118 protein-coding genes, 1 tRNA gene and 1 other RNA gene (2 of these 120 running past the window's edge) are annotated in these 111,886 nt (G+C 56.5%); 46 read left to right on the top strand and 74 right to left on the bottom strand.

The genetic code is table 11. The features are described from left to right. Nucleotides 1-377: the 3' portion of a DUF3489 domain-containing protein gene (locus tag OYT1_RS06145; protein ID WP_062627080.1), read on the top strand. 88 nt of this gene lie to the left of the window's left edge; 377 of the gene's 465 nt are visible here — the last part of the coding sequence; the start codon falls outside the window, past its left edge; the stop codon is at nt 375-377. On the opposite strand, the gene OYT1_RS06140 is transcribed toward OYT1_RS06145, so the two are convergent. The 12 genes from OYT1_RS06140 to OYT1_RS06085 all read right to left on the bottom strand — a co-directional run bounded on the left by OYT1_RS06140 (nt 362) and on the right by OYT1_RS06085 (nt 8,976). Next, entirely contained in the window at nt 362-1,609 is a 1,248-nt protein-coding gene (locus OYT1_RS06140; RefSeq protein ID WP_062627079.1) for a site-specific DNA-methyltransferase, read from the bottom strand. The two genes, OYT1_RS06145 and OYT1_RS06140, sit on opposite strands and share 16 nt — an antisense overlap. Nucleotides 1,610-1,778: 169 nt before the next feature. Further along, entirely contained in the window at nt 1,779-2,171 is a 393-nt protein-coding gene (locus OYT1_RS06135) for a DUF6362 family protein (RefSeq protein WP_062627078.1), read from the bottom strand. Next, complete coding sequence (locus OYT1_RS06130) at nt 2,164-2,361, bottom strand: hypothetical protein (RefSeq protein ID WP_062627077.1); 198 nt, start codon at nt 2,359-2,361, stop codon at nt 2,164-2,166. Before OYT1_RS06130 ends, OYT1_RS06135 begins: the two co-directional genes overlap by 8 nt. A 1-nt stretch (nt 2,362) precedes the next feature. Continuing rightward, complete coding sequence (locus OYT1_RS06125) at nt 2,363-2,827, bottom strand: crossover junction endodeoxyribonuclease RuvC (protein WP_062627076.1); 465 nt, start codon at nt 2,825-2,827, stop codon at nt 2,363-2,365. Between the two features lie 142 nt (nt 2,828-2,969). Beyond that, nucleotides 2,970-5,264 (bottom strand): phage/plasmid primase, P4 family, encoded by a 2,295-nt coding sequence (locus OYT1_RS06120; protein WP_119283488.1) that lies wholly within the window; start codon nt 5,262-5,264, stop codon nt 2,970-2,972. Further along, nucleotides 5,261-5,605 carry a hypothetical protein gene (locus tag OYT1_RS06115; RefSeq protein ID WP_062627074.1) on the bottom strand — a complete coding sequence of 115 codons (345 nt, stop codon included), beginning with the start codon at nt 5,603-5,605 and terminating at the stop codon, nt 5,261-5,263. The genes OYT1_RS06120 and OYT1_RS06115 overlap by 4 nt, the downstream gene beginning before the upstream one ends. Then, complete coding sequence (locus tag OYT1_RS06110) at nt 5,602-6,357, bottom strand: hypothetical protein (RefSeq protein WP_062627073.1); 756 nt, start codon at nt 6,355-6,357, stop codon at nt 5,602-5,604. Before OYT1_RS06110 ends, OYT1_RS06115 begins: the two co-directional genes overlap by 4 nt. Next, nucleotides 6,357-6,839, bottom strand: coding sequence for a DUF6511 domain-containing protein (locus tag OYT1_RS06105; protein WP_062627072.1), 483 nt, complete (start codon nt 6,837-6,839; stop codon nt 6,357-6,359). The genes OYT1_RS06110 and OYT1_RS06105 overlap by 1 nt, the downstream gene beginning before the upstream one ends. Before the next feature lie 9 nt (nt 6,840-6,848). Further along, a complete protein-coding gene (locus OYT1_RS06100) occupies nt 6,849-7,454 on the bottom strand; it encodes a hypothetical protein (RefSeq protein ID WP_062627071.1) in 606 nt (201 codons plus the stop codon). Nucleotides 7,455-7,457: 3 nt separating this feature from the next. Then, a complete protein-coding gene (locus OYT1_RS06095; RefSeq protein WP_035384378.1) occupies nt 7,458-8,279 on the bottom strand; it encodes an ATP-binding protein in 822 nt (273 codons plus the stop codon). Continuing rightward, nucleotides 8,276-8,761 (bottom strand): hypothetical protein, encoded by a 486-nt coding sequence (locus OYT1_RS06090; RefSeq protein ID WP_062627070.1) that lies wholly within the window; start codon nt 8,759-8,761, stop codon nt 8,276-8,278. Before OYT1_RS06090 ends, OYT1_RS06095 begins: the two co-directional genes overlap by 4 nt. Beyond that, complete coding sequence (locus OYT1_RS06085; RefSeq protein ID WP_062627069.1) at nt 8,758-8,976, bottom strand: helix-turn-helix transcriptional regulator; 219 nt, start codon at nt 8,974-8,976, stop codon at nt 8,758-8,760. Before OYT1_RS06085 ends, OYT1_RS06090 begins: the two co-directional genes overlap by 4 nt. 339 nt (nt 8,977-9,315) lie before the next feature. Here OYT1_RS06085 and OYT1_RS06080 point away from each other — a divergent pair, with 339 nt between their 5' ends. After that, complete coding sequence (locus tag OYT1_RS06080) at nt 9,316-10,224, top strand: hypothetical protein (RefSeq protein WP_062627068.1); 909 nt, start codon at nt 9,316-9,318, stop codon at nt 10,222-10,224. Between the two features lie 22 nt (nt 10,225-10,246). On the opposite strand, the gene OYT1_RS06075 is transcribed toward OYT1_RS06080, so the two are convergent. From OYT1_RS06075 to OYT1_RS06065, 3 genes are read right to left on the bottom strand one after another with little or no spacing between them, the layout of a single operon-like run. Then, complete coding sequence (locus OYT1_RS06075; RefSeq protein WP_062627067.1) at nt 10,247-11,212, bottom strand: hypothetical protein; 966 nt, start codon at nt 11,210-11,212, stop codon at nt 10,247-10,249. Continuing rightward, on the bottom strand, nt 11,209-12,450 hold the full coding sequence (locus tag OYT1_RS06070) for a hypothetical protein (RefSeq protein WP_062627066.1): 1,242 nt from the start codon (nt 12,448-12,450) through the stop codon (nt 11,209-11,211). The genes OYT1_RS06075 and OYT1_RS06070 overlap by 4 nt, the downstream gene beginning before the upstream one ends. A 15-nt stretch (nt 12,451-12,465) precedes the next feature. Further along, nucleotides 12,466-13,065, bottom strand: coding sequence for a LexA family protein (locus OYT1_RS06065; protein ID WP_062627065.1), 600 nt, complete (start codon nt 13,063-13,065; stop codon nt 12,466-12,468). 185 nt (nt 13,066-13,250) lie between these two features. On the opposite strand from OYT1_RS06065, the gene OYT1_RS06060 reads away from it, so the two are divergent. Genes OYT1_RS06060 through OYT1_RS06045 form a run of 4 tightly spaced genes read left to right on the top strand, consistent with a single transcriptional unit; the run spans nt 13,251 to nt 15,710 of the window. Then, nucleotides 13,251-13,463, top strand: a complete 213-nt coding sequence (locus tag OYT1_RS06060; RefSeq protein WP_062627064.1) for a hypothetical protein — start codon at nt 13,251-13,253, stop codon at nt 13,461-13,463. Nucleotides 13,464-13,465: 2 nt separating this feature from the next. After that, the gene (locus OYT1_RS06055; protein WP_062627063.1) at nt 13,466-13,963 is read left to right on the top strand and encodes a DUF2924 domain-containing protein; all 498 of its coding nucleotides are present in this window, start codon (nt 13,466-13,468) and stop codon (nt 13,961-13,963) included. Continuing rightward, on the top strand, nt 13,960-15,315 hold the full coding sequence (locus OYT1_RS06050) for a recombinase family protein (protein WP_062627062.1): 1,356 nt from the start codon (nt 13,960-13,962) through the stop codon (nt 15,313-15,315). The genes OYT1_RS06055 and OYT1_RS06050 overlap by 4 nt, the downstream gene beginning before the upstream one ends. After that, nucleotides 15,312-15,710: a hypothetical protein gene (locus tag OYT1_RS06045; RefSeq protein ID WP_062627061.1), complete on the top strand. Its 399-nt coding sequence runs from the start codon at nt 15,312-15,314 to the stop codon at nt 15,708-15,710. Before OYT1_RS06050 ends, OYT1_RS06045 begins: the two co-directional genes overlap by 4 nt. 268 nt (nt 15,711-15,978) lie before the next feature. On the opposite strand, the gene ssrA is transcribed toward OYT1_RS06045, so the two are convergent. The 4 genes from ssrA to OYT1_RS06025 all read right to left on the bottom strand — a co-directional run bounded on the left by ssrA (nt 15,979) and on the right by OYT1_RS06025 (nt 18,456). Further along, nucleotides 15,979-16,345, bottom strand: a transfer-messenger RNA (tmRNA) gene (gene ssrA, locus OYT1_RS06040). A 32-nt stretch (nt 16,346-16,377) separates the two neighbouring features. Further along, nucleotides 16,378-17,025: an HAD-IA family hydrolase gene (locus OYT1_RS06035; protein ID WP_062627060.1), complete on the bottom strand. Its 648-nt coding sequence runs from the start codon at nt 17,023-17,025 to the stop codon at nt 16,378-16,380. Further along, a complete protein-coding gene (ubiG, locus tag OYT1_RS06030; RefSeq protein ID WP_062627059.1) occupies nt 17,018-17,713 on the bottom strand; it encodes a bifunctional 2-polyprenyl-6-hydroxyphenol methylase/3-demethylubiquinol 3-O-methyltransferase UbiG in 696 nt (231 codons plus the stop codon). Before ubiG ends, OYT1_RS06035 begins: the two co-directional genes overlap by 8 nt. A 95-nt stretch (nt 17,714-17,808) precedes the next feature. Next, nucleotides 17,809-18,456, bottom strand: a complete 648-nt coding sequence (locus OYT1_RS06025) for an OmpA family protein (RefSeq protein ID WP_084612021.1) — start codon at nt 18,454-18,456, stop codon at nt 17,809-17,811. Nucleotides 18,457-18,656: 200 nt separating this feature from the next. Here OYT1_RS06025 and gyrA point away from each other — a divergent pair, with 200 nt between their 5' ends. Genes gyrA through aroF form a run of 6 tightly spaced genes read left to right on the top strand, consistent with a single transcriptional unit; the run spans nt 18,657 to nt 26,767 of the window. After that, on the top strand, nt 18,657-21,242 hold the full coding sequence (gyrA, locus tag OYT1_RS06020) for a DNA gyrase subunit A (RefSeq protein ID WP_062627057.1): 2,586 nt from the start codon (nt 18,657-18,659) through the stop codon (nt 21,240-21,242). A 21-nt stretch (nt 21,243-21,263) separates the two neighbouring features. After that, nucleotides 21,264-22,346, top strand: coding sequence for a 3-phosphoserine/phosphohydroxythreonine transaminase (gene serC, locus OYT1_RS06015; RefSeq protein ID WP_062627056.1), 1,083 nt, complete (start codon nt 21,264-21,266; stop codon nt 22,344-22,346). Beyond that, complete coding sequence (locus tag OYT1_RS06010) at nt 22,339-23,526, top strand: phosphoglycerate dehydrogenase (protein WP_062627055.1); 1,188 nt, start codon at nt 22,339-22,341, stop codon at nt 23,524-23,526. Before serC ends, OYT1_RS06010 begins: the two co-directional genes overlap by 8 nt. A 15-nt stretch (nt 23,527-23,541) precedes the next feature. Continuing rightward, nucleotides 23,542-24,606: a prephenate dehydratase gene (gene pheA / locus OYT1_RS06005; protein ID WP_062627054.1), complete on the top strand. Its 1,065-nt coding sequence runs from the start codon at nt 23,542-23,544 to the stop codon at nt 24,604-24,606. A gap of 38 nt (nt 24,607-24,644) precedes the next feature. Beyond that, the gene (hisC, locus tag OYT1_RS06000) at nt 24,645-25,754 is read left to right on the top strand and encodes a histidinol-phosphate transaminase (protein WP_062627053.1); all 1,110 of its coding nucleotides are present in this window, start codon (nt 24,645-24,647) and stop codon (nt 25,752-25,754) included. Then, nucleotides 25,751-26,767 (top strand): 3-deoxy-7-phosphoheptulonate synthase, encoded by a 1,017-nt coding sequence (gene aroF, locus OYT1_RS05995; RefSeq protein WP_062627052.1) that lies wholly within the window; start codon nt 25,751-25,753, stop codon nt 26,765-26,767. Before hisC ends, aroF begins: the two co-directional genes overlap by 4 nt. A 63-nt stretch (nt 26,768-26,830) precedes the next feature. Here aroF and OYT1_RS05990 read toward each other — a convergent pair. Beyond that, a tRNA-Leu gene (locus tag OYT1_RS05990) sits at nt 26,831-26,915 on the bottom strand. An 86-nt stretch (nt 26,916-27,001) separates the two neighbouring features. Between OYT1_RS05990 and OYT1_RS05985 the strand changes: the two genes are divergently transcribed. Beyond that, nucleotides 27,002-27,874, top strand: a complete 873-nt coding sequence (locus tag OYT1_RS05985; protein WP_062627051.1) for a prephenate dehydrogenase — start codon at nt 27,002-27,004, stop codon at nt 27,872-27,874. Nucleotides 27,875-27,969: 95 nt separating this feature from the next. Here the strand turns inward: OYT1_RS05985 and OYT1_RS05980 are convergent, their stop codons facing one another. From OYT1_RS05980 to OYT1_RS05905, 16 genes are all read right to left on the bottom strand, one after another. Then, on the bottom strand, nt 27,970-28,749 hold the full coding sequence (locus tag OYT1_RS05980) for a peptidylprolyl isomerase (RefSeq protein ID WP_062627050.1): 780 nt from the start codon (nt 28,747-28,749) through the stop codon (nt 27,970-27,972). A gap of 12 nt (nt 28,750-28,761) precedes the next feature. Then, nucleotides 28,762-29,034, bottom strand: coding sequence for a BolA family protein (locus OYT1_RS05975; RefSeq protein ID WP_062627049.1), 273 nt, complete (start codon nt 29,032-29,034; stop codon nt 28,762-28,764). Next, a complete protein-coding gene (locus OYT1_RS05970) occupies nt 29,031-29,333 on the bottom strand; it encodes a YciI family protein (protein ID WP_062627048.1) in 303 nt (100 codons plus the stop codon). Before OYT1_RS05970 ends, OYT1_RS05975 begins: the two co-directional genes overlap by 4 nt. Next, nucleotides 29,333-29,875, bottom strand: coding sequence for a septation protein A (locus OYT1_RS05965; RefSeq protein WP_062627047.1), 543 nt, complete (start codon nt 29,873-29,875; stop codon nt 29,333-29,335). Before OYT1_RS05965 ends, OYT1_RS05970 begins: the two co-directional genes overlap by 1 nt. 23 nt (nt 29,876-29,898) lie before the next feature. Continuing rightward, a complete protein-coding gene (gene msrB, locus OYT1_RS05960) occupies nt 29,899-30,270 on the bottom strand; it encodes a peptide-methionine (R)-S-oxide reductase MsrB (protein WP_062627046.1) in 372 nt (123 codons plus the stop codon). Continuing rightward, nucleotides 30,267-30,881, bottom strand: a complete 615-nt coding sequence (locus OYT1_RS05955; protein WP_062627045.1) for a glutathione S-transferase C-terminal domain-containing protein — start codon at nt 30,879-30,881, stop codon at nt 30,267-30,269. The genes msrB and OYT1_RS05955 overlap by 4 nt, the downstream gene beginning before the upstream one ends. 3 nt (nt 30,882-30,884) lie before the next feature. Then, nucleotides 30,885-32,294 (bottom strand): PhoH family protein, encoded by a 1,410-nt coding sequence (locus OYT1_RS05950; RefSeq protein ID WP_062627044.1) that lies wholly within the window; start codon nt 32,292-32,294, stop codon nt 30,885-30,887. 4 nt (nt 32,295-32,298) lie between these two features. After that, nucleotides 32,299-32,751: a peroxiredoxin gene (locus OYT1_RS05945; protein WP_062627043.1), complete on the bottom strand. Its 453-nt coding sequence runs from the start codon at nt 32,749-32,751 to the stop codon at nt 32,299-32,301. After that, complete coding sequence (locus OYT1_RS05940) at nt 32,751-32,951, bottom strand: DUF3330 domain-containing protein (RefSeq protein WP_084612020.1); 201 nt, start codon at nt 32,949-32,951, stop codon at nt 32,751-32,753. Before OYT1_RS05940 ends, OYT1_RS05945 begins: the two co-directional genes overlap by 1 nt. Nucleotides 32,952-33,035: 84 nt before the next feature. Next, nucleotides 33,036-34,127 (bottom strand): ferrochelatase, encoded by a 1,092-nt coding sequence (gene hemH, locus OYT1_RS05935; RefSeq protein ID WP_062627042.1) that lies wholly within the window; start codon nt 34,125-34,127, stop codon nt 33,036-33,038. Nucleotides 34,128-34,202: 75 nt separating this feature from the next. After that, complete coding sequence (locus OYT1_RS05930; protein ID WP_062627041.1) at nt 34,203-35,141, bottom strand: CobD/CbiB family protein; 939 nt, start codon at nt 35,139-35,141, stop codon at nt 34,203-34,205. A 242-nt stretch (nt 35,142-35,383) separates the two neighbouring features. Then, entirely contained in the window at nt 35,384-36,637 is a 1,254-nt protein-coding gene (gene cysN / locus OYT1_RS05925; protein ID WP_062627040.1) for a sulfate adenylyltransferase subunit CysN, read from the bottom strand. A gap of 141 nt (nt 36,638-36,778) precedes the next feature. Then, nucleotides 36,779-37,684: a sulfate adenylyltransferase subunit CysD gene (gene cysD / locus OYT1_RS05920; protein ID WP_062627039.1), complete on the bottom strand. Its 906-nt coding sequence runs from the start codon at nt 37,682-37,684 to the stop codon at nt 36,779-36,781. 11 nt (nt 37,685-37,695) lie between these two features. Then, nucleotides 37,696-38,409, bottom strand: coding sequence for a phosphoadenylyl-sulfate reductase (locus OYT1_RS05915; RefSeq protein WP_062627038.1), 714 nt, complete (start codon nt 38,407-38,409; stop codon nt 37,696-37,698). A gap of 10 nt (nt 38,410-38,419) precedes the next feature. Beyond that, the gene (locus OYT1_RS05910; RefSeq protein ID WP_062627037.1) at nt 38,420-40,453 is read right to left on the bottom strand and encodes a nitrite/sulfite reductase; all 2,034 of its coding nucleotides are present in this window, start codon (nt 40,451-40,453) and stop codon (nt 38,420-38,422) included. A gap of 19 nt (nt 40,454-40,472) precedes the next feature. Next, nucleotides 40,473-41,258: a sulfite exporter TauE/SafE family protein gene (locus OYT1_RS05905; RefSeq protein ID WP_062627036.1), complete on the bottom strand. Its 786-nt coding sequence runs from the start codon at nt 41,256-41,258 to the stop codon at nt 40,473-40,475. Between the two features lie 106 nt (nt 41,259-41,364). Between OYT1_RS05905 and cysB the strand changes: the two genes are divergently transcribed. Next, the gene (cysB, locus tag OYT1_RS05900; RefSeq protein WP_062627035.1) at nt 41,365-42,306 is read left to right on the top strand and encodes an HTH-type transcriptional regulator CysB; all 942 of its coding nucleotides are present in this window, start codon (nt 41,365-41,367) and stop codon (nt 42,304-42,306) included. 50 nt (nt 42,307-42,356) lie between these two features. On the opposite strand, the gene draG is transcribed toward cysB, so the two are convergent. The 4 genes from draG to istA all read right to left on the bottom strand — a co-directional run bounded on the left by draG (nt 42,357) and on the right by istA (nt 45,999). Next, on the bottom strand, nt 42,357-43,250 hold the full coding sequence (gene draG / locus OYT1_RS05895) for an ADP-ribosyl-[dinitrogen reductase] hydrolase (RefSeq protein ID WP_062627034.1): 894 nt from the start codon (nt 43,248-43,250) through the stop codon (nt 42,357-42,359). 7 nt (nt 43,251-43,257) lie between these two features. Next, nucleotides 43,258-43,620 (bottom strand): nitrogen fixation protein NifQ, encoded by a 363-nt coding sequence (locus tag OYT1_RS05890; RefSeq protein ID WP_232013234.1) that lies wholly within the window; start codon nt 43,618-43,620, stop codon nt 43,258-43,260. An 89-nt stretch (nt 43,621-43,709) separates the two neighbouring features. Continuing rightward, nucleotides 43,710-44,486 (bottom strand): IS21-like element helper ATPase IstB, encoded by a 777-nt coding sequence (istB, locus tag OYT1_RS05885; RefSeq protein ID WP_062627778.1) that lies wholly within the window; start codon nt 44,484-44,486, stop codon nt 43,710-43,712. Continuing rightward, the gene (gene istA / locus OYT1_RS05880; RefSeq protein WP_062627779.1) at nt 44,476-45,999 is read right to left on the bottom strand and encodes an IS21 family transposase; all 1,524 of its coding nucleotides are present in this window, start codon (nt 45,997-45,999) and stop codon (nt 44,476-44,478) included. The genes istB and istA overlap by 11 nt, the downstream gene beginning before the upstream one ends. A 152-nt stretch (nt 46,000-46,151) precedes the next feature. Between istA and OYT1_RS14070 the strand changes: the two genes are divergently transcribed. The 3 genes from OYT1_RS14070 (at nt 46,152) to OYT1_RS05865 (ending at nt 47,037) form a co-directional block, all read left to right on the top strand. Then, a complete protein-coding gene (locus tag OYT1_RS14070; protein WP_408608783.1) occupies nt 46,152-46,292 on the top strand; it encodes a response regulator transcription factor in 141 nt (46 codons plus the stop codon). Between the two features lie 91 nt (nt 46,293-46,383). Next, nucleotides 46,384-46,614 carry a ribbon-helix-helix domain-containing protein gene (locus OYT1_RS05870; RefSeq protein WP_062627492.1) on the top strand — a complete coding sequence of 77 codons (231 nt, stop codon included), beginning with the start codon at nt 46,384-46,386 and terminating at the stop codon, nt 46,612-46,614. Between the two features lie 9 nt (nt 46,615-46,623). Continuing rightward, nucleotides 46,624-47,037 (top strand): type II toxin-antitoxin system VapC family toxin, encoded by a 414-nt coding sequence (locus OYT1_RS05865; RefSeq protein ID WP_062627493.1) that lies wholly within the window; start codon nt 46,624-46,626, stop codon nt 47,035-47,037. A gap of 110 nt (nt 47,038-47,147) precedes the next feature. Here OYT1_RS05865 and OYT1_RS05860 read toward each other — a convergent pair whose 3' ends face one another. The 4 genes from OYT1_RS05860 to nifL form a co-directional block, all read right to left on the bottom strand. Further along, complete coding sequence (locus tag OYT1_RS05860) at nt 47,148-47,456, bottom strand: DUF6156 family protein (protein WP_062627494.1); 309 nt, start codon at nt 47,454-47,456, stop codon at nt 47,148-47,150. A gap of 3 nt (nt 47,457-47,459) precedes the next feature. Then, nucleotides 47,460-47,678 carry a Nif11-like leader peptide family natural product precursor gene (locus OYT1_RS05855; RefSeq protein ID WP_062627495.1) on the bottom strand — a complete coding sequence of 73 codons (219 nt, stop codon included), beginning with the start codon at nt 47,676-47,678 and terminating at the stop codon, nt 47,460-47,462. Between the two features lie 120 nt (nt 47,679-47,798). Continuing rightward, complete coding sequence (gene nifA, locus OYT1_RS05850) at nt 47,799-49,352, bottom strand: nif-specific transcriptional activator NifA (protein WP_062627496.1); 1,554 nt, start codon at nt 49,350-49,352, stop codon at nt 47,799-47,801. Further along, a complete protein-coding gene (nifL, locus tag OYT1_RS05845) occupies nt 49,345-50,919 on the bottom strand; it encodes a nitrogen fixation negative regulator NifL (protein ID WP_062627528.1) in 1,575 nt (524 codons plus the stop codon). Before nifL ends, nifA begins: the two co-directional genes overlap by 8 nt. Nucleotides 50,920-51,175: 256 nt before the next feature. Between nifL and rsxA the strand changes: the two genes are divergently transcribed. Genes rsxA through OYT1_RS05795 form a run of 10 tightly spaced genes read left to right on the top strand, consistent with a single transcriptional unit; the run spans nt 51,176 to nt 58,612 of the window. Continuing rightward, nucleotides 51,176-51,757, top strand: a complete 582-nt coding sequence (gene rsxA / locus OYT1_RS05840; protein WP_062627497.1) for an electron transport complex subunit RsxA — start codon at nt 51,176-51,178, stop codon at nt 51,755-51,757. Nucleotides 51,758-51,766: 9 nt separating this feature from the next. Continuing rightward, a complete protein-coding gene (locus tag OYT1_RS05835; protein ID WP_062627498.1) occupies nt 51,767-52,306 on the top strand; it encodes an RnfABCDGE type electron transport complex subunit B in 540 nt (179 codons plus the stop codon). After that, a complete protein-coding gene (gene rsxC / locus OYT1_RS05830) occupies nt 52,303-53,787 on the top strand; it encodes an electron transport complex subunit RsxC (protein WP_062627499.1) in 1,485 nt (494 codons plus the stop codon). The genes OYT1_RS05835 and rsxC overlap by 4 nt, the downstream gene beginning before the upstream one ends. Continuing rightward, nucleotides 53,784-54,833, top strand: a complete 1,050-nt coding sequence (locus OYT1_RS05825; RefSeq protein WP_062627500.1) for an RnfABCDGE type electron transport complex subunit D — start codon at nt 53,784-53,786, stop codon at nt 54,831-54,833. Before rsxC ends, OYT1_RS05825 begins: the two co-directional genes overlap by 4 nt. Nucleotides 54,834-54,837: 4 nt before the next feature. Beyond that, a complete protein-coding gene (gene rsxG / locus OYT1_RS05820) occupies nt 54,838-55,458 on the top strand; it encodes an electron transport complex subunit RsxG (RefSeq protein WP_062627501.1) in 621 nt (206 codons plus the stop codon). Next, on the top strand, nt 55,455-56,132 hold the full coding sequence (locus OYT1_RS05815) for an electron transport complex subunit E (RefSeq protein ID WP_062627502.1): 678 nt from the start codon (nt 55,455-55,457) through the stop codon (nt 56,130-56,132). The genes rsxG and OYT1_RS05815 overlap by 4 nt, the downstream gene beginning before the upstream one ends. Nucleotides 56,133-56,140: 8 nt before the next feature. After that, nucleotides 56,141-56,419, top strand: a complete 279-nt coding sequence (locus OYT1_RS05810; protein ID WP_062627503.1) for an RnfH family protein — start codon at nt 56,141-56,143, stop codon at nt 56,417-56,419. A 15-nt stretch (nt 56,420-56,434) separates the two neighbouring features. Then, nucleotides 56,435-56,896 carry a CBS domain-containing protein gene (locus tag OYT1_RS05805; RefSeq protein ID WP_062627504.1) on the top strand — a complete coding sequence of 154 codons (462 nt, stop codon included), beginning with the start codon at nt 56,435-56,437 and terminating at the stop codon, nt 56,894-56,896. After that, nucleotides 56,893-58,236 carry an ArsB/NhaD family transporter gene (locus OYT1_RS05800; RefSeq protein ID WP_062627505.1) on the top strand — a complete coding sequence of 448 codons (1,344 nt, stop codon included), beginning with the start codon at nt 56,893-56,895 and terminating at the stop codon, nt 58,234-58,236. Before OYT1_RS05805 ends, OYT1_RS05800 begins: the two co-directional genes overlap by 4 nt. Before the next feature lie 46 nt (nt 58,237-58,282). After that, nucleotides 58,283-58,612 carry a hypothetical protein gene (locus tag OYT1_RS05795; RefSeq protein WP_062627506.1) on the top strand — a complete coding sequence of 110 codons (330 nt, stop codon included), beginning with the start codon at nt 58,283-58,285 and terminating at the stop codon, nt 58,610-58,612. A gap of 11 nt (nt 58,613-58,623) precedes the next feature. Here the strand turns inward: OYT1_RS05795 and OYT1_RS05790 are convergent, their stop codons facing one another. Both OYT1_RS05790 and OYT1_RS05785 read right to left on the bottom strand, forming a co-directional pair. After that, nucleotides 58,624-59,043, bottom strand: coding sequence for a bacteriohemerythrin (locus OYT1_RS05790; protein WP_062627507.1), 420 nt, complete (start codon nt 59,041-59,043; stop codon nt 58,624-58,626). After that, nucleotides 59,040-59,900, bottom strand: a complete 861-nt coding sequence (locus OYT1_RS05785) for a hypothetical protein (protein ID WP_062627508.1) — start codon at nt 59,898-59,900, stop codon at nt 59,040-59,042. Before OYT1_RS05785 ends, OYT1_RS05790 begins: the two co-directional genes overlap by 4 nt. Nucleotides 59,901-60,153: 253 nt before the next feature. Between OYT1_RS05785 and OYT1_RS05780 the strand changes: the two genes are divergently transcribed. Beyond that, complete coding sequence (locus OYT1_RS05780; protein ID WP_062627529.1) at nt 60,154-60,618, top strand: WbuC family cupin fold metalloprotein; 465 nt, start codon at nt 60,154-60,156, stop codon at nt 60,616-60,618. A gap of 77 nt (nt 60,619-60,695) precedes the next feature. Here the strand turns inward: OYT1_RS05780 and OYT1_RS13550 are convergent, their stop codons facing one another. From OYT1_RS13550 to OYT1_RS05770, 3 genes are all read right to left on the bottom strand, one after another. Beyond that, nucleotides 60,696-61,172 (bottom strand): hypothetical protein, encoded by a 477-nt coding sequence (locus OYT1_RS13550; protein WP_145983677.1) that lies wholly within the window; start codon nt 61,170-61,172, stop codon nt 60,696-60,698. A gap of 132 nt (nt 61,173-61,304) precedes the next feature. After that, the gene (locus tag OYT1_RS05775) at nt 61,305-61,928 is read right to left on the bottom strand and encodes a hypothetical protein (protein ID WP_062627509.1); all 624 of its coding nucleotides are present in this window, start codon (nt 61,926-61,928) and stop codon (nt 61,305-61,307) included. Between the two features lie 75 nt (nt 61,929-62,003). After that, complete coding sequence (locus OYT1_RS05770; RefSeq protein ID WP_062627510.1) at nt 62,004-62,519, bottom strand: hypothetical protein; 516 nt, start codon at nt 62,517-62,519, stop codon at nt 62,004-62,006. A 330-nt stretch (nt 62,520-62,849) separates the two neighbouring features. On the opposite strand from OYT1_RS05770, the gene OYT1_RS05765 reads away from it, so the two are divergent. The 12 genes from OYT1_RS05765 to OYT1_RS05710 all read left to right on the top strand — a co-directional run bounded on the left by OYT1_RS05765 (nt 62,850) and on the right by OYT1_RS05710 (nt 77,682). Beyond that, the gene (locus OYT1_RS05765; protein ID WP_197714112.1) at nt 62,850-64,796 is read left to right on the top strand and encodes a glycoside hydrolase family 3 protein; all 1,947 of its coding nucleotides are present in this window, start codon (nt 62,850-62,852) and stop codon (nt 64,794-64,796) included. An 11-nt stretch (nt 64,797-64,807) separates the two neighbouring features. Continuing rightward, nucleotides 64,808-66,088 (top strand): sugar MFS transporter, encoded by a 1,281-nt coding sequence (locus OYT1_RS05760; RefSeq protein WP_062627511.1) that lies wholly within the window; start codon nt 64,808-64,810, stop codon nt 66,086-66,088. 9 nt (nt 66,089-66,097) lie between these two features. Continuing rightward, the gene (locus tag OYT1_RS05755; protein ID WP_062627512.1) at nt 66,098-68,188 is read left to right on the top strand and encodes an AsmA family protein; all 2,091 of its coding nucleotides are present in this window, start codon (nt 66,098-66,100) and stop codon (nt 68,186-68,188) included. Nucleotides 68,189-68,311: 123 nt separating this feature from the next. After that, the gene (aroA, locus tag OYT1_RS05750; protein ID WP_062627513.1) at nt 68,312-69,610 is read left to right on the top strand and encodes a 3-phosphoshikimate 1-carboxyvinyltransferase; all 1,299 of its coding nucleotides are present in this window, start codon (nt 68,312-68,314) and stop codon (nt 69,608-69,610) included. 102 nt (nt 69,611-69,712) lie between these two features. Continuing rightward, nucleotides 69,713-71,506, top strand: a complete 1,794-nt coding sequence (lepA, locus tag OYT1_RS05745) for a translation elongation factor 4 (RefSeq protein ID WP_062627514.1) — start codon at nt 69,713-69,715, stop codon at nt 71,504-71,506. Continuing rightward, the gene (gene lepB / locus OYT1_RS05740; protein ID WP_062627515.1) at nt 71,506-72,306 is read left to right on the top strand and encodes a signal peptidase I; all 801 of its coding nucleotides are present in this window, start codon (nt 71,506-71,508) and stop codon (nt 72,304-72,306) included. The genes lepA and lepB overlap by 1 nt, the downstream gene beginning before the upstream one ends. A 25-nt stretch (nt 72,307-72,331) precedes the next feature. Then, nucleotides 72,332-72,694, top strand: coding sequence for a DUF4845 domain-containing protein (locus tag OYT1_RS05735; RefSeq protein WP_084612066.1), 363 nt, complete (start codon nt 72,332-72,334; stop codon nt 72,692-72,694). Next, a complete protein-coding gene (rnc, locus tag OYT1_RS05730; RefSeq protein WP_062627517.1) occupies nt 72,691-73,368 on the top strand; it encodes a ribonuclease III in 678 nt (225 codons plus the stop codon). The genes OYT1_RS05735 and rnc overlap by 4 nt, the downstream gene beginning before the upstream one ends. 81 nt (nt 73,369-73,449) lie before the next feature. Next, nucleotides 73,450-74,466: a recombinase RecA gene (gene recA, locus OYT1_RS05725; protein WP_062627518.1), complete on the top strand. Its 1,017-nt coding sequence runs from the start codon at nt 73,450-73,452 to the stop codon at nt 74,464-74,466. Then, complete coding sequence (recX, locus tag OYT1_RS05720; RefSeq protein WP_062627519.1) at nt 74,447-74,911, top strand: recombination regulator RecX; 465 nt, start codon at nt 74,447-74,449, stop codon at nt 74,909-74,911. The genes recA and recX overlap by 20 nt, the downstream gene beginning before the upstream one ends. A gap of 66 nt (nt 74,912-74,977) precedes the next feature. Continuing rightward, complete coding sequence (locus OYT1_RS05715) at nt 74,978-75,436, top strand: CopD family protein (protein WP_062627520.1); 459 nt, start codon at nt 74,978-74,980, stop codon at nt 75,434-75,436. A gap of 350 nt (nt 75,437-75,786) precedes the next feature. Then, the gene (locus OYT1_RS05710; protein WP_062627521.1) at nt 75,787-77,682 is read left to right on the top strand and encodes a putative bifunctional diguanylate cyclase/phosphodiesterase; all 1,896 of its coding nucleotides are present in this window, start codon (nt 75,787-75,789) and stop codon (nt 77,680-77,682) included. 1 nt (nt 77,683) lies between these two features. Here OYT1_RS05710 and OYT1_RS05705 read toward each other — a convergent pair whose 3' ends face one another. From OYT1_RS05705 to OYT1_RS05630, 16 genes are all read right to left on the bottom strand, one after another. Beyond that, nucleotides 77,684-86,188, bottom strand: a complete 8,505-nt coding sequence (locus tag OYT1_RS05705) for a GH36-type glycosyl hydrolase domain-containing protein (protein ID WP_232013233.1) — start codon at nt 86,186-86,188, stop codon at nt 77,684-77,686. Between the two features lie 285 nt (nt 86,189-86,473). After that, the gene (locus OYT1_RS05700) at nt 86,474-87,208 is read right to left on the bottom strand and encodes a Crp/Fnr family transcriptional regulator (RefSeq protein WP_062627523.1); all 735 of its coding nucleotides are present in this window, start codon (nt 87,206-87,208) and stop codon (nt 86,474-86,476) included. Nucleotides 87,209-87,364: 156 nt separating this feature from the next. Beyond that, nucleotides 87,365-87,844, bottom strand: a complete 480-nt coding sequence (locus tag OYT1_RS05695) for an outer membrane beta-barrel protein (protein ID WP_062627524.1) — start codon at nt 87,842-87,844, stop codon at nt 87,365-87,367. Between the two features lie 96 nt (nt 87,845-87,940). Continuing rightward, complete coding sequence (locus OYT1_RS05690) at nt 87,941-89,005, bottom strand: HD domain-containing phosphohydrolase (RefSeq protein ID WP_062627525.1); 1,065 nt, start codon at nt 89,003-89,005, stop codon at nt 87,941-87,943. A 23-nt stretch (nt 89,006-89,028) separates the two neighbouring features. Beyond that, nucleotides 89,029-90,162, bottom strand: a complete 1,134-nt coding sequence (locus OYT1_RS14010) for a magnesium transporter (protein WP_062627526.1) — start codon at nt 90,160-90,162, stop codon at nt 89,029-89,031. Nucleotides 90,163-90,170: 8 nt separating this feature from the next. Continuing rightward, nucleotides 90,171-94,955, bottom strand: a complete 4,785-nt coding sequence (locus OYT1_RS05680) for a PAS domain S-box protein (protein WP_172588516.1) — start codon at nt 94,953-94,955, stop codon at nt 90,171-90,173. A gap of 11 nt (nt 94,956-94,966) precedes the next feature. Next, complete coding sequence (locus OYT1_RS05675) at nt 94,967-95,296, bottom strand: YqjK family protein (RefSeq protein ID WP_062627725.1); 330 nt, start codon at nt 95,294-95,296, stop codon at nt 94,967-94,969. An 8-nt stretch (nt 95,297-95,304) separates the two neighbouring features. Further along, nucleotides 95,305-95,682 (bottom strand): phage holin family protein, encoded by a 378-nt coding sequence (locus tag OYT1_RS05670; protein WP_062627726.1) that lies wholly within the window; start codon nt 95,680-95,682, stop codon nt 95,305-95,307. Between the two features lie 2 nt (nt 95,683-95,684). Continuing rightward, the gene (locus tag OYT1_RS05665; RefSeq protein WP_062627727.1) at nt 95,685-96,017 is read right to left on the bottom strand and encodes a DUF883 family protein; all 333 of its coding nucleotides are present in this window, start codon (nt 96,015-96,017) and stop codon (nt 95,685-95,687) included. A 114-nt stretch (nt 96,018-96,131) separates the two neighbouring features. Further along, on the bottom strand, nt 96,132-96,443 hold the full coding sequence (locus OYT1_RS05660; protein WP_062627728.1) for a BON domain-containing protein: 312 nt from the start codon (nt 96,441-96,443) through the stop codon (nt 96,132-96,134). Nucleotides 96,444-96,512: 69 nt separating this feature from the next. Further along, nucleotides 96,513-96,671: a DUF3309 domain-containing protein gene (locus OYT1_RS05655; RefSeq protein WP_084612091.1), complete on the bottom strand. Its 159-nt coding sequence runs from the start codon at nt 96,669-96,671 to the stop codon at nt 96,513-96,515. Nucleotides 96,672-96,694: 23 nt separating this feature from the next. Further along, nucleotides 96,695-97,585, bottom strand: a complete 891-nt coding sequence (locus OYT1_RS05650; protein WP_062627729.1) for an OmpA family protein — start codon at nt 97,583-97,585, stop codon at nt 96,695-96,697. Nucleotides 97,586-97,602: 17 nt separating this feature from the next. Next, nucleotides 97,603-97,998 carry a DUF4398 domain-containing protein gene (locus tag OYT1_RS05645; protein ID WP_084612093.1) on the bottom strand — a complete coding sequence of 132 codons (396 nt, stop codon included), beginning with the start codon at nt 97,996-97,998 and terminating at the stop codon, nt 97,603-97,605. A gap of 102 nt (nt 97,999-98,100) precedes the next feature. Further along, on the bottom strand, nt 98,101-98,520 hold the full coding sequence (locus tag OYT1_RS05640) for a hypothetical protein (RefSeq protein ID WP_062627731.1): 420 nt from the start codon (nt 98,518-98,520) through the stop codon (nt 98,101-98,103). Nucleotides 98,521-98,570: 50 nt separating this feature from the next. Next, nucleotides 98,571-98,786: a glycine zipper 2TM domain-containing protein gene (locus OYT1_RS05635; protein WP_062627732.1), complete on the bottom strand. Its 216-nt coding sequence runs from the start codon at nt 98,784-98,786 to the stop codon at nt 98,571-98,573. A 46-nt stretch (nt 98,787-98,832) separates the two neighbouring features. Further along, on the bottom strand, nt 98,833-99,057 hold the full coding sequence (locus tag OYT1_RS05630; protein WP_062627733.1) for a CsbD family protein: 225 nt from the start codon (nt 99,055-99,057) through the stop codon (nt 98,833-98,835). A gap of 248 nt (nt 99,058-99,305) precedes the next feature. Between OYT1_RS05630 and OYT1_RS05625 the strand changes: the two genes are divergently transcribed. Beyond that, nucleotides 99,306-99,728, top strand: a complete 423-nt coding sequence (locus tag OYT1_RS05625) for a BON domain-containing protein (RefSeq protein ID WP_062627734.1) — start codon at nt 99,306-99,308, stop codon at nt 99,726-99,728. Between the two features lie 14 nt (nt 99,729-99,742). On the opposite strand, the gene gspN is transcribed toward OYT1_RS05625, so the two are convergent. Genes gspN through gspG form a run of 8 tightly spaced genes read right to left on the bottom strand, consistent with a single transcriptional unit; the run spans nt 99,743 to nt 104,982 of the window. Beyond that, nucleotides 99,743-100,483 carry a type II secretion system protein N gene (gene gspN / locus OYT1_RS05620; protein WP_062627735.1) on the bottom strand — a complete coding sequence of 247 codons (741 nt, stop codon included), beginning with the start codon at nt 100,481-100,483 and terminating at the stop codon, nt 99,743-99,745. Continuing rightward, a complete protein-coding gene (gene gspM, locus OYT1_RS05615; RefSeq protein ID WP_062627736.1) occupies nt 100,480-100,971 on the bottom strand; it encodes a type II secretion system protein GspM in 492 nt (163 codons plus the stop codon). Before gspM ends, gspN begins: the two co-directional genes overlap by 4 nt. Further along, nucleotides 100,968-102,182, bottom strand: coding sequence for a type II secretion system protein GspL (gene gspL, locus OYT1_RS05610; RefSeq protein ID WP_232013232.1), 1,215 nt, complete (start codon nt 102,180-102,182; stop codon nt 100,968-100,970). Before gspL ends, gspM begins: the two co-directional genes overlap by 4 nt. Further along, on the bottom strand, nt 102,164-103,078 hold the full coding sequence (gene gspK, locus OYT1_RS05605) for a type II secretion system minor pseudopilin GspK (protein WP_062627738.1): 915 nt from the start codon (nt 103,076-103,078) through the stop codon (nt 102,164-102,166). The genes gspL and gspK overlap by 19 nt, the downstream gene beginning before the upstream one ends. Next, complete coding sequence (locus OYT1_RS05600; RefSeq protein WP_062627739.1) at nt 103,075-103,662, bottom strand: type II secretion system protein GspJ; 588 nt, start codon at nt 103,660-103,662, stop codon at nt 103,075-103,077. Before OYT1_RS05600 ends, gspK begins: the two co-directional genes overlap by 4 nt. Beyond that, complete coding sequence (gene gspI, locus OYT1_RS05595) at nt 103,659-104,051, bottom strand: type II secretion system minor pseudopilin GspI (RefSeq protein WP_062627740.1); 393 nt, start codon at nt 104,049-104,051, stop codon at nt 103,659-103,661. Before gspI ends, OYT1_RS05600 begins: the two co-directional genes overlap by 4 nt. Next, entirely contained in the window at nt 104,029-104,553 is a 525-nt protein-coding gene (locus OYT1_RS05590) for a GspH/FimT family pseudopilin (RefSeq protein WP_062627741.1), read from the bottom strand. Before OYT1_RS05590 ends, gspI begins: the two co-directional genes overlap by 23 nt. A gap of 3 nt (nt 104,554-104,556) precedes the next feature. Continuing rightward, a complete protein-coding gene (gene gspG, locus OYT1_RS05585; protein WP_456298214.1) occupies nt 104,557-104,982 on the bottom strand; it encodes a type II secretion system major pseudopilin GspG in 426 nt (141 codons plus the stop codon). A 110-nt stretch (nt 104,983-105,092) separates the two neighbouring features. Between gspG and OYT1_RS05580 the strand changes: the two genes are divergently transcribed. Genes OYT1_RS05580 through gspF form a run of 4 tightly spaced genes read left to right on the top strand, consistent with a single transcriptional unit; the run spans nt 105,093 to nt 110,429 of the window. Further along, on the top strand, nt 105,093-105,587 hold the full coding sequence (locus OYT1_RS05580) for a type II secretion system protein N (RefSeq protein WP_062627743.1): 495 nt from the start codon (nt 105,093-105,095) through the stop codon (nt 105,585-105,587). A 35-nt stretch (nt 105,588-105,622) separates the two neighbouring features. Then, the gene (gene gspD, locus OYT1_RS05575) at nt 105,623-107,740 is read left to right on the top strand and encodes a type II secretion system secretin GspD (RefSeq protein WP_232013231.1); all 2,118 of its coding nucleotides are present in this window, start codon (nt 105,623-105,625) and stop codon (nt 107,738-107,740) included. Continuing rightward, nucleotides 107,740-109,215 (top strand): type II secretion system ATPase GspE, encoded by a 1,476-nt coding sequence (gspE, locus tag OYT1_RS05570; RefSeq protein WP_062627745.1) that lies wholly within the window; start codon nt 107,740-107,742, stop codon nt 109,213-109,215. The genes gspD and gspE overlap by 1 nt, the downstream gene beginning before the upstream one ends. Before the next feature lie 8 nt (nt 109,216-109,223). Then, nucleotides 109,224-110,429 carry a type II secretion system inner membrane protein GspF gene (gene gspF / locus OYT1_RS05565; RefSeq protein WP_062627746.1) on the top strand — a complete coding sequence of 402 codons (1,206 nt, stop codon included), beginning with the start codon at nt 109,224-109,226 and terminating at the stop codon, nt 110,427-110,429. Between the two features lie 7 nt (nt 110,430-110,436). Here the strand turns inward: gspF and OYT1_RS05560 are convergent, their stop codons facing one another. Further along, the gene (locus OYT1_RS05560) at nt 110,437-111,138 is read right to left on the bottom strand and encodes a Crp/Fnr family transcriptional regulator (protein WP_062627747.1); all 702 of its coding nucleotides are present in this window, start codon (nt 111,136-111,138) and stop codon (nt 110,437-110,439) included. A 417-nt stretch (nt 111,139-111,555) separates the two neighbouring features. Between OYT1_RS05560 and OYT1_RS05555 the strand changes: the two genes are divergently transcribed. After that, nucleotides 111,556-111,886: the start of an Ig-like domain-containing protein gene (locus tag OYT1_RS05555; RefSeq protein WP_119283484.1), read on the top strand. Its footprint extends 2,726 nt past the window's final position; the window shows 331 of its 3,057 coding nt (coding positions 1-331); the start codon lies at nt 111,556-111,558; its stop codon lies beyond the right edge, outside the window.

The raw sequence follows: 111,886 nt of genomic DNA, 5'->3' as shown, positions 1-111,886 counted from the left end.
ACAACATCAAGGGCGGCGCGCGCAACAAGGTGATCGATTCCCTGTTCAACCGCGCGCTGATCACCCGCGACGGGGATGGCTGGTGCGTGGCAGCCGAGGGTTACGATGCGCTGGGTGTGGCACGTCCGGGCTGTGAGGCTACTCAGCCAACAGAACCCGAACAGCGGCGCACACGCGCCAACAGCAAGCAGGCGGAAGTCATTGCCATGCTCAAACGACCGGAGGGGGCCACCATCAACCAGATTTGCGCAGCCACGGGATGGCAATCGCACACCGTGCGCGGCACCTTCGCCGGAGCCTTCAAGAAGAAACTGGGACTCGACATCACCTCAAGCAAAGAGGTTGGCGGCGAGCGGGTGTATTACATCGCTGGCTGAACAACCTCAACCAGCTCGTCAAACGCCATGCCATCCGATTGACGGGTGGCACGGCCTCCCGAGTAGTCCTGCCAGCGCTTCACGATGACATCCACGTACTTGGGATCGAGTTCGATCAGGCGCGCTTGCCGACCTGACTTTTCGGCGGCGATCAGTGTGGTGCCGGAACCGCCGAACGGATCGAGCACGATGTCGCGGCTCTTGCTGCTGTTGAGGATGGCGCGCTCCACCAGTTCCACCGGCTTCATGGTTGGGTGCAGATCGTTCTTGGCAGGTTTCTTGATCTGCCAGACATCGCCCTGATCGCGTGCGCCGCACCAGAAGTGATCGGCTCCGTCGCGCCAGCCGTACAGAATCGGCTCGTACTGGCGCTGATAGTCAGCGCGTCCGAGCGTGAAAGTGTTCTTGGCCCAGATGATGAACGTTGACCACTTGCCACCGGCAGCACGGAACGCGGATTGCAGCGTGTCGAGTTCGGATGAACTCATCGCGACATACACGGCACCCTTGGTGACCGACAGGATATTGGTGCAGGCTGCAGTGAGAAACTCACCGAAGTTATCGCCCAAGTTGTCGTTCAGGATGGGGCGGTTTTTACCGCGCAGTTTGTCTTTTGCCGTGTTGGCGTAGTTCACGTTGTAGGGCGGGTCGGTGAACGTCATGTCGACCAGTTCGGCACCCAGCAATCGTTGGTAATCCTCCTGCTTGGTGGCATCGCCACAGAGCAGGCGGTGATTGCCCAGCAGCCAAACGTCACCGGTGCGTGAAACGGAATTCTCTGTTACTTCAGGTACGGCATCGTCGTCGGTCAAGCCTTCCTTGTTTGCAGCATTCAGCAACTCGTCGAGTTCATCGCCACTGAAGCCCAGCAGATTGAGATCGAACTCGGAGAGCTTGAGATCGGCCAGTTCCAGCGCCAGCAGTTCCTTGTCCCATCCGGCGTTTTCAGCGAGGCGGTTGTCGGCCAGAATGTAGGCACGCTTTTGCGTGGGAGACAGATGCGCCAGTTCGATGACCGGCACGGTGTCCAGTCCCAACTTGCGTGCGGCGAGCAGCCTGCCGTGGCCTGCGATCAAGCCACGTTCGCCATCCACCAAGATTGGGTTGTTAAAACCAAACTCACGGATTGAGGCCGCGATTTGTGCGACCTGCTCATCGCTGTGGGTACGGGCGTTGTTCACGAACGGAACCAGCAATTCGACCGGGCGATATTCGATGTTTAGCTTTTCCATGGGCGTAAAAAAACCGCCTCGCGGGCGGTTTGGGGGATGTGTTGAATGGGGTCGTTCAAACTTCGAACATGGCACAAATATTAGCAGAAAATCTTCCAAACGCGACACCCTAAAAAACGCTTGAAACCCGCACCAATACTCATCTTTACGCATGTGTTCGTACCCGCTATCAACTTGCCGCAACTTCACTCACTCCATTCAGATGCTCTGTCACGATGGACAGCGCAATCTTGCGTCTGCGCTGAACCGTCCTGACTGCACAACCGAACCGTCTGGCGATCTGCGACCACTCGCAGCGATCTGCGCGCATCCACACGATATGCCGTGATTCGGTATCAAGCCACTGCACCCAGCGTGTGACTTCCAGCATCCGGTCGATGGCCGCAGGGGATGGCGGAAAGTGATGCACCTCGTCATCCGCCGGGGCGCGTTCCGGAGCCATGCGCAGCAGAATCGGCCATACGTTGAGATAGCCCATCACGCGGGCAGGCGGCAAGCGCCGCGCTGTTTCTGCCGCCTCCGAAAATCGGGCTTCCACCTCGTCGATACTCCAGTCATCCATTGCGCTTCCTTCCGTACAGGCGCTCACCGATGCGGCGCACGATCTCTCGCTCAACGAAATCCAGACGCTCATCGGCTTCATTCACCACGAGGATGTGTTGCTCGCGCCATCCGGATTCCTTGACGGCATCAAGGTCGGTGGTCTGCGGTTGCAGCTTGCCCAGCGGGCAGCGATAGGGTTGTGGCTTCATCTCACACCTCCTGCTGCGTCAGAGCATAGTGAAGCAGCGCCAGCGCATCCGCTTCGTTATCATCGGCGGGTGAATGACCGCGTGACTTCATCGCCGCAATCATCTCGTCCTTGCTGGCGTTGCCTTTACCCGTAGCGTGTTTTTTGATCGTGCCGACCGGAACACCCTGATACGGGATCTGGTGGTGTTCGCACCAAGCGGTCAGATGCGCCATGAAGCCGCCGTAGGCGTGGGCCGCATCCACGCCCAGATGACGCCGCACTTCCTCGAAATACACGGCATCGATGCCGTCAGAGGTTTGCTTGATCTCGGTCAGCCAGCGCTTGAAACGCAGGAATCGCATGCCGCCGCCTTCAAAGCGGTGCGGTTTGAATGATTCGGTGCCACTGGTGATGCTGCCGTCGCGGGGCATCAATGCCCAGCCGGTTGTCGTGCCTAGATCGAGGGCGAGTATTGTGTTTTGCATGTCAGTATTCCTTGTGTGTTTGGGGCGACTGACGCAGACTGACGCTTATGCCGGTTAACCTCTTACGTGCGCACGTGTAGGGGTAAATCAGTAGCTATGTCAGTCTGCGTCAGTTATCAATAAAATCAGTCGGTTGTATGTTTCAGTTTTCCGCATAAGGCATGCGTCTATCAGTCGGTAATTCCCGAAGTCCGATACCCTGAAAGCCGCGTATGCCGGAGTTGTTGCGCCACTTCTCCAAGCCACGAGTGAGCAGCAGATCGGAGAAGCGCCGCTGTGAGCCTGCGAATTCACCGGAATCGTCAGCCCAACGTTTCCAGTCGCTGAATAGTTCTGCGGTGAGAGATTTGGCAGTGTCTTTGCGCACACAGCGTTCCTCGAGCCAGCGGCCAATCGAGTCTTCCGCTTCGAAGTACTCGTCGGTGGCGGCGATCACTTTCTCGGGGCGAATGAGTTTTTCCTTTTGCCATGCAAGGCAACCTTCGAGCATCCATGCCAGAATGCCGTCGCGTTCCCTGAGCAACTTCACGGTCAGATTCCCGTCACGCCGTTCTGCCGGAATCGTGACGGTGAAGGGCACCAGATGCATGCGGCGTTTCATCGCCTCGTCGATATTGCGAATCGACGGTTTATGATTTCCCGCGATGAAGAGCTTGAATTGTGGAATGAACGTAAAAAAGTCCTGCCGCATGAAGCGTGCGGATACCCGGTCGCCACCGGTGATTTCCTTCATCTTGGATTCATTCCAGCGACGTCCCTGTTCGGTTTCGGTCGCCGACACGAAACGCGCTCCACGCAATCCGGCCAGATCGGTGGGGTGCCGGTCGGAGCGTGTTTCCATGAAGGTGTCCATCGGTGCATTTGCCGCGTAGTCACCCAGAATCGTGGAGAGGACATTCAGGAAAACGCTCTTGCCGTTGGCTCCCGTGCCGTACAGGAAGAACAGCGCATGTTCGCTGCTGACGCCAGTCATGCCGTAACCCGCCATGCGTTGCAGGTAGCTCATCAGCTCCGGATCGTTGCCAGTCACATCAGCTAAAAACGCCTTCCATGTCGGGCAGTCGCCCTTTGGCGTGGCAGTGGTGATCTTGGTCATCCGGTCTTCCCGGCAATGCGCCCGCATTCGTCCCGTGCGCAGATCGACGACACCTCCGGGCGTGTTCAGCAACCAGATGTCGGCATCCCACTCTTCCGTGTTGCCCGCATGGCGACGGTCGGCACGGGCAAGACGTTCCACACCACTGATCGTGCTTGAACCGGCCAGTTTGGCGGCTACTCTGGGATTGTCAGAACGCACTGCGGCATGGCGGCAGACATGGCGAATCAGATCGGTTGCCGCCAAGGTATCCTCGGTACGCCAGCGCTGACCGTCCCACATCAGCCACTTGCCCCATGCCGCGACATAACGCCAATCTCGCTGATAGCGACGGGTGAAGGAGAGCGCCAGTGCATCCTCGGTACCCCATACCGTCTGCTCGGCTTGTTCTTGCTCGTCTGTATCGTCGGAGTCATGTTCGTCATCCGGCAGGTGTATTTCAATGCGCGGGCCGCTGGCGATGAATGCCGCGACATCAAAGCCTTCTGCAATCGCGTCTGCTGCATCCCAGCCTTCCGGACGATCTTCGGGTGGTAGCAGAATGGCGCACGATATTGCACCAGCCGCCAACACAGCCTGCGAGGCTGACTGTGCATACTCCCAGCCCGGTTTGTCCTTGTCCGGCCAGATGGCGACCGACTTGCCAGTGAGTGGCGACCAGTCGGTTTTATCGACGGGAGCCTTGGCTCCGTGCATCGCGGTGGTGGCGCACAGGCCGATCGCAATTAGTGCATGCGCGCATTTTTCGCCTTCGACCAGTACCACGGTGCTGGACGCAGCGATGCCAGGTTGGTTGTAGAGCGGGCGCGGATCGGGTGGCGACATCTTGCGGCGCTTGGCATCCCATGGACGGAACTCCTTGCGGCGACCGGGCGGGTCGTAGCGATAGACTACTGCAATCAGATTGCCAGCTGCATTCTGATAGTCCCACTTGGCGGTGGCAGGGCCGAGATCGTCGACCGGCGCTTCGCGTTTGGTTTTACGGGCAGGCAGGGCAGGCGCGCGTCCTACCAGATCACGCGCATGCTGCAGGACACTGGTGAAATCGTTGTGTGCATCGCAGCCATGGTGTCGAGCAAGCAGATCGAAGATGTCGCCGCCACTGCCTTCGGCCCGGTCGGTCCACAGACCGGCTTTCTCACCGCTGAGCACGATCTCCAGACTGTCGCCGGGGCTGCCCAACACATCACCGATGTGAAACTTGCCGTGACGCTTCTTGCCAGCAGGAAACAGTGTGAACAGCACTGACTCCAGTTGGGCGAGTAACGCCTGCCGAATCTCCTCGCGTTCTATTTCGCGGCTTGGGCTTGCTTGAGCCGTCGTATCGTTGAAATCCATCATCTTGCACCTGACTTTCTGGTTCGTTTTTTAGGTTTCGGCGTTTTCTGTGTGGTGAGATAGCGCGCCCGGCGCGCCACCTCCCTGACAAATTCCGGGTTGAGTTCGACGAGGTCTGCGAGATGGTCGAGATCGCTGCCCAGCAGAAACTGATACGCTCTGCGCCGGGTGTAGTCCTCGAGCACAGCCGCATCGGCGATGCCCTGACAAATCACCGCCACGATCAGCTTCGCTTCCGGCACGGGTGCAAACACATGGCGCAACAGCATCCGCTCGATGGCGCGCATGCCGATCAGTGGCACCGGTGGCTTGCTCGACGCTTTTGGAATCAGGGCCGCGTTCATGCCGACCTCCCACACCGTTCCTGCCATGAACAGAACTTGCATTCGAAATGCGTGGCATCGTTGAACGATCTCGGTAGCAACTCGCCATGCTCGGTGGCCGCGATGATCTTCACGGCACGATCGGATGCGCGCTGCGCCAGTGCCGCATCGAAATCAACCTGCTCAAACCAGATCTCCTGCGTGTCCTTGTTGATCGCGGTGAACAGCGCGGGATTGCGGCTGATGCCATCAACCGTGCCTTCCATGTAGGCTTGGTAGATCGCCATCTGTGCGGCATACACCGGTTTGGAGACAGCCACGCCGCGCTTCACGCAATCCCGCCAGTTCTGCGCGTTCATGGTTTTGCACTCCCACAGCATCGGGAATGTGCAGCCCAGATCATCCGGTGCGCCCATGATGATGCCGTCTACATGACCTTGGATCAGACCGTCACAAACCGAGAAGCCAAACTGGCCGCCGGAACGCGTGCGGGTATGCAGGTCGAATCCGGCCAGACGCAGCCAGCGAATCGTCATATCTTCCAGCACATGCCCAACCTCGAAGATGCGCAGCACGCGCCCGTCGAAATCACGACCTGGATCGGCAGGGGCTCCGGCAAACTCGAACTGCAACGCGCGGTCACATGCCACGCCTAAGCGGGAGGCCCCGAGGTAGGTACGACGGGTTTGCTCTGCGCGTTCTGCCACCAGTGCCACATCGATGTGGGCGGTGATCAGGTCGTGCAACTTGGGGCGGTGATTGAAATCCAGCATTACGCACCGCCTTTCTGTGCAGTACCTTCTTCCCACGGCAGGTCGTTCTTGAGATCGCTGAACGGGTCCTGCACTACTTCAGCCAACCCGCGAACGGGTGGGAAGTTGAAGCCGGTTGAGCCGTAGCGATCGGCCATCGCATTGACGAAGCAGGTGACGATGGCATCAATCACCCGCAAGGCGTCCGCTTCGGTGTAGTCGCCCAGCGGTTTGGCGTAACCGATCTCGCCCGCTGCACTGCCGAACGCCTTGAGGCAGCCGCGCATCGCGGCCTGCTCGAATTCAGTCGCATCAATCATGGGCAGCTCCTCGTCCTTGCGTTCTGCCTCGACGCGCACGCTGTAGAATCGATGAAATGCGTCCTGACAGCGCTTTGAGCAGAACACCCAGCGCACCGGATAGCGTCTTGCATCGCCGATGGCATAACGCGTGTCTGTGATTCCAAAGCCACGTGCCTCTCGTGAACAAATCCAGCATTTCACGATCCCTCCTTATTGCGCCCACGCCGGTTTGCCGGTTGCGGCAGGGCGTTGCGGAGCGGGTTGTGCGGCTGAGCCGGAATGGCCACCTTGGGATGGGTTGCCGATCTTCGGTGTCATTCCCATCAGACGGGCGTAATCCTTGTGATCGGGTTCGATGGCCTGTTTGACGATGTTGCGGTTCTCGCCCTTGGCATCCTTTTCGACATCGATGCGTGCGACGAACTCGATACCGTCGATGGCGGCGAAGCTGGCGATGCGGCGGGCTTTTTGCGCTTCCGGCGATTGGTCGGCAGGCTGCACACCATGAGCCGAATTGAGCAGCGCACGAATTAAGGTGCGTCCCATGTTGGCCCATGCATCGCCCTTGGCAGAATGCAGACCGATGTTGCTCCACAGCTTGCGTTTGGCATATTCGCCTTCGAGCACGACGAATTCGGCGGCCAGATAAATCGAGCCGGTATCGAAGCTCTCGGTGGCATAGCCATCCGTCCACCCCTTGGATGCATCGTCGTGACCGCCGGGCTTGAGCGTCATGCGCACCTTGGCCAGCGTCCCTTTCGGGATCAGGTCGAATGAGGTTTGTTGTTCGGCATCGTTAAAATCATTCCAGTTCATGGCTTACTCCTTGTCAGATTGAGGTGTGGTGGCGGCTGCGCACTTGGCGATCAGTCGTCCGAGATGCGGTTCTTCCTGCATGGACAGACGGCCAGACCGGTCCTTGGCAGGGAAGCCCCATGGATTGAGCGTGTGGCAGACGAAGGCGCGATAACTGCTGCCGTCATCCGCTTTGAGTTCGGCGAGCGTCACGACCTCATCAACGATGCCGGGCAGTTCGAGTGAGGTCTTGGAACCCTCGATCTGCGGCATGAACACCTTGCGATTGAAGTCGTCGATCTTCTCGTCGAGGATGGCGACGAACACCACGTTCTTGCCGCGTGCGTGCTGCAGGTGGGTGAGTGCGGTGATCATTTCCTGTCCGAGCAATCCGTAAGCACCCCGGCTGTCCGGCTTGCCGGAGCGCTCCGAAATTGCCGCAGGCTGGCTCTTGGCCCAGGTAAAGCACAGGCGTGACAGGGCGGTGATCGAGTCGCAGAAATAGGTTTGATACTTGGCCAGACTGGCCGGGTCGCCGTACTGCTGACACACGTGATCGAAGTGCGCTTGTGAGAAGGGCAGTTCGGCGGGCAGTGCCGGATTGGGGCCAGCCAGAAACACCGCCAGATCGCGAAACTCGGGCCAAGTGCGCGGACGGATGGTGTCGCCCGACCAGTCGGCCACCGCCAGATCGCCTGCTTCCAGATCGATGAACAGTGTGTTGTCGATGCCCAGCGTTTTGAGCTGGGAGGTTTTGCCAAGCCCACTCTTGCCGAGCAAGGCCATCTTCACGCCACGCTTTTCTGCGCGGCGTTGTTCGGCAGAGATGATGGGAAGTCCGCTCATGCTGATTCTCCTTCGACGCGTGCCAGACGGAAGGTTGGTTTACCCGGTTTCACGGTGCGTGCGGCGGAAAACTGTTCTTTGAGTGCGGGCGGCCAGTTGTTGAAGCGCGACTCCGACACCGACAGGTCGACATCCATGTAATCCTGAATGCGATCTCCGGCAGCAACGATACGTTCGGCGATTTTGGAGAGTTGCGCCTGATCCCATGACACGCGCTTGGGCAACTCGTAGGTCACACGCAGCTGACCATCGGACAGATGCGTCACGCCGAAATCGCGTCCCGATTCCAGTAGTGCAGTGCGCGCCTGTTCGCCATAGCGTTGTTCGAGTGCAGTGTTGAGGCGATCACGGGACAACTTCACCCAGGTCGCGAGCATTGCCAGCGAGATGTCGAACTCCTGCAATTCCTGTTGCGACAGTGCCGCCAGTTGGCTGACCGACAGGTCCGGCAGCGTGGAAGGCGTGAGGGTGAGGTGGCTCATGCTGCACCTCCCGTGACCAGCGGTTTCGAGGTGCCGCTGCGCAGGCATTGCTGCTCGTAGCTTTCGATATCCTCGATGCGATAGAGCACGCGACCGTGCAGTTTCATGAACACGGGGCCGATGCCCTCCGAGCGCCAACGCTCGAGTGATGCTTCGCTGCAATCCCAGCGCGTGGCGAGTTCACCTTGATTGAGGTGTCTGATTTGTTGCTGCATTTGAGTCTCCTTGATGGTTTCGATGTCACCGGTTTCGGGTACTCGACGAGTGCCGCCAACCGGTAAAGCGAATTTCTCAAGCGAGATTCCTCAAACCATTCCGCAGATTCCTCGGAATCGTTCCTCAAACTCGATTCGTGCGAACAGATAACAAAAAACCCGGATTGGTTGAGGCCAATGCCGAGTTCTGCACATATTGAAGTATTTCCGTCGATTTTATTTGGTTATGGTCTGGCAAGCGTGCTATAGGCCATAATGATCAATTAATTCAATTCCTTTATAAAATTTATGAGCAGCCACGAGACATCTTGGACAGAACTTAACTTTATTGAGAGGCAAATGACCTCGATTATGTCATCGGATATTTTGGAAGATTTACCCATAAAATGGATTGATTTTCCATGCTCGGCTGAAAATCAATGGATTTGCGAAGCAAACAAAATTGTTATGGATTTCGGTGGGGTGTTTCACAGCATTTTTCTGCGTTGGGCAGTTACTATCAATGGTCTTCACGTTGCAACTGAAAGATACAACGGTGAAGAATGGCTCAAAGGAGATAAGGCGTTTTCTGTTTTCGGAATAAGAAATGCAGTTGATGGAACAGGACCAAAGCTTGGGGCTGTCAGAATATGGCAGGCGGACATGGCAGCAAAGATTCATGAGAGCTCAATTCCGATGTTATCTGCATGGGCTTTTTGTAATATGTATTCCTGTTTGGAGGAATTTATCTTTAAAATATTTCGGTCATATCTTGATGCAAATCCTCTCGAGATTTGTAAAGGGCCTGAATTTAGTGGGCATAGAAAAGCACATCGAGAGAGGCTGGAAAGCGAGGAAAAGAAAAATTGCTGGACTAGCTTATGGTCTGAAAGACTTGAGGCTTGGCACCGAAAAAAACTTTACGATGGTCTTGAGAAGGTTTTTAACAATTTTATAAATAAAACCGGCCTTAAAATTCCAAGCGGATACAAAGGTGAGTACGATTACACAGATATAGGCAAAACTCTTGGCGGTATTGCGCTCATAAGGAACTGTTTTATTCATGGTGCATCAACTGTCCCACAAGAGTTGGAAGATTTTTGTCGAGATTACAAGGGATTATTCTTTTCATTCAAAGCTGGAGACAAGTTTCAGATAACTATTAATGATTTGGCTACGCTGGAGTATTTTACTGACACGTTTACGCAAACGTTAAATACAAGTTTGCTCGAGCTGGCTTGTCCCGAGATAGCTGAGCTTAAACCTTAGTTTTCTGGCTCGGAAAGTAAAATCAGTGCAGCCAGTGCTGATCCTCTTCCGGAATGATCAATGCATAGCGCTCGTCACCACGCAGATATCGGATGAAAGTCCGATACACAGCTGGGATGCGGTCGAACTCCTTGCTCGGAGAAAAGCGCTGTGATTCCGAACCGCACGCTGATTTGAGTGCATCCTTGTCCATCTCGTGGTCGAGGTCGTTCATCAGCGCCAGCAGAATGGACCGGTGCCGTGGTTCCAAGTCATAGGCCTGCCCGTCGATATAGACCTTGGCCTGCGCATCCACATATTTCAGGGATGTTCCCGGTGTGGCTTCTTCGGGGACTTGCGGTCCGGGTGCCGTCAGCCGATCTGCAAAAAACTCAAATTTGCTCTGACTGATACGCGCGAGTGTGGCCAAGTTGGCGACATTCAGTCCCATCAAGGGTGAGCCATCCGGCAACGGTAATTCGCTGCAGGTGATGATTCGGCAGGACTGGACGACCTTGTCGAGCTTGATCTGTTCCCGCAGGTGATGCGCGACCTTGGGCTGATGCAGGTGGCGCGCGAAATACCATGTGACCAGTTTGCCGCGTGTGGGCTCGGTGGTGCCTAGCCTCCAGCAGATCTCCGGTTCGATGGTTTTTGCACCGGTGGGTGACAGGCCGAGCCCGAGCTGCAGGGCGGTTATCAGTTTGGGCAGGCTGGGCTTGAATGTCTCGCGCAGGCGACGCGGCGCACTGACCTCACCGCATGACGGACATAACAGCAGGATGTGGTCATGCGCCAGTTCGCGCACGACGCGCGCAGTTTCGATGCCGCACTCGGAGCAAGTCACCCAGTCAAGCGGGGTGCCGATCACCAGCACGCGTTCGCGCAGCAATTGCTGTCCGGCATTGGCATGCTCGCCGCTGCACAGCGTCAGCCCATTGATTTCAGGCTTGCTGCTATCCAGTAGGCGGCAGAGGAGTGCGGTGGCATCACACTGCGACTGACTCATGCAGGCACCTCGTCGGCCTCGATGACATTCAGCGCCTGCAAGACGATGTTGGCAATCTGCTGATTGTGCGCGGATAGGTTTTTGATGGTGGACGATCCGGTCGAACTCACGTCGAAGCTGAAATGCGTGGTTTTTTGATCTGCCGAGGTCAGCGGGTAAACCATGAGGCAGGCACGGATCAGGTTGTATTCGGCTTCGAAGGTGTGCTGGATTTTGAGATTCTCGAGTGCGAGCTTGATGGCATCGTCCTGATCCTTTGCAGGTGGCGCTTCGACCTCGAAGGAAATCCCGGTGCTGCCATTGGGACTGAAACGTGCGCGGCGCAGCCGAACCTTTTCGACTCCGTGAACCGACCAGTCATCGAACGGTTCCAGCATGCCGTCACGCAGCGCATTGAGTTTGAATCGTGCCTTCTCGATCGCCTCGGGCGCGATTTCTTTCTCGACCACATGCTTGCCGAACAACTGGAGGACGGCAGTGTGGTTGGCAGCACCGCCTTTGACGATCGTTTCCACAAACCCGGAGTCGGGGTGGTAGACCAGCGCAGTTTCCAGTGCGATGCGGGTGGTGATGCGTTTGAAATGGTTCTCGCTAAAATGGGCAATGGCTGTCACCGGACCTTCCACATAAATGGCCAACTGGATACTGCCATCGGCGGCGCGCTCGCTGATCTCGATGTGGGTGCCATCACCCGCGCCGACCTTCTTGTAGAGCTTGGCGACCTCGTGACAGAAGGCTTCCAGTTTCGCGCGATCGCGGGTCGGATCGAGGCCGGGTTGGATGCGGTGTTTCTTCCAATACTTGCCGTTGGTTTTGGCCTGAAACGCGATGTGCAGTTCGGCATCGCGAAACGCCTTGTCACGGAATGCCATCATCCAGAGGGCTTTTTCACGTTCGTCACGCGAGGCGAAGGCGGCTTCCACCTCGGCATCGCCATTGCAGGCCACCTGAAATTCTTTGATCGCCAGACCGTTCGACATCATGTGCGCACGGCGCAGATCGTCGTACCAGATATGGATGTCGTGGCCGATTGCCTCACGTTCGGCGGCAGGTAGGTCTGAATTGGGCAGCGACGCATCCAGTGCCTCGACCGCATCAGCCAGTTGTGTGGGCAGGGTTTCGGGTGGCTGTTCCCAGTCGATGTTCAGTCGGGAATTAAGAACATGCGCTTCGGTGAATTCGTGCAGCGTCGGCATCGAGATGTGCCGGAGGAAATGGCGTGGGTTGAAGATTTTCATGTATGGGGTTTTCCTTTACGAATATTTGCGCACCAGGCCGACAACGACCCCAAAAATTTCCAGTTTGCCCTGTGGCCGGATGATCGAGAAATCCGGATTGGCTGGAATCAGATGAAAACCTTCCTTGTCACGCCCCAGTGTCTTGAGCGTGAACTCGTCATCGACGATGCCGACCACCAGTTCGCCGGGCTGCGCGTGAGTCCGGCGTTCGACGATGGCTAGATCGCCGCTGTGGATGCCAGCATCGATCATCGACTCCCCCTTGACCCGAATGATCACGGTTTGCGCCGGTTTCTCGATCAGGAAGCGATCCAGCATGACCTGCTCGCAGGTCTCGTCTGATACGGCGACCGGCGCACCTGCCGGAACCGGCTGGCTGGCAATCGTGCGCTCGAAGAAACTGTCACTCGGTGCCCAGTCACCATCCGGCGTGCGTTCCAGCATTCCTGCCGCTTCGAGCCGTTCCAATACCTTCTTGATGGCGGACTTGGAGGCAAACCCTAGTATCGCCATCAGACGGGCATAGGACGGAAAGGTCCGATACTCGGCGTAGTACGCCTGCAGACGGGCCAAATGCTCCCGGTCGTTGGCCGATTTTTGCTGGGAAGTTTTCATGGGTGATATTGTAGAGAACGGGCGTTCTCTCGTCAAAAATAATCATCCCAGTAAAAAATCTTCATATCTTTTTCGCAATAGCCCGCATCCGTTCGTAGCTGTTTGAAACTCCCTCGCTGGATTTCAGCCCCTGTCGTTGCACAATTTCTGTATCGAAACAGTTGGACAGAACAGGAGTGATACCAATGATGGATGTGAACCAAACACCACCCGACCGGATGACCTCGGAACAGCGCAGGCAGGAGGTCGCCACGTTGCTGGCACGCGGCATTGCACGCATGCATGAGCCAAGATCGCGTCAACCAGAAACCATGGAATTAGAGAGCGAGTTTGAACTTGCTATTCAGCCCGGACGAAGCGTTCATGGGGTCTCCAACAACCAGAGAAATAAGGAATGAAAATGAACGCAAGAACTACCCAATTCACCACGCCGCCATCGGTCGTTGCGCAAATATCACAGTTGCCGCAGATGAATATGGCCGAGATCAAGGCTATGTGGAAACGCCTGTTCGGTGGCGACACGCCAACCCACAACCGGCAGTTTCTGGAACGGCGCATCGCCTACAAATTGCAGATCGTCGAATTCCGCAAGGTGGATCGCAACCTGCTGGAGAGTAACAAGCGCCGTATCGAAACACTGATGGAGCGGGGCAAGGTGACTGCGCGCAGCAAGGATTATCTGCCGTCGGTCGGAACCGTGCTGACCCGGCTATATCAGGATGTCGAACATCGCGTGGTCGTCGAAGCCGATGGTCAGTATGAGTACGAGGGCAGGCGCTACGGCAGCCTGTCCATCATCGCCCGCGAGATCACCGGAACGCGTTGGTCTGGGCCGTTGTTTTTCGGTCTCCGTCAAAATCAACCCGCGAAGAAGTCGAAGAGGGGAGCGCGTAAATGAGCGAGACAATCAAACGTCGCCTGCGCTGCGCGGTCTACACCCGCAAGTCCAGCGAGGAAGGACTGGATCAGGAATACAACTCCATCGATGCACAACGTGATGCCGGTCATGCCTATATCGCCAGTCAGCGCGCCGAGGGGTGGATTGCGGTCGCTGACGATTATGACGATCCGGCATTCTCCGGCGGCAATATGGAGCGTCCGGGACTGAAACGTCTGATCGCCGACATCGAGGCGGGCAAGATCGATGTGGTCGTGATCTACAAAATTGACCGCCTGACTCGCAGCCTTTCCGATTTCTCCAGAATGGTCGAGGTGTTCGAGCGCCAAGGTGTGTCATTTGTTTCCGTCACCCAGCAGTTCAACACCACGACCAGCATGGGACGGCTGATGCTCAATGTGCTGCTGTCCTTCGCCCAGTTCGAGCGTGAGGTCACCGGCGAGCGCATCCGCGACAAGATCACCGCCAGCAAGAAGAAGGGGATGTGGATGGGCGGCATCCCGCCGCTGGGCTACGATGTCGAAAACCGTCGCCTTGTCCAAAATGCCAAGGAAGCGAAGTTGATCCGGCATATCTTCCAGCGCTTCGTGGAAATCGGTTCGACCACGCTGCTGGTCAAAGAGCTGCGACTGGATGGCGTGACCTCCAAGGCGTGGGTGACACAGGACGGCAAGGTGCGCGAGGGCAAACCGATCGACAAAAGCCTGATTTACAAGCTACTCAATAATAGGACATACCTTGGCGAGCTGCGCCACAAAGAGCAGTGGTATCAGGCGGAGCACATTGCCATCATCGACGAAAAACTGTGGGGCGACGTACAGGCAATACTGGCCAGCAATGGCCGCGTGCGCGGCAATGCCACCCGAGCCAAGGTTCCGTATTTGCTCAAAGGCATTGTGTTCGGCAATGACGGACGCGCGCTGTCGCCATGGCACACCACCAAGAAAAATGGGCGGCGCTACCGATATTACATACCGCAACGTGATGCCAAGGAGTTCGCCGGTGCATCGGGTCTGCCGCGTTTGCCTGCCGATCAACTGGAAACAGCGGTACTCGACCAGTTGCGCGCCATCATGCGCCAGCCCACGATGATCGGTGAGATCGTGCCGCAGGCCATCGCACTCAACGACAAACTCGACGAGGCGCAGATTACGGTAGCGATGACACGGCTGGACATCATCTGGGAGCAACTGTTTCCGGCAGAGCAGACGCGCATCGTCAAATTGCTGGTAGAAAAGGTCATCGTGTCTCCGACCAATATCGAGCTGCGGCTGCGAGCCAACGGCATCGAGCAGATGGTGATGGAGTTGCAACCTGCCAAGGTGGATGTGGATGAAAAGGTGATGGCATGACCGCGATCAACGTCAACGGCGCTGCCGACGTCATCCCGTCCAGCGACGGCAAGCTGACGCTGAACATCCCGATCCAGATTCGTCGGCGTGGTGGGTGTAAGCGGATCACGCTGCCGAACGGTGAAACGGGGACGCCGCACAAACCGCAGAATCCCACGTCCATTCAATTGGCACTGGCACGAGGCCATCGGTGGCTCGCCATGCTGGAATCGGGCGAGGTAACGACCATACGCGAACTAGCCACCCGCGAAGGCGTGGACAATAGCTACGTCAGCCGGATGATCAATCTGACCATGCTGTCGCCATACGTTGTTGCTGCAATCCTGAACGACACACTGCCGGACAATATCACGCTACTGGAGTTGGCAGCTGATCCACCGCTGGTTTGGGAGTAATCTCCTTGCCAATTTTCCAATCAAACCGTGTTGACGAGTCCGCGCGTAATTTATTGAAATCATGCGATATAAAATTTTCATCTCGCGGACTTCGCAGCTTGGTGGTTAGGTGGGGCAGGAGAGAATAACGGCGCAGAGAGAGAAATTTTTGACCAAACCGTGACCGAATGGCGGGACAGGAAGTCCGCAAGAGTTAGCAGGAAACCCCACGGATACGCGGCAATACGTAATAAAAAAGGCCAACGGATAACCGTTGACCTTTATATATTGGTGGAGGCGGGGGGAATTGAACCCCCGTCCGCGAGTCCTCTACAGATAGTTCTACATACTTAGCCTGATTATTTGTTTTAGGCCCGGACACGCCAATCGGCAGGCTGGTACGGGACGAGTTACCTTGCGTTTAGTGCTGCGTAAAGTAACCCTACGCCGCACGATTCCATGTAATGACCTCACTCATCTCAACCTTGCGGTATCGAGCCCCTCCATGGACAACGGGGTGTGAGGGCAGGCCTTAAGCGGCCAGTGCGTAAGTTTCGTCGTTTGCGACTATTTGTTTTCCAGCTGATTTACGAGGTTGCGGGTCCTCGGTATGCCCTACGCTGCTTTGCAACCCACGTCGAAGCCAAGTCGCCCCCGTTTTGTTACTAGCAGGGCGATTGTAGCAGCTTCACTTGTTGAGATGGAGGATTAGTTCCTGCGGGGTTTGTATGGAGGCGGTGGCTGGCCAGCTTGGCCAGTCGGCATTGACATAGCCATAAGTAGCGACGACGCCATGCATATTGGCAGCTTGTGCGGCTTCCATGTCGCGTCGGTCATCGCCCAGATAGAGGCAGTGTTGCGGATCGACGCTAAGTAGTTTGGCCGCATATAGCATTGGTTCGGGATGTGGTTTTGCGTGGTCACAGCTATCTCCGCTAACTAGGCAGTGGGTGCGGTCTGAGTAGCTAAGTGCGTGCATGAGCGGAAGAGTGAATCGGTGGGGCTTGTTGGTGACGATTCCCCACGGCAAATTGCGCTGTTCTAGCTCATCAATCAATTCGGCCATGCCAGTGAATAGGCAGGTATGGTCGCAGATATGAGCGGTGTAATGTGCTAAGAACTGTTCACGAAGTGCTGGAAAGTCAGGGTGTTCCGGTGAGATGTTCATGCCGACGCTGAGCAGACCTGCAGAGCCGTGGGAGGCTTGTGGACGCAGTACGTCTAGGGGCAGAGGGGCAAGACCATGCTGAGCGCGCACATGATTAGTAGCTGCGGCTAGATCGGGTGCAGTGTCAGCAAAGGTGCCATCAAGGTCAAACAGGACGGCTTTAATCACGCTGACAAGCCACTATGTAGTTGACGTCGGTATCTTTGCCTAGCAAATAGACTTTGCTGATTGGGTTGTAACTCATGCCGGTCAGATCGAGCGTATTGAGTCCAGCGTTGCGGCTGAACTGGGCCAGCTCCGAGGGTTTGATGAACTTAGCGTAATCGTGCGTGCCTCGCGGCAGTAGGTTAAGCAAGTACTCTGCTCCGATGACCGCAAATAAGTAGGATTTTGGATTACGATTTAGCGTGGAAAAGAAGACATGACCGCCGGGTTTGACCAGTTGCGAACAGGCACGGATGACACTTTGTGGGTCGGGAACATGCTCCAGCATCTCCATGCAGGTGACGACATCAAAGCTAGCAGGCTGTTCTGCGGCGAGCTCCTCGACCGCAATCTTGCGGTAAGTGACTTGCTTGCCACTTTCGAGTAGGTGCAATTTGGCCACTTGCAGCGCTTTGTCACCTAGGTCGATACCGGTGACATGCGCGCCGATACCGGCCATGCTCTCAGACAATATCCCGCCGCCGCAGCCGACATCCAATACGGATTTTCCGGGCAATTGGGCGAGGCGGTTGATGTAGTCTAAGCGTAAGGGGTTGATCTCGTGTAGCGGCTTGAACTCACTGTTTTGATCCCACCAGCGATGGGCGAGTTGGCTGAATTTCTCAAGTTCTATGGGGTCGGCGTTGCTCATCACATATTTCCAGTTTGGGTGTCAGTGAAATGTAACAAATTGGCAGGCAATAAAAAAGCCCCGCATTGCGGGGCTTTTAAAACTGCTTAACTGAATTACTTCAGTTTTGTGCCAGATACGCGGATAGATACGCGACGATCAGGAGACAGGCATGTTGCCAGCTTGGCACCCTTCAGCTTCTTGCAATCGCCAGCTGCAGTTACAGGCTCGCTGCTACCCATGCCGGAAGCACTCATCTTTCCGCCATCAACACCCTTGCTTGCCAGATAAGCCTTGACCGAGTTAGCGCGATCTTCAGACAGCTTCTGGTTGCTAGCTTTGGAGCCGCGACGGTCAGCATGACCAACGATGGTGAGCTTGTCGAAAGTTACGCCATTCAAATCGGCTGCCAGCTTGTCAAGTACGGCTTGACCTTCAGGCTTCAGTGTCGATTTGCCGGTGTCGAAGGAGTTATCGGCGCTCAGTTCAATCTTAACTGGCATAGGTGCCGGTGCTGGAGCGGGTGCAACGACTACAGGTGCTGGCTTAACAGCAACGGGAGCTGGGAACAGTGCGGGATCACACTCTTTAACTGCATTTTCCTTTGCCCACTCAGCGGTGCGAACGCAATTTCCGTAGCCATCACGAGCAATAACTCCGCGCTCGTCGTATGCGTATCCAATGCTGTTTGGGTGGGCTAATGCGGTCAAGCTGGAGGAAGAAAGGGCTGCCAACAGCAGAGTTTGTCCGAGGCTCAGTTTCATGGTGGAATCCTTATATTAGTTGATGTTCTTTCGGTGCTCACTGCACACTGGGCGGGATAGTAAGCGTAGCGCGGCGGCTTGTAAATAGTGATGCGCTATTGCAACAAAACTGTGGCATTTTTGCTTTGTTTTGCCTTGGTCTGGCGTGATAAACTCGCGGGCTGTTTTTACCAGTCAATAAATCAGGTATCGCTGCCACTATGGAACAATTCGCTAAGGAAACCCTGTCGGTCAGTCTTGAAGAGGAAATGCGCAAGTCCTACTTGGATTACGCCATGAGCGTAATCGTAGGTCGTGCCTTGCCAGATGCGCGCGATGGGCTGAAGCCGGTCCATCGCCGTGTCCTGTTTGCGATGCACGAATTATCTAACGACTGGAATCGCGCTTATAAGAAGTCGGCGCGTATCGTCGGTGATGTGATCGGTAAGTATCACCCGCACGGAGATACTGCGGTGTACGACACCATCGTGCGTATGGCGCAGAGCTTTTCTCTGCGCTACATGTTGGTGGACGGTCAGGGTAACTTCGGTTCGGTCGATGGCGACAATGCCGCCGCGATGCGTTACACCGAGATCCGTATGTCGAAGATCGCCCATCAGTTGCTGGAAGATCTAGACAAAGAAACGGTGGATTTCGGACCGAACTACGATGGTTCGGAGCATGAACCGCTGGTATTTCCCGCGCGCTTCCCCAATTTGCTGGTGAATGGTTCCTCGGGTATTGCTGTCGGCATGGCGACCAACATTCCGCCGCACAATATGAATGAGGTGATCGATGGCTGTCTGGCGTTGCTGGCCAACCCAGATATGGATATCGAAGAGCTGATCGAATTGATTCCTGCGCCAGACTTTCCGACCGCTGCCCTGATCTATGGCACAGCCGGCATCAAGGAGGGCTATCGCACTGGTCGTGGTCGCGTCATCATGCGTGGTCGCTGCCATTTCGAGCCGATTAGTAAGAGCAATGATCGTCAGGCCATCATTATCGATGAGTTGCCTTACCAAGTGAATAAGGCCAACTTGCTGATCAAGATTGGCGAGCTTGTACGTGAAAAGAAGATTGAGGGGATTTCCGAGATTCGTGATGAATCAGATAAATCCGGGATGCGCGCAGTGATCGAGCTAAAGCGCGGTGAAGTACCGGAAGTGATCCTCAACCAGCTGTACAAGCAAACCCAGTTGCAAGATAGTTTTGGCATGAACATGGTCGCCTTGCTCGACGGCCAGCCCAAGCTGCTCAATCTTAAGCAATTCCTCGACGCCTTCCTGCGCCACCGCCGCGAAGTGGTGACACGTCGCACCATCTTTGAACTGCGCAAGGCGCGTGAACGCGGCCATGTGTTGGAAGGCCTAGCGGTTGCGTTGTCTAATGTGGACGAGATCATTGCCCTTATCAAAGCGGCTGCTGCGCCTGCTGATGCCAAGCGTGGGCTGATGTCGCGTACTTGGCGCTCGTCTTTGGTTGAAGATATGTTGAGTCGCGTTAGCAACGCCTCGCGCCCTGATAATCTGTCTCTAGAGTTCGGACTGGTTGGTGAGGGCGCAGAACGAGGCTATCGCCTATCCGAAGTTCAGGCGCAAGCCATTTTGGAGTTGCGTTTGCAACGACTGACAGGGCTGGAGCAAGACAAGATCGTCGGTGAATACCGCGAAGTGATGGACAAGATCGCTGACCTGCTCGATATCCTAGCCAAGCCCGAGCGTGTCTCGTTCATCATCGGTGAAGAGCTCAATCTCATCAAGAACCAGTTCGGCGACAAGCGTCGCAGCGAGATCATTACCTACGTGCAAGACATGACCATGGAAGACATGATCGCCTCGGAAGATGTGGTGGTGACCTTGTCTCATGCGGGCTATATGAAGGCGCAGTCGCTGGATGAGTACCGTGCGCAAAAGCGCGGTGGACGCGGCAAGCAGGCGGCATCGACCAAAGAAGATGACTTTGTTGATAATCTGTTCATCGCCAATACCCACGACTACATCCTGTGCTTCACTAACCGTGGCCGCGCTTATTGGCTCAAGGTGTATGAAGTTCCGCTGGGTAGCCGAACATCGCGCGGCAAGCCTATCGTCAATATGTTGGCATTGGAGCCGGGCGAAAAGATCAATGCTATCTTGCCGGTACGCGAGTTCGTCGAAGACAAGTTCATCTTCTTTGCTACGGCAGGCGGTACGGTCAAGAAAACGGCGCTGTCCCAGTTCGGTAATCCCCGCAAGGCAGGTATCATTGCCATTGCGCTGGATGAGGGGGATTTCCTCATTGGCGTGGCGGTCACAGATGGCAAGCATGACGTGATGCTGTTCTCGGATGAAGGTAAAGCCGTGCGCTTCGATGAAGATGATGTCCGTCCGATGGGGCGTGACACGCGCGGCGTACGCGGCATGAATCTGGCTAAAGGCGGTAAGGTAATCGCCTTGCTGGTGGCAGAAGATGAGCAGCAGGGCGTGTTGACGGCCACCGAGAACGGCTATGGCAAACGCACTCCGATCGCCGAATACACCCGTCATGGTCGTGGTACGCAAGGCATGATCGCTATCCAGACCTCGGAACGTAATGGCAAGGTTGTCGCGGCAGCACTGGTAAATACCGAAGACGAGATCATGCTGATCGGAACCAATGGCGTACTGATCCGCACTCGCGTCAGGGAGATCCGGGAAATGAGCCGCGCGACTCAGGGCGTGACACTCATCAATTTGGAAGCGGGCGACAAACTGGCGGGGTTGAGCCGGATCGCCGAGACGGAAGAGCCTGATGACACCGAAGTATCTGAAGAAGTATCCGAATAATCTGAACGGAGCACGAGCAAGATGACCATCTACAATTTCAGCGCAGGCCCAGCCGTATTACCTAAGGCTGTATTGCAACAGGCACAAGCCGAACTGGCCGATTGGCAGGGCAGCGGCATGTCGGTGATGGAAATGTCGCATCGCGGCAAGGAATACATGGGCATCCATGCTCAAGCCGAAGCCGATCTGCGCGAATTGATGGGCATCCCAGCGAACTACAAGGTGCTGTTCCTGCAAGGTGGTGCGCATCTGCAATTCTCGATGATCCCATTGAACTTGTTGCGGGGTAAGGCTTCCGCCGATTACCTCAACACTGGTGAGTGGTCGAAGAAGGCCATCGGTGAGGCGAAGAAGTTTGGCGGCGTGAACGTGGTGGCTGACAACAAGGACAAAAACTGCTCTTACGTCCCAGCTTTCGATACTTGGAAATGCGACCCGAACGCGGCTTTTCTGCATTACACGCCGAACGAGACCATCGGCGGTGTCGAGTTCAACTGGGTTCCTGAGACTGGCGACGTGCCACTGGTGGCGGACATGTCCTCCAACATTCTGTCGCGCGTCATTGATGTGAGCAAATTCGGCCTGATCTACGCCGGTGCGCAAAAGAACATCGGCCCGGCTGGCCTGACATTGGTCATTGTTCGCGACGACCTGATCGGCCAAGTGCCCGCTGGCACGCCGACGATGCTGGATTACAAGACCCACGCCGATAACGACTCCATGTACAACACGCCGCCCACCTTCGCTATCTACATGGCTGGGCTGGTGTTCCAGTGGCTGAAGAAGAGCGGTGGTATCGCCGCGATGGAGCAGACCAATATCCTCAAGGCGAATTTGCTGTATGCCGCCATTGATTCCAGCAACGGCTTCTACAACTGCCCAGTAAACCATGCCGACCGTTCGCGCATGAATGTGCCGTTCACGCTCAAGGATGCTGCCCTAGATAGCGATTTTCTGAAGCAAGCCGATGCGCGTGGCTTGTTGCAACTGAAGGGCCACCGCTCGGTAGGCGGTATGCGCGCCTCGATTTACAACGCTATGACGGTCGAAGGAGTACAAGCTTTGGTCGAATTCATGGGCGAGTTCGCCAAGAGCCATGGCTAAGACCTACGGCATCCTCACGCTGAACAAGATCTCGTCGGTCGGACTGAAGCGTCTGCCGACGGCCAGCTATCGCATTGGCAATGACATCGCTGAGCCGGATGCGATATTGGTTCGATCGCAGAATATGCACGAAATGGACATCCCAGCCTCGGTGCTGGCGATTGCGCGTGCCGGTGCGGGAACCAACAACGTTCCGGTAGCGCAGATGAGCGCGCGCGGCGTGCCGGTGTTCAATGCTGCCGGAGCTAATGCCAATGCCGTGAAGGAGTTGGTCATCACCGGTATGTTGCTGGCCTCGCGCAACATCGTTCCTGCACTGGGTTTCGTCGCCAGCTTACAGGGCGATGACGCATCACTGCACAAACAGGTCGAAGACGGCAAGAAGCATTACGCCGGCATCGAGCTGCGTGGTCGCACGCTGGGTGTGATCGGCTTGGGCGCAATTGGTCGTCTAGTCGCTGATGCCGCCATCCGTTTAGGCATGAACGTCATCGGCTTCGATCCTGAGATCACGGTAGATGCAGCTTGGAGTTTGCCTTCGCAAGTAAAGAAGGCAAACACGGTGGAAGAGCTACTCAAGCACAGCGACTTCGTGACTCTTCATGTGCCCTTGCTGCCCGCAACGAAAGGGCTCATCAATGAAAAACGCGTACAGACGATGAAGTCAGGCAGCGTGCTGCTCAATTTCGCTCGTGATGCCATCGTTGATGAGGCGGCCGTCTTGGCTGGCTTGGCTTCCAAGCATCTGCGCGGCTATGTGTGCGATTTTCCTACTGCCCAAGCTCAGGGACAGGCAGGCATCATCGCGCTGCCGCATCTGGGAGCTTCCACCGAAGAGGCGGAAGATAACTGTGCCATGATGGTCGCCGATCAAGTGCGCGACTATTTGGAGCACGGCAACTTGGTCAATACGGTGAATTTCCCGACGCTGGTGATGGCGCGCGAATCCAATTACCGTCTAGCCATCGCTAATGCCAACGTACCCAATATGCTGGGACAGATTTCCAGCACGCTGGCGGGGGCGGGCATCAACATTCATACGATGATGAATAAGTCGCGTGGTGAAATGGCTTACACCTTGGTGGACGTAGATAGCCTTGTTCCCGCTGAGGTGATCGCGCAGCTTGCCGCCATTCCCGGCGTGTTGAAAGTTCGTGATCTGCCGCTGGATACCAAGTAAGGAAGAGTTCTGAGCATGAGTGACGACGCCCTCAAGCAGTTCCGCGTACAGATTGATCGCATCGACGATGAGTTGCTGCGTCTGTTCAACCAGCGTGCAGCTCTGGCGCAGCAGATCGGTCACGCCAAGCAGGGCGGGGCAGTGTTGCGTCCCGAGCGCGAGGCACAAGTGCTGCGTCGCTTGAATGAGGCCAATCAAGGCCCGCTGCCGAACGGCAGTATCTCCCAGCTATTTACAGAAGTTATGTCGCATTGCCGGGCATTGGAAGCGCCGCTATCCATCGCCTATCTCGGCCCAGCAGGATCGTTTACCGAAGCGGCTGCGCTCAAGCGTTTTGGTCACGCCAGCGTGTGCGTCCCGTGTGCCTCGATCGACGAGGTATTTCGTAAAGTTGAGAGCAATGAAGTGCGCTACGGCGTAGTGCCGGTTGAGAATTCGACCGAAGGAGCCGTTGGACGCACGCTGGATTTGATGCTGCAAAGTCCGTTGAAACTCTGTGGTGAGGTGCCATTGCAGGTGCATCAATGCCTGATGTCAAACTCAACTTTGGCAGAGGTGCGGCGCGTGTATTCCCATCCACAATCGCTGGGGCAATGTCAGGGCTGGCTCAATGCCAATCTGCCGCACGCTGAACGTATCGCCGTATCGAGTAATTCTGAAGCGGCGCGCCTAGCATCCCAACAGGCCGACAGTGCGGCGGTGGCCGGTAAGCAAGCCTCAGAGCGGTTCGATGTTCCTTTGCTCGTGGAAAACATCGAAGATGATCCGCGCAATACCACTCGTTTTTTGGTGATCGGCGATCAGCAAGTTTCCCCCTCCGGTTGCGATAAGACTTCGCTGGTGATTTCAGCGGCGAACCGTCCCGGTGCTGTGCATGATCTGTTGACTCCGCTGGCTCACCACGGTGTATCGATGACCAAGCTGGAATCGCGTCCGGCACGTTCCGGCCTGTGGGAATACGTATTCTTCGTGGACATCGAAGGGCATCAGCAGGATACCAAAGTGGCGGCGGCACTGGCTGAGCTTGGGCAAGTCGCTTCATTCGTCAAGGTTTTGGGATCGTATCCAGTCGCTGTTTAGAGCGAACTTAAATTTCACCGGCTATTTAGCTGAAACATATGAACTACACAGAACTCGCTCCCCAGTATGTGCGCGACATCGCCCCCTACCAACCGGGCAAGCCCATCCCTGAGTTGGCGCGTGAACTCGGCCTTGATCCGGCAGACATCGTTAAACTGGCATCCAACGAGAATCCGCTCGGAGCCAGTCCCAAAGCCATTGCTGCGATGCATGAAGCTATAGCTTCCATCGCGCTCTACCCAGATGGCAATGGTTACGAGCTGAAATCGGCACTCAGCCAGCGTTACGAAGTCAATCTGGCCAACGTGGTGCTGGGCAATGGCTCGAATGACGTCCTTGAATTGGTTGCCCACGCCTTTTTGTCTCCCGGCGACAAGGCCGTGTTTTCTGACCACGCGTTCGCGGTCTATCCGCTGGCTACTCAGGCGGTCGGAGCTACTGGGGTTTCGGTTGCAGCTAAGAACTACGGACATGATTTGAACGCGATGTTGGCGGCAGCCATTGAGCATCAGCCTAAGGTGGTGTTCATCGCTAATCCGAACAACCCGACGGGAACTTATTTCGGTGAGATCGAGTTGATGGGCTTCCTGCGCGCCTTGCCGCAGAACATTCTGGTGGTGCTGGACGAGGCCTACAACGAATACTTGTCGGATGAGTTCCGCTTTGATTCAGTGAGATACTTGAAGGACTTTCCGAACCTGATCATCTCGCGCACCTTCTCCAAGGCTTATGGGTTGGCTGGTTTGCGCGTGGGATATGCCATCGCTCACGAGCAGGTAGTGGATATGCTCAATCGCGTGCGCCAGCCATTCAACGTCAACAGCGTTGCGCAAGCGGCGGCCGTGGCCGCATTGCAGGACAAAGAATTCGTGCGCCAGACCTATTTGCTTAACCAGCAAGGCATGGAGCAGATCACTGCCGGCTTGCGCGCAATGGGACTGTCATTCATCCCGTCGTTCGGCAATTTCGTCAGCTTCAAAGTGGCAGGCGCGGCTCATATCTTCCGCCGTCTGCTGGAACTGGGTGTGATCGTGCGCCCAGTCGCAAATTACGCCATGCCTGATTTTTTGCGTGTCAGCATCGGTACTGAACAAGAAAACGCTAAATTTTTGTCTGCATTGGAGCAGGCAATCGGAGAGAGTAAATGATCATCATTATGGGTAGTGAAGTCACCGATGCCGAGATCGGCACGGTGGTAAAGAAACTTGAAAACGCGGGTCTGCAAGCCAACATCTCGCGCGGCATCGAGCGCACTGTGATCGGTGCCATTGGCGATGAGCGCAAGCTGACACCGGAGATGTTCACGCCGCTGCCCGGCGTGGAGTCGGCGATGCACGTCACCAAGCAATACAAGATCGTATCGCGCGAGTCGCACAAGCAGGACACCATCATCGACATCGGCGGCATTCCGTTGGGCGGCAATCAGATCCAGATCATCGCTGGGCCGTGCTCGGTGGAGACGCAGGAGCAGATGGACCTATCCGCACAATTTGTGCACGAAGCCGGCTGCCGCTTGATGCGCGGTGGCGCGTTCAAGCCGCGCACCAGTCCGTACGCTTTCCAAGGTCACGGTGCCGAAGGTTTGGACATGTTCCGTAAGGCCGCTGAAAAGTATAAATTGCCTATCGTCACCGAACTGATGGACGCACGCCAACTCGACACCTTCCTCGAATACGACGTGGACGTGATCCAGATCGGCACCCGAAATATGCAGAACTTCGATCTGCTCAAGGAAGTGGGGCGCTGCAACAAACCGGTGATCCTTAAGCGCGGCATGTCGGCCACGATCTCCGAATGGCTGATGGCGGCGGAGTACATCGCGGCGGGCGGCAACCACAACATCATTTTCTGCGAGCGCGGCATTCGCACCTTCGAGACTTACTACCGCAATGTGCTGGACGTGACTGCGATCCCGGTGCTGAAGAAAGAGACTCACTTGCCGGTGATCGTTGATCCCTCGCATGCTGGCGGTAAGGCATGGATGGTGGCGGCATTGTCACAGGCAGCGGTTGCTGCGGGCGCGGATGGCTTGCTAGTCGAGATGCACCCTAGCCCGTGTGATGCTTGGTGCGACGCGGATCAGGCCTTGACTCCGCAAGAACTGAAAAAGCTGATGGGCACGCTGAGTGCTATCGCAGGAGCAGTGGGTCGTACGATTTAATTTACAGAAAGGACTTGGCGAGATATTCTCGCCAAGTCACTTGAGGAATACAAGATAAGCCGTTGGTGCGAAAGACAGGAATCGAACCTGCACGCCTTGCGGCGCTGGAACCTAAATCCAGTGCGTCTACCAATTCCGCCACTTTCGCAAAACGGCGCGCATTGTATCACGGTACGTAGTATTTTCCAGAGGCCAGCGTAAGTTTCCGATGATTGATTGCACAAAACTTAAAAGATGGGCGTGGCTGAATTGAACAAGATCGTCATTTACGGAGTCGGGCTGATCGGTGGATCGTTTGCGTTGGCTTTGCGTCAAGCGGGAGCGGTGCGTGAAATTGTCGGCTTTGGGCGTAGCAAAACTACGTTGGATGAGGCTATGCGCTTGGGCATCGTTGATCGTATCGGGGAGAGTGAAGCGGCCGAAGTGGCTGATGCGGATCTGATTCTGTTGGCTACGCCCGTCGCGCAGATGGCTACGATCTTTGCCCGTATCGCGCCTTACTTAGGCGCTAATACCTTGCTTACCGATGGCGGTAGCACTAAGAGTGACGTAGTCGCGGCGGCGTATGCGAATCTAGGTGACAAGGTCGGACAGTTCGTCCCTGCGCACCCCATCGCCGGAGCCGAGAAGAGCGGCGCATCGGCAGCGCTAGCCGAGCTATATCAAGGTAAGAAAGTGGTGGTCACTCCCTTGCCAGAAAACAGCGATGCCGCCATTGCCAGTGTGCGACTGTTCTGGGAGTTGTGCGGCGCTGCCGTGTGCGAACTGACACCCGCACAACACGATGAGGTATTCGCCGCCGTCAGCCATCTTCCGCACTTGCTATCGTTCGCTCTGGTGCACGACATCGCTCAGCGCGACAACCGCGATCTATTGCTATCCTTTGCCGCCAGCGGCTTTCGTGACTTCACCCGCATCGCTGCCAGTTCCCCGGAGATGTGGCGCGACATCTGCCTCGCCAATCGCGGGGCGTTGCTCAGTGAATTGGGGCTATATCAGCGGGAGTTAGAGCATTTGCATCAAGCACTAACTGAAGCCGATGCGGCCAAGCTGGAAGAGGTGTTTCGTGTCTCCAGCCAAGTGAGAGGTAGTTGGAAGCAGCAATGAGTACTCCCCGACCTTGAGGGGCAGAGAATAGGCAGAAAAAAGTCCTCCTAGCTTACGCTAGCGAGGACTTTTTAATTCAGACCTGAGCTTGAGTCTTATTCGATCTTCGCAGCAGCGCGCAGGTCGGTGACTGCTTGCTGGATCTGCTGTTGTTGCAAATGTTGGGCGATCTGAGGCTTCACTTGCTCGAAGTCAGGAGTCTTGTGCTCACGGGTGTCATCTAGACGAATCACGTGCCAGCCGAACTGAGTCTGCACAGGCTCGCTGACTTGCCCCTTGTTCAGGCTGACCAGCGCATCGGCAAACTCTTTCACGAAGCCCTTAGGATCAGCCCAACCCAAGTCGCCACCTTGCTTGGCAGAGCCTGGATCCATGGATTTAGCCGCCAGCTTCTCGAACTTAGCACCCTTTTTCAATTGGGCTACAAGTTCCTTGGCTTCAGCTTCGGTCTTCACCAGAATGTGGCGAGCCTTGTATTCATTCTTGCTGGCCTGCCCCTTGAGGCGATTGAACTCAGCCTTCATCGCATCTTCGCTGACTGGGTGAGTTTTGATGTAATCCTGCACATAAGCATCGGCCAGCACATTCTGGCGGATCAATTCGATTTGAGCCAGCACTTCTGGACTCTTGTCCAGCCCTTGCTTGGCCGCTGCTTGCGACAGCACTTCCAAATTGATGAGGCTATCCTTGATACCTTTGCGAACTTCTGGTGTGTCTGGCTGACCTTGAGCTGCCATTGCCTTGACGCGAGCGTCCACGCGAGATTGTGGAATGGACACACCATTCACCATGGCGGCGGATTTGTCTTCGGCGGAGGCCGGGAAGGCGGCCAGCAAGGCCAGAGCGATCAGGGCAGGTTTTGCTACGTTCAACATGAACTATCCTCTCTAAAGTGAGTTCGATTCCTCGGGGGTGAGGGCAGTGATGGTCAGGGCGTGAATGTCGCCCGTCATCAAATTTTGCAGCGCGGAATATACCATGCGATGCCGCGCCACGGTGTGCTTGCCAGCGAACGCCGCAGCGACGATGCGCAAGCGAAAATGCCCGCCGCCGCTACGCGCACCAGCATGTCCGGCATGCGCTGCGCTGTCATCTAGCAGTTGTAACTGGATGGGGTCTAACGCAGCGAGTCGTTTGCGAATCTCGTCCATCCGACTCATGCTGGGAACACTTTCTTGAAGGGTTGGACGCTGACACTGCTATACACGCCAGCGGCGACATAGGGATCAGCTTCTGCCCATGCTTGTGCCGCTTCCAGCGAGGTGAATTCCGCCACGATCAGGCTACCGGTGAACCCCGCTGCGCCGGGATCGACCGCATCCACGGCAGGGAAGGGGCCCGCCAGCAGCAAGCGGCCTTCGCCCTGCAAGGCCTGCAAACGAGCAAGATGCGCGGGACGTGCGTCAAGTCGGCGCGACAGGCTGTCGGCGATGTCGGCTCCAGTGATGGCGTACAGCATCAGTTCTGCTCCTTGTCCTGCTCGGCGTATTTGGCGAGGAAGAACGACTGCGCCAGAATGAAGGCGAACATCAGCCCAGTCGCGCCGAACAGTTTGAAATTGACCCACTGGTCGGTGGTGTAGTTGAACGCGACGTAGAGATTGATGCAGCCCAATACCGTGAAGAACATGCTCCAGGCTAGATTGAGATTACGCCAGACCTGGTTGGGCAGGGCGATCTTCTCTTGCAACAGAGCCTTGATCAGGTTTTTTCGGAACAGTAAGTTGGAGAACAACAGCGCAGCAGCGAAGGCCCAATACAAGATGGTCGGTTTCCACTTGATGAAGCTTTCGTCATGCAGCAGCAGCGTTGCGCCGCCCATCACCGTGATGATGCCGAAGCTCACCCACAGCATTTTCTCCACTTTTCCATGCCGCCATTTGGTCCAGATGATCTGGGCGACTGTAGCAGCGATGGCGGCACTTGTCGCGGCATAGATACCTGCGAACTTGAAGGTGACGAAGAACAGGATGACGGGGAAGAGATCGAAGAGCAGTTTCATGGCGGCGGATTATCCCGAGAATGTCAGGCTCTGTCGAGCTTCAGCGCGGCGGAGTTGATGCAATAGCGCAGCCCAGTGGGAGCGGGGCCATCCTCGAACAGATGGCCGAGGTGCGCGTCGCAGTGGGCGCAACGCACTTCTACGCGGCGCATCCCGTGCGAGTGATCGGCCAATTCTTTGATCGCCTCGGCGCTGGTCGGTTGCCAGTAGCTCGGCCAACCCGTACCTGAATTGAATTTGGTCGCGGCATCGAACAGCGCCTCACTGCAGCACACGCAGCGATATATTCCCGCCTCATGGCAATCCCAATACTCGCCGCTGAACGGCGGCTCGGTGCCGCACTGGCGGCAGATGCGATGTTGCTCGGGGGTGAGATCGGTATCCGGTGTGCTCATGGCTGCTCGGCCAAGCTGATCTTCACGCTTTCCCGCTCAGCCATCCGTGCGAACCACGCGGCCAGATTAGCATGGGCGCTGCGCCAATCGCGCTCCGGCTGGCGCAGATCAAGATAGACCAGTGCGCTGACCAACGCCAAGTCCGCTAGCGTTAGCGCCTTGCCGGTGCAGAACTCATGCTCACCCAGTAACTCGGCGGCGTACGCCAGCGCGCGGGTCACGGCGTTGTTGTGCAGTGTGATGTTGTTCGGCTCTTGTTTTTCCTCTGGACGCACACGCTCGTTGCGCACCGCCACCGCCGAATCCATGATGCCGTCTGCCAGCGCCTCCCAGCGTTTGACTTGCATCCGTGCCAGCGCATCGTCGCGCGGGATCAGAATCGGCGTGTCATTCAGCGTGTCGGCGTACTCGGCGATCACCGGCGAATCGAACACGCAAATCTCGTCGTCCAGAATCAATGCCGGGATGCGTCCCAAAGGATTCACGCGCGCCACCTGACTACCCGCATCACGCGGCGCGTCGATCAGGTAATCATGGGTGATGTGTTTTTCCAGCAGCACCAGACGCACTTTACGCACGTAGGGGCTGGTTTGGGTGCCGAGTAACTTCATGACTTACAGCACCTCCGCCGCGTGGTCCGCCAACCTCGACCGTTCGCCGCGCATCAGGGTGACGTGGCCGCTGTGGTCCCAGCCTTTGAATCTATCCACCACGTAGGTAAGACCGGAGCTGCCTTCAGTCAGATACGGCGTATCGATCTGGGCGATGTTGCCCATACAGACCACCTTGGTGCCGGGGCCGGCGCGGGTGACCAAGGTCTTCATCTGCTTCGGTGTTAGGTTTTGTGCTTCGTCAATAATCAGAAACTTATTGAGGAAAGTTCGACCGCGCATGAAGTTAAGCGACTTGATTTTGACACGCGACTTGATCAGGTCGCGGGTGGCAGCCCGTCCCCAGTCGCCCGCGTCTGTGTTCTCGGACTGATTGAGTACGTCGAGGTTGTCCTCTAGTGCGCCCATCCACGGTGTCATCTTTTCCTCTTCGGTACCGGGCAGGAAGCCGATGTCTTCACCCACCGGCACGGTGACGCGGGTGATGATGATCTCGGCGTAGAGTTTCTTTTCTAGCGTCTGCCACAGACCTGCAGCCAGTGTGAGCAAGGTCTTGCCGGTGCCCGCTTGTCCCAGCAATGTGACGAAGTCGATATCCGGGTCCATCAGCAGATTAAACACGAAGTTCTGTTCGCGGTTACGCGCGGTGATGCCCCAGACGGCATTCTTTTGGTGGGTGTAGTCGGTCAGCGTGCGCAGAGTGGCGGTGTCGCCCTCTTGCGAAACCACCTTGGCGTAGAGCGGCGTACCGCTTTCCAGATAGACGAACTGGTTGGTGAAAAAAGCGGGACAGAGTGGGCCTTTGATCTTGTACCAAGTGTGGCCGTCCTGCTGCCAAGATTGCATGTCCTTGCCGTGGCTCTCCCAAAAGTCCTCGGGCAAACCCAGCACTCCGGTATAGAGCAGGTCGCTGTCTTCCAGCACCTTGTCGTTGAAGTAATCCTGTGCCTCCAGCCCCAGCGCACGAGCCTTGATGCGCATGTTGATGTCTTTGGAGACGAGGATCACCGAACGCTTGGGTTGCTCGATCTGTAGCGCCATCAACACGCCGAGAATGGCGTTGTCGGCCTTGCCGGATTCCAGCGTGGGCGGCAGTTCGTACTTGATGAACTGGGTTTGCAGGAACAATCGCCCAGTGGCGTTCTTGTTACCCAACTTATCCAAGAGGATGCCGTCTTCGATCTTGAGCGGCGCATCGCTGACCAGATCATCCAGATAACGGCTGGCTTGACGGGCGTTGCGCGCCACTTCGGTCATGCCTTTTTTCTTGTTGTCCAACTCCTCCAGCACGAACATCGGCAAGCAGATGTCATGCTCCTCAAAGCGGAACAAGCTGGTGGGATCGTGCATCAGCACGTTGGTATCAAGAACGAACAGCTTGGTATCGGAGCGGGTAGCTTTGCGTGTAGGCATGTTTTTATCCCAGTGTTTTGACGAATTGGAGAACTTCAGCAGCGTGGCCGTCCGCTTTGAGACCGCGCCATTCTCGACGCAGCGCGCCGTCTTGATCGAGCACGAAGGTGCTCCGTTCGATACCGCGCACTTGCTTACCGTACATCATCTTTTGCTTGATGACACCGAACAGATTACATGCGGTTTCTTCGGTATCGGATAGCAGGGCGAAGGGTAGGGTGAATTTGGCTTTGAAATTTTCGTGCGATTTAAGGCTGTCGCGCGAGATGCCGACCACTTCACAACCGGCTTGTTGAAACTCAGGATAAAGGTCTCGGAACTGCGAACTTTCCAGCGTACAGCCCGGCGTATTGTCCTTTGGATAGAAGTAGATCACGAGATTCTTGCCGCGCGCAGCGGCAAGCTGAAATATGGTTCCGCTGGTCGCGGGGAGCGTGAAATCAGGGAGTTGGGTCATCAGGCCTTTCCTTGTGGAGTGCGGGTGGGGCGGACTTTTTCGGGGTGCTCAGCGAAGTATTGGTCGTAGCAATCGCTACCGCAGAAATGCTCGACATACCCTGAACTTTCGGGCATCACGGCTGCACTTCTTGGCACTTCCTTGCGGCAGACGCAGCATTGAACCAGAGACTCGGTATTGGACGATACTGGCTTATTCATGGCGACCTCCTGATGGTTGGGACACGCCTCGATGGTACGACTTAGGCAAAGTCGGCGCAACCAAGTTATGGCTAGCCGCGCCTTTTATCGCTGAGCTCCGAGCTCGATCGCGCGTAGCCGCCCCTGTTCCAGAGCCACCGCATCTGGGCTTGCCAGCCAGCCCTGTAGATTGTCCAGTGTCAGCTTAGTCAGTGCACTTATCCAATCGGGTCGTTCATTCAAACAGGGGATGTAGTGAAACTCTCCACCGCCTGCATGCTGGAAATCCTCTTTGCCCTCTTGAGCGATCTCTTCCAAGGTCTCTAGGCAATCCGCAAGGAATCCGGGGCAGATCACATCGACGCGGCGGGTGTTAGCTTTGCCCAATTCTTTCAAGGTTGCGGTGGTGTAGGGTTGCAACCATTCAGCCTTGCCGAAGCGCGATTGAAAGGTGATGCGATACTCGTCACGACTCAGCCCCAACGCTTCGGCGATCAGCCGCCCAGTTTTATGACATTCACAGTGATAGGGATCGCCTTTTTCTAGGGTGTAGCGCGGCAGACCGTGGAAGCTCATCAACAGCATGTCCGGTCGGCCATGCAGCGTCCAATGGTCGCGCACGTTCTGCGCAGTCGCGGCGATGTAAGCGGCATCGTCGTGATAATGGCGTATGGTGCGCAGGGCAGGTGCATTACGCATCTTCTGCAACTGCGCGAACACTTCGTCGCAGGCCGTGGCGACCGTGCTGGCGGCGTATTGTGGGTACATCGGTACCAGCAGGATACGCTGACAGTTTTGCGCTTTTAGCTTCGCCAGTACATCGGGGATGGAAGGATTGCCGTAGCGCATGGCGTAATCCACCACCAATGGAGCATCAGGCACGATCTCGGACAGCTGTTTGCTCAGCAGCGCAGTTTGACGCTCGGTATGCACTTTCAACGGCGAACCTTCCGGCATCCACACGCTGGCGTATTTAAGCGCAGATTTCTTCGGACGGACGTTGAGGATGATGCCGTTGAGTATCATCCACCAGATCGGTTTGGGGATCTCGACTACGCGCGGATCGCTGAGGAACTGTTTGAGGTAGGGACGCAGTGCGGCGGCGGTAGGCGCATCCGGTGTGCCGAGGTTGACGAGCAGAACCGCCGTCTTTTCGGGCGTGCCGTGGGTGTAAGTGGGTTCAACGAGGTAAGCCATAGCAGTATCGAAAGATTTGTGATGCGGGATAATAACCTAGTGCGTCAGCCAGCCCCAACCTTGCTTGTAACAGGGCTAACCGCCTACCAGCGTTGAGAGCGTGATCAGCAGTAATACGATCAGCCAGAACACCAGTGTCCGCCAGACTAGACCGGTGGTGCTCTGCATAAAATCAGGATCAGCCTCATCGCCCGCACCCAACTCTGGCCGCTCAACGATCTGACCCGCTACGGTGATAGGCTGCCCCAGTCGCACACCGAGTGCGCCAGCGCCACTAGCCAGCAGGATACCAAGTTCCGGTTGCAGCCAATTTTTGGCCTGCGTGCGCCAGCAAAACACGGACTCTTCAAAATCGCCGACGATAGCGAACGTACCTGCGACCAGTCGCACAGGCAGCCACTCCAGCCAAGCATAGGCTCGTCGTGAAAACTGACCGAAGTCACCGTGATCGGAATCGTGCAGGCTCCCCCAGCGCTTATCCAGATATTGAGACAGCCGGTACACCACCGCACCTGCCGGCCCTAGGCCCAATAACATGCCGATGAGAAACCAAAGCATGACACCGAAGATATGCCGGTGTGCCGCCAGTAGCGCTTCTTCGATAGCGACTCGGGCGAGTTCGGGAGCACTGAGTTCGTAGCTGGGAATACCGCGCCAGATGGAGAGCAAAGTGGCGGCACGGGTATCGTCGCCGTCACGCAAAGCTTGGTGTATCTCGTTGAATTGCTGTGTGGACTGATGAAAACCCAGCGTCAGGTAAACGATGAGTATGCAGAACAGCAGGGCAAGTAGAGGGTGTAGGGCATCGAGTAGATTGAAGGCTAAGCTGATGCCCAGCAGAGGAAGTCCAGTCGCAGCCAACCAAGCCATTCTGCCATGCTGATGCTGGCCTGCATTGAAACGATGCTGAAAGAAATCAACATAGCCTTGTACCCAGTCTAACCGCAACCTGCGTGTGGCGAGAGGCTGCCATTGTTCCAAAAGTAAGGCGACGATGAGGGAGAACAGGCTCATGACAATCTGGGCTTGTGCGGAATGCGCGCAAGATAACACAAAGCTGTAACGGGTGGGGCAGCAGCCATCCTCTGAAGGGAGCCTCGAAAAATCGTAGCGAGCGGCTTGAGTGCAAGGCGCACGGAACGGAGCATCCGAGACATATCAATTAGATAGGCGAGGGGTGAGTACCGCGCAACGCCGCAATCGAGTCGCGCAGTAGATTTTTCGAGGCTCCCTGAAAGATGCTGCCCAGTGAGAGGCTAGACGATCATGCCTGCTGCGACCGTGTTGTTGGTCGCTTCATCGATGACGATGAAGCTGCCGGTGGCGCGGTCAGTAGCGTAGCTGTCGAACACCAGCGGCTGCTGCACCTTGATCGAAACTTGGGCAATATCGTTCATCGCCAGCTTTTCGACGGCGTGCAACTCCAGTGTGTTCACATCGATGCGGTGATCGAGGCTACTGAACAAACACTTGGCCGTGCGCGTGGTGTGCTTGACGATGTACTTGCGCTGTTTGTCCAACGGCGACTCCGACAGCCAGCACAGCATGGCGCGGAACTCCTTGGCGACATGCGGCGGCGTATCCGAGCTACGCACGAACAGGTCGCCCCGCGAGATGTCGATCTCATCTTCCAGTGTCAGCGTGACGGACTGCGGCGCGAACGCGGTTTGCAGCTTGCCGTCATAAGTAACGATCTCTTTCACTTTGGTTGTACGGCCCGATGGCAGCACGGTGATCTCATCGCCGACCGACACTTCGCCCGCCTCGATGCGCCCCATGAAGCCTCGGAAGTCGTGATGTTCGTCGGTTTGTGGGCGGCACACCCACTGCACGGGGAAACGGAAATCGGTGGTGTTCACGTCGTGGTCGATCTCGACGGTGTCGAGGAATTCGAGCAGGGCTGGGCCTTGATACCAGTCCAGATTGTCGCCCCTGTCCACCACCATGTCGCCGTTCAACGCGGACAGCGGGATGCAGACGGGATCGGCTATGCCCAACGGAGCGGCGAATCGACGGTATTCGGCCACGATCTCGTCGAAGCGCGCCTGCGAATAATCGACCATGTCCATCTTGTTCACCGCCAGCACCACATGCGGCACGCCGAGCAGGCTGGCCAGATAGGTGTGGCGGCGCGTCTGCGTCAGCACGCCTTTGCGCGCATCGATCAAGATGACGACGAGGTTGGCCGTCGAAGCCGCCGTGACCATATTGCGGGTGTACTGCTCGTGGCCGGGCGTGTCGCCGATGATGTATTTGCGGCGTGGCGTGGCAAAGTAGCGGTAGGCCACGTCGATGGTGATGCCCTGTTCACGCTCGGCTTGCAAACCGTCAGTAAGCAGCGATAAGTCAACCGCGCCCATGCCGCGCTTCTCGCTGGTCTTGGAAATCGCCGAGAACTGGTCTTCGAAGATGGACTTCGAGTCGTGCAGCAAGCGACCGATGAGGGTGCTCTTGCCGTCGTCCACCGAACCGGCGGTGATGAATCTTAGTAACTGTGTTGTGTCGCTCATGATTTAACCCTCAAATTTTTCCGCATCGTCATTCCGGCGCAGGCCGGAATCCAGCGGTCTTCTTCAATATGCCTTTGGGTGTTGTCCCGCTGCGCGGGATTTATTTTTAGACTGGATTCCGGCCTACGCCGGAATGACGATCTAGAAATAGCCTTCTTTTTTTCTCAGCTCCATTGACGCGTCTGAAGTCTGATCGTCCATGCGGGTTGCGCCGCGTTCGGTGATACGGGAGGTGGCGGTCTCTTCGATGATCTCGTCCACGTTACGGGCGGTCGATTCCACCGGTGCGGTGCAGGTCATGTCACCCACGGTGCGGAAGCGCACGGTCGCCACTTCGACCTTTTCGCCTGGCTTGGGCTGCACCAAGTGCGACACCGGGATCACGTTGCCGCCGCGACGGATGACTTCGCGTTCGTGCGCGTAGTAGATCGGCGGGATGTGCAGCTTTTCGCGACCGATGTACTGCCAGATATCCAGCTCCGTCCAGTTCGAGATCGGGAACACGCGGATGTTCTCGCCGGCGTGGACGCGGGTGTTATAGGTATCCCACAACTCGGGGCGCTGGTTCTTCGGGTCCCACTGACCGAACTCGTCGCGGAAAGAAAAGATGCGCTCCTTGGCACGCGCTTTTTCTTCATCACGCCGCGCTCCGCCCATGCAAGCGTCGAAGCCGAACTCCTCGATGGTCTCCAGCAGCGTCACCGATTGGAACGGGTTGCGCGGCTTGCTCTCGTCCTTGATAACGATGGTGCCACGTTTGATGGAATCTTCCAGCGAACGCACGATGAGGCGCTCACCCAGATCCTTCGCCAGCTTGTCGCGGCATTCGATCACTTCGGGGAAGTTGTGCTCGGTGTCGATATGCACCAGCGGGAACGGGAACTTGGCCGGACTGAACGCCTTCTCCGCCAGACGCAGCATCACGATGGAATCCTTCCCGCCGGAGAACAGCAGCGCCGGATTCTTACATTCCGCAGCGACCTCGCGCATGATGTGGATGGACTCGCTTTCGAGTGCGTCCAGATGGGTGAAAGTGTGTTTGCTCATATTCTTTTCTTTCAGTTGATTGCTGCAAATTTCAGTGCCGACGATTTGCCCACATGCAGGCCGCATTCCTTGCTATCGGCATCCTCCCACCACCAGCGACCAGCGCGAATATCTTCACCGGGCGTGACGGCGCGGGTACAGGGCGCGCAGCCGATGCTGGGGTAGAACTGGTCGTGCAGCGCGTTGTACGGCACATCGTTGGCCTTGATGTATTCCCACACCTCGGCGCTCGTCCAATCCAGCAGCGGGTTGAACTTTTGCAGGCCGTTGTCCACGTCGAAGGCAGAGACTTCCAGCGTGCCGCGTGTCACCGCCTGTTCTCGGCGCATCCCGGTGATCCAAGCGTGCTTGGTGGCTAGGGCACGGCGCAGCGGCTCCACCTTGCGCACGTAGCAGCAGGCCTTGCGATTCTCCACGCTATCGTAAAAACCGTTCACGCCGTGCTCGGTGACGAAATTTTCGACGTGAGCGGCTTCCGGGTAATAGACATGCAGCGGCAGCGTGTAATGTTTGCGCACCTCTTGCATCAGCTCGTAGGTCTGCTGCGGCAGCCGTCCGGTATCGAGGCTGAACATGGTGATGTTCAAGCCGCTCTCGGCGATCAGGTCGGTCAATACCATGTCCTCCGCGCCCAGGCTGTTGGCGAAGGTGACGGGTGCGTAGTCGCGCACGGCCGCTTCCAGAATGGCGAGGGTGCTTGCTATCTTGTTTTCCAATTGACTCATGTCATTCCTTTCAGATCGCAGGCAGCGCTTCGCTCAGGTCGAGCTGCTCGTCATGTTCGGTGGCATACGCGCCGACTAGGCGCGTCCACGCATCCACTTCCTGATTCAGGATGGCGAGATCGGCATCGCTGATCTCGTCGGGCTGGGCGAAGTTGCTAGTCAGACGGGCGAACTCGTCCGACACGGCACCCGGCACCAGATCGCGCAACTGTTCGGCCAGCAACTCCAGTTTGTCCAGACGCACACCGCCCAGCAGCTGAGCGATGCCACCGCCCAACAGACGCAGGATGGCGACGTTGCAATGCGCCGCTTCGGCGTATTTGCGCTGGAACACCAGTGCGTTGCGGTACTCGCGTTCGTGAGCTGCTTCGAAGAAGTTCGCACCGATCATTACTTGCGAAGCGCCCGCGCATTCACCGCCGCCCAGATTCAGTACGCGGAAATCGCCTTCGTCACCGTGGTCGCGCATCACCGATGCGGCTTCTTCCTCTTTGACCTCGATCACGTCGGCCAGCAGCGTCTTGAAATACGCCTCGTCCTGAGCGCGCACCCAGTCAAAGAAATTGGCTTCGCCACTGGCGACATGAGCCTCGGCGACCTTGGCGATGGCTGTTTCCACACGCGCAGCGGGAACTGCAGGGCCTTTCAGCGCCAGCGCACCGTGGCTCATGCCGCAGCCGCCGAAGTACATCTGGTAGTGCGGTACCAAACGGCCATGCAGACGCTTACCTTCGCCGTAGATACCGATGTCACCGGTCTCGGGCTGGGCGCAACCGTTGTGGCAGCCAGACACGCGGATGCGCAGATCCTTGATGCCGCCAGACAGCTTGGGCGCAACGATGGTGCTGGAGGTGATGCCCAGACGGCAGGTGGCCGCGCCGGGGCAAGCGACCACGCTGTCGCCGGTCTGCGGCAGGTTCAGCCCCGCCGCTGCCAGCGCTGCACGCAGCGACTCGACCTGTGCTTCCGCCACGTTGATGATGGCGATGTTCTGATCCTGCGTGGTGTGCACCTCATTCAGCCCGTGAACACGTAAGGCAGCCGCCAGCGCGTGCAATTGCACATCGGTGATCTCGCCCAGCGCTACCGAGATCGGTAGCACGACCAATCCTGCCTGACGTTGTGCGAACACTTTACGCGGTGCGCCGGGGCCGGGATGCTCGTTGCCGGTGGGCACACGCCATTCGCCTTGCGGGTAGGGCTGTTGTGCCAATGCGATGCGGGTGCGCTCGAATTCCTCGCGGTATTTGGTGATAAATCCTTCCTCACCAAAGCGTTCCACCAGAAACTTGATACGCGACTTCGCCCGTTTGGTACGGTCGGAATACTTGTTGTGCAGCGTCACCAAGGCTTCGATAGCGAACAGCAACTCACGTTCGGGCACGAATTCCGCCACCACGATGGCTTCGCGTGGCTTGTGGCCGAGGCCGCCGCCGGACTTGATCTTGAAGCCGTTCTTGCCGTCCTGCTTGACCGCGATCACGCCGATGTCGTGCAGCAGCGACTGGGCGCAATCTGCCTCGCAACCGGAAAAGCTCATCTTCATCTTGCGCGGCATCTGCTGGTTGAGCGGATTGCGCAGGAAGTGCTCGGTCGCGCCGTCCACATAGGTGCCGATGTCCACATGCTCACGTGGGCACACGCCCGCCAAACTGCATGCGCTCATATTGCGCACGGTGTTACCGCAGGCTTCGCGTGTGGTCAGGCCCGTGGGCGCGAGGCGACGCATCGCGGCGGGCATCTCGGCCAGCGGGATGAAGTGGATCTGGATCGACTGGCGCGTGGTGATGTGCGCGATGTTCTTCTGCGAATGACTGGTCACCACATCGGCCAGCGCGTCCAGTTGGTCGGCATTCAAACGCCCGCCGGGTACCTTGATGCGCAGCATGTTCACGCCTTGTTGGCGCTGGCCGTACACACCCTGATGCAGGCGGATAGCCGTGAAACGGTCGGCATCGATGTGGCCGTTAAAGAAGGTCTGCACTGCTTGCTCGAAGCGGGCGATCTCTTCCAGATCCGATAAGTTGTTTTGATTGATGCTCATGGTCTTATCCTTCTTCAGATTACTTGTAGAACAACAGTTTCGCGCCGATGATCAGCAGCATGGTGGCCAGCAGCAAGCGCAATACCTTTTCCGGGATGCGGGCGCTGAGGTGGCTGCCGATCCAGATGCCGGGCAGGGAGCCAAGCAGCAAGCTGCCCAGCAACGAGAAATTGACGGTGCCGAGTGCAGCGTGCCCCAAACCCGCGACCAGCGTCAGCGGCACCGCGTGGGCGATGTCGGTGCCAACGATCTTGACGGTAGCCATGCGTGGATAGAGGAAAAGCAACACTGCGCCGCCCAGCGCGCCCGCACCGACCGAAGAGATTGCCACCAGCGTGCCCAATACCACCCCGGTTGCCACCGTCGCGCCCGTCAGATGATGGGCATGGAGCTCAAATACAGCGCCATCCTTGCTGCGGCCCAGTTTTTGCAGCCAAGGTTTGAAATATAAGGCGAAGGCTGTGAGGATCAGCGCTACGCTCAACACACTGGTAATGAGTGATTTCAGACTTTTCTCATCCAGCGAGAGATTCTTCAGCAGCCACAGGCTGAACAGCGCGGCAGGCAAGCTGCCCAGTGCGAGCAGCTTGACCACACGCCAATCCACAGAACCTTTCTTGCCGTGGACATAGCTGCCGCCCATCTTGGTTAGCGCTGCATAGAGCAGGTCGGTGCCGACGGCTGTGGCGGGTGAGACACCGAACAGCAGCACCAGCAAGGGTGTCATCAACGAGCCACCGCCCACGCCGGTAACGCCGACGATAAGGCCAACGGTGAAGCCTGATAAGGTGTAGAGCCAGTCCATGATTGCCTTGGGGGTTGTGAATGGCGCGCATGGTAAGGCTGACTTAATAATCCACAAAGACTGATGTATTATTACCTAATGCGATTTAGTTATTAGGAATACGAAAATGAACCTTCAGCAATTACGCTATCTGCAAGAGATCGCCCGGCGCGACCTGAACATCTCGCAGGCGGCAGACGCGCTCTACACTTCGCAGCCGGGCATCAGCAAGCAGATCAAGTTGCTGGAAGAGGAACTCGGCATCGAGATCTTTGTACGCAACGGCAAGCGCATCGCCAGCATCACCGAGCCGGGCAGGTTGGTGTTGGACATCGCCCAGCGCCTGTTGCTGGAAGCGGACAATCTCAAACTGGTGGGGCAGGAGTTCCGCTCTCAGGACACCGGTTCGCTGACGATCGCCACCACGCACACGCAGGCACGCTATGCCTTGCCGCCGGTGGTGAAGCAGTTCATCGAGCGCTATCCGGGGGTGAAACTCAATCTGCATCAGGGCAATCCGACCCAGATCGCCGAGCAAGCTTTGAACGGCGAGGCCGACATCGCCATCGCGACCGAGGCGCTGGATCAATATGACGAACTGGTGACGCTGCCATGTTACGAATGGCATCACTGCCTGATCGTGCCGCAGGATCACCCGCTATTGAACGAAGACGAGTTGACGCTGGCCAAACTGGCCGAGTACCCGATCATCACCTATGACTTCGCCTTCAGCGGACGCAGCAAGATCAATCAGGCCTTTGAGGCCGAAGGGTTGACGCCGAACATCGTCTTGTCTGCCATCGACGCTGACGTTATCAAAACTTACGTCGATCTCGGACTGGGCATTGGTATCGTCGCAGAGATGGCCTTCGTGCCCGAACGCGATGTGCGCCTGCGTCGCTTGCCGCTCGATCATCTGCTTAAATCCAACGTGACTCGTTTGGCGTTGCGCCGCAACGAGTTCCTGCGTGGCTATACCTATCACTTCATCGAACTTTTCGCATCACACTTAACGCGAGATGTCGTCGTCAACACATTGAGGAAGAAGAAGGAAACTCTGCGAGAGTGAGAAATCCTAGCCCGCCTGATGAGCAGTTTCCCGCTGTTTTGAGGACAGCCTCAGCTTAAGAATGTGTTGGAAGCTTCCAGTAGCGCGTGCGTTTGGGCTTCGCAAGCGCGCAGGATATTGTCATCCAGTGCACCGAGCCAGACCTTCGGTATCGCCTCCAGTCCGTACAACGCGCCTGCCAGCATCCCAGCGATGGCACCGGTGGTGTCTGCATCGCCACCTCGATTGACCACGTCGATCAGGCATCCTCTGAAATCATCCGTGTCGAAGAAACTCTGGAATACGGCTTGCATCGTGTCGGCGACGTAGCCGCTGGGGTTGCTTTGCTGGCGCACGGCGCGGAATTTGAATTCGGGATGGCGAGCGGCGAGCGGGTGGGCGTGCCGGTGCAGTAATTCATTTTTGCTCGCACCGCGCAGTGCATCCTGCACCATCATCACCAGACACTCGCAGGCTGCATCAGACAGCGCGCAGTGGTGAGTGACGTGGGCTTGGGCGCGGCTGGCAGCGCGCACGGACTCCTCTGGCTGGCCGAGAGTGGCCAGTGCCACGGGCAGCAGGCGCATCGCAGCACCGTTGCCTGCGTCATGGTCGGAGTAGGGCGCTGCTGGGTTTCCCGTCTTGCGAAATTGCAGCAGGTTGCGCCGCACAGTGTTGCCGATGTCCACGGGCTTGGCGCGCATCCATCCGTCGAACGCCTGCGCCGCCGCTAGCGCATCGACCTTGCCCTGTTTGAGGATAGACTCGCCCAAAGCCAGCGCCATCGTGGTGTCGTCGGTGACTTGTCCCGGTTTAAGATGTAACCAGCCGCCGCCGATCAGCTGGTCATGCACTTGATATTTCGCCACGATCTCGCGCGGGGTCATGAACTCCACGGTCGAACCCAGCGCATCACCGATGGCGAGGCCGAGATAGGCGGCGACGGCATGGTCGGTGGCAATCATAGGCGGGCTACTCTTCCGGCCCGAAGCATTTCAGATAGTCAGTGCAATACTCACAACTCGGTGCGCGACAAGCGTTGATGCCTTCGCGTTCGCACAGTTGCTTGTAGAGGAATTTCTTCCACTTCATGTCGTGGACGTTCTTCGCCGCCAGCGCAGGGAAGTTGTCGTTCATCAGGCGACTGAGGTGCTCGCGTGACCACAGGCCGAGATCTTGCCAGAGGTGGTCACTGGCAAGACAGGCGGTGGCGACGATGTGAGCCATCCATAGCTCGGAAGAATCGCGTCCAGCGCGCTCGTCGAGTAGCAGTTGCAGCAGGTCGTCATGCTCGTTGGCACGCAGATCGGTGGTGTTCTCGGTGATGCGAATCACTAGCTCGATGCGGGGTGTTGAATTGCGTGTAAAACTGACCCACCAATTGCATTGAACTTTGACCCACCCTTGAATTATCTCTGAACGTTTCAAGTTGTGGATAGTTTTCTGTTTTTGCCCTCCTTTCCCGATTGAGTTGAACTGTTTCTGAAGCGGTAACTGTCGTTGCCGGACTCCACGATGTGGCAGTGGTGCGTCAACCTGTCGAGCAACGCCGTTGTCATCTTTGCATCCCCGAACACACAGCCCCATTCAGCGAAGCTTAAGTTGGTCGTGATCACAAGACTCGTGCGCTCATAGAGTTTGCCAATGAAGTGGAACAGTAATGCACCTCCCGCTTGGCTGAACGGCAGATAGCCCAACTCATCCAGAATCACCAGATCGGCATACATCATCCGGTTAGCAATCTGCCCCTGTTTGCCCGCAGCCTTCTCCAACTCCAACGCATTCACCAACTCAATGGTCGAGAAGAACCTGACTCGACGATGCTGATGTTGCACCGCCTGCACACCGAGTGCCGTCGCCAGATGCGTCTTGCCCGTGCCAGGGCCTCCGACCAGCACCACATTGTGTGCCTGATCCAAGAACTCGCATCGATGCAACTGCCGGATGAGTGCCTCGTTCACCACGCTCTGGCTGAAGTCGAAACTCGCCAAGTCACGGTAGACTGGGAAACGGGATGCCTTCATCTGGTAGGCGATAGAGCGTACCTCGCGTTCCGCCATCTCGGCCTTGAGCAAGGTACTCAACATCACTTGTGCACTCTGATAGGCAGGTGAACCTTGGCTAGCCAGTTCATCCACCGCCTGCGCCATGCCGTATAACTTGATGCTCTTGAGCGTGGTGATCATGGCTTCATGCTGCATGGCGCACCTCCCTCAATTGGTCATAGCGGCTAACGTTAGACTGCGGCTCGACCACGAGCGTCAGATGGGCCGGCGTATCAACAGGGGCTGGTGGTGCAGGCTCAATCAGTCGCGTCAGCAGATTGAGCACATGCTGCTTGGATGGCACACCGCTCTCTAGGGCCAACTCGACTGCTGTGAGCACGGCAGCTTCATCGTGCTGTAAGACGAGGGCTAAGATTTCTACCATCTCCCGATCTCCACCCAGTCGCTTGAGCAAGATGTTCTGCAAATGCTTGAAGCCTTCGGGTAGTTCAGCGAACGGTGCACCGTTGCGCAATGCACCTGGCTTGCGTTGAAGCACGCTCAGGTAATGACGCCAGTCGTAGATCGTCTGACCATGAGCATGCTTATTCGAAATCATCCGCACATGCTCGGCAATGATTTGAGATTCAGCTACGAACAACAGCTTGTCGGCATACACCCTCAGGCTGATGGGGCGGTTGGCATAGGAGGCCGGAACACTGTAGCGGTTACGCTCGAACATGACCAAGCAAGTCGGCGACACGCGTTTGACGTGTTCAACAAATCCATCAAATGGGCAGGACAGCGCCATCAGGCAAGGATGTTCGTCCGCATAGACATCTGCGATACGACGTTCCGATTGTAGGGGATGAGGGAGTTCTTTCCAGAGCGACAGGCAGCGTTGATGTAGCCAGTCATTGAGTTCATGCAGACTCCCAAACGCGGGGAGTTTGTTCCAGATGCGATGCCTTGCATCTTGTACGTTTTTCTCAATCTGTCCTTTCTCCCAACCGGAAGCTGGATTGCAGAATTCAGCATCGAACAGGTAGTGGCTCACCATGGCAGAGAAGCGGATATTGACGTCGCGTTGTTTGCCGCGTCGGACCTTGTCTACTGCGGTGCGCATGTTGTCGTAGATGCCACGCGCAGGCACGCCGTCGAAGACAGCGAAGGCATGGTTGTGTGCGTCGAACAGCATCTCGTGTGTCTGCAACGGATAGGCACGCAGATAGAAGGCTCGACTGTGACTGAGTTTGAAGTGAGCAATCTGAAGTTTGGTGCGTTCTCCCGCGATGACGGCCCAGTCTTCGCTCCAATCGAACTGGAAGGCTTCACCAGGTGCAAAGATGAGCGGAATGAAGGTGCCGCGTCCCGCCGTCTGCGCCTGTTCTTGTTGTTGCTGTCGCCATCGTTTAGCGAAGGCAACCACTCGGTCGTAGGAGCCTGTGAAGCCTAGCTGCACCAAGTCGCTGTGCAGTTGCTTGAGACTACGCTTCTGTTTGCGTCCTTTGCCAGCTTCGGTCTTTAGCCATGCAGTTAGCTTGACGGCATAGTCGTCGAGCTTGCTGGGGGTCTTACGCTTGGGGTACTTGGGCTCAACGACTTTGTTGGTCAAATACTTCCTGATGGTGTTGCGGGAGAGTCCGGTCCTTCGAACGATCTCTCTGATGGGCATGTTGTCGCGCAAATGCCAGCGCCTGATGCTGCTTAATATCGCCACGTTGATCACTCCTGTTTGTTCCCGCTCAAATATTGAGCAGGACAGTATCTATACGTGGGTCAAATTTGGATGCAATTTACTGCGCTAGGTGGGTCAGTTTTGGGTGCAATTCAACAGACAGGGAATATCAAGTTCTGCGCTTGATCGGAGCTGGCAAAAAAGTGTCTGAAATTGCCGAATCATTGTCGCTGAGTGTCAAAACGGTCAGCACTTACCGTGCGCATATCTTAGAAAAAATGAACTTGAAGAATAACGCCGAGCTGACTTACTACGTGATAGAAAACCGGTTAAGGGATAAGTGATACCGATGCGGCGGTCTTAATTTTGACGAATTGGCTCCAGTAAGTATAATTGCAAATATACTTGCCAGTTCACATTGTAAGGAGTTTCGCCATGTCACAAATCACGCTATATCTGGATGATGCCACGCAAGCGCTGGTGGATCAGGCCGCGCAGGCCAATGGAGTATCGAAAAGCCGTTGGGTAGCGGAAATGATCCGCAAATACGCAGGACATGAGTGGCCGCAAGATTGTCTAGCTTTGGCGGGCCACTTTGCCGATTTCCCCTTGCGTGAAGAAAGCCCTGTCTCGAAGGCAGATGATTTGCCCCGCATTGGCTTTTGATTTCTTGCCATGTTGATTCTCGATAGCAACACCATCAGTTACTACTTTCGCGGCGATCCACAAGTAGTGCCGCGCCTGCAAGCCCTTTCTCCTGCCGATATTGGCGTGCCCGCTATTGTGGAGTACGAGCTGCGTTACGGTCTTTTACGTTTGCCGTCGGAAGCGGCTAATCCACGTCTAACGGCATTAACCGCGCTGCTGCGACCAATGCAGGTTTTGTCGTTTGATAGCGAATGCGCAGCTTACGCCGCCCGTATTCGCGCCGAGCTTGAGGCCGCCGGCACGCCCATCGGTCCGCACGATACGTTGATTGCTGCCACGGCATTACGTTATCAGGCCACTCTGGTGACGCGCAATGTGCGCGAATTTTCCCGTGTGCAAGGCTTACAGTGGCTTAACTGGCACGAAGCACTTGAGCACTAAGAAGAGAAGCAGTGAGAAAGTAGGGTGAGCCTACCCAAAATTCTGCGGGTTTGTAATGACGGCTTCGCAAGCAAATGAGGTCAGCCAGCAGACCTTGGCCGAGGCTGGATTCACCCAGCGATGTTCTCGGCATCGAATGTCATTTCAGTGATCTCACCATCGATATCGGTGATCTGAGCCCGCTCAAGTTTGCCATTGGCATGGTAGGTGTAGCGGTGTTTTAGCTCGATCTCGCCGTAGGCAAGTTTGTCGAAGCCGGAGAGTCTGTCTTGCGCATCGAAGTAGCCGCGAAAGTAGGTATTGCGATTCTCAACTTCGCTGGGCTGCAATTCGTTGACCAGTTTGAAGGGCAGCTTGACGCCGGTGTAGGTGACAAAAAACCGGGAAATCTCCCGGTTCTCCACGTGAGTGGAACTCATCGCTTAGGCTCGCAGCAGGGCTTTGGCCATGCGCTCTGAAAGCTGGTCGGCGGTGAATTGCGGCTCATTGGGCGGATACAGTTCATCTTCGATAAAATTGAATCCATTTTCACGCGCAAGAGTGAGTAGCTCGCGCACCTTTTGACAGGCGAGCAGTTGCTCTTTAAGTGCGGGGTCTGTCTTGGCTTTGTCGGAAAAGCCTTTGATGTCTTTGATGGCCATATCGGGTCTCTAAATTTCAGGTTAAGGATGCGAGGGAAGCCTGAGCTTCCCACTCATGTCGGCTGAATTGTCGGTTTTGTCAGCCTTATCACTCAGTCAGCAAGTTACATGCCTGTATCGCTAGAGTTGCCTTACCTTGATATTTAGCGTCTGAATGCGATAGGCAATCTGGCGTGGAGTCATGTCGAGCAGGCGCGCGGCCTTGGCTTGTACCCAACCGGCTTGCTCCAAGGCAGCGATGACTTTCTCACGCTCGTCCAGATTCGGGTCGTCCAAGTCCAGACTCTGAATCGCGCCACGACTGGCGGAAATCTTTTCTTCGATGCCGGTGACCAGAATGGTGTCGCGGTCGATGGTGTTGCCCTCAGTCATCACCGCTGCACGCTCCAGACAGTTCTCCAGTTCCCGCACGTTGCCCGGCCAATCGTGATGCAGCAGTACGCGCATCGCAGTATCGGTCAGACTGAGCGGGCGACCTTGTTGCGTCCCCAGTTTTTCCACCAGAAAGCGGGCGATGTCGGGGATGTCTTCCATGCGTTCGCGCAGCGGCGGCAGGTAGAGCGGCATCACATTGAGGCGGTAGTACAAGTCTTCGCGGAAGCGCCCTTTTTCGACTTCGGCTTCGAGGTCGCGGTGGGTCGCTGCGACTACGCGCACATCGACTTTGATGGTCTTGGTGCCGCCCACGCGCTCAAGCTCGCCTTCTTGCAACACGCGCAACAGCTTGGCTTGGAACGAAGCGGAGATCTCGCCGATCTCGTCGAGGAACACCGTGCCGCCTTCGGCCTGCTCGAAACGTCCTTTGCGTTGCGCCACAGCGCCGGTGAATGCGCCTTTTTCGTGGCCGAACAATTCGCTTTCCAACAAGGTCTCGGGCAGCGCCGCACAGTTGAGTTTGACGAAACTGCCGCGTGCGCGCGGTGAGTTGTAATGGATGGCGTTGGCGATCAACTCTTTACCCGTGCCGGTCTCGCCGCGTATCAACACGGTGGTGTTCCACTTCGCCACTAGCCGCACTTGCTCGAAGATGCGCCGCATCGGCTGGGTGTGGCCGATGATGTTGTCGAAGCCGAACTGGCCACGCACGGTGCGGCGGAGCACATCGCGCTCTTCCACGATCTCTTGCTTCTCTTGTGCGACTTCGTGCGACAGGCGCACGCTCTGACCGATCAGGTTAGCGACCATCTCCAGAAAGCGCTGGTATTCGCTCAGTACCTTCGACACATTGGGCGACGGTTGAGCGGCGAGTACCCCAGCGACTTTCTTGCCGATACGAATCGGCACACCGACGAAGGAACCCATCGGGTTATAGATGCCAAGGCGCGACAGGAAACGCGGTTCGTCCATGATGCACTTGACCGCAATACTGTTGCCGGTTTTGAGGATGGTGCCGACGATGCCTTCGCCAGGCAGGTAACTGATCTCTTCGGTGACGGTGTCGGACACGCCATAAACCAGCGACACTTGTAGCTCGCCACTGGCGGCATCCATCAAGCTGACCATGCCGCGCTCAAAGGCCATGCCTTCGTGCAGCGCATGCAGCACGCCGTCCAGAGTCTCTTTGAAGTTGAGCGAGCGCGACAGAACCCGACTGACTTGATACAGCGTCTCAAGTTCAGAGCGGAGCAGATCCAGCTCCAGTTCTGACCATCCTTCTGTGCGGGCGTTAGACATGGCTCACCCCCTTGGCCAGAGGAAGTTGCACTCTCACCCGGCAACCTATGTGGACCGTGGGATCGATGTCGATCGTGCCACCGTGACGAGTCACCACTTCTTGCGCCATCGCCAAGCCTAATCCAAGATGCTGTTTAGAGGCACCTTTTGTGGTGAAGAAGGGTTGAAAGACGGTGTAGCGCAAAGACTCGGCAATGCCCGAGCCGCTGTCTTCCACCAATATCTCTACATAGTCAGATAATGGTGTGCAGGTGATACGCAATTCGCGTTGACTGCCGCGCCGTTCGTTCACTGCCTCGATGGCATTGAACACCAATTGTTTGAATAAGTTAGCCAACTGCGCAGAATGTCCCAGCACCACGGCAGGCTGCGCGCACGGTATCCAATCGACCACGATGCCTGCAACCAGCAAGTTGCTCGTGGCCAGTTTGAGTACATCAGACAGGATCTCATTGAGGCTGACCAACTGCTGCTGCGCAACGGCATGGTCGGGGATGCAGGCACGTAGCGTTTCTAAGGCCTCGCGGCTCTTCTTGATAGCCTCGTCCAGCGTACTGGTGGTTATATCGCCCGCTCCTGCAGGTGAGGATGTGGGCGAAAAGCGGCGCTCCAATAAATGAATGGCCGTACTCAACATATTCAGCGGCGTTTCCAGTTGATAGACCGCTCCCGCTAAGGTCTCACGTAAACCTTGAATGCGCTCTTGCTCAGCAAGCAGCGCGCGTACGCTGTTGATACGCAGAGCCTCTTGTTGCTGCTTCAGTTCGGTGATGTCCTGAACGGTAAGCAACATATAGTGGCGCCGCATCGGTTCGTAAAACGCATCTGCGCCTACATCTTGCTCCTCGAACCACGAAATCGCACAGGAGAACCAACGATCAGGTCGTCCCGAAATAGGAATACATACCTCGCGTGCGGCGATGTTGAGATGCTTGGCATACGCTTGATCGAACGCACTCCCCATTTGGGTGCGTAAGGCAGGCAACAAGCGCAAGACGGGTTCTTGCCCAAGGTCGCCGATCAGTTTCTTGTATTCCTGATTGTCCAGAACGACATGCTCGCGATCATCCAACAGCACGATGGCGACTTGTGCCGAATCCACCACCGATTCGATCAGCGTCTTTTGATTCTGTACCTGTCGCTCAAGGCGGTGTACTTCAGTCACATCGCGCTGCATCCCGAGGTAATGCGAAGTCAGCCCATCTTCGTTCACCACCGGCGTGATGGTGACATCGGCCAGATAGCGGCTGCCGTCTTTGCGCTTGTTCACCAGTAGGCCATTCCACGGCCGTTGCCGCTGAATTTGCGCCCAAAGTGTCTCGTACACCAACTGAGGGGTAACGCGGTAGGAGAGAATGGATTCGTTGTGGCCGACGATCTCATCCTGCCCATAGCCCGTGGTGCGAGCAAATGCGGCATTGGCATACAAGATGTTGGCGCGTGCATCGGTGATCGAGATCGCCAGCGCTGCTTGCTCCACGGCTTGGCGGAATAGGTGCGACGGCACTTCGCCTCCTGCGTCATGCGTCGCGGCGGGTGAGGGGTGGTCTGTCGGTGCTTGGGACATGGCGGTCACGTTTAATGCAGTCAACGTCTAGTCGAGCAATATCCGTGCCTATATTTTTTCGTTTTGCCTCAATGTCACGTACATCGCTAAGTTGTCGTATTTGCTACATCGTTGTGTGTCGCCAACCGACAACGACAATACTTTTCTGCGCCGCTCTGGTGCGTTGATGCACCAACTAGCTGATTTAGTGAGTTTCAGCTTGAGATGATTTCAGCTGGCATGGTGATTGCGATGAAGGGGACAGGAGATGATCGAAATGAGCGAATACCTGTTGTTACTACTTTCAACCGCACTGGTGAACAACGTAGTGCTGGTCAAATTCTTGGGGCTGTGCTCATTCATGGGCGTATCCAAGAAGATGGACGGTGCGCTGGGGATGGGCATGGCCACTACCTTTGTGTTGACCCTGACCACGGCGGTGACCTGGATGCTGGAACATTGGCTGCTGATGCCGCTGGGTATCCAATACCTGCGCATCCTTGCCTTTATTCTCACGATCGCGGCAGTCGTGCAGTTCACCGAAATGGTGATTCGTAAGTTCAGCCCCGGTTTGTATCAGGTGTTAGGTATTTATTTGCCACTCATCACGACTAATTGCGCGGTGTTGGGTATCGCGCTACTCAATGTGCAGGAAAAGAATGGGTTCATGCACAGTCTGCTGTACGGATTTGGCTCGGCGGTCGGTTTCACGTTGGTGATGTTGTTGTTCACGGGCTTGCGTATGCGGCTGGCCTTGGCACAAGTCCCGCCCACATTCAGCGGCGCACCGATAGGTTTTGTGGTGGCTGGGTTGCTGTCACTCGCGTTCATGGGGTTCGCCGGTTTGGCGGGCCATTAAGGGGAAGAGATGCTGCTTTCTGCCATTATCAGCCTGACGTCATTGGGGGTTGCGCTCGGCTTGTTGCTGGGGCTCGCGGCTCGTTATCTGAAAGTCGAAGGCAATCCGCTGATCGCCGAGATCGAACAGTTACTGCCCGGTGCGCAATGCGGCCAATGTGGATTTCCCGGTTGTTCCGGCGCAGCTCAGGCCTTGGCTGATGGTAGCGCGCCCGTTACCTTATGCCCGCCCGGTGGTCGCGCAGTGGTACAGGCGCTGGCGGCAAAGTTAGGCGTGGATGCTGATCTGTCGAGCGTTCAAGATAGCGTGCCGATGATGGCTGAGGTCAAGGAAGAGATTTGCATCGGTTGTACGCGTTGTTTCAAGGTGTGTCCGACGGATGCGATCATGGGCGCGGCTCAGCAGATCCATGTGGTCTTCCGTGAGGCGTGCACCGCCTGCGGCAAGTGTGAGGAAGTCTGTCCTACTGAGTCGATCAAACTACAACCGATACCGGTGACCTTGCAGTCTTGGTATTGGCACAAGCCGTTGACAGGGGGGGCAGCATGAAGATTTTCGGCCTGCGCGGTGGCGTTCATCCTGAAGGGCGCAAAGATATGTCGGTGCAGGGCAGCATCCGTACTCTGCCCTTGCCTAAGAAGCTGTATATCCCGCTGCAACAGCACATAGGTGCACCTGCGATTCCGCTGGTAAGCGTGGGTGATACGGTGTTGAAAGGTCAACTCATCGCATCGGCGCAGGGCACGGTCTCATGCTCCGTCCATGCGCCGACTTCGGGTACGATCTTGGCACTGGGTAATCATGCCGCCCCACATCCCTCGGGGCTACCAGTTCCAACCATCACGCTGGAGAGCGATGGCGCAGACCAGTGGATCGCTATCGAAACCGTGGAAGACCCGTTTGCACTTGCGCCCGAAGACATCGCTGAGCGTGTTGCTGCTGCAGGCATCGTTGGCTTGGGTGGAGCGACGTTCCCTGCGGCACTTAAACTCAATCTCAGCCGAAATAGCGGCGTTAAAACGCTCATCATCAACGGTGGCGAGTGCGAGCCATATCTGACGTGTGACGACCGCATCATGCGCGAACGTGCAGTGGAGATCGTTGAAGGTATCCGTCTCATCGCCAGCGCAGTCGCTGCCCAAGAGGTATTGGTTGGCATCGAAGACAACAAACCTGAAGCTATCGCCGCGATGCAAGCAGCCGCACAGGGTAGTGCAGTGAAGATCGCAGTGATGCCGAGCATGTATCCCATGGGGTCGGAAAAACAGATCATCCAAGTGCTCACGGGGCATGAGGTTCCAGCGGGCGGACGCCCAGCTGATATCGGCGTGCTGGTACACAACGTAGCCACGGCCTATGCCGTACAACAGGCGATCCGCTTGGGTAAGCCTTTGGTTTCGCGGATCGTGACGATCAGCGGCGGCGCGATCAAAGCAGCATGTAATGTCGAAGTGCTGATCGGCACCCCTGTGCAGGAGTTGATCGAATTCGCCGAGGGCTACACACAACCTGCCGCGCGCCTAGTATTAGGCGGCCCGATGATGGGGCAGCAGTTCACCCAGACCAGTGTGCCTGTCGTAAAAGGTACGAGCGGCGTGTTGGCACTGTTGGCCAGTGAGATCGGTCAGGCGGAAGCTTCGCCGTGCATACGTTGCTCGACCTGTGTGCGGGCGTGTCCGGTAGGGCTGTTACCGCTGGAGATGGCGGCGCATATCCGTGCGGCTGACTTGTCGGGTGCAGTGACGCTGGGTCTCAAAGACTGCATCTCTTGCGGCTCCTGTTCATACGTCTGTCCCGCACATATTCCGCTAGTGCATTACTTCAATTACGCCAAGGGCGACCTCGCTGCACAGGAGCGTGCCAAGCTGAAACAAGAAGCCACCAAGAAATTGGCTGAGGGTCGCAGCGAACGTATGGCTCGCATCGAGCGCGAACGTGCCGCAGCGGCGGCGAAGCGCAAAGCGGCTCGTGAGGCGAAAGAGCGAGCGGCCAAAGAAGCTGCGGCAAAAGCCGCCGAGGAGACTGTATGAACCCCATCGCTCACTCCCCGCATGCACATGCACCGGTATCCATCTCCAAAGTGATGGCGACGGTTTTACTGGCACTTTTGCCTGCCACGCTGTTCGGCTTCTGGCTGTACGGTTGGCCAGCCGTCGAGTTATGGGCGTTATCGCTGCTCGCGGCCATGCTAGGCGAAGCACTCATCGTACGTATGCAGGGACGTAAAGTTCGCCCAGTATTGATGGACGGCTCCGGCATCCTGACTGCGTGGCTGCTCGCCTTATCCTTGCCGCCTTATGCACCTTGGTGGATTGCTGTACTGGGCAGCCTGTTCGCGGTCATCATCGGCAAGCAGCTGTTTGGCGGGCTAGGGCAGAACGTGTTCAATCCGGCGATGGCAGCGCGCGTGATGTTGCTCATCTCGTTCCCGCTGGAGATGACCACGTGGACAGTGCCAAAGCTATCACCGGGATGGTTGGATAGTCTGCGCATCACGTTCCTGAGTCAGCCGCTGGATGGCATGGCCAGCGCTTCGGTACTCGGTCACGTGAAGACTGAGTTCTCCCGAGGTGTCGGATTGGATCAGGCGCTGGTCGGTTACTACGCTCCGCTGGATGCCCTGTGGGGAAGTCGCGTCGGCAGTCTGGGGGAGACGGCAGCGCTACTGCTGCTGGTGGGGGGCTTATTCCTCATCGCACGTCGCATCATCACCTGGCATGCCCCGGTCGCCATGTTGTTGGGCGTAGCCGTACCCGCGTTGTTGTTCAACCTGATCGATGGCAACCACTACGCTGGCCCTATGGTGCATCTGCTTTCTGGTGGCCTGATGTTGGGGGCATTCTTCATCATCACCGACCCCGTGACTTCGCCCAACACGGTGCTCGGACAAGCCCTCTTTGGCTTCGGTTGTGGACTGTTGACTTGGATCATTCGCACTTGGGGGGGCTACCCCGAGGGAGTCGCTTTTGCCGTGTTACTGATGAACGCGGCCACTCCGCTGATCGATCAGTACATCAAACCACGTATTTATGGTCGCGACAGCAAGGGCGTAGCGCTGCCGGTGAACAAGGGGTAACGAAATGGATAGGGATGCGTTACGTAGTACGTTGAGTTACCAGGGATTGTCGCTGGGCGGTGTGGCCTTGCTGACCACGCTGGCATTGGCATTCGCGTCAGGTGCGACCGAGGGTGACATTCGAGCCGCCGAAGCGCTCGATCTAAAGCAGTCGTTGGCCATCGTGTTGCCCGGACAATACGACAACGACATCGTCCAAGATACGCTGGTGTTGCCGACGGCGGAAGGTGAGGTGACTGCCTATCGCGCCCGACATGCTGGCAAGGTCGATGCCGTGGTCTATCGCGTGATCGGACATGGTTATGCGGGAGCGATCGTGTGTGTGATGGGCGTATCGCGCGAAGGCAAGATATTGGGGGTGCGAGTGCTCAAGCACAGCGAAACGCCGGGGCTGGGGGATAAGATCGAGCCAGCCAAAACGCGATGGATATTCGCTTTCGACGGTAAGTCGATGACCGATCCCGCAGCCGAGAAGTGGGCGGTGAAGAAAGACGGCGGCGTGTTCGACCAGTTCGCAGGTGCGACCATCACGCCGCGCGCAGTAGTCAAGGCCGTCAAAGGTGGACTGGTGTTCTTTGAGCAGAATCGTAATGCGCTACTGGATGAGACAGGAGGCCGACCATGAATGAAAAGTACGCCCGCATCACGCGCGATGGGCTGTGGGACAACAACGTCGTATTCGTCCAGATGTTGGCGTTATGTCCGACACTGGCCGTGACCAGCACCGTGACCAACGGTTTGGGTATGGGACTGGCGACGATGGTCGTACTGATCCTATCGAATATGATCATTTCATCCATACGGCATTGGGTCAGTACAGAAGTTCGCATCCCCGTGTACATCGTGCTGATCGCCACCTTGGTGACACTGGTGGATATGGGTTTGAATGCTTGGGCGCATGAGTTGTACAAAGTGCTTGGACTATTCATCGCCTTGATCGTGGTGAACTGCGCCATTCTCGGGCGTGCCGAAGCCTTTGCCTCCAAGTCAGGCGTAGCTGAATCTGCGTTAGACGGTTTGATGATGGGTTTGGGTTTCACTGCGGCCTTGGTCGTGATCGGTGGTGTGCGTGAAGTGTTGGGTAGTGGCACCCTGTTTGCCAATGCGCATCTGTTACTAGGGCCTGCATTTGCCTTCCTAGAAACAACCATCCTGCCTGACTACAAAGGTTTTTTGTTGATGATCCTGCCTCCCGGCGGGTTCATGGTCGTGGGGCTGCTACTGGCCGCAAAGCGCGTGATGGATCAGCGTCGTGCCGCACATGCTGAGCTGGCCGCTGCTGAAGCCACCGCGAATTAGGAGAGATCATGCAGATAGGCGTTGCATATTCCGAACCCTCGCAGCAACTGTGGTTGCGCATCGAAGTGGCAGACGATGCCACGGTGCAGCAGGCCATTGAACAGTCCGGCATCCTGCGCAAGTTCTCCGGCATCGACATCTCGACCTGCGCGGTCGGAATTTTTGGTAGAGTCGCCGAACTCGATGACGGACTCAAACCGGGTGACCGAATCGAGATATACCGAGCCATCACCGCCGATCCTGCCTCGGTGCCGCGACGTCGCGTAGCAGGTGAAGACGACGAATAAACATCAGGGAATGCCATGACTATCCACCAACTCTTGAGCCCAAGCTCGCCCCATCTCAACGCTACCGATAGCGTTGCAGTTGCCGCACAGATGTTGCTGTCGAATCGGCTGTCGGCCATACCGGTGGTCGATGAGACAGGACGTTACATCGGTATCTTCAGCATGAATCGGCTGTTGTCTTTGTTGCTGCCTAAAGCGGTACTGATTGAAGGGGGAGTGAGCGATCTATCGTTCATGTCCGATACGCTAGAACTGTTATGCGAACGGATGCAGCAGCATGGAGCGATGCCGGTCGGTGACGTAGTAGAAAAAAATGTGCGCGTGCTCTATCCAGACACGCCGCTGCTGGAAACTGTTTTGTTGCTGTATCGAGGTGAGAACGATATCCCCGTGGTTGATAAGGTAAGCGGTCAGTTATTGGGGATGGTCGTCGGCACCGATCTATTGACCCGTGTTTGCAAGAAGGTTCCAGCATGAACAGTGAAACTCACATCATCCATACCTTATTCGGCATGAATCCTATGTGGCTGGCTACGGCGATCTTCATTGCCACGTATGCCGTCATCATCAGTGAACGGATCAACCGCGCTATCGTTGCGTTGCTCGGCGGTGGGTTGATGATCCTGTGTGGCATCCTGACGCAGGAAGCTGCGATACACGGCATCGACTTCAATACCTTGGGCCTGTTGATCGGCATGATGGTGATCGTCTCGATCACCAAGAAAAGCGGCGTATTCCAATTCGTCGCTATCTGGATCGCCAAGAAGGTAGAGGCGAGGCCGGTCGGGATTCTGGTGATGATGTCACTGGTGACGGCGACGTTCTCCGCACTACTGGATAACGTGACCACGGTGCTGCTGGTGACGCCTGTGCTGCTGCTCATCACTGAAGAGTTGAAGATCAAGCCTTATCCATTCTTGTTCGCCGTCATCTTCATGTCCAACATCGGCGGTACGGCGACCCTGATCGGCGATCCACCCAACATCATGATCGGTTCCGCCGCTGGACTGACGTTCAATGACTTCTTGCTTCATCTGACCCCCATCATTCCACTGATCAGTTTGGCCACCTTGCTGCCGATCTGGTGGTACTGGCGTAAAGACATGGTCGCCTTGCCGGAAGATCGGGCGCGTGTGATGCGTTTCAACGAGATCGAGGCGATCACTGACTGGAAATTGTTGAAACAGGCTTCACTCGTATTCGCACTGGTCATCGCTGGTTTCATGTTGCACGGCGTGTTGCATATCGAGCCTGCCACGACCGCCATGTTCGGCGCGGCCACGTTGCTATTGTTAGAGAACTTCGGCAGCGACCCTGAGACACAAACCAAGCGCGTACACCACGCGCTGACGGAGGTTGAGTGGATCACGCTGTTCTTTTTCATCGGCCTGTTCATCGCCGTCTATGGCATCGAACAAGCGGGGCTGATCGCAGCGATGGCTCATGGATTGCTGAGTTTTACCGGCGGCGATCTGACAACTACCGCGCTATCCATTCTGTGGGGCTCAGCCATCGCTTCCGCATTCGTCGATAACATCCCATTCGTGGCCACGATGATCCCGCTGATCAAATCCATGGCACCCGCCATGGGCGGCGAACAAGCGATCATGCCGCTCTGGTGGGCCTTGTCATTGGGTGCCTGTCTGGGCGGAAACGGCACGCTGGTCGGCGCTTCAGCCAACTTAGTGGTGGCGGGTATCGCGGAACATGCGGGCGCGCCGATCCGATTCGCTACTTTCTTGAAGGTGGCGTTTCCCTTGATGTTGCTGTCGATCCTGATCTCGCACGCCTATCTGTACTTCCGTTACCTGATGTAACTGGATAGCTAGCTCGATCAAAAGCTACTCACAACAATCCTCATATATGAAAAAACCAACCCTCTACCAGCGCCTGAAAGCCAAGAAACGAAGCGAGGCCATGATTATTGGGGTCACGTGGTACACCGAAGAGACCTGGGCGGCGGTAAAAGCCACGGCTACCGATCCGCAGTGTTTTGAGCCGACCTATGACAAATGGAAGGCGATGGCCGTCAAAGCGCGCCGTGAGTTTCAGCGTTCTGGTGTGAAGGCACTTGAATGCCATATCGTGCCGCAGGAGTTCGCTGACTGGTGTGCGCTCAATCTGCAAGAAAACAACTCCACCTCACGGGCGGAGTTTGTCTCGGTAAAACTGAGCGCCGATTACCAGGCCTGATCCGGGTGCCCTCAAGTTGGCTGAGGATCGCGCGCTGCTTGCCTGTTCAGATGTGCGACCAGTGCTCCGTCCATCATCGTCAGATGGGTGTCGAACCACTCGGGCAGACCTTCCCGTACATAGGCGCGTACCAACATCATCCGTCCCCGCTTCATGCTGCGATTGAGCTGCTGCAACTCGCCCAACACGCGATGATGTTCGGCCTCATGTACGCCCAAACCTTGATATTTGGATTCGCGCATTAAACGGCCTTCGGCGATGAAGTGCTCGCGGGTGTGCTGGATCAGTGCTTGAAACAGCAGCGGGAAGTCGGCATCGCTGGCCTGAATAAGTCCCGCCACTTGCGCGATAAATTCCTGATGGGCATGGTCGAGTTCGTCCACGCCCAAAGGATGGCGCGTAGCATCCCAAACGGCATGAAACTTACTCATGCGGCTTGCAGGCTGCCATTCCAGGCTTGTGCCGCCGTGAGAAAATCGGCCACATCGGCATTCACCAACTCGATGTTCAGTCGTTCCGCATAGCGTTTCTCCTTATCGGTTGGATGCGGGATGAGCGCCCAGCCAGCGGGTGTGTCTGCCCCAAAGATGATGTCGGAAAAAACCATCCGATCCGTGTCACGGTTGAGGCGCTGCCCGAGCAGCACATAGCGCTTGCCTTGGCGTAAACGCTTCACAAAGGATGGAATGGCAAAGCCGCCCATCAACTCCGTGATGTAATCCACGAAATCGGCATCGGAGGCAATGTAGTTCGAGATCGGCAGCGGCGTGCCCAAAGGTTTGAATAAGATCGGCAGCTGAGTATCCACCGCCTCTTGCTCGATCGGGGTATAGCTTGTGCCATCGTAGTGGAACAGGCGGAAGCGATATTCCTTGCCGGAGATGCGAGCGACGCCGACGATCAGCGTGTGCGGGGTGTGAGCGTATTGCTGTTGCAGTTGCGTATCGCGATTCGCGTCGATCAGATAAGGCAACTTCTGCTGCGCCAGCCAGCCGTGCAAGGCCGAAGTGCTCCAAGGCGTATCGCGATAGGTGGCGTCGAGGAACTTGTTGACCGCATTGCGCCCGCGCTTCAACTCTACATTCATGGCCGCACGCGGGAATTCATACATCAGTTTGGGTGCCATCGGCTGACCATTGTTCATGGCCAGAATCAGACTGTCGCTATCGGCGGGAATGGCTTTCCCTGTGCTTGGATTGATGACCCCGTTCAATGCGCCTGGGCCAAGATAAGGCACGACGCTCCCGTCAGATAGACCGGAAAAGATATGATCGAATGCACTATTCATTGGGATGACTCCTCGTGGTGATGGATGAGCCATCTAGTCGCAATAAGCGCGCCAGCAGAGCCCTCCAGCATCGGCGCGGCTTGCAGCGGGGTAGGGCATGGAGCAAATACGACAATGCCTGAATCTTGTCGGACAAGACGATGGGGGTAGAGCAGATCGGCCAGTCTGAGCGTAGTGACTGGCGGGAGTGCGTATCATCAGCACGACAGGTAAAAGTGCGGGAAAATGGCAGCCGGATCTTGAGGAGAATGACTTGAAACAACTGACTTACGCAGCTTTGGACCAGCTTGCCCTGCAAGCCCTGCAATCGCCACGCCTACGTGCCAATCACAATCTCCACGAGCAGTTAAGCGATCCGGTTCAGAGACTGGCCATCGCCATGGAGCCCGACACGCTCGTACTGCCGCACCGCCATCCACACACCTGGGAAGTGCTGTTCGCCTTACGTGGGCGTTTCGTGGTGCTGGTGTTCGATGCTGAAGGACAGACCGTGGTCGAGCGCACTGTGCTGGGCGCAGAGTCCAGCGTGATCGAACTGCCAGCGGGCACTTGGCATGCCGTCTTGTCGTTGGATAGCGGCGGCGTGATCTTCGAAGTCAAACAGGGCGGCTATGTGCCGGTTCTCGCTAGCGATACCGCCGCTTGGTCGGCTGGGCTGGATGCCGCCACCTTGAACGCTTGGTACGCCAGCGCCGAAGTGGGAGCGAGTTACCCTTAATGGGAGCGGTACGGTGAGTTAAAGCAGAAACGGAAAACCGTGGTACATCCCCGGTTATTCAGCTTCTTTTGTAGGCGTTATCGATTTTTTCCAGTTGATGTGGGCTCTGATTTCTGAATGGAGGATACGTAGCTTTGGAAGATAATTTTGTAACGTGCTATTTCGTCAGTGTTTGGCTTATAACCGTTTGTAATTTTTGTCTGAAGGTTTACAGCCCATTTTATGTCTTCCTCTGATACAACTTCTTTTGTGGAAGATGTCGATGTGTTTGGCTGCAGATCGGTTGATGTGGGCTCTGGTGTCTGATTAGAAGCATTGTACTTTTGGTAGATACTTTCGTAACGAGCTATTTCGTCAGTGTTTGCCTTATATCCGTTTATGACATTATTCTGAAGGTTTACAGCCCATTTTATGTCTTCCTCCGATACAACTTCTTTTGTAGGAGTTGTCGATGTGTTTGGCTGCAGATCAGGTGATTTGGCATGTGCCATCATGCAAGAAAATGAAGTAAGCATAGATGTCACAAGCAAATAGGTTATGGAGTAGGGCTTCATATTTTTCAGCGAAGTGTATCGAGGCTAACGAATAACTCGGTTGGTTGTTCGGTACGGCCTAACGTTTCGCATCACCGGGCCACCGCCGTGTGATGCCCCAATACCCAAACTCCGGATCGGTGGATGCGGTGGTTATGCCGATTTATATACCCCAATTGTGGAGAGATTTTCACGATCTAGCTCCCAGTTGCTTGCCACCAACTTTTGTTTTAGTTCTTGCGAGATAGCTTGCCCAGAGCATTCGGCAACAAACCGTTTCAAGAGAAGTAAACGTGACATCGGGAATTCATGGCTCATCCATTTGGTTCGGTAACTCACGAGACCCTCCGAGACCAGCAAAGATTCCAGAGCAGCGACGATCGCGGTGGCGAACTGATGAAATGAGCAGGAGCCTTTAAGCGAATGGTGATTCGCACATTCGTCAGTGTCGGGATATGTTTCGTGAAATGTCACTACGACATTGAGCGTGTCAGGTGGCTCGAACTCAAGATCCCAGACATACGCCCACGGTTCACCGGGCCAAACAACGCTTCGGCGATTGTCGGGCCGTATTGTTTCGGTGCCCATGTCCATGTTTACTTCGACGCAATCCTCGCCAACAGCCATAATCAGCTCGATTAGCGCGCCAGATAAGTCGTCCAGAGCGTCGTTTGGGAAGTAACTGATGTCGCACTCAAGATTTGAGCCGCCGAGTTGAACTTGCGCTTTGGCCCAGCCAGAGCCATCAAGATGATAAGTGATTGCAAATCTATTCATGGAGCGATTCCATCGGTATAACGTGGAGTTGGGGTGCCTGCGCGGCATTTCTCGCAGGTCGCCTCGAACGCAGGGTTAGAGCACATCTGCGGCATGCCATTGCTCCAATAGTTGTTTTGAGACTTGCGCAACGTAGTCTGTTGATACTCCATGCTGCTGCACGAAGGAGGTGGTTTCTCCATCGATGTGCTTGAGCAAGGCAAGGGCTTCATTTGCCATGGCTTCGAGCCGAACGACAAGCACCGACATTGCTTTGGCATTATGTATCGCGTTGCGACTCTCAGCGCGGGAGCGATGAACCAGCCAGTTTCTTTCGGCGAGGATTTTCTCGAAGCGGCCTTCCATTTCAGGAGAGATGAGGCCTGCCTTCGCAATTTTGTGGAGTGTTGCTCCGAAGGTCTTGGCTTGTGCCTTCTCGACAAGGGCGTTTCCGGCAGCGAGGCCTATATCCTTTTGGGCTTGAACGAGCAGAACGAAATACCCAGCGGCGACACCCTCCAACTCCTGAAGCTGCCACAATGCAAAGCCGATATTTTGAGTAACCACGACTAGTCGGTCCGCTCTCTCCTGTTGCTGGGCAAGGGTAGTCATGTACTCTAACCTAATTTAGACGACAAAATTAACTGGTACCAATGTCGCCGAAATCGGGGGAACCTGTCAACGTAAAGTTGAATTACCTCATATAACCAGCCCATTACTATAACTTTTGATATAGACCATTAGATATAGGCAGTCTAAAAATGCGAGGATGAATGCTCAGGATGTTTCTCTCGCCTGGGCCTTTTCTGAGCGCTAGTTCTTGTATTCAGTTTGCTCGTCTGGGATTCCAACTCGAACGTTGCTGCTTAGGCGATTTGAGCTTGATGCGTTTCGCGGCCAGCGCCTATACTCGCGACCATGCTTACTCGGGAAGGGTGTGCCATGAGCAAATCCGTGCAGTGTGGTCTGGTGGGAGCGATGCTGATGATGACAGGAGCGAATGCGGCGCAGTTGACGGAATGGCCGAGTATCACGAGCGCCATCGGCCGAGATGCGCAGATCGAGGCGCGGGTCGCGCAGATCGTGGCGGGGATGACGCTGGCGCAGAAGGTCGGGCAGATGACTCAGCCCGAGATCCAGTTCATCACGCCGGAGCAGGTGAGCCAGTATTACATCGGCTCGGTGCTCAACGGCGGCAGTAGCTGGCCGGGCAAGAATAAGCACGCGACACCTGCCGAGTGGGTAGCGCTGGCCGACCGCTATTACGATGCATCGATGTCCACCGACAGTGCGGTGAAAGTGCCCGTCATCTGGGGCATCGATGCGATTCATGGCAACAGCGCCGTGTATGGCGCGACGCTGTATCCGCACAACATCGGGCTGGGCGCGGCGCACGATGCCCAGTTGGTCGGGCAGATCGGCGTAGCGACGGCGAGAGCGGTGCGCGCCATCGGCATCAACTGGGTGTTCGCGCCCACGCTGGCGGTGGTGCGGGACGACCGCTGGGGGCGCACTTACGAGAGTTTCTCTGAAGATGGCGCGCTGGTGAAAACCTATGCCAGCGCCTATGTCAGCGGTTTTCAGGGCGACCTCAAGCAGGACGGCAATGTCATCGCCACTGCCAAGCATTTCATGGGTGACGGCGGCACGTTCCAAGGCAAGGACCAGGGCGAGACACGCGCCAGTCTGACCGAGATGATGAACATCCACGGACAAGGTTATTACAGCGCTTTGGAGGCTGGGGTGCAGACCGTGATGGCCTCGTTCAATAGTTGGAACGATACGAGCGCGGGCATCAACCACGGCAAGATGCACGGCAACAAGATGATGCTGACCGACGTGCTCAAGGGCAAGCTGGGCTTTGACGGCTTCGTCGTTTCCGACTGGAACGGCCACGCCCAAGTGCCGGGATGCAGCAACAGCAGTTGCCCGCAGGCGATCAATGCGGGTATCGACTTGGTGATGGTGCCGGAAGACTGGAAGGCGTTCATCGCCAACACCATCAAGCAGGTTCAGAGCGGCGAGATTCCCATGGCGCGCATCGACGATGCCGTGTCACGCATCATCCGCGTCAAACTGCGGGCGGGGATGTTCGAGCGCAAACCCTCGCAGAATCCCTACGCGGGCAAGGCGGAGGTAATGCAGGATAAGGCGTTGGCACGGCAGGCGGTGCGCCAGTCTTTGGTGTTGCTCAAGAATGACGGCGGCGTGCTACCGCTGGCGCGCAACCAGAAGATACTCGTGGTCGGCAAGAGCGCAGATAACGTGTCGAATCAGACCGGCGGTTGGACGCTGACTTGGCAAGGCACCGAAAACACCAATAGCGACTTCCCTTACGCGGACACGATCTTGTCGGGCATCGTGGAGGCCGTGGACAAGGCTCACGTGACGTATAGCGTGGATGCCAAGGGCGTGGATATTTCCCGCTACGACGCGGTGATCGCGGTGATCGGCGAAAAGCCTTACGCTGAATTCATGGGCGACATCGCGCCGAATGGCACGATGCAGCACAGTAGCCGTTATCCCGAAGACTTGGCCGTATTGCAAGCCGTGTCCGGCAAGGGCAAACCGGTGGTCACCGTGCTGCTGTCCGGTCGTCCGGTGTATGCCAATGATTTGCTGAACCTGTCCGACAGCTTCGTGGCGGCCTGGTTGCCGGGGTCGGAAGGGAAGGGCGTGGCCGATGTGCTGTTCCGCAAGGCGGACGGCAAGGTCGATCACCCGTTCAGCGGAACGCTGTCATTCTCGTGGCCGAAGTCGCCGTGTCAGGCGCGCATCAATGCGGGTGATGCCGATTACGCGCCCTTGTTTGCGCTGGGTTACGGGCTGAAATACGGCAGCAGCGCCACGGTCGGCAAGCTCGAAGAGAATTCGTCAGCCTGCAAGTAACGAGGAAAGCCATGTCCAGACCCACCCATATCGAAGCTGCGAACAACACCCGTTCGCTGGTCATCGTCACCATTCTGTTCTTCATGTGGGGGCTGCTGACCTCGCTTAACGACGTGCTCATCCCGCACCTGAAAGCGATCTATACGCTCAGTTATGTGCAGGCCATGCTGGTGCAGTTCTGCTTCTTCGGTGCGTATTTCGTGGTGTCTCTACCGGTCGGGGCGCTCATCAAACGCACCGGCTATCAGCACGGTGCAGTCATCGGGCTGACCATCGCGGCGGCGGGCTGCGCCTTGTTCTATCCGGCAGCGCAGAGCGGCTATGCCTTGTTCCTGTTCGCGTTCTTCGTATTGGCTTCGGGTATCACCATGTTGCAAGTGGCTGCGAATCCCTATGTCGTCGTGCTGGGTGCAGCTAAGACAGCGTCTAGCCGCTTGACGCTGACCCAAGCTTTCAACTCACTGGGTACGACCGTCGGGCCGTTCTTCGGCGGCACGTTGATTCTGGGCGGCGTGTTGCTCAGCCCGGAGCAGATCGGCGCGCTACCCGCTGCCGAGCAATTGGCTTACCGGGCGAAAGAAGCGGCGACGGTGCAAGGGCCGTATCTAGCGCTGGCGGGTGCGTTGCTGCTGCTGGCCATCCTGTTCGCTTTCGCCCGTTTGCCCAAGATCACCCACGATGACGATGACCTGGGTACGGTTCTGGCAGATGGCAGCAAGACCTTGATGTCACATCCTCACCTGCTGCTGGGCGCAGTCGGCATCTTCGTCTATGTGGGCGGCGAGGTCAGCATCGGTAGCTTTCTGGTGAATTTTCTTGGGGAGAGCGATGTCGCCAGTTTGGCACCCGCGACGGCAGCTGGCTACGTGAGTTTCTATTGGGGCGGCGCGATGGTCGGTCGCTTCATCGGCTTCGCTGTAATGCGCAAGGTCAGCCCCGGCAAGACGCTGGCCTTCAACGCGGCTTGCGCCATCGCGCTGATACTCACCGCCATCTTCAGCCAGGGCGCACTGGCCATGTGGGCGATCTTGGCGGTCGGCTTGTTCAACTCCATCATGTTCCCGACCATCTTCAGCATGGCGCTGCACCGACTTGGCAAACTGACCGGACACGCTTCCGGCGTGTTGTGCATGGCCATCGTCGGCGGTGCGCTAGTGCCATTCCTGCAAGGCTATTTGGCGGACAGCATCGGATTGCATCTATCCTTCTCCGTTCCAGCAATGTGTTACGTATTCATCTTATACTATGGTGTGAAGTTTTCTGGCCTGCATGAGTCGCATGCAAGCCACTGAGGGATATCTATGAACAAGATCGTCAAATACACCCTGATCGGTTTGGGTGGAACGATGCTGGTGGCGGGTGGCGCGGCAGGTTATCTGGCGGCGACCTTCGACCCCAACGCTTATAAAGCCGAGATCATCAAGGCGGTGCAGGACAGCAAACAGCGCACGCTCAAGCTAGACGGCGACATCAAGCTGACCTTCTTCCCCAAGCTGGGCGCGAGTCTGGGCAAAGTGTCGCTGTCCGAGTTTAAGAACCCGCAGACCTTCGCGGCAGTCGAGGACGTTCACGCGGCGCTGGCTTTCTGGCCGCTGCTGCATGGCGAGGCCGTGGTGGATGCGGTCAGCGTTTCCGGTCTCAAGGCCACGCTCATCAAGCACAAAGACGGCACGAGCAATATCGACGACCTGCTGAACAAGAGCGAAGCTCCCGCATCCGAGAGCACACTTAAATTCGACATCGCTGGCGTGAGCATCGCTAAGACCGAGCTGATCTACCGCGATGAAGGTAGCGGGGCGGAATACGCCGTGCGTGATCTAGACCTGACCACGGGACGCATCGCCAACGGCGTGAAGTCGCCAGTAAAACTGTCGCTGCACTTGCAAGCCAATCAGCCCAAGCTGGATGTGAAGTTACAGGGCAAGACTGCGTTGACCTTCGATCTGGCCAAGAAGCTCTACCAACTGGAAGGGCTGAATCTAAGCGCCAGTGGCAGCGCGCTCGACATCACCGAATTGAGCCTGCAAGCCAGCGGCGATGCCGGTGCAGACCTATCGACCAAGTCGTTCAATACCGAAAAGTTGAAGGTCTCGGTGAGCGGGAAGCAGGGCAGCAATCAATTCGAGGCTCAGCTTGATGCACCTAAAGTCGCAGCGACAGGCGATAAGTTCATCGGTGATCAATTGAAGCTCAGCGCCAAGCTGAATGGTACGAATACCGTTGCCGCCACGCTGACCTTGCCCAGTATCTCCGGCACCGCTCAGGCGTTTGGCAGCAAGGCCCTGACACTGGCGTTCGATGCCACCGGCGAAACCTTGCCCGGCAAGCATGTCAGCAGCGAGATGCGCGGTAGTTTCGCTTTCGATACCAACAAGCAGAACTTTGAGGTGGCGTTGGCGGGTGCCTTGCTACAAAGTCAGGTCAAGGCGAAGGTGGCCGTGAGCGATTTCGCTGATCCATTCATCCGTTTCGATGTCGATGTGGATCAGTTCGATGCCGATCTGTATTTTCCGCCTAGCGACAAACCCAAAGCCACCACACCCGAAAAGCCCTTCGATCTGACCGCACTACGAAAACTTAGTCTGGATGGCAAGCTGCACATCGGCGCGCTGACTGTCGCCAAGGTGAAGAGCCGCGACATCAATCTCACCGTCAAGGCTCACAAGGGTTTGCTCAACATCGCACCGTTTTCCGCCAAGCTGTATGAAGGTAGCGTCAGCGGCAGCTTGGCGGTGAACGCTGCGCCCGCCACGCCGAGCTTTACCGTGAATCAAATGCTGACCGGCATCAACGTCGCTGCGCTGACTAAGGATGCCGCCGGTTTCGATACCGTGGAGGGGCACGGCAACGTCGGCATCAACGTGACGACTCACGGCGCTACCGTCAGTGCGCTGAAGAAGGGGCTCAACGGTAGCGCTACGCTTAATCTGACGGATGGTGCGATCAAGGGGATCAACGTCGCCCAGAAGCTGCGCGATGCAGGAAGCTTGGTCGGAAAGACTCAGACTCAAACTGGCAACCCGTCCGAAAAGACCGACTTCAGCGAACTCAAAGGTAGTTTCAAGATCGCTCAAGGCGTGGCGCACAACGATGATCTTTCGATGAAATCACCCTTGTTGCGCCTCTCCGGCAATGGTGACATCGACGTGGGCAACGACAGCATGAACTACCTCGCCAAAGCAACACTGGTCAAAACGCTGCAAGGACAGGGCGGGCAAGATAACCTGTCCGGCCTGACCGTGCCGATACGAGTTCAAGGGGCGTTCACCAGCCTCAAGTATTCGCTGGATTTCGGGGCGGCGATCTCAGAATCGACCAAGCAAAAGGTCGAGGTCAAGAAACAAGAGTTGAAGACAAAACTTCAGGACAAACTCAAAGGCCTGTTCCGCTGAGCAAGCTATCGATGTGTTCGACTTCTGACGAGTAAACGATGGTCTGCGCTGCGCCATACGCGCCTCTACGGTATGATTGCGCCCTTGATTTTTTAGCCTAGCCCGTTGCAAGGTCCACCTTCGATGACATCCGACAACTTCCTCGATCTTCCTCCATTGGCTTCCGCGCACGGCACCGTGCGCCTGCCAGGCTCCAAGAGCATTTCCAATCGTGTGTTACTACTGGCCGCGCTAGCGGAAGGCGTGACCGAAGTGCGTGATCTACTGAAGTCTGACGATACGGATCGCATGCTGGAAGGCTTGGCGACGTTGGGCGTAAGAATCGACTCCTTGGGCAATAACGCCTACCGAGTTCACGGCTGCGGCGGTAACTTCCCGGTAAAGGAGGCTAAGCTGTTCCTCGGCAACGCAGGCACGGCGTTTCGTCCGCTCACGGCAGCGCTGGCGCTGTCGGGTGGAAGCTATGAGCTGTCAGGCGTACCGCGCATGCACGAGCGGCCCATCGGCGATCTGGTCGATGCACTGCGGCAGTTGGGTGCGGACATCGAATATCTGGGAAATAAAGGTTTCCCGCCGCTGCGCATCAAACCGGCCACGGTGGCAGGTGGACGCGTACGCGTAAGGGGAAATGTCTCAAGCCAATTCTTGACGGGTTTGTTGATGGCCGCTCCGATACTGAGAAGTGGGGTGTTGGTTGAGGTAGAGGGGGAGCTAATTTCCAAGCCCTACATTGAGATCACATTGCGGATGATGGTGCGTTTCGGTGTGGCAGTGCATCGCAATGATTGGCGTAGTTTTACGATCATGCGCAACAGTGCCTATGTATCGCCGGGTGTGATTTATGTAGAAGGCGATGCCTCGTCTGCTTCATATTTTCTGGCTGCTGGAGCTATTGGTGGTGGCCCGGTGCGGGTCGAGGGTGTGGGCAATACGAGTGTGCAGGGTGATGTCGAATTCAAGGATGCTCTTGAAAAGATGGGGGCTTTAATCAGCCATGGCCCAAACTGGATGGAGGCAAGTGCTCCGGTATCGGGGCGACTCACCGCCATCGACCTCGATTGCAACCACATTCCCGACGCGGCGATGACACTGGCGGTGGCGGCGCTGTTCGCAGATGGCACGACCACGCTGCGTAACATTGCCAGCTGGCGCGTCAAGGAGACCGACCGCATCGCAGCGATGGCGGCCGAGCTGCGCAAATTGGGCGCGACGGTGGAGGAGGGCGCGGATTACATCCGCATCACGCCTCCTGCGCATCTGAAACATGCAGCCATCGACACCTACGACGATCACCGCATGGCGATGTGTTTCTCGCTGGCAGCATTCGGCGGGACGGTGCGCATCAACGACCCTGGTTGTGTCGCCAAGACCTTCCCTGAGTATTTCAGCGCTTTTTCTTCGATCACTCAGCCTGTGGCGTAAGCCACAGGCTCTTGACTTCGCGGGGCGATAGCCCCGACTTTTCAGCGCCATCAAGGTATAATCCGCGCCCATTCGATACCTTAAACGGCGCGGCTTTCCGCTATGCAGAACATCCGAAATTTCTCCATCATCGCTCACATCGACCACGGCAAATCGACACTTGCCGACCGTATCATCCATCTGTGCGGCGGCCTGTCCGACCGTGAGATGGAAGCTCAGGTGCTCGACTCCATGGACTTGGAGCGCGAGCGCGGCATCACCATCAAAGCACAGACGGCAGCGCTGAGTTACAAGGCGCGCGACGGCCAGATCTACAACCTGAATCTGATCGATACACCGGGGCACGTGGACTTCTCCTACGAGGTGTCGCGTTCTCTATCCGCTTGTGAAGGCGCGCTGCTGGTGGTCGATGCTTCGCAAGGCGTGGAAGCTCAGACCGTGGCTAACTGCTACACCGCGCTCGACTTGGGCGTGGAAGTGGTTCCGGTGCTGAACAAGATCGACCTGCCGTCAGCAAATCCCGAGAACGCCATCGAAGAGATCGAGGAAGTGATCGGCATCGAGGCACATGACGCCGTGCATTGTTCGGCCAAAACAGGGCTGGGCGTACAGGACGTACTGGAATCGTTGATCGTCAAAGTGCCGCCGCCCAAGGGCGACCCGACCGCGCCGTTGCAAGCGCTGATCATCGACTCTTGGTTCGACAACTACGTCGGCGTGGTGATGCTGGTGCGTATCGTCAACGGTACGCTCAAGCCCAAGGAAAAGATCCTGTTCATGGCGACTGGCGCGCAGCACTTGACCGAGCACATCGGCGTATTCACGCCAAAGTCGGTGAATCGCGAAACCCTGAGCGCAGGGCAGGTGGGTTTCATCATCGCCGGCATCAAGGAATTGAAAGCGGCGCGCGTGGGCGACACCATCACCCATCAGGCCAAGCCAGCCGCTGCGGCCTTGCCGGGCTTCAAGGAAGTGCAGTCGCAGGTGTTCGCCGGTTTGTTCCCAGTCGAATCCAATCAGTACGAAGCGCTGCGCGATTCGCTGGAAAAACTCAAGCTGAATGATGCTGCCTTGCAGTACGAGCCGGAAGTGTCACAGGCACTGGGCTTCGGCTTCCGCTGCGGCTTCTTGGGCTTGCTGCACATGGAGATCGTGCAGGAGCGATTAGAACGTGAGTTTGATCAAGACCTGATCACCACTGCGCCGACGGTGGTGTACGAAGTGGCGATGCGCGATGGCACGCTGCTTATGGTGGATAACCCGTCAAAAATGCCTGACCTGTCCAAGGTCGAAGACATCCGCGAGCCCATCGTCAATGTGAATCTGTACATGCCGCAGGAATACGTGGGCGCGGTGATCACGCTGTGTACGCAGAAGCGCGGTGTGCAGATCGATATGAATTATCACGGCAAGCAGGTGCTGCTGAAATACGAGATGCCGATGGGCGAGATCGTGCTGGATTTCTTTGATCGGCTGAAGTCGGTATCGCGCGGCTATGCGTCGATGGACTATGAGTTCAAGGAATATCGCTCGTCCGACGTGGTGAAGGTGGACATGCTGATCAACAGTGAAAAGGTCGATGCACTGTCCATCATCGTACACCGCGCCAATAGTATTTATCGCGGTCGCGAAGTGGCGGCTAAGATGCGCGAATTGATCCCACGTCAGATGTACGACGTGGCGATCCAAGCGGCCATCGGCGCGAACATCATCGCACGTGAGAACGTCAAGGCCTTGCGCAAAAACGTGCTGGCTAAGTGCTACGGCGGCGACATCTCACGCAAGAAAAAACTGCTGGAGAAGCAGAAGGCGGGTAAGAAGCGCATGAAGCAAGTGGGCAGTGTAGAGATTCCGCAGGAGGCGTTCCTCGCCATCTTGCAAGTTGAGGATAAATAATGGATTTCGCTTTGATCATGTTTTCGCTGCTGGTATTGACCGGCGCGGTGTGGCTACTGGACAAATACGTGCTGAAGTCCGGTCGCGAGGGCGGCAAGGAGCCTTGGTGGGTGGAATACTCCAAGAGCTTTTTCCCGGTGATTCTGGCGGTGTTCTTCCTGCGCTCCTTTTTGGTCGAGCCGTTCAAGATCCCTTCCGGTTCGATGATCCCGACCTTGCAGGTGGGCGATTTCATCCTAGTGAACAAATTCACCTACGGCATCCGCCTGCCCATCGTCAGCCAGAAGATCGTGCAGATCAACGACCCGCAGCGCGGCGACGTAATGGTGTTCCATTACCCTGAGAACCCTTCTGTGGATTACATCAAGCGTGTGGTCGGCGTGCCGGGGGATACCGTCGAGTATCGCAATAAGATCTTATTCATCAATGGGGTGGAGCAGGTTCGTAAACTGGAAGGTGATTACAACTATGTCGAAAGCGGATTGAACTTCGTTCACACTGAACGCTACACCGAGAATCTGAACGAGCATGCGCATTCGATGCTCGTTAACCCTGAGATGCCGCCGCTGCATTTTGATGCGATTGCTGATTTCTCTGGGCGGGATCAGTGTATCTACAACGACGAGGGTTTTCGTTGTACAGTCCCGTCCGGGCAATATTTCATGCTGGGCGACAATCGTGACAATAGCCGCGACAGTCGCTACTGGGGTTTCGTGCCGGATCGCCAAATCGTAGGCAAGGCATTCTTGGTTTGGATGAATTTTGGTGAGTTGAAGCGCATCGGCCTTTCCATCCATTAGGGATGTTCTTCCAGAGGGAGGAGCTATGAAAGCAAAAGAACGTGGAGTCTCGTGTCTAGGGTGTCTAGTGGCGACTGTGATCGTGGTTGCCCTAGCGTTAGGTGGTCTGCGCGTCATCAAAGCTTACATGCAGAACGCCGAGATCACTCATGTACTACAAGCTATGGCGGAGGATGCCGAGTTGCAGAGTGCCAGTGAGAATGACATTCGAATCGCTTTTGCTAGGCGTGCTTCAGTTGCAGAGATCAACGCGATCCAGCCCGATGATGTTCAGGTTAGCCGTAGCAGTGGTGTCATCAGCTTAAGTGCGGAGTACTCCGTCAGCATCCCCGTCGCAGGTAATATCAGTATGGTCCTAAACTTCAATCCACATTCGGCACAACGATGAGTCGGGAAGCACTTTGCCACAGACTGGGTTATCACTTTACTCAAGCTGGGTTGCTCAATCGTGCCCTGACTCACCGCAGTTACAGTGCGGAGCATAACGAGCGCTTAGAGTTTCTGGGCGATAGCGTGCTGAACTGCGTCATCGCCTCGCACCTTTTTGACTCGTTCCAGCATCTTCCTGAAGGTGATCTTTCGCGACTTCGCTCTAACCTTGTCAACCAGCAAACGCTATTCGTTTTGGCGCAGCAACAATATTTGGGTGATTTGTTGCGATTAGGGGAGGGCGAGCGTAAGAGTGCTGGTTTCCGTCGTCCATCGATTTTGGCAGATGCTCTTGAGGCCGTATTCGGAGCGGTATTTCTGGATGGCGGGTTCGAGGCCGCTAAGAAAGTCGTACTGGGGTTATATGTGCCGTTCATCGCCAAGACCGACATCCAAACCTTGGGAAAAGATTCCAAGACCTTGTTGCAAGAGCATTTGCAGTCTCGTAAATTACCGCTGCCCACCTATACCGTGAGCGCCATCGAGGGCGAAGCCCATGCTCAGCTGTTCAAGGTGGAGTGCCGCATCGATGCGTTGAAACTAAGCACGCAAGGTGAGGGTAGTAGTCGTCGCAATGCAGAGCAGCAGGCAGCCGAAACTGCCTTTTTGCAAATCACTAAAAAATCTAACTAAGCCACATTCCAATGCTCCGTGCAATTGGTTGCACGGAGCTGTTATGACATAATCGAGCATCATTTGAAGGGACGGATCACCATGGACGAGAATAAAAGCAAAGCACTAGCCGCCGCGTTGGCGCAAATCGAAAAGCAGTTCGGCAAGGGCTCGATCATGCGTTTAGGTGAGAGCGACGTGGCACGCGACATCCAAGTGGTTTCCACGGGTTCGCTGGGACTGGACATCGCCTTGGGCGTAGGTGGTTTGCCACGTGGTCGCGTGGTGGAAATCTACGGCCCAGAGTCTTCCGGCAAGACCACACTGACGCTGCAAGTCATTGCTGAGATGCAGAAGCTGGGCGGCACAGCCGCTTTCATCGACGCCGAACACGCGCTCGATCCGCAATACGCGCAAAAGCTAGGCGTCAAGGTTGAAGACCTGCTGATCTCGCAACCGGACAATGGCGAGCAGGCGTTGGAAATCGCCGACATGCTGGTGCGCTCCGCATCGGTGGACGTGGTCGTGATCGACTCCGTTGCCGCGCTGACACCTAAGGCCGAGATCGAAGGTGAGATGGGTGATGCGCAGATGGGCTTACATGCGCGTTTGATGTCGCAAGCGCTACGCAAACTGACCGCCAATATCAAGCGCTCGAATACCTTGGTCATCTTCATCAACCAGATCCGTATGAAGATCGGCGTGATGTTCGGCAACCCTGAAACCACCACAGGTGGTAATGCGCTCAAGTTCTACGCTTCGGTGCGTCTCGACATTCGTCGCACCGGCGCGATCAAAAAGGGCGATGAAGTCATTGGTAATGAGACCCGCGTCAAAGTCGTTAAAAACAAGGTTGCGCCACCGTTCCGCGAAGCTAATTTCGACATCCTCTACGGTGAAGGTATTTCACGCGAAGGCGAGATCATCGAGCTTGGCGTGATGCACAAACTGGTAGATAAGTCTGGTGCCTGGTACGCCTATCAAGGCGAGAAAATCGGCCAAGGAAAAGATAATGCCCGCGAATACTTACGCTCTCATCCTGAGATCGCTCATGAGATTGAGAACAAGGTACGTGCCATTGTTGGCGTGGCGGCATTGAATGGTGGCGAAGAAGACTAAAACCAGCTTGCATGTACGCGCCATGCAGTATCTGGCGCGTCGTGAACATAGCCGAGTCGAGCTATACGCCAAATTAGCTCGCTATGCTGAGCCTGAGGATGATGTGCCAACCTTGCTCGACCAACTGGCCGAGCAAGGTTGGCTATCAGATCAGCGAGCGGCAGAACAAACGGTGCGTATCAAACGCTCCCGCTTCGGCACGAAGCGCATCGTGCAAGAGCTACGGCAAAAAGGTATCGCTGACACGCTTATTGCCGAGGCAATCCCCGAACTGAGAGCGAATGAGATGGAAACGGCACGCGAGGTCTGGCGCAAAAAGTTTGGAGAGATTGCTCATTCTCCCAAAGAGAATGCTCGTCAAATCCGCTTCTTACAATCACGTGGATTTAGCTTGGATGTGATTTTTGGGATACTAAAGCTATCAGATCAATCTGATATGAATTAATTAGTTGCCGTTATATTTTAATTTATATGGCGTATATGATCAGCGTTGCGCACCGGAAAAATCCTGATGGCCATTCTTAAACTACTTCATCTACTTTCTGCCGTCCTGTGGGTCGGCGGTATGTTCTTTGCGTACACAGCCCTGCGTCCCGCCGCTGTTGAAATTCTGGCTCCCCCAGAGCGTTTACAATTGTGGAGTGCCGTGTTTCGGCGCTTCCTACATGCGGTTTGGGGTGCGATCGTCGTACTGGTGGCAAGCGGTATAGCGATGATTGCCAGCTACGGTGGTTTAGTAAACGTCCCGACCTTCATTCATATCATGCTGTTACTTGGCACACTGATGATCGCCATATTTGTGTGGGTATATTTCGCAGGCTACCGAAAACTCAGAACGTTGGTCGCTACCCAACAATGGCCTGAAGCCGGCAGGGTTCTCGGAAGTATTCGCCAGTGGATAGCAATCAACCTGATACTCGGTATCGTCACACTGTGCGTGGTGGGCTTAGGACGCGCCGGTTACCTCTAAATCAATATCAACCTAAGAATTGAAGAGGGTTGGGTTGAAGTCATTAGCCGCAACCCATAGCTGCAGAAACAATACATAAACATATTTGACATAATATACATTATGCGTATTTTATAACTCCCAAACAGGGAACGGTTTGGGGAATGCTTTTGCACGAAAATCTGGGTTTAGATCATCGAAACTTGCCGATTCGGTAAGCACTGCTCAGCGAACCTCCAAGCCAAGCGCTGTACAGAAGGCACCCATAAGCCAGACCTTGTCAAACTGTACGCTACAGCACATACAAAACGAATACGCGCCCATAAGCTGCAAGCTACCTCGGAAGTCTATTACGAGGATTTGGAGGGAGTGTGAGTAAAATATCTAACGAACAGGCTGCCAAAGAATTACGCGCAGCTGCCGAATCACAGCTGGCGCTTGCGGCAGTGCCAGAACTATCTCCTACCTCCACCGATGCTTTGTTGCACGAGCTGCACGTCCACCAGATCGAATTGGAGATGCAAAACGAAGCTTTACAGCAAGCACAAGTGGTTATGGAAGAGTCGCGCGACCGCTATGTCGATTTGTATGAGTTTGCTCCCCTCGGCTACTTTACGCTCACGCGCAACGGCATGATTGAAGCGGTGAATCTCACTGGTGCCTTGATGCTAGGCGTGGTACGCAAGAAACTACTGGCACGCAGATTCTCATATGTGGTGGCGCCGGAAGACCGAGATCGTTGGCATCGGCACTTCATCAAGACATTGCAAGACGATCAGCAGCAAAGCTTCGATCTGCTGCTGCAACGCAACGATGCCACGCGCTTCCACGCTCAGCTCGACTGTCGCCACTTTCAAGCCGACGGAGTCTCTTCGGTGCGCGTCGCACTCACCGACATTACCGAGCGCAAAGAAGCGGAGGCCGAGCGCAGTCGCCTCGCCTACTATGATCCGCTCACCAATCTGCCCAATCGACGTCTGCTGTATGACCGGCTAGGGCAGGCACTGGTCGGCTGCCAGCGCACTGGGCACTTCGGGGCGCTGCTCTTCCTCGATATGGATAACTTCAAGAATCTGAACGACACGCGCGGACACGACGTCGGCGACCAGTTACTGGTTGATGCCGCTAAGCGCATCGAAGCCAATGTGCGCGAAGGCGACACGGTGGCCCGACTGGGGGGGGACGAATTTGTGGTGGTGCTGGAAGGGTTGAGCAACACTGCGGCGGAAGCCGCCATGCAGACCCGCCAAGTGAGCGAGAAGATACGCGATTCAATCACTTGGCCCTATGATCTCAGTGGGCGCGAGTTCTATTGCACGTGCAGCATCGGCATTACGATGTTCCACGACCAATGCGAGTCCATCGATATCTTACTCAAACAGGCGGATATGGCGATGTACAAAGCCAAGGACGCAGGGCGAAATGCGCTGCGCTTCTTCGATCCGGCGATGCAGACGACGCTGGACGACAGGAGCGAGATGGAGGAAGCCTTGCACTGGGCGATCCAGCGTGATCAGTTCCATTTGTATTTCCAGTCGCAGATCGACGGTGAACGACGTGTGGTCGGAGCAGAAGCCTTGCTACGCTGGCTGCATCCAGAGCGTGGTTGGGTATCGCCACGCGACTTCATTCCCTTGGCCGAAGAAACCAGCTTGATCCTACCCATCGGTCACTGGGCACTCAACGCCGCCTGCTTGCAGCTCAAGGCTTGGTCTGTCTCGGCACTCACCCGTGAACTCTGGCTAGCGGTCAACGTCAGCACGCGCCAGTTCCGTCAGCCAGAGTTTGTGGATGATGTGCAGAAGATATTAGTCGAGACCGGCATCGATCCAACCCGCCTCAAACTGGAGCTGACCGAAAGTCTAGTGATCCACAATGTGGCGGATACCATTTCCAAAATGATGACGCTCAAAGCGCTGGGCATCCGTTTTTCGATGGACGATTTCGGCACCGGATATTCCTCGTTATCCTATCTAAAGCTATTGCCACTCAGCCAACTGAAGATCGATCGCTCATTCATCGCAGGCATCACCAGTGACGCCAACGACTCTGCCATCGTGCGTACCATCATCACCATGGGGCAAGTGCTGGGGCTCCATGTGATCGCCGAAGGTGTTGAGACCGAAGAACAACTGACGTGTCTGCAACAATTCGGCTGCCAAGCTTTTCAAGGTTTCCTATTCGGCGAACCGATGGCATTGAGCGAGTTCGAAAGCTCGCTTCAGACGGCAGCCCAAAGCAAGCCCGAAAGCCCCTTACCAAGCTGACCTACCAGCTCACAACGACCTGATGCGACTCGCCATCATCGATGAGTGGAATCAGCACTTCCCCACTTAACTCTCTTGACCAGCCCTCAAGCGTGCTTACGGGCGCCGCCAAAGGCGGTTCACTCTGACGATTGAGGGTGATGTGATAACGCGTTGCACGATAGCGATAATGAATCGTGTAAGTCTGCCAGTGCGCCGGAACACACGGGGAGATGCGCAGACTCTGCCCTTGCAGATGCACACCCAGCAAGGTTTCCAAGCTCAGACGGTACATCCAGCCAGCCGCTCCGGTGTACCACGTCCAGCCGCCTCGCCCCGTGTGCGGAGCCGCACCATAGATGTCTGCGCACATCACGTAAGGCTCGACTTTGTAGCGCGCAATATCGTCCGGCAGGCTGCTGTGGTGGATAGGATTGAGCATCGAGTACAGCTCCCAAGCGTGTTCGTGGTCACCCAGCATGGCGTAGCCCATCGCCGCCCAAATACCCGCATGCGTATATTGCCCGCCATTCTCACGCACACCGGGTACGTAGCCCTTGATGTAGCCGGGCTCCAGTGTGGATTTATCGAAGGGTGGCGCGAGCAACTGGATCAACTGCGCATCGCGCCTAACCAATCGCTGATCCACCGCCGCCATCGCCTGACGTGCCCGTGCATGATCTCCGCCGCCGGAGATGACGGCCCAACTTTGACTGATCGAGTCGATCTGGCACTCTTCATTGCTGGCTGAACCCAAGGGTGTACCGTCATCGAAATAGGCACGCCGATACCACGCGCCATCCCACGCTTCGGCTTCGATGCTGCTGCGCAACGCTTCAGCCTGTACCGTACACAGCTCGGCGAAGCTTGCATCGTCATGTTGCCGCGCTAGACCCGCGAACAGTTGCAGATTCTCGTACAGGAACCAAGCTAGCCAAACGCTCTCGCCCTGCCCTTGCCGACCGACCAGATTCATCCCATCGTTCCAGTCGCCGCAGCCCATGAGCGGCAGTTGATGCGCACCGAACTTGAGTCCGTGCTTGATCGCTCGGACGCAGTGTTCATAAAGGGTCGCGGCCTCTGCTGAACGCTGAGGTTGGTCGTAATACGCTTCCTCCTCTGGATTTAGCTCACGCCCAACCAGAAAGTGCACGGACTCGTCGAGCACGCTGCGATCGCCGGTCGTCAGCACATAACGGCACGTCGCATACGGCAACCACAGATAGTCATCGGAAAAATGCGTGCGCACGCCCTGCCCTTTGGGCGGATGCCACCAATGTTGCACGTCACCTTGCAGGAATTGATGCTCGGCGCAGCGGATCAGTTGCGCTCTGGCAAGCGCAGGTGTCGTATGCACCAACGCCATTGTGTCCTGCAACTGATCGCGGAATCCGTACGCCCCGCCTGACTGGTAATAGCCGCTACGTCCCCACACGCGGCAAGACAGGGTTTGATACACCAGCCAACCGTTGACCAACACATCCAGCGCGGAGTCGGGGGTCTCGACCTGCACTGCTCCCAACGTATGCGTCCAGTAATCCTGCACGGCTTCCAGCGCCTGCCGTGCGCCACCCGGCCCGGCAAAGCGTTGCGTGAGTTGCACAGCTTCGGCAGTGTTGCGTGCTGCACCGAAGACGAACACGATCTCCAACTCCTGGCCGACAGCCAAGTCGATCTGTGTCTGTACCGCCGCACAGGGATCAAAGCCCGCCCCCGTCCGACCCGACAGGCGTTTGCGGCGCATCGCCGCTGGGTTAGCCAAGTTGCCATTGCGACCGATGAACTCCGTGCGATTACCCGTCACTGAGCGCCCGGTATCGCTGAAATGATCGTCGCTGACCTGCGCGAATACCACGCGTTTGGCGCATTCACGACCATAGGCATTACGTGCGAACAGCGCACCGCTGAGCGGGTCGGTTTCGGTCACGATGTGCATCAGATTGGCATGTCGCCACTCACCCATCACCAGTTCCCAATAGCCGGTGAGCGATAAGCGACGTTTACGGCTCGACCGGTTGCGTAGCGTCACCAAGGCAAATTTCACCGGCGCATCCAGTGCGACGAACGTCACCAGCTCAGAGGCAATGCCCGATTCTTCATGCTCGAACACGCTGTAGCCGAAACCATGCCGACACACGTAAGCGGAGCGCCCCCACGCCGGCAAGGGAGTGGGCGACCAAAAGACTCCCGTTTCCTCGTCACGGATGTACAGCGCTTCCCCACTGCTATCGCACACCGGATCGTTGAGCCAAGGCGTAAGACGAAATTCGTGAGCATTCTCCACCCATGTGTAGGCGCTGCCGCATTCGCTGACGACGGTGCCGATAAAGGGACTGGCGATGACGTTAGCCCAAGGTGCGGGCGTGGTTTGTCCAGGCTCAAGCGTGATGACGTATTCACGTCCATCCGGCGAAAAGCCGCCGAGTCCGTTGCAGAACAGGCGATCACGTGATGGCAAAGGATGAACGGCTTCCTCGATTGCGATGTGCTCTGGCTCTAAACGGTCGGACACGCGTTCTGCGGAAATGCGCCGCTCCACCTGCTCGATCAGGGTATCGGTGGTGTCGTTAAACACGATACGAGCCACGGTTTGCAACAACACGCGCTCATCCTCGGAAAGCTCCTCTGAGCGGAGCACAAAAACCCCACCCGGCTTATCCATCACCTTGGCCTCAGGCCCTGCGTTGATCAGCCCCATGATCTGATCATGTAACACGGCGCGATAGCCCGAGAAATCCTCGTTGATGATCAATAGATCGGCCACTAGTCCTTTCATCCGCCAATAGGCGTGAGCTTGCAGCGCCTGCTTCACCAACTCGATGCGATTGATGTTGCCGATGCGCATCAACACGATGGGTAGATCGCCAGACACGGAAAAGCGCCACAGACCGGATTGCCCCAATTGGTTGCGGGCAATGATGCTGGGGGCCGCGCGACGCAAGGGATTGCCAAAGATGACCGACGTGGCCAGACGGCCATACAACTGTGCATCCGCTTCGTTCGCGTTGATGTGACGCAGAATACCTTGGCTCTGGAACCATGACATCTCGAATGCACGCTCAACGAAATGCCGATCTGCGTATTGCTCGATCAAGGCCAAAGCCGCTTCGCGGGTGTGAGCCATGCCCGAGATGATCTGCAGGGTCGCCGACTGGTCAGGGGCAAGATGCAAGGTGCGACGGATCGCCACGCAGGGATCAAGCACCGAACCTTGCGTGTTCGACAAGGGCGAAGGGCAGTGACTTTTTTCCAGCACCTGTGGATTGGCGACGGAGTGCCCACGTCCGATAAACCGGGCGCGATCGGTTTCGTATGAAGGGTCTTCAGCAACCGCACCGGGTGCGGCTAGCAAATGGAACATCCACGGTGCATGCTCGCCCGGCGTACGCGGTCGCCGTGTGCACACGATGGCTTGCCGCGTCGGCAGTATCTCGGTCTGCACGAACAGATTGCTGAACGAGCGATGGGAAAGATCGGCATTCAGTGCTGCCAACACCACTTCGGCATAGCTGGTCACCTCGATCTGGCGCGGACGCGATGACAGATTAGTTAGCGTGACACGACGGATCTCGACATCATCTTCGGGCGAAACGGTGATCTCGGTATGCGCTTCGATCGCTTGGTCGCGCCGCCGGTATTCGGCTCGTGCCTGAACGAAGATCGCCTCGTAGTGATCGGCACGGCGTAAGGTTGGCTGATACGCACTCGACCAATATCGTCCAGTGGCGCAGTCGCGCAAGTAGATGAACGTTCCCCAATCATCCATCGTGGCATCCTCGCGCCATCGGGTCACCGCAAGATCGTGCCAGCGACTATAACCGCCGCCCGCATGAGTCGCCATCACGTGATAACGGCCATTGGAAAGCAGATGCACCTCAGGGATCGGAGTGTTGGGATCGGTGAACACGCGCATGATGCCACCCTCATCTTCAGCGGGAGGACGCGCTGCAGCGGTGGCTTCTGCCGCGTGTGGATGCAAGGTGCTGCCACTCTTGGGTACGCGCTCTTGTAACAACAATTCCGTAGCCTGCACCAAAGGTGCCGACATAAAGCGGCGTTGCATCGGTCGGTCGAGCAGTGCGTACTCAAAGGCCAGCAGGCTCATGCCCTGATGGTGCGCCATGAACGATCGCACAATGGCGTGACTTTTGCCGCGCGGCAAGCGCGCAGGCGTGTAATCCACGGCCTCGTAGAAGCCGTACGCCCCCAGCAAACCCGTCTCGGCCAAACGTTGTAGATTGCGGCACGCCTCTCTAGGCATTACCGTCAAGGCCAAGGCGCTGGCATACGGCGCGATCACCAGATCATCGCCCAGCCCGCGCTTGAAACCCAAACCCGGTACGCCAAACGCACGGTACTGATAGACCTGATGCATGTCAGTCGCGTTGTAGCAAGATTCCGAGATGCCCCAAGGTACACCGCGCTGACGGCCATATTCGATCTGCCGCGCCACCACTGTCTTGCAGGTCTGCTCTAACAGGGTGTTGTCGTAACCCGGCATCATCAAACGCGGCATCAGGTACTCGAACATCGATCCACTCCACGAGATCAAGCTCACCTTGCCGGCATAACTAGTCAGCAAGCGTCCCAAGATGAACCAGTGTTTCTGCGGCACTTGCCCCTGTGCGATGAGCAGAAAACTAGCCAGACGCGCTTCCGAGGCCAGCAAGTCATAGCAAGACGGATCACGGCGGCGCTCACTCACGTCATAGCCGATGCTCAGCAAACTACGTGTCGTATCGTAGAGAAAACTAAAATCCATCGTAGCTAACTGAACACAGCGCGCCACCTGTTCATCGATCATGGCGAGGCGACTGACCGCATGGGAATTTATGGGCTCTCGCCCCGCTACACTCAAAGCAGCCAACTCATGCAGAGTGGGAATATGGTGGAAGGATCCCGGCTCAGGAGCCAACAGCCTCAAGTCATCCAGCAAAGCCAGCGCTTGTTGGTCGAACGCTTGTGCCCAATAGAACAACTCGCCATCTAAGTCGATGTCTGCGGGTAAGCAGGCCACTAGGCGACCGCCGGTCAAGTGCAGCTCACTCAACTTGCGCTCGACAACGGCCAAAGTCAGCCCATGGGATAGTCTAATCGCACTCAAGGTGTCCTGTAAGAAGGCGAGTTTCTGCGCCAACTCTGGCGAGAGTGCCAAGGGAAGATGCTCGGTAAATACCTGCAATGTGTCAGATAAGCCATTGAATGATTTGGATGGACATATCGTGCTATCTTTCAATTCCACCAACCCAGCCTGCAAAGTGAGCAAGCTGCCCGCTAGGTTGCCACTATCGACCGACGAGACGTATTGCGGATACAGCGGCTGCAAGCTACGCGTGTCATACCAGTTATAGAAATGGCCGTGGTAACGCTCTAATTTCTCCAGAGTGCTCAAGGTATTGTCGGTCAGGCGCAACAACTCGCCGGAGGAGATATACCCTAGGTCATAAGCGGCCAGATTCGCCAGCAGCGCCATGCCGATATTGGTCGGCGAAGTACGCGTTGCGATAGCCGGCGCAGGATATTCCTGAAAATTATCCGGCGGTAGCCAGTTGTCTAGCGGGCCGACGAATTTGGAGAAGTAACGCCAAGTTCGGCGTGCGGCTGCTTGTAGGAATAGCCTTTGTGTCGCACTCAACTCCGGCTCGGACTCGATCAGAGGTCGGCTAATCCACCAGCCCACAGCGGGCGATACCAACCAGAGCAAAGCGACCGGAACGCAATAGACCAATTCCGCTGGGTGCGTACGTTCGAGGACGAACAGCACCCCCAAGGCCAGCGCCGGTGCGAACCACATCTCGACATAGAATTGGGCCAGCGTCCGAAGAGCGTTGCGTTTGGCATACGCCCCCATGTGCCACAGCAACAAGCCACGTCGGGTGAACAGCATCCGTACCCCCGAACGAAAGATCGCATCAAGGCAGATCAACGCATCGTAAGGCAACAGCACTAAGGTCAAGACGGCGACCATGATGGGACGGCCAGTTGAGCTAAGCGTCAACAGCAGATGCTCTTGCCAATCGCGCTCAGATGCCTTACGCATCAACGCGATCAGCGTGCCCAAAAATGTATGCAACAGCACCACTCCGAGGACCATCAGCGTCCACAGCCAAGCGTGCCCCTGTCCGAATAACCAACCTCCCACCAGCAAAGCCAGTAATGACGGCGGTACTAAGCTGCGGCGCAGATTGTCAAAAATCTTCCAAATCGACAAGGCGGTGAGGGAATTGGACTGCCACTTGGCCTTCTCCCCTGCTGTGCTCGGCGGCCCCGGTACGCGCGGGAACAGCCAGCCAGCGATCTGCCAGTCGCCGCGTATCCAGCGATGCCTTCGGCTGGTTTCGATGGCATAGCTGGTCGGATGCTCTTCGATCAAATCGACATACGTCACCAACGCCGAGCGCGCATAAGCGCTCTCCAGCAAGTCGTGACTCAGGATCAGATTCTCGGGAAAGCGGCCATCGACCGCCTGACGGAATGCATCCACATCGTAGATGCCTTTGCCGATGAACGAGCCTTCACCAAAGATGTCCTGATAGACATCGGAGACCTCACGCGTATAAGGATCGAGACCGGATTCACCCGCGAACAGTTTAGCGAACCAAGTTTGTCCTGCGCTGGTGAGACTGATCGAAGCGCGCGGCTGTAAGATCGCATAGCCTTCGACGATGCGCCCCAGTTCAGCGTCGTACACCGGGCGATTAAGCGGATGGGCGATATTGCCGATCAGCGTCTGTGCAGCATCGCGCGGCAGTTGCGTGTCGGTATCCAAGGTGATGACGTACTTGATCGAACTCAGGATAGCCACATCACCGATCACCTCCGAGAACGCACTATGCGACTCGCCCCGCAGTCTGGCATTGAACTGCTCCAGCTTGCCACGCTTGCGCTCGTAACCCATCCAAACTTGTTCGTGCGGATTCCACACCCGAGGGCGATGGAACAGATAGAACACGCAGGGACGGTCGCTTTGATAGGTTTCGTTGAGTGAGCTTACCGCCGCGCGGGCATGGGCGAGCAGCGCATCATCGTCCGGCAAGCTGCGGCTGGACGCATCGCGAAAGTCGGTCAGTAAGGCGAAATACAGATTCGGGTCACGATTGCCTAGATAGCGAATCTCCAAGGCTTCGAGCAAAGTGTCGATCTCCTGCGCACTACTCAGCAAGGTCGGCACAACGACCATCGTTCGATGAAGGTCGGGGATGCCCTGCGAGAAATCCAAGCGTGGCAACACGCGCGGCGGTAATAGGCGCGTCGCGAGTAAGTTCACCAGCGACACCCCCAATGCCGAGGCACTGATCAGCCCCGCAATCACCATGAACCAGTAGCGCCAGTCACTCACCGCCAGACTGGAAAAGGCCGAGACCACAAAACCTGTCGCCAGCGCAGTGATAATGAAGATGGGCGCCAAATATAGACTCAGACAATATTTTCGACTAAAGCGATTAGCACGTACCTGCCAGCTCAGATGGCAGCCGATCGAGCGTTCGAGTCGCTCTCTGCCGTTGTCGATCAAATAGTAGCCGACATGGGCGCTGCGATGGCTAGTGCTCAAACGCTGTGCGGCAGCTTGCGCCAGCAAGATAGCCTCACGCGCCACGGTCATTTCATTGCAAGTGCTACTGCGCGCTATGTCCTCGATGACGTGCCGGTAGCGGTCACGCGTAGCAAAGTCCTGCGCCGCGTACATCTGGGGCGGGTCTTCGCGCAGGATATGCTCGACCGCACTAAGCGATTCGACATAGCTCTTCCAGTCGATAGCTCCGATGGATCGCAGACTGCCGACACTGTTGGCGATGGATATCTGATTCGCTGCGGCTGTGCGGCTAGCCACCTCCGACAACTGCGTAGCGGTCACGCCCTGCTCTTGCAGCTTCTGCTCGACCCATGTCTGTACGAACTGCATCGCCGGACCATGCGCTTGTAGGCGTGCATAGAATTCCTCGACGAACGGCGCCGTCAGTGGGATGTCGGCATTGGCGAACTCGGCCAGCAACTGGATCAGTAGTTTGGGCTCCCGCTCCGCCGTATCGAGCATCCTATCCGCCCATGAGATGGCGGCATCCAACTCCTCGCGCCGCTGGGCGATGCGCAGCCCGACGCGGCGCAGATTCTCCAACAGCGACAGTTGCAACATGATGGGGAACGCCCAAAGCTCGCCCAACTTCAGCGGCTGCACCGTCTGGTAAGCGGCGACGATGTGCGTGGCGTTATCGTTATCGATGCGGCCATCCATGTGCGAGATCAGTTCAAGCGCCAAGTCGTAGATGCGCGGATACCCCGTGGCTGCACCCTCGGCCAGTCTAGGCAATTGACGGCTGTAGCCGCGTGGCAGATGTCGCCGCGCCATGTCGATCTGTTGTTCGATGAGGTAATAGTTGTCGAGCAGCCAAGCTTCTGCGGGTGCGATGCGCTTTCCCTGTGTGGTTGCTGCGGTGACGAGATCGTAAGCGGCCAACAGTACGCGGGCATTGTCCGCCAAGCGAGGCAGCAGCTTGTCCGGCCCGGGATTCGGTTCGATCTTGTGCATTCCCGCCAATGCCACGGCATGGCGCTTGAGTTGCTCGATGCTGAATAGCTCGGAACGTAACAGCTCGGTATCCCGCGCATTGCGTGGCTCACTCCGAGTGCGCGCTGCAAATCCAAAATCCTTGACGATGGCGTACTCCTCACGTGCTGTTGTATGGCGAGTCAGGCGGCTGCCTTACTTGGCCTACAATTTCAGCGTGAAGTATCCGCGTGTGGACTTTACGGGTATGTGCGGTAGAGCACACTCCCAAGGAACTCTGTCAGCTGGCAGCCCTAAGTAAGCCGCTCAGTGAGGTAATAGACGGTCGTACTCTTTTTTTACCACGGCGTAGCATTCGCACACCCGCTTTTCCAGCATGGAACGATTGATGATGGTGATATGCCCGCGTCGATAGGTGATCATGCCATCATGCTGCAATCGGCAAGCGGCCTCGGTAACGCCTTCGCGACGTACACCCAGCATGTTCGCTATCAGCTCTTGCGTCATCACCAACTCATTGCTGGGCAGACGATCCAAGCTTAGCAATAGCCAACGGCAAAGTTGTTGATCCAAGGTGTGGTGACGGTTGCAGACCGCCGTTTGAGACATTTGGGCAATGAGCGCTTGCGTGAAGCACAAAGACAGAATCTTCAATTGGCTGCCTATAGCAAATTCACGCTTCATTACACTCGATTTGAGACGAAAACCACTGCCAGCACTTTGCACCACGGCTCGGCTCGTCGCGCTATCACCGCCCATGATCAAGGAAATTCCGACTAAGCCTTCTCTACCGGTGACTGCGATCTCACCTGAAGCGCCATCTTCCATCACATAAAGTAGCGAGACGATACTATCGAGGGGAAAGTACAGGTGACTCATGCGGCAACCTGACTCGCACAGCGCCCATCCTAGCGGCATATTGATGAACTCAAGATCAGGCAGCAGGCGTGCGTAATCCTGTGCGGGCAAGGCCGCAAGAATCTGGTTTTGCCTAGGATCAGCACGACCAGCGTGGGTTAGGAGTTTCTTTATAGCGGTCATTTCTCCTCCTCTTACGTCCGCATACTAGACCTATTGATACAGAGTCGGTGAAATCTTTCATGCCGCAGGTGGTGATGAATTGATCGACTACGATATGGCCAAATATTGGGCGCACAAAAACCGGAATCACTTCCGGTTTCTATGTAAAACAATTTATTAAAGTGAATACTTAACGTTAAGTCCCCACGCGGTTGCCTTGTGGTTGATCGCGCCAGCTGTGTTTGTCAACGTGCCAAAATCTTCATACTCTAAGCGTATGGTCAGGTCCTTGCTTGCATTGAAACCTACGCCGACACCAGCCAACAGATCGGTACGATTGCTGCCACCGACATTCCGTGTGCGGTTATAGCTGGGCCCCAGCTTGCCGAACACGCTCCACCCCTGATCCAGAGGAATAATGCCTATCGCAGCTAAGGACCAAGAGTCGGCACTCGCGCCCCGATAACTCCGAAAATCGTTATAGGCCGCCTCCACAGCAAAATTTGGTGATGCCTGAAGTCCACCAAACAGCTTGTACGAAGTATTGTTCGTGTCAGTCTTATACGCACCAACCCCTGCACCAAGGTAAGGATCGGCAGTGGCGGACATTGACAACATTGCTGCGCTAAGCGCTGCTACTACCAGAATCTTTTTCATTTCCACTCCTAATTTATCCATTGCGGATGCACAGTCTAGAGTGCAGACGCTGCAATGTATGTGCGGTGCCGAACGCAAGCCAAAGTTGCATCGCATTCAGTGGGTGTATAGCTCAAATATCTCGCCAAATGATGCCTCGTGCTGATGGAATGCCGCAATGATCGCTGGATCGAAGTGCTCTGGCTGGGTTCGCCCATCGCCTTGAGTGATGATTTGCACCGCCTTTTGGTGATCGAAGGCCGGCTTATATGGGCGCTTGCTGCGCAGCGCGTCATAGATGTCGCAGATATTCATGATGCGCGCCGCCAGAGGAATATCCTCGCCTTTCCTTCCATTCGGATAACCGCCACCGTCCCACCGCTCATGGTGATTCAGCGCGATCTCCGCTCCCATCTTGAGATACGGCGATTTGCTGTTGCCAAGGATCTTCGCGCCCATCGCGGAATGGCTTTTCATCACGGTCCACTCCTCCGGCGTAAATCCTCCCGGTTTGAGCAGGATATGGTCAGGGATGCCGATCTTGCCGATGTCGTGCATCGGACTGGCAAAGAAGATTTGCTCGATGAACACCTCGCTCTGCCCAAGTATCCGCGCCAACTCGCGGCTGTAGTAGCTGATACGTTGAACGTGGGCGCCAGTATCTTCGTCTTTGTGTTCCGCCGCCCGCGTCATGGTAAAGATGGTTTCCAGATAGCTCTCTTGCAGATCGGCGGTACGCTCCAACACCCGCTGTTCCAACAACTCGTTGTGGCTGTGCAGCTCTTGATGCAACAAGCGCACCTCCAGCATATTGCGCACCCGCGCCAACACTTCGGCCATCTCGAATGGCTTACTGACGAAATCCTTCGCGCCCGCTTGGAAAGCACGCAGCTTGTGGTCTGGCTGTGCGGTGATCACCAGTACGGGCAGATAATCGCCAGTCTCGATTTCCCGCAAGCCATCCATGACTTGGAATCCATCCATGACCGGCATCTGTAGATCAAGCAAAATCAAATCGTAATGGTGTTCGCGATGCAACTCACAGACTTCAGTGGGATTCATCGTGGAGGTGATCGAAACATAACCTGCCCCGCGCAAGATGCGTTCGATCAGCATGACATTCGCCTGTTGATCGTCAACGACCAGGATCTTGCCGTTTAGGATGTCGCTTGCACTTATCATGTTTGCTCCCTGATATTCATAAGTCACCGCACCATCAGCGTTGCCAGCCCAAGCAACATACCCATGCTCACCACATCGGTCGCCGTGCTGAGGAAAATACTGGAGGCCGTGGCGGGATCGGCGCCGATCCGCTTGAGGATCAAGGGAACCAGCGCGCCACAGATACTGCTGATGACGCAACTGACGATCATGGCGAGCAGCACTACGAGTCCAAGTAGCCCTGCTTTGGGTACATGTTGGGCCGTTGCCAGTGCATACATGCCGATCGCTGCAACCACGCCGACGAGTACGCCGTTGAGCAAACCCAACAGCGCTTCTTTCTTCACCAACTGCCGTTCCTTGCCTGATTTCAAATCACCCAAAGTGATCCCACGCAAGGTGATCGCCAGTGCTTGACTGCCAGTGTTGCCGGACTGACCGGCCAAGATCGGCAAAAATACAGTGAGAATCAACAAACGGTCGATGGTCGATTGAAACATCCCGACTACGGTAGCGGCCGCGAAGGCGGTCAGCAGATTGACCTGTAGCCAAGGATGGCGGAGCCACAAGCTGCGAAACCAAGGCGTAGCCAAGCGCTCCTCCTTCTCCACACCGACCATCGCTCCCGGTTGCATACTCAACTCGACAGATCGCTTTTGCTCAGCGATGACTTTGTCGTAGAGCGTCTGAACCTCGACGCTTTGCTGACGAATCAACTCGCGGCTGGCTTCGACTTCGTCGATCTTATGTTCCAGCTCGATGCTGTAGCGCTTGCTCTCGTCGTGCAACAAGCGCACTTCGAGCATGTTGTGGACTCGCACCAGCACTTCGGGCAAGTCAAACGGTTTGCTGATGAAATCCTTGGCGCCCGCTTGTAGCGCGTGCAATTTCTGCTCAGGCTGTGCCGTGATCACCAGCACGGGCAAGTAACTTTCTAGCTCGTTCTCTTTCAACGCCTCCATCACTTGGAATCCATCCATCATCGGCATCTTGAGGTCGAGCAGAATCAAGTCGAAAGCGCGGTTGCGGTGCAATTCGCAGACGGCGAGTGGATCGGTGGTGGACTCGACCGAGGTGTAACCCGCCGCGACCAGCATCCGGTTAAGGAGCTGAACATTCGCATCGAGATCGTCCACGATCAAGATGCGCGCATTCAGGATGTCGGCAGCGCTGACCATGATCTCGCCTAGCTACCTAGGCCGGGTTTGCGGTGAGCGTACGCCAGAGCCAGATCCAGCGCCGCAATGAATTCATCCACTTTGATCGGCTTGGTGATATAGCGGAAGAAGCCGGCACTCTTGCCACGCTCGATGTCCAACGCCATGGCATTGGCACTGATCGCGATAACGGGGATGTGTGCCGTCACGGGATCTGAATGCAATATCTTCATCGCCTCAAAACCGCTGATGCCGGGCAGATTGATGTCCATCAGAATCACATCGGGTAACGCTGAGCGGGCAATCTCGATACCGCTGTTACCGTTCACCGCCGTCAGTAGTTGGATGTCGGGATGGCGGGCGATGATCTGTTGCACCAGCTTAAGGTTCGCCGGATTGTCTTCAACGTAAAGCAATGAGTGTCGTTCCCCATTGCGCGCCACATGTGGCTGAGCTGAGCTGACAGTCTCGATGCTATCCAAGATCAGGCGAGGCTCGGTGACCGAGAGCAACTCGAACCAAAACACACTGCCTACCCCTACCGTACTTTCCACCCCGATCACCCCGCCCATCAACTCCACCAATCGCTTCGCCACGACCAACCCGATGCCCGTACCCTCCTCTCCTCCGGCCTCCTGACCGAGCCGATTGAATGGCTGGAACAACTGGGTCAATTGCTCAGGCGTCAAACCCGCACCGCTGTCACGCACGCTCACCCGAGTGTGTCCCTTGGTGATCTCGGTGTACTCCACCACCACGGTACCGTTCTTGATGTTGTACTTGATGGCATTGGAAAGCAGATTGATCAACACTTGTTTCAAGCGCGTGCGGTCGGCACTGACAAAGTATGGGATCCCAGGCTTGGGCAGGGTCATGGTGATGCCGCGCTGCTGGGCTTGCGGCTCAATCATGGCTTGGCATTCGAGCATCACCTCAGCCAGCGATACCGGCTCTTCGGACAAAGGCAACTGCCTAGCCTCCACTTTAGCAAGATCCAGTATCTCATTGATTAGCTTTAAAAGATGCCATCCAGCTTGCAATATCTGGTTGATGCTTTCCTTCTGCGTGGGCGTCGCGGGAGGGGTATCGGATTCCATCAGTTGCGCGAAACCGAGAATGGCATTGAGCGGGCTGCGCAACTCGTGACTCATGCTGGACAAGAATTCAGACTTAGCCAAATTGGCCTTTTCTGCCACCGAGCGCGAGCTTTCCAACTCGATGTTCTTTTCCTGTAACACCTGATCCATACGTTTGCGCTCGGTCACGTCCCGCGCAGCGGCATACACACCCTGCAAGCGCCTATCCCTGTCGTAAAAAGTGGTCGCATTGAACGAGACCACGGTTTCCTTGCCATCGCGGGCGCGGGCGGTCAGCTCATAATTGGTGACCTTCTTCTCGCGCAGCACGACCTTGACGGCCTTCTCGGCACGCTCAGGATCAGTGAAGTAGCTCTTGAACGGTGCACCGATCAACTCATCACGAGTGCTACCGGTGAGCGCCTCCATCTGCTTATTCACATCAGTGATGATGCCAAAGGGATCGCAGGTAATCAGCGCGTCGATGTTGGACTCGAACAGGGAGCGGGTATAGAACTGGTGGTCGCGCAGGCGCTGACTAAGCTGCTTCTGTTCGGCTTCGACCTGCTTACGTGCGGTGTTGTCGGTGCCGATCAGCAGGTAGCCGATGATCTCATTCTGCGCATCACGCAAGGCCGTGACCGACACCACGGCGGGGAAGCGGCTACCGTCCTTGCGGATGTAGGTCAGCTCGTAGATATCTTCGATGCCGCGCGAGGCCTTGAACACCAGCGCCTCGAAGCCCGGCGTGATGGGCGTGCCGAGTTCGCTACTCAAGGCTTCGGCGCGAGCGATCACCTCTTGCGGGTCAGAAATATCCGCAGGCGTGATCTTGTTCATCACTTCGGCGGCGGTGTAGCCCAACATGCGCTCCGCGCCGACGTTGAAGATCTGGATCACACCCTTGGCATCCGTGGCAATGCTAGAGAAGTTGGCGCTATTGAAAATCGCACTTTGCAGCGCACCGGCCTTCAGTAAGGCTTCCTCCGCTTGCTTGCGCGCGGTGTTGTCGGTGCCGATCAATAAGTAGCCGATGATCTCATTCTGCGCATCGCGCAAGGCAGTCACCGACACCACAGCGGGAAAACGACTGCCATCTTTGCGGAAATAGGTCAGCTCATAAATATCCTCAATGCCACGCGAGGCCTTGAACACCAAAGCCTCGAAGCCAGGCGTGATCGGCGTCCCCAACTCCAGGCTGAGCGCCTCGGCGCGGGCGATCACCTCTTGCGGGTCGGAAATATCCGCAGGCGTGATCTTGTTCATCACTTCGGCGGCGGTGTAACCCAACATGCGTTCCGCACCCACGTTGAAAATCTGGATCACGCCCTTGGCATCCGTGGCAATGCTAGAGAAGTTGGCGCTATTGAAAATCGCACTTTGCAGCGCACCAGCCTTAAGCAATGCATCCTCCGCTTGCTTACGCGCGGTGTTGTCGGTGCCGATCAACAAGTAGCCGATGATCTCATTCTGCGCATCGCGCAAGGCAGTCACCGACACCACAGCGGGAAAACGACTGCCATCTTTGCGGAAATAGGTCAGCTCATAAATATCCTCAATGCCACGCGAGGCCTTGAACACCAAAGCCTCGAAACCCGGTGTGATCGGCGTGCCCAATTCCAAACTGAGCGCTTCAGCCCGGGCGATCACCTCTTGCGGGTCAGAAATATCCGCAGGCGTGATCTTGTTCATCACTTCGGCGGCGGTGTAGCCCAACATGCGCTCCGCGCCCACGTTGAAGATTTGGATCACGCCCTTGGCATCCGTGGCAATACTAGAAAAGTTGGCGCTATTGAAAATGGCACTTTGCAAGGCTCCGGCTTTAAGCAGAGCAGCCTCCGCCTGCTTGCGCGCGGTGTTATCGGTGCCAATCAGTAAATAGCCGATGATGGCATCTTGGTCGTCACGCAAGGCGGTGACGGAAAGCACGACTGGCAGGCGGCTGCCATCTTTACGGATCGAGGTCAGCTCATAGATGTCCTCGATGCCACGCGAAGCCTTGAACACCAGTGCCTCGAAACCCGGTGTGATCGGCGTGCCCAATTCCAAACTGAGCGCTTCAGCGCGGGCGATCAGCTCTTGCGGGTCAGAAATATCCGCAGGCGTGATCTTGTTCATCACTTCGGCGGCGGTGTAGCCCAACATGCGCTCCGCCCCCACGTTGAAGATCTGGATCACGCCCTTGGCATCGGTAGCGATGCTGGAGAAATTGGCGCTGTTGAAAATGGCACTTTGCAATCCACCGGCCTTGAGCAAAGTATCCTCAGCCTGTTTTCTTGCAGTCAGATCGCGCAGGATGCCGGTGTAGTGACGCTTACCTGCCAGCAGCATCTGACTGATCGCCATTTCCATCGGAAACGTACTGCCATCTTTGCGCCGACCGATGACTTCTCGACCTAGGCCGATACTCCAAGCCTCGTCGCTGGTACTCAAGCTCTCGTCATGCTGACGGCGATCCAACTCTGGGATCAATATCCCGAAATGTTGTCCGATCAGCTCGACGGCTGTGTAGCCGAACATCTGCTCGGCGGAGGGATTAGCCGTTTCGACGATGCCACCGCTGGCATCGAGCGTGATGATGCCATCCGCCACCGTGTTGAATATGCTCTGGATCAGCGCGGCACTATCGCGCAAAGCTTGCTGCGCAGCATATTCTTCAGTGACATCGCGAAACACCAGTACCGCACCGACAACTTGGTTATCACGATCACGAATCGGCGCACAGCTGTCGGCAATAGAACGTTCGCTGCCATCTCGGGCGATAAGTATCGTGTGGTTGGCTAAGCCATGTACCGTTCCCAAGGCCAGCGTTTCTTTGACTGGAATCGTGCTCGGCAGGCGTGTTTCCTGATTGATGATGTGAAAGATGACATCCACCGGACGTCCACTGACTTCTGCATATTGCCAACCGGTCAGCCGTTCCGCGAGCGGGTTGAGAAACGTGATCCGCCCAACGGAATCAGTGACGATCACCGCATCACCGATGGAATACAGTGTGACGGCGAGCTTTTCCTCACTGACTTGCAAAGCGGAGTTGAGCTGCTGCAACTGTAGATTGCTAGCTTCCTGCACTTCAAGCAGGTGTTGGGTTTCCTGATGGACGAGCTGTTGTAGTTGATGCTGCCTGTCGCGGTACATCAGGTAGGCAAAAGACAGGGTGAACAGCACACCTAATAGACTGGCAATGATAATCAGGAGGAATAGCAGACGCATTTTTGACTGGAACTCAGCCTCGTACTGCTCTCGTGCTGATTCTTCGATTTGAACGAAGCTGCCGATTTCAGCACGAATCGCATCCATCAAACGCTTGCCGTTGCCCTTGGCTACGATCGCCAGCGATGCCGTCATCTGATGATTACGACGCAACTCGATGACATGCGCCATCTCGGCTAATTTGGCATCGATCAAGGGCGTGAGCGCATCCAGAATCTGTTGTGCCGAGCTAATTTTGGTGATGCTACGCAAAGCTTTCAAATGTGCTTGGATGTCATCATTCACCTCCAGATACGGCTCCAGAAACGCCTCATCATCGGTGAGCATATAGCCGCGCTGTCCAGTCTCGGCATCCTTTAAGATGGAAAGCAGCTCATTGGCGTTATTCAGCACGTTGCGCGTATGCCTGCGCATCTCGTTCGCGGTTTCGATCTGCTGAAAACTCCAAAACGTGACCGATACGGTCAGGCCAACTAGGAGCACGACTCCAAGCAACCAGAAAGCAATCTTGCGCGTAGCATTCACAACACTCTCCCTCAACGATTGAGCGATTCGCGTGCCTCGCCACGAAAACGCAATACCCAAGATAGGTATTTCAAACCTAAGGAAATCCCTGCAGGGTAACGGCGCAATGACCGCCATCCTTCGCGAGCTAAGCCAACCAGTCCGTGACGACGCCAAATCAGCAGCGCGAGTGCGCTACCTGCCAGCCAACCGGGATGATTATGTACAAAGCGAACGGCTGACAATCCGCTATCCAGCAATAACAAGGGAGCTCGCCACTGTTCGGCGATCTCAGCGACTTCGATGCGTTGGGATTCGATCTCTGCCAGAAGCACGCGCCGGCGTGCAGCAAGTTCAGCCATACGCTGTTTCATGATCGAGAAGCTAGGCTGTCTTGGTCGTTCGACAACTCGGCCAGGCTGGCCGAGAAGAGTTTGGTTCTTGATCTTGCCACATGAAGCAAACCGCCCCAGAGCATGAGCCCAGCTAAGGCAAATAATGCGGCCAAGCCGCCCAATATCAGCAAGCGATGGCTATCCCAAAACAGCACGACGATGAACACCGTCAGCAACATGATGGACAGCCCGAAGAAGAAAAGAGCGATGCTGCAATAGAGCAACATCTGCTCTACCCGCAACCGCTCTTCTTCCATCTCGTTGGACAGTAGTTCCAGCCGCGACTGGCCGATGGCGATCAAGGTACCCACCATCCGCTGTAGCGACTCCAACAGACCCGACGATTCAGACATGACTAGCGACGGGCGATCAGCATTCCAATGATCACACCTGCACCGGCGGAGATACCAATCGCCTTCCAAGGATTCTCATGCACGTATTGATCGGTGATTTTGGCGGCTTGACGAGTGCGTTCGATCACCACGGCTTCGGCCTCAATCAATCTATCCTTGGCAACCTTCAAGCTCTTTTGAATACGTGCACGGGCGACGGCTGCGCCTTCTCCTGCTTGGTTTGCCGTAGCTTGCAGCAGCTCTTCTGCATCAGCTACCACGATGCGCATCTCATCCATGAATCTGTCTTTGGAAGGTGCGATGATTGCATTCAAATTGCTAGATTTTGCATCCATGATTCAACTCCTTGTTTTTGTTAATCGTGTTTACCCAATGGCGACAGACTCTGCCGCCCATTACTTTGCGATACGCCCACCATCCCGCTAGAATCTGGAAGCGTATCGCCAGCCCTACTTGACCCGCATATCGTTCTTGACGGACTGCACACCCTTGACACTTTGGGCGACTTCGACCGCCTTGCTGATGTCATGTTGAGTGCCGACAAAGCCGCTCAACTGCACCACGCCCTTATAGGTTTCGACATTGATTTCGGCAGATTTCAATGAATCGTCGCTAAAAATGGCGGCCTTCACTTTGGTGGTAATGACCGTGTCATCGACGTATTCTCCGGTGCCCTCGTGCGTTGCCGTGGAGGCGCAGCCCATGGAATACAGCAGTACAAAAGTCATCAGGATTGCAGAGATAAATTTCAGTTGTTTCATGATCGGTCTCCTAAAATAATTGATTAAACATAAGGTTGATTGAGCTTTTGACGTATGTTCTGAAGCAAGTCACAAACGCCCCAGCAGCAATAGGATGATGACTATGGTCAGCACCAAGCCCAGACCACCGCTGGGGCCATATCCCCAAGAGCGGCTATGCGGCCAAGTCGGAATCGCACCGATCAACATCAACACCAGAATGATCACAATGATCGTGCTCAATGGCATGTTGCTTCTCCTTGAGGCTCAAACTATCGTGGTGCAATGTTGCCGTTGGCGTCGGACAGAATGATCTCCACGCGACGATTTAACTGACGACTGCTGGCCGTGCCATTGCTGGCTACGGGATAGGCTTCGCCGTAGCCCTTAGTGGCGATACGCTCACTGCCCACACCGCTGTCGATCAAGCTAACGCGCACAGCATCAGCACGCCGCTCAGACAGTCCCTGATTGTGGCTGTCGCTACCCTTGCTATCCGTGTGGCCTTCGATCAACACCTTGCGCTGCGGATATTTATTCAGGAATGCGGCCAGTTTCTGCACATTGCGCACACCACCCGGTTCGAGTTGCGACTTGTCGGTGCGGAACAACACATCGGAAAGCGTGATCACCAAACCACGTTCGGTCTTTTTAGCGTTCAGTTCCTTGAGTTGCTGCTCTTGCGCGGCAATGACTGCTCGATCGCGCTCGGCATTCGCACCAGCGGCGGCCAACTCCGCCGTTTGCTGATCCACCGTACCCTGCGCAATCGCTACTTGACGCTTAGCGGCATCGGCTTCAGCCGTTCTGGCATCCAGTCGAACTTCGTTACGCTTTTCACCGGCGTTATTCACCGCTTGCTCCGCCATCTTTCGCTTGGCTGTTTCCTGCGCAATACCAACTTGCTGCTTGGAGACATACGCCCAGTGGTTAACTTCAGTCGTCGCACCACCTTTGTTGGCAGCCGCATCGGCCTTGTTCAACGAGCTAGCGGCTTCATTCAATTCAGCCGTCGCCAAACTGGTGACTTGGGCGTTGGTGCGTGCACGGTCATAGGAACTATGCGCATCGGCCAATACCGGATTGACGGTCGGGGTGGAGGCACAGGCCGACAGAATCGCGACGGTAATCAGTGCCAAGGGAAAATTTAGTGTGCTTTTCATGATGACTCCCGTCGTGATTACTGGGTTTTACGTTCGATCTCTTGGCGCAATACGCGGTTATCTTCGCGTAGTGCATCCGCCGCTTTTTGTGCTTTGGCTGCTCGAGCTGTCGATGCCGCCAGTTGCGCATCCACTTGAGCCTGTTCAGCGAGCTGTCGAGCTAATCCATAGTTCTTCTCAGTGGCAGCACGCTCGGCACCTTCCAACTTATCCACCGCTGATTTAGTCTGCACAGGCGCGTATTCATTGCCACCTATGCTAATGGCATTACTCACAGCCATCCTAGACACAATCATTTGCTCAGTAGGCGCGGGAGGTGAACTTGCGCAGCCCGCCACTAAAGCAACGGCAGCGACTGGCAGGCTAAGCCGCTTCATCATTTGGTACGATCTGAGGTAGTAGAGGTTTTTCATTTCGTTCATCCATTGAGTTGTCTGAGGATTCCATCTTGTGGTCTGTCAAGATGTTCGTCTGTACGCTAACGAACACAGTTGAGCCGACTACACGTTTGATTTCTAGTGCTCACGCCCGCCACCGTGACGGTCACTCCACCCTCCTTCAGGATGCTCTGCTCGCTGCTCGCCGCCGCGACCGTGATGGCGCTCTTGGTAACGGGGCGCGTACTCGCGGTTGTACCAACCCTCCTGCACGAAATAGACCCTCTCGCCACAGGCGTTGTACTGACGACAATGTCGTTTCCAGTTTCTGGAGTGACTGCGCGGTACCCGCAAATAGATCGGCTGCCGTTCCATTGCACCTCGTTCGATATACCGAGGCTGACGGTAGATCAACTGTGGCGGCGGATAGTCACCAATATCCAAGCGACCGTAGAAGCCGGGTTGGCCTATGCTGATCGAGGCGCCAATGTCAGTCGCCCCTACCAAAGCAGGGCTCATACCGATGGCCAAAATCATCGCTATCAATAACTGTTCCATTGCTAATCTCCTAGTAAGGGCGAACCACCCGCGTCACAGGTGCAGCCAGCCTATTTCTTGATCTCGTGCCCAATGATGCCGCCGACTGCTGCGCCACCGACTGTGCCGACCGTACTACCACCCGTTAAGATGGCTCCGCCTACCGCACCGACACCAGCGCCGATTGCGGTGTTCTTTTCCCGTGCGCTCATGCCAGAACATCCCGCCAATACAAGCAAAGCGGCCACGGCCACTGCATTCATCGATAATCTTGATCTTGTGCTCATTTCACACCTCCACAATCGGTAGTTAGGGGCTTGCACCCCTGACGAGTTATTTTGCGTGCTTCGCGTCGGCTTCCTTTTGACGCACTTGCCAAGCCGTCAACTGCTTCTCGGCCTCGTCTTTAGTGACGCCGTAGGTCTCTTGAATCTTCCCCGCCAAGTGATCGCGCTTACCTGCGATCACGTCTAGCTGATCGTCGGTGAGCTTGCCCCACTGTTGTTTGACGGTGCCTTTAAATTGCTTCCAGTTACCTTCGATACGATCCCAGTTCATGTTGTGTCTCCTAATGATTGAGTTGAACCGACCGTAGAGGGAAATCCCCGTTGAGGGTCGGTAAAGACGCGCCCTATCCATGACTAAGGATGAGCACAGAACCGATACTCTTCCTTCCCTTTCTGCTTCTCTGTGCGACAGCGCACAGAGAGCGGAAGACTTACAGCGGATAACCACAACTGGTTAAGCGATCAGCTAGATTTGACAGACGATCCGCTCTCCTTAAATCAACCGCGAAAGGAATCACCATGAAGACAGCAGACAGCATCAAATTGATTGGACTCTCGATGTTTTTGGTCGCCGGCCTAGCCGCTTGTGAGAAGCACGAGAACGCCGAATCCACGGGCAAAAAGCTGGATCAGGCCGCAGAGGATGTCGGCAACAAGATCAGCGAAAGTGCCGAAAAGACATCCGATAAGATCGAAGAACAAAGCGACAAGGCGGGTGTGGCGATCAGTGATGCCGAGATCACAACCAAGGTCAAAGCCGCCATCTTTGCCGAGCCGGGTCTCAAGACTTTGCAGATCAGCGTGGATACCGTCAAAGGCGTGGTCACCTTGAGCGGCACGGTGGATAGCGATAAGAATAGCGACCAGGCCAAGTCACTGGCTGAAGCGGTGAGCGGTGTCAAGGACGTGAATAATCATTTGGTGGTTAAGACTGCAAAGTGATCCTGCTTGCAAGCTCACCGTAACTGAAGCTCGAACACGCCAGCCTCACGTTCCAGCGCGATCAGGCGCAACAGCGGCGCGAGTTGTGGCTGAAGTTGCGGTGGGACTTGGGCAAGCACCAGAAAGTCTGCTGACTCCCCCGCAGCCCAACTCCCCTGCCCTTCAAGCTGCAACTCGCCTTGCACGGTACGCAGCGCGATCTGCGTACGCGTGTCACGCCTGTGCCAATCAAACTGGTAGTCACCCAAGGGTGAGATAGGTGTCAGCACCGACCCTGCATGGTGCCATTGCACCGTAGCGTTGCCCCGCAGTTGCCTCTGCTTAAAAGAAAGAGTCGTGATGTGCACGAACAAGTCTCCCGTCAGCCCCAAGGGGGCGAGCCGCTCTACGTTCAGCCCGATGATCCCCGCAGGCAAACGCAGTTCGGCCTGCTCCAGCGCCCAGCCTGAGTAAGTCAATGTCAGCGGAAATGTTTGCGAGCTATCTATCGTGACCATCACCCGCAACTGTCCAAGCAACAACGACTGTGGCAACACCTGCCAAGCCAACGCCTTGCTCAGCCCGCTGCGTTCATCTGAACCTAGCACCTCTAAAGTCGCGCTGCCTGACCACACCGTGCCTTGCGCCGCAAGTAGTCGAAGGTGCGGATAGCCGAGATTTCGGAGTGCCGGTTCGAGCAAGATCGCAGGGGCAGTTACCATCAAGCTGATCGCGTAGCTCGCCAATCCGATCGATACCCACTGCCAACGCTTCATGGCTGGGCGGTGCGTTGCAGGGTCGCCGTCAAGCTGACCATGCCAGGCGCGGACAATGCCTCGATACGACAGCTTGCTAGCCGCACGTTTTGCGCTTGTAAACCGACCAAGAGATCAAGCCATGCCTTAAACGGTAAAGCTCCGAACACCACCATCACTTGATTCGCATCCGGCGCATCCAGTTTGACCAGCGCTTGAGCCAGCCCAGCTGCGTTGGTTTGCGCTTGCACGATCACGCGCAGATCGGTTGCCGACGCGGTGGGAGACGCGCTTAGGCGCAAACGCTCGATCTCTGACGCCTGCTGCGCCAAACGATGGGCTTGCGCTGCCAACTCAGTGACACTCGCACGCAAGCGCACGTGTGCTGTCCAGCCTAGTTGCATAAGCCAAACGTAGCTCAACACCAGCAGAATCGCCCCTGCATACGCGATGATTCTGCGCTCCTTAGGAGCGCGTGATTGCCAAAATCGCAGCCACTGGATTTTCATGGCGCACTCACGATCACTACCCGCTGCGTGCCTACGGTGGCGGGCGATTCCACCTTCAAACCACGCTCACGCAGACGCGCTTCGATAGCGTGTCCCGTTTCAACTTCTTGCGGCAAGAGTTCCAACGTCATCCGCCCAGATTCGTAGGCCACCGCTCGCACGCTACCCAGCGGCAGCGTCTGCATGACAGCCCCTACCCGTTCGATCATCGGCAAAAAATCACTGCTGTCCGGCTGGCCTGCCGCATGACGCGCATCGCTCAGTTTGCGACGCATCTGCAACACTGGATCGGCCACGGCAACCGCATCGGGAAAGGTCTGACGGAACTGAGTGACCATCTGCTGCCGTATGCTGCGCTGCTGGCTGGCGAGCAAGGCCCAATCACTCAGCAGCGCCACGGTGTGCAGGAGCAAGGTCGCCCCCACGATCCACAGTGCCGGACGCAGCCGCGTCGTCAACCCCGACAATGCGCGCCAACGACGCGGTGGCCGTACCAGATTGACAGTTGTCTCTGACACAGCCAACCCGCTATTCCAAACACCGGCATTCCGTAAGTCAACGCCCAGTTTCGCTTGCCATACCTGCAAATCCGGCACAGCTTCCGGCGCATTCACATAAAGTGCGATCGAACTCGGCAGAGCATTCTGAGTTTTGGCTTCGTCAAGCAACAGACCCAGCAACATCGGCGGCGAGTCGCGGTCGCCCATATCGGTTGCTGCGCCCTCGAACTCGCCAGTGCGCACCATCCCTTCGCTGCCGTTCCATTGCAAACTCCACTCGCCTACGTTCCTATTCAGCAGCAAAGTCTCGCAATGCACTTCATCCACCACCACGCCGACGGCACTCAGAGCAGCCAGCCAAGTGGCCAAGCCGCGCTTGTCGATCACGGCCAGCACATCCTCATCGCCCACTGCGCCCAAGTAACTAACGTGATTGGTGTCCGGCTCGCTAGCGGTCTGCTCTTCAAGCGCAAACGCCAGCAATGAGCTGGCATGACGCTTGGCTCCGTGAGGAATACGCGCGCGCATCAGCAGTACTTGCGCAGCGGGAAGCAGCAACTGGCAACGCTCGGCGTGCTTGGGAAGATCGGCGAGTTGCCCGTCCCCAAGCATCGCTTCCGCTCCGGCATTGAACAAAGCCCAGCGGCAGTGCAGTGCCGGTTCTAACAAATTGCCGTAGATGCGCAGCACGCTCATAACATCTTGCGCCACAGTACATCTGTCCAGCCCGTATCGGTTCGTACCAATAGCGCAGTACTACGCGCCTGAGCACTGCCGATGGAGACGCGCATCTGTACTAGAAAATAGTCACTTGCGAAAGCCACCTTGTCGCTGGCGGCGATCACACCTTTGGGAAGCTGATTAAGAAACTCGGAGTAGTCACGAAAATACGCACGATCTCGCCTGACAACCAGGGCACGTGCCCCCTGCAGATCTAGCTCATCGATCACCGCAGCGAGCACTTCAGCTGACGCGGTGTTCACATTGACGGGGGTAGTGAATGGCAAAGCCGAGATATAGGGACGCAGACGGGTACGCACCTTGCTGTCGTATCCACGTACCAGCGCCAGTTCGGCCACGTCGATCAAAGGTCGATTCGCAGCCAGATACGGTGGCTGCAAGCCCAGATAATAGCCATCTTCGGCTCCGGCTTGCGGCTGTGGCTCGCTGTCTTCGTCGATCCAGTCGGCAAGCGACTCAGCCAACGCCGGGGGTAAACTCAGCGTAGATAATAGTCTCTGAAAATGCGCCAATTGATACGGGTCGATCTTGCCGTCTTGGATCAGGTTGTTGAGGTTGAACTTGCCCTGCTGGTCTTCGATATGCCCTTGCAAGCTGCCGTTCTCCACCGGTATCGACGGCAAACGCAAGGCCCACGGTTCCGCCAGATGATCCTCATTGCTGACTCGTTTATCATCACTTAACACGGCGCGCGTCCAATCCACGCCTACCTGAACCAACATCTGCGCTTGAATATGATCGGCAGCAAGCTCACTCTGCCGCGCCCACACACTCTGCGCGCTCATCATCGCAGTCGCTGCCAACGCGGATAGTGCGACCACGGCCATAGCGAGGACGATGGCGGCACCTGCTTGGCGCGCTCTCACGATCCCAGCCCGAATACGCGGACGATCTCCTCGCCCGAGGCGAGGAAGATGCGTACCCGCAAGGCACGGAGAGTGCGCAAATTGCTCTGCGTCGCTGACCACGTATCCACCCAAGTCAGGTCAGCCGCAAGGTAGTGCAGCTCGAATCGAGTCACCCCGGTGAGCACAACATGATGCTCGGGTAATTGCCCCGGCGCGCCATCCAGACCGTTCCACAGCCACAACTCGATCTCCTGCTTGTCGTTCAAATGGTAGGCCAACCGTCTGGGTGCATCGATGCCTTCGTTGGTCGCGAAGCGACTGAATTCCAAATGAGCCCCCAGCTTCGAATCGGGACGTCCCAGCCACGCGGCAACTGAGCCAGTCTCGATGCGTGTCGGGCGAGGTGCAGCCAGTTGGATATCGCGCTCGAAGCGGGCAAAGAAGGCGTTCACCTGCCGCCATTTCGACGACTCCTGACTAAGGTGCGAACGAGTATCGAGCACGGCAGCCAGCCCTCGATACGACATCAGCGCCAATAAAGCCAGTATCAGCAACGCCGTGAGCAGTTCGATCAGGGTAAAACCGTGTGGACGTGGCCTCATGGCGAGCCTGCTACGGGTTGCACGATGAAACCGACCAGATGCGCCAGTGCGTACGACTCATCGGCGATTGTGAACACCCGCACATCGACACGCCGGAAAGCTGCATTCGGCGTTGCCACCACCTCCTCACGCCAAACAAAGTCCATGCCGCCTTGACGTTCGCTACCGCGCCGCAACCCGACGGGTAGCCAAATTCCGCGGGCGCGCTGCTCAGCTAATAGACTCTCGGCTACCCAACTAGCAAACAGTCGCGCGCGCAGATCGCTCGCGCTGTTGGTTGCCGCACCTGCCACTCGCAACGATGCCAGCAGTGCGATCGAAACAATCGCCAAAGCGACCAGCACTTCGACCAAGGTGAATCCTCGCTTATAGAGCTGCAAATTTCGCATTCGCCCGCCCTCCTTCTGGCATCACCCGTACCTCGCCTAGGGGCGAGTTCGCCACCGTCAGGCGTGCAGCACCCAAGCTAAGTTCGAGCCGAAAGGCTAGTGCCGATCCCTCGGCATCGAACTCCACTCGCATCGACTCTGAGACGCGATGGTTTTCCACATACAGTGCTGAGATCGCCATACCGTGCGGCAATGCACGAGCGCGTAGCAGGTCGTTGTCCACGATCACCATCCAGCGTTGATCCTCGCTTTGACGCCAGAAGCGGTAACTGGATCGATCAGCCGTCCACGCGAGGATACGACCTGAGGAACGCGATTCGGTAGCGGCCAGATCGAGCAATTGGGCTAAGCGTTCGGCCTCGACGCGCAACAGCGCTTTTTCATCCGGCTGCGCTACCGCGCTGACCAAGCCGATCAACAGGCCCATGATGAGCAGCACGACCAATAACTCAATCAACGTGAAGCCACGACAGCAATCGATTGATTTAATGAGTTTTGACATCAGCTAAAGCATCCATGAACCGATGTCGGCATCGTTCCCTGTGCCACCCGATGCCCCATCTGCTCCGGTGCTAAAAATGTCGATCTCACCGTGACTGCCCGGATTCAAATATTGGTAGGGATAGCCCCAGGGATCTTTCGGCTGACGCTCGACATAGCCACCCGGCTTCCAGTTAAGAGGGATCGGGGCGGTGGTCGGCTGCTTCGCCAGTGCTTGTAATCCTTGCTCAGTCACTGGATAGCGCTGATTGTCCAAGCGATACAGTTTGAGTGCCTGCATCAGACTGGCGATGTCCTGCTTCGCCGCCATCACCCGTGCCTCATCCGGACGGCTGATGATCTTGGGTACCACCAATGCGGCAAGTATCCCAAGAATCACGACGACGACCATCACTTCGAGCAAGGTAAAACCACGCTGTCTATTTCTCACTTCATCCACTCCCTTGACTGGCCGAGTCACTTCCGGCCAGTTTCGGATTATCCGCAGCCATTCGCCTCGCTCAGTTCGCTAGCGCACATACGCCGGAATTGTTTCTCCCTATGCTGACGTACTTCATTACGCCGCCACGAAAAATGCGCTTACCCGCCCTGAATCGACCGGATATTGCTCAAACCACCGCCGTCGCTCTGCTCACCGTGACGGCGTTGATGGGCTTGAGCGTCGTGGCAGCCTATTGGACTTGGGCATGGTTGACGCCGAGCCCTAAGCAAAGCGCAATGGTGGTCGAGCTTGTGGCCGAATCGAACAACTCGGCCAGCGTTCTGTTTGGTGTGGCAGATGCACCCACGCTTGCCCCAGCCTCGGGATTGGGCATTCGGCTGCTTGGCATCGTAGCCGCCACCCCCGGACGGCGCGGCTATGCCGTGTTGCAGATCGCCAAGCAGGTGGTCGCCGTGCGTGAGGGTGACGAGATCGCGCCAGGCATCCGCCTAGTGGAGGTCGCGACCGACCACCTCACCCTAGAGCGTGCCGGCAACCGCGAAACACTGGAGTGGACACCCAGCGGCCCTCCCGTACCTAAGCTCACCCCCTAAGCAGCTGCCGCGTAGCGCATAAAAAGTCAGGAGAAATGATGAAGCTGCACCCTATCCCGCTGGAGATGCTCTATCTAGGCATGGTGCTTTGCAGCGCTCCCGCGTGGTCTGCCGATGCTGCGGTGCAACTTGCCCTTGCCGCACCGATAGCCAACCGCCCCCAGGCACCCGTTGGGCCTGACACCGTAACGCTGAATCTGGTCAACGCCGACATCGAAGGCGTGGTCAAAGTGGTCAGCGAGATCACCGGCAAGAGTTTCGTGCTCGACCCGCGAGTGAAAGGTGCGATCAACATCGTTTCGACCAAGCCGATGCTGCGCTCCGCTGTGTACGATGCCTTCGCCTCTGCGCTACGTCTGCAAGGTTTTTCAGTCATCGAAGATCACGGCTTGGTGAGGATCGTGCCCGAAGCCGATGCCAAGCTGAACCCCAGCTCCACCTACGGGCCTAGCGAGATCGCGCATGGCTCGGGTGATCGCATCCAGACCAAAATCATCACGTTGAGATACGAATCGGCGGTGCAGATGGTGCCTATCCTGCGTCCGCTGATCGCGCCGAACAACACCATCACCGCCTACCAAAATAGCAACATGCTGGTCATCACCGACTACGCCAACAATTTGAGGCGACTAGAAAAGATCATCGCCTCGATCGACCTGCCGAACAGCAACGAGCCCGAAGTCATACCGCTGCGCTATGCATCAGCCGTGGATGTGGCCGCAACCGTCAGTCGTTTGTTCGCTGAAGCCGCGTTGTCGCAGACCGAGCCGCAACAACGCCTCACGGTGATTGCCGACACGCGCTCGAACAGCCTGATCGTGCGCTCAGGTGATCCTGCGCGACTGGCGCAGTTACGCAAGTTCGTGGCACTGATGGACACCCCGACCAGTGATGGTGGCAACATCCACGTCGTCTATCTGAAAAACGCCGAAGCGGTGAAATTGGCCGAGACGCTGCGTGCTATCTATCAGGGCGAGGCTAGTTCGAGTGCAGCTGCGCGCACGTCGATCTCCTCGACGCTAGGCAACCCCGCACCTGTGCAAAGCCTCGGTGCTTCTGCCACATTCGGCACGGGATCATCTCAAGCCGCTGCGACATCACCCGGCATCATCCAAGCCGACCCCGCCACCAACTCGATCATCATCACCGCATCAGATGCCATCTACAACAATCTGCGTGCTGTGTTGGACAAGCTCGATGTGCGTCGGGCACAGGTCTATGTCGAGGCGCTTATCGCTGAAGTCACCGCCGATAAAGCCGCCGAATTCGGCGTGCAATGGCAAGACCTGAGCGGTTTGGGCAAGACCAATGCGCAGGTGTTCGGCGGCACTAATTTCGGCACGACGGGGCAGAACATCATCGGCGTGTCGCAGAATCCGACCACGGCTGGACGTGGCTTGAACATCGGCATCGTCAAAGGGCAGATCACGATTCCTGGGGTCGGGCAGATACTTAATCTCGGGCTGCTGGTGCGCGCGCTGGAGACGGATGCCAACGCCAATATCCTGTCCACGCCGACGCTGCTGACGCTGGACAACGAAGAAGCTGCCATCGTCATTGGCAAGAATGTTCCCTTCATCACTGGCCAGTACGCCACCACCGGCGCGGCGACCACCCCGACCCCGTTCCAGACCATCGAGCGGCGCGATGTCGGCCTGACCTTGCGCATCAAGCCACAGATATCGGAAGGCGGCACCGTGCGCCTGCAAATCTACCAAGAAGTATCCAGCCTACAGGACACCACCAATGCGGCGGGTGTCATCACCAACAAGCGCGCGGTAGCTTCGACCGTATTGGTCGATGATGGTCAGATCGTAGTCATCGGCGGCTTGATTCAGGACACGGTCAGCGACGGGATGCAGCGAGTACCGCTGCTGAGCAGCATTCCCTTGCTGGGTGGCTTGTTCAATTACAAGACCCGCGCCCGCAGCAAAACCAATCTGATGATCTTCTTGCGACCGACGCTGGTACGCGACACCCAGCGCGCCGACACCTTCACTGGCGAGCGCTACGACTACATCATCGGCGAGCAAAAGAAAGTCAAACTAGCTCACGACTTGATTCTGCCAGACATGGAGTCGCCCACGTTGCCTCCACTCCCACCACCGCCCGAGATCGGACTGAAGCTATCGACCGAGGTTGGCAGCAACTAATGAAGCCTGCGACCAGTCTGGTTCCCTATGCCTACGCCAAAGCCAACGGCGTGGTCATCACGACGCTGAGTGATGCACTCGCCGAGGTGTCGGTGCGAGTTGGCGCTCCCGCGTCCGCCCTCGCTGAGTTACGCCGAGTGTTGGGCGTAGCTCTGCACTGCCGCCGCATCGATGCTGAGGAATTCGACACACTGATCGCCGCCGCTTACAACGGCGCAGATGTCGGCGCAGCGGCGCTAGCTGGAGATCTAGCGCAAGACTTCGACCTGTCGAGATTGTTGCAAGAGATACCCAAGGTCGAAGATTTGCTGGAAAGTCAGGATGATGCACCGGTGATCCGCCTCATCAATGCGCTCTTCACCCAAGCCTTGCGCGATGGCGCATCCGACATCCACATCGAGCCCTTCGAGACGCGCTCGGTGGTGCGCTTACGCATCGACGGCACACTGCGCGATCTGATCGAGCCAGCGCGGGCGCTGCATGGTGCCATCATCTCGCGCATCAAGATCATGGCGCAACTCGACATCGCTGAAAAACGCTTGCCGCAAGATGGGCGCATCGCCTTACGCATCGCGGGCAAGCCCGTCGATGTGCGCGTGTCCACCATTCCCACCGGACACGGCGAACGCATCGTGCTGCGTTTGCTGGACAAACAAGCCGGACGGTTAGATCTAACCCGTCTAGGCATGGATGAGGCAACCCTGACGCAGATCGACAAGCTGATCCGCGAGCCCCATGGCATCGTACTCATCACCGGCCCGACCGGCTCTGGCAAAACCACCACGCTGTATGCCGCCTTGTCTCGGCTGGATGCGGCGGCGCTCAACATCATGACCGTCGAAGATCCGATCGAATATGACCTCGACGGCATCAATCAGACTCAGGTCAACGCCCGGATCGAGATGACCTTCGCGCGCGCCTTGCGCACCATCCTGCGCCAAGACCCAGACGTGGTGATGATCGGCGAGATCCGCGACCTTGAGACCGCGCAGATCGCGGTGCAAGCCAGCCTCACCGGCCATCTAGTGTTCGCCACGCTGCACACCAACGATGCCGTGAGCGCCGTCACCCGCTTAGTCGATATGGGCGTGGAGCCGTTCCTGCTGGCGTCGAGTTTGATCGGGGTGGGCGCGCAACGGCTGGTACGCTGTTTGTGCTTGGCGTGCCGCCGCCCTTACGCCGCTGATGCCGCACAACTGCGAATACTCGGCTGCACGCCGATTGCGGGCACGCTCTACGCCGCACAAGGTTGCCCTGCCTGCAATCGCAGCGGCTACCGAGGGCGCACCGGCATCTACGAATTGCTGATGGTGGATGATGAGTTACGGCGCTTAGTGCATGACCGCGCTTCAGAACAAACGCTACGAACGCACGCGCAAGCGCGCGGGATGCGCACCTTGCGGGATGACGGGATGCGCCTAGCGGCGCTCGGCATCATCAGTCTCGAAGAAGTCGTGCGCGTCACCGGCGAGTAGTCAGCGCCATGGAAGCTTTTCAATATCAAGCGTTGGACACATCCAATCGGACAGTCTCCGGTGTCATCCAAGCCGACACCGCTCGGCAGGCGCGGGCGCAATTGCGCGCGCAGGGCTTGCTACTTTCCTCGCTCCAGCAGGTTCACGCTCGTGAGCGCGCCCGTCAACACTGGGTGCGCGGGCTTGCCGCCGCCGAGCTCAGCTTAGTCACGCGGCAATTGGCTACCTTGCTAGCCTCTGGGCTGACCATGGAGCAATCGCTTAACGCCTTGATCGAAGAGGCTACCGCGCCGATGACACGCGAGACGCTGATCGGCGTGAAGACGGAGGTGACTGCGGGACAATCTTTAGCGGGCGCTCTGGCCGCTTACCCGAAGAGTTTCCCGGAGTTCTATCGCGCGCTAGTCCACGGCGGGGAAGAGTCGGGGGCGCTGGCCACCGTGTTGCAACATCTAGCCGATTATCTCGATGCACATCAGGCGCTGAAACAAAAGACCAGCCTCGCCCTGCTCTACCCTGTCCTCGTCACGGTGGTGGCGATCATGATCGTCACCGGATTGCTGATCTACGTCGTTCCCCAAGTGGTTCAAGTCTTCCAGCAATCGCGCCAAACGCTGCCTTGGCTGACGCGCGCGCTGATCACCTTGAGCGACTTTTTGCGTACCGCTTGGCCGTACCTCTTGCTCATCTTTGCTGGAGCTTACGCTGCCGCTCACGCCGCGTTGCGCCGCGCTGACAACCGTCACCGCTGGCACGCACTGCTGCTACGAACACCGATGCTCGGCGTGTTGATACGCGGCATCAACACTTCACGCTTCGCCAGCACGCTCGCCATTCTGGTCGGCGGCGGTGTACCACTGCTTGCCGCACTGGCCTCCGGCGCACAGGTGATGAGCAATCTAGTGTTGCGCGCAGCGGTCGAACGCGCCATCGAACGGGTACGTGAAGGCAGCAGCCTCGCACTCGCTTTGGGTGAAACGCGGGCGTTCCCGCCCCTGTTGATACACCTTATCGCCAGCGGCGAGATCAGCGGTAAATTGGAACAGATGCTAGAGCGCGCGGCTCGGCTTGAGACTCAAGCACTGGAGCGGCGATTGACCGTATTCCTCACCTTGCTGGAGCCGGTGATGATCCTCGTGATGGGCGGCATCGTGCTGCTGATCGTGCTCGCCATCCTGCTGCCCATCATCGAGATCAATCAGCTCGTCCACTGAGCGCCGGTCACCCCAAAGTGTGCATGTTTTTGATGACCTGATAACACGAACAGGCAGCCGCCTCCAGCCCGATGCCATCCAGTATTTTGATCTCGCCTCGGTTGTAAGTGATGAGTTTACGTTCGCGCAAGGCACCCGCCGCTTTAGTGACCCCGACGCGGCGCACGCCCAGCATGTTGCCCAGCAAGTCTTGAGTCTGATGGAATTGGTTAGAGCGCACACGGTCGCGGGTCATCAGTAACCAGCGGGCCAGACGCTCTTCGACACGATGGAAGCGGTTGCAGGCCGCAGTCTGCGTCAGTTGCACCATCAATTCGAAGGTGTAGCGATTGATCTCCCGTTGCAATAAAGTGCTCTGCCGGAATTCATCTCGAAAATGCGCCGAGCTCATCCGCAGCGCCGTGCCCGTGCCCTGCACCAAAGCACACACCGGCGAGTGGCTAACGCCTAAGGCAAGCGGTATCCCCAACATCCCTTCGTGGCCGACCATACCGACTTCCAGCGCCTGATGCCCGGACACTTGCGTGAGCAAGGACACCAGAGCATCCGTTGGGAAATACACATGTTCGATCGGCTCGCCTGGCAGGTAGATCACGTCGCCGAATGTCAGCGGGATAGGCTCCAGAGTGGCCTTGAGTAGCTCAAATTCCTTGCCGGGCAAGGCAGCCAGCAGGCTATTGGCAGCAGGAACTCGATACAAAACTGGCATGAGGCAACCCTAAGTAAAGCGCCAGCGTGTGAGTCCACCGACGGCTAACGGAAATGCATTCGTGTATTTCCGATGTAAGCACGGGAGCCGTGTGGACGGCGTCCCGAATCAGGAGGCGAAGCTACCGCAATGATTTTCCACTGTATGTGCGCAGACGCACAGTTTGTGCACTTGTCGAACGACTGACCATGCAGAGGATCCGTAGATACCAAATATGTGAAACGCGCGGTATGTGCGCTAACGAACGGAGCGCATGTAGCGAAAGGTGGATAACGATGACGGGGGTGCGGTGTTGCCTGAGTTCGATGAGTTCGCTATTCAGATGAATTCTAGAGTTGCCCCAGGTAAACACTAAGACTGGCCGCACACGGCCAGTGATCGCACCGAAGTTTCGGTAACCGAAGAGAGGGGAAAGTCATGAATAGATTTGCAAGTATTACGAAACCACTCAGGTGGTACGCGTCATTACTGCTGCTGATGTTGGGCGCAGGATGCGGAGGTGGCGGAAGTTCGATTTTAGGCACGGGCGGCGCGACCGCCTCGCCCCCCGCCGCTCCACCGACGGTGACTCTCGTGACTCCCCTAGCGAATGCCGTCGGTGTGCCTATCAACACCAAGATATTCACGGCAGCTTTCAACAAGCCGATGGCACCCACGTCCCTCACGGGTAGCTTCACGCTCGCCTGCCCTGCGGCGACTCCGATAGTTGGCACGGTGAGCTATTTGGCCGCAGGCAATGTGGCTACAC

Origin of the sequence: Ferriphaselus amnicola, assembly GCF_000974685.2 — a bacterium.
In the GTDB taxonomy this organism is placed as follows: domain Bacteria; phylum Pseudomonadota; class Gammaproteobacteria; order Burkholderiales; family Gallionellaceae; genus Ferriphaselus; species Ferriphaselus amnicola.
Note: the sequence above shows the minus strand (reverse complement) of the source record. Positions and strands in the feature narration are given on the sequence as shown.

What these genes read in the sequence shown, in the direction of transcription:
- OYT1_RS05755 (WP_062627512.1), top strand. Translation starts at nt 66,098, where the DNA reads ATGAACAAGATCGTCAAATACACCCTGATCGGTTTGGGTGGAACGATG.
- OYT1_RS05655 (WP_084612091.1), bottom strand. Translation starts at nt 96,671, where the DNA reads ATGCCATTGAGCACGATCATTGTGATCATTCTGGTGTTGATGTTGATC.
- OYT1_RS06050 (WP_062627062.1), top strand. Translation starts at nt 13,960, where the DNA reads ATGAGCGAGACAATCAAACGTCGCCTGCGCTGCGCGGTCTACACCCGC.
- OYT1_RS05945 (WP_062627043.1), bottom strand. Translation starts at nt 32,751, where the DNA reads ATGACCCAACTCCCTGATTTCACGCTCCCCGCGACCAGCGGAACCATA.
- OYT1_RS05855 (WP_062627495.1), bottom strand. Translation starts at nt 47,678, where the DNA reads ATGGCCATCAAAGACATCAAAGGCTTTTCCGACAAAGCCAAGACAGAC.
- nifA (WP_062627496.1), bottom strand. Translation starts at nt 49,352, where the DNA reads ATGTCTAACGCCCGCACAGAAGGATGGTCAGAACTGGAGCTGGATCTG.
- OYT1_RS05700 (WP_062627523.1), bottom strand. Translation starts at nt 87,208, where the DNA reads ATGACCGCTATAAAGAAACTCCTAACCCACGCTGGTCGTGCTGATCCT.
- OYT1_RS05825 (WP_062627500.1), top strand. Translation starts at nt 53,784, where the DNA reads ATGAACCCCATCGCTCACTCCCCGCATGCACATGCACCGGTATCCATC.
- OYT1_RS05630 (WP_062627733.1), bottom strand. Translation starts at nt 99,057, where the DNA reads ATGAACTGGGATCGTATCGAAGGTAACTGGAAGCAATTTAAAGGCACC.
- OYT1_RS14010 (WP_062627526.1), bottom strand. Translation starts at nt 90,162, where the DNA reads ATGGTCAGCGCTGCCGACATCCTGAATGCGCGCATCTTGATCGTGGAC.
- rnc (WP_062627517.1), top strand. Translation starts at nt 72,691, where the DNA reads ATGAGTCGGGAAGCACTTTGCCACAGACTGGGTTATCACTTTACTCAA.
- OYT1_RS06085 (WP_062627069.1), bottom strand. Translation starts at nt 8,976, where the DNA reads ATGCAGCAACAAATCAGACACCTCAATCAAGGTGAACTCGCCACGCGC.
- OYT1_RS05985 (WP_062627051.1), top strand. Translation starts at nt 27,002, where the DNA reads ATGGGCGTGGCTGAATTGAACAAGATCGTCATTTACGGAGTCGGGCTG.
- rsxA (WP_062627497.1), top strand. Translation starts at nt 51,176, where the DNA reads ATGAGCGAATACCTGTTGTTACTACTTTCAACCGCACTGGTGAACAAC.
- hisC (WP_062627053.1), top strand. Translation starts at nt 24,645, where the DNA reads ATGAACTACACAGAACTCGCTCCCCAGTATGTGCGCGACATCGCCCCC.
- gspN (WP_062627735.1), bottom strand. Translation starts at nt 100,483, where the DNA reads ATGAAGCGTTGGCAGTGGGTATCGATCGGATTGGCGAGCTACGCGATC.
- OYT1_RS05955 (WP_062627045.1), bottom strand. Translation starts at nt 30,881, where the DNA reads ATGAAGTTACTCGGCACCCAAACCAGCCCCTACGTGCGTAAAGTGCGT.
- OYT1_RS06080 (WP_062627068.1), top strand. Translation starts at nt 9,316, where the DNA reads ATGACCTCGATTATGTCATCGGATATTTTGGAAGATTTACCCATAAAA.
- nifL (WP_062627528.1), bottom strand. Translation starts at nt 50,919, where the DNA reads ATGTCCCAAGCACCGACAGACCACCCCTCACCCGCCGCGACGCATGAC.
- OYT1_RS05665 (WP_062627727.1), bottom strand. Translation starts at nt 96,017, where the DNA reads ATGGATGCAAAATCTAGCAATTTGAATGCAATCATCGCACCTTCCAAA.
- OYT1_RS05635 (WP_062627732.1), bottom strand. Translation starts at nt 98,786, where the DNA reads ATGAGCACAAGATCAAGATTATCGATGAATGCAGTGGCCGTGGCCGCT.
- OYT1_RS05660 (WP_062627728.1), bottom strand. Translation starts at nt 96,443, where the DNA reads ATGAAACAACTGAAATTTATCTCTGCAATCCTGATGACTTTTGTACTG.
- OYT1_RS06130 (WP_062627077.1), bottom strand. Translation starts at nt 2,361, where the DNA reads ATGAAGCCACAACCCTATCGCTGCCCGCTGGGCAAGCTGCAACCGCAG.
- OYT1_RS06115 (WP_062627074.1), bottom strand. Translation starts at nt 5,605, where the DNA reads ATGAACGCGGCCCTGATTCCAAAAGCGTCGAGCAAGCCACCGGTGCCA.
- cysD (WP_062627039.1), bottom strand. Translation starts at nt 37,684, where the DNA reads ATGAGCAAACACACTTTCACCCATCTGGACGCACTCGAAAGCGAGTCC.
- hemH (WP_062627042.1), bottom strand. Translation starts at nt 34,127, where the DNA reads ATGGCTTACCTCGTTGAACCCACTTACACCCACGGCACGCCCGAAAAG.
- gspM (WP_062627736.1), bottom strand. Translation starts at nt 100,971, where the DNA reads ATGAAAATCCAGTGGCTGCGATTTTGGCAATCACGCGCTCCTAAGGAG.
- OYT1_RS05965 (WP_062627047.1), bottom strand. Translation starts at nt 29,875, where the DNA reads ATGAAACTGCTCTTCGATCTCTTCCCCGTCATCCTGTTCTTCGTCACC.
- OYT1_RS05735 (WP_084612066.1), top strand. Translation starts at nt 72,332, where the DNA reads ATGAAAGCAAAAGAACGTGGAGTCTCGTGTCTAGGGTGTCTAGTGGCG.
- OYT1_RS06060 (WP_062627064.1), top strand. Translation starts at nt 13,251, where the DNA reads ATGATGGATGTGAACCAAACACCACCCGACCGGATGACCTCGGAACAG.
- OYT1_RS05865 (WP_062627493.1), top strand. Translation starts at nt 46,624, where the DNA reads ATGTTGATTCTCGATAGCAACACCATCAGTTACTACTTTCGCGGCGAT.
- OYT1_RS05975 (WP_062627049.1), bottom strand. Translation starts at nt 29,034, where the DNA reads ATGAGTCGGATGGACGAGATTCGCAAACGACTCGCTGCGTTAGACCCC.
- OYT1_RS06100 (WP_062627071.1), bottom strand. Translation starts at nt 7,454, where the DNA reads ATGAACTGGAATGATTTTAACGATGCCGAACAACAAACCTCATTCGAC.
- istB (WP_062627778.1), bottom strand. Translation starts at nt 44,486, where the DNA reads ATGCAGCATGAAGCCATGATCACCACGCTCAAGAGCATCAAGTTATAC.
- OYT1_RS06010 (WP_062627055.1), top strand. Translation starts at nt 22,339, where the DNA reads ATGGCTAAGACCTACGGCATCCTCACGCTGAACAAGATCTCGTCGGTC.
- OYT1_RS05910 (WP_062627037.1), bottom strand. Translation starts at nt 40,453, where the DNA reads ATGAGCATCAATCAAAACAACTTATCGGATCTGGAAGAGATCGCCCGC.
- msrB (WP_062627046.1), bottom strand. Translation starts at nt 30,270, where the DNA reads ATGAGCACACCGGATACCGATCTCACCCCCGAGCAACATCGCATCTGC.
- gspE (WP_062627745.1), top strand. Translation starts at nt 107,740, where the DNA reads ATGAAGCCTGCGACCAGTCTGGTTCCCTATGCCTACGCCAAAGCCAAC.
- OYT1_RS06120 (WP_119283488.1), bottom strand. Translation starts at nt 5,264, where the DNA reads ATGATGGATTTCAACGATACGACGGCTCAAGCAAGCCCAAGCCGCGAA.
- OYT1_RS05815 (WP_062627502.1), top strand. Translation starts at nt 55,455, where the DNA reads ATGAATGAAAAGTACGCCCGCATCACGCGCGATGGGCTGTGGGACAAC.
- OYT1_RS06045 (WP_062627061.1), top strand. Translation starts at nt 15,312, where the DNA reads ATGACCGCGATCAACGTCAACGGCGCTGCCGACGTCATCCCGTCCAGC.
- OYT1_RS05705 (WP_232013233.1), bottom strand. Translation starts at nt 86,188, where the DNA reads ATGCACAAGATCGAACCGAATCCCGGGCCGGACAAGCTGCTGCCTCGC.
- OYT1_RS06095 (WP_035384378.1), bottom strand. Translation starts at nt 8,279, where the DNA reads ATGAGCGGACTTCCCATCATCTCTGCCGAACAACGCCGCGCAGAAAAG.
- OYT1_RS05950 (WP_062627044.1), bottom strand. Translation starts at nt 32,294, where the DNA reads ATGCCTACACGCAAAGCTACCCGCTCCGATACCAAGCTGTTCGTTCTT.
- lepA (WP_062627514.1), top strand. Translation starts at nt 69,713, where the DNA reads ATGCAGAACATCCGAAATTTCTCCATCATCGCTCACATCGACCACGGC.
- OYT1_RS05870 (WP_062627492.1), top strand. Translation starts at nt 46,384, where the DNA reads ATGTCACAAATCACGCTATATCTGGATGATGCCACGCAAGCGCTGGTG.
- OYT1_RS06025 (WP_084612021.1), bottom strand. Translation starts at nt 18,456, where the DNA reads ATGAAACTGAGCCTCGGACAAACTCTGCTGTTGGCAGCCCTTTCTTCC.
- OYT1_RS05600 (WP_062627739.1), bottom strand. Translation starts at nt 103,662, where the DNA reads ATGAGGCCACGTCCACACGGTTTTACCCTGATCGAACTGCTCACGGCG.
- recA (WP_062627518.1), top strand. Translation starts at nt 73,450, where the DNA reads ATGGACGAGAATAAAAGCAAAGCACTAGCCGCCGCGTTGGCGCAAATC.
- cysB (WP_062627035.1), top strand. Translation starts at nt 41,365, where the DNA reads ATGAACCTTCAGCAATTACGCTATCTGCAAGAGATCGCCCGGCGCGAC.
- OYT1_RS05795 (WP_062627506.1), top strand. Translation starts at nt 58,283, where the DNA reads ATGAAAAAACCAACCCTCTACCAGCGCCTGAAAGCCAAGAAACGAAGC.
- OYT1_RS05590 (WP_062627741.1), bottom strand. Translation starts at nt 104,553, where the DNA reads ATGTCAAAACTCATTAAATCAATCGATTGCTGTCGTGGCTTCACGTTG.
- OYT1_RS05905 (WP_062627036.1), bottom strand. Translation starts at nt 41,258, where the DNA reads ATGGACTGGCTCTACACCTTATCAGGCTTCACCGTTGGCCTTATCGTC.
- OYT1_RS06135 (WP_062627078.1), bottom strand. Translation starts at nt 2,171, where the DNA reads ATGGATGACTGGAGTATCGACGAGGTGGAAGCCCGATTTTCGGAGGCG.
- rsxG (WP_062627501.1), top strand. Translation starts at nt 54,838, where the DNA reads ATGGATAGGGATGCGTTACGTAGTACGTTGAGTTACCAGGGATTGTCG.
- OYT1_RS05790 (WP_062627507.1), bottom strand. Translation starts at nt 59,043, where the DNA reads ATGAGTAAGTTTCATGCCGTTTGGGATGCTACGCGCCATCCTTTGGGC.
- OYT1_RS05650 (WP_062627729.1), bottom strand. Translation starts at nt 97,585, where the DNA reads ATGAAAAGCACACTAAATTTTCCCTTGGCACTGATTACCGTCGCGATT.
- OYT1_RS05670 (WP_062627726.1), bottom strand. Translation starts at nt 95,682, where the DNA reads ATGTCTGAATCGTCGGGTCTGTTGGAGTCGCTACAGCGGATGGTGGGT.
- OYT1_RS05785 (WP_062627508.1), bottom strand. Translation starts at nt 59,900, where the DNA reads ATGAATAGTGCATTCGATCATATCTTTTCCGGTCTATCTGACGGGAGC.
- cysN (WP_062627040.1), bottom strand. Translation starts at nt 36,637, where the DNA reads ATGAGCGACACAACACAGTTACTAAGATTCATCACCGCCGGTTCGGTG.
- OYT1_RS06125 (WP_062627076.1), bottom strand. Translation starts at nt 2,827, where the DNA reads ATGCAAAACACAATACTCGCCCTCGATCTAGGCACGACAACCGGCTGG.
- OYT1_RS05645 (WP_084612093.1), bottom strand. Translation starts at nt 97,998, where the DNA reads ATGAAAAACCTCTACTACCTCAGATCGTACCAAATGATGAAGCGGCTT.
- OYT1_RS05695 (WP_062627524.1), bottom strand. Translation starts at nt 87,844, where the DNA reads ATGAAAAAGATTCTGGTAGTAGCAGCGCTTAGCGCAGCAATGTTGTCA.
- OYT1_RS06090 (WP_062627070.1), bottom strand. Translation starts at nt 8,761, where the DNA reads ATGAGCCACCTCACCCTCACGCCTTCCACGCTGCCGGACCTGTCGGTC.
- OYT1_RS05860 (WP_062627494.1), bottom strand. Translation starts at nt 47,456, where the DNA reads ATGAGTTCCACTCACGTGGAGAACCGGGAGATTTCCCGGTTTTTTGTC.
- gyrA (WP_062627057.1), top strand. Translation starts at nt 18,657, where the DNA reads ATGGAACAATTCGCTAAGGAAACCCTGTCGGTCAGTCTTGAAGAGGAA.
- OYT1_RS13550 (WP_145983677.1), bottom strand. Translation starts at nt 61,172, where the DNA reads ATGAAGCCCTACTCCATAACCTATTTGCTTGTGACATCTATGCTTACT.
- OYT1_RS05560 (WP_062627747.1), bottom strand. Translation starts at nt 111,138, where the DNA reads ATGCCAGTTTTGTATCGAGTTCCTGCTGCCAATAGCCTGCTGGCTGCC.
- OYT1_RS05690 (WP_062627525.1), bottom strand. Translation starts at nt 89,005, where the DNA reads ATGATAAGTGCAAGCGACATCCTAAACGGCAAGATCCTGGTCGTTGAC.
- OYT1_RS06140 (WP_062627079.1), bottom strand. Translation starts at nt 1,609, where the DNA reads ATGGAAAAGCTAAACATCGAATATCGCCCGGTCGAATTGCTGGTTCCG.
- OYT1_RS06070 (WP_062627066.1), bottom strand. Translation starts at nt 12,450, where the DNA reads ATGAAAATCTTCAACCCACGCCATTTCCTCCGGCACATCTCGATGCCG.
- OYT1_RS05970 (WP_062627048.1), bottom strand. Translation starts at nt 29,333, where the DNA reads ATGCTGTACGCCATCACTGGAGCCGACATCGCCGACAGCCTGTCGCGC.
- OYT1_RS05715 (WP_062627520.1), top strand. Translation starts at nt 74,978, where the DNA reads ATGGCCATTCTTAAACTACTTCATCTACTTTCTGCCGTCCTGTGGGTC.
- OYT1_RS05580 (WP_062627743.1), top strand. Translation starts at nt 105,093, where the DNA reads ATGCTGACGTACTTCATTACGCCGCCACGAAAAATGCGCTTACCCGCC.
- OYT1_RS05980 (WP_062627050.1), bottom strand. Translation starts at nt 28,749, where the DNA reads ATGTTGAACGTAGCAAAACCTGCCCTGATCGCTCTGGCCTTGCTGGCC.
- OYT1_RS06065 (WP_062627065.1), bottom strand. Translation starts at nt 13,065, where the DNA reads ATGAAAACTTCCCAGCAAAAATCGGCCAACGACCGGGAGCATTTGGCC.
- gspF (WP_062627746.1), top strand. Translation starts at nt 109,224, where the DNA reads ATGGAAGCTTTTCAATATCAAGCGTTGGACACATCCAATCGGACAGTC.
- OYT1_RS05930 (WP_062627041.1), bottom strand. Translation starts at nt 35,141, where the DNA reads ATGAGCCTGTTCTCCCTCATCGTCGCCTTACTTTTGGAACAATGGCAG.
- OYT1_RS05760 (WP_062627511.1), top strand. Translation starts at nt 64,808, where the DNA reads ATGTCCAGACCCACCCATATCGAAGCTGCGAACAACACCCGTTCGCTG.
- OYT1_RS05675 (WP_062627725.1), bottom strand. Translation starts at nt 95,296, where the DNA reads ATGGCTGAACTTGCTGCACGCCGGCGCGTGCTTCTGGCAGAGATCGAA.
- OYT1_RS05940 (WP_084612020.1), bottom strand. Translation starts at nt 32,951, where the DNA reads ATGAATAAGCCAGTATCGTCCAATACCGAGTCTCTGGTTCAATGCTGC.
- OYT1_RS05640 (WP_062627731.1), bottom strand. Translation starts at nt 98,520, where the DNA reads ATGGAACAGTTATTGATAGCGATGATTTTGGCCATCGGTATGAGCCCT.
- OYT1_RS05835 (WP_062627498.1), top strand. Translation starts at nt 51,767, where the DNA reads ATGCTGCTTTCTGCCATTATCAGCCTGACGTCATTGGGGGTTGCGCTC.
- OYT1_RS05625 (WP_062627734.1), top strand. Translation starts at nt 99,306, where the DNA reads ATGAAGACAGCAGACAGCATCAAATTGATTGGACTCTCGATGTTTTTG.
- OYT1_RS05915 (WP_062627038.1), bottom strand. Translation starts at nt 38,409, where the DNA reads ATGAGTCAATTGGAAAACAAGATAGCAAGCACCCTCGCCATTCTGGAA.
- serC (WP_062627056.1), top strand. Translation starts at nt 21,264, where the DNA reads ATGACCATCTACAATTTCAGCGCAGGCCCAGCCGTATTACCTAAGGCT.
- OYT1_RS06075 (WP_062627067.1), bottom strand. Translation starts at nt 11,212, where the DNA reads ATGAGTCAGTCGCAGTGTGATGCCACCGCACTCCTCTGCCGCCTACTG.
- gspD (WP_232013231.1), top strand. Translation starts at nt 105,623, where the DNA reads ATGATGAAGCTGCACCCTATCCCGCTGGAGATGCTCTATCTAGGCATG.
- OYT1_RS06110 (WP_062627073.1), bottom strand. Translation starts at nt 6,357, where the DNA reads ATGCTGGATTTCAATCACCGCCCCAAGTTGCACGACCTGATCACCGCC.
- draG (WP_062627034.1), bottom strand. Translation starts at nt 43,250, where the DNA reads ATGATTGCCACCGACCATGCCGTCGCCGCCTATCTCGGCCTCGCCATC.
- OYT1_RS05765 (WP_197714112.1), top strand. Translation starts at nt 62,850, where the DNA reads ATGAGCAAATCCGTGCAGTGTGGTCTGGTGGGAGCGATGCTGATGATG.
- pheA (WP_062627054.1), top strand. Translation starts at nt 23,542, where the DNA reads ATGAGTGACGACGCCCTCAAGCAGTTCCGCGTACAGATTGATCGCATC.
- lepB (WP_062627515.1), top strand. Translation starts at nt 71,506, where the DNA reads ATGGATTTCGCTTTGATCATGTTTTCGCTGCTGGTATTGACCGGCGCG.
- OYT1_RS06055 (WP_062627063.1), top strand. Translation starts at nt 13,466, where the DNA reads ATGAACGCAAGAACTACCCAATTCACCACGCCGCCATCGGTCGTTGCG.
- aroF (WP_062627052.1), top strand. Translation starts at nt 25,751, where the DNA reads ATGATCATCATTATGGGTAGTGAAGTCACCGATGCCGAGATCGGCACG.
- OYT1_RS05775 (WP_062627509.1), bottom strand. Translation starts at nt 61,928, where the DNA reads ATGAATAGATTTGCAATCACTTATCATCTTGATGGCTCTGGCTGGGCC.
- aroA (WP_062627513.1), top strand. Translation starts at nt 68,312, where the DNA reads ATGACATCCGACAACTTCCTCGATCTTCCTCCATTGGCTTCCGCGCAC.
- OYT1_RS05805 (WP_062627504.1), top strand. Translation starts at nt 56,435, where the DNA reads ATGACTATCCACCAACTCTTGAGCCCAAGCTCGCCCCATCTCAACGCT.
- OYT1_RS05800 (WP_062627505.1), top strand. Translation starts at nt 56,893, where the DNA reads ATGAACAGTGAAACTCACATCATCCATACCTTATTCGGCATGAATCCT.
- rsxC (WP_062627499.1), top strand. Translation starts at nt 52,303, where the DNA reads ATGAAGATTTTCGGCCTGCGCGGTGGCGTTCATCCTGAAGGGCGCAAA.
- OYT1_RS05770 (WP_062627510.1), bottom strand. Translation starts at nt 62,519, where the DNA reads ATGACTACCCTTGCCCAGCAACAGGAGAGAGCGGACCGACTAGTCGTG.
- OYT1_RS05810 (WP_062627503.1), top strand. Translation starts at nt 56,141, where the DNA reads ATGCAGATAGGCGTTGCATATTCCGAACCCTCGCAGCAACTGTGGTTG.
- recX (WP_062627519.1), top strand. Translation starts at nt 74,447, where the DNA reads ATGGTGGCGAAGAAGACTAAAACCAGCTTGCATGTACGCGCCATGCAG.
- ubiG (WP_062627059.1), bottom strand. Translation starts at nt 17,713, where the DNA reads ATGAGCAACGCCGACCCCATAGAACTTGAGAAATTCAGCCAACTCGCC.
- gspI (WP_062627740.1), bottom strand. Translation starts at nt 104,051, where the DNA reads ATGCGAAATTTGCAGCTCTATAAGCGAGGATTCACCTTGGTCGAAGTG.